This is a genomic window from Planomonospora antibiotica (assembly GCF_014647955.1).
GTDB lineage: Bacteria > Actinomycetota > Actinomycetes > Streptosporangiales > Streptosporangiaceae > Planomonospora > Planomonospora parontospora.
On record NZ_BMQE01000005.1, the window covers coordinates 170,070 to 282,838 of the forward strand.

At 73.8% G+C, this 112,769-nt stretch carries 98 protein-coding genes, 4 tRNA genes and 1 riboswitch (2 of these 103 cut by a window edge); of the genes, 57 read left to right on the top strand and 45 right to left on the bottom strand.

Annotated elements, in window-relative coordinates; translation table 11 throughout:
• On the bottom strand, positions 1–68 hold the beginning of the coding sequence (locus IEZ06_RS06750; RefSeq protein WP_189235774.1) for a LacI family DNA-binding transcriptional regulator. The gene continues 934 nt to the left of window position 1, outside the view; only the first 68 of its 1,002 coding nucleotides appear in the window; its start codon is at positions 66–68; its stop codon lies off the left edge, out of view.
• A 140-nt stretch (positions 69–208) separates the two neighbouring features.
• Between IEZ06_RS06750 and IEZ06_RS06755 the strand changes: the two genes are divergently transcribed.
• The 11 genes from IEZ06_RS06755 to IEZ06_RS06805 all read left to right on the top strand — a co-directional run bounded on the left by IEZ06_RS06755 (position 209) and on the right by IEZ06_RS06805 (position 15,309).
• On the top strand, positions 209–1,261 hold the full coding sequence (locus tag IEZ06_RS06755; RefSeq protein ID WP_189235775.1) for a Gfo/Idh/MocA family protein: 1,053 nt from the start codon (positions 209–211) through the stop codon (positions 1,259–1,261).
• Between the two features lie 336 nt (positions 1,262–1,597).
• The gene (locus tag IEZ06_RS06760) at positions 1,598–3,622 is read left to right on the top strand and encodes a beta-galactosidase (RefSeq protein ID WP_203871755.1); all 2,025 of its coding nucleotides are present in this window, start codon (positions 1,598–1,600) and stop codon (positions 3,620–3,622) included.
• A 74-nt stretch (positions 3,623–3,696) separates the two neighbouring features.
• The gene (locus tag IEZ06_RS06765; protein ID WP_189235777.1) at positions 3,697–4,326 is read left to right on the top strand and encodes a DUF1961 family protein; all 630 of its coding nucleotides are present in this window, start codon (positions 3,697–3,699) and stop codon (positions 4,324–4,326) included.
• Between the two features lie 139 nt (positions 4,327–4,465).
• Complete coding sequence (locus IEZ06_RS06770) at positions 4,466–5,089, top strand: YesL family protein (protein ID WP_189235778.1); 624 nt, start codon at positions 4,466–4,468, stop codon at positions 5,087–5,089.
• Positions 5,086–6,636 (top strand): extracellular solute-binding protein, encoded by a 1,551-nt coding sequence (locus tag IEZ06_RS06775; RefSeq protein WP_229797840.1) that lies wholly within the window; start codon positions 5,086–5,088, stop codon positions 6,634–6,636. Before IEZ06_RS06770 ends, IEZ06_RS06775 begins: the two co-directional genes overlap by 4 nt.
• A gap of 132 nt (positions 6,637–6,768) precedes the next feature.
• Positions 6,769–7,740 carry an ABC transporter permease gene (locus IEZ06_RS06780; protein ID WP_203871754.1) on the top strand — a complete coding sequence of 324 codons (972 nt, stop codon included), beginning with the start codon at positions 6,769–6,771 and terminating at the stop codon, positions 7,738–7,740.
• Positions 7,741–7,752: 12 nt separating this feature from the next.
• Complete coding sequence (locus IEZ06_RS06785) at positions 7,753–8,628, top strand: carbohydrate ABC transporter permease (RefSeq protein ID WP_189235779.1); 876 nt, start codon at positions 7,753–7,755, stop codon at positions 8,626–8,628.
• Complete coding sequence (locus IEZ06_RS06790) at positions 8,625–11,315, top strand: exo-rhamnogalacturonan lyase family protein (protein ID WP_229797841.1); 2,691 nt, start codon at positions 8,625–8,627, stop codon at positions 11,313–11,315. The genes IEZ06_RS06785 and IEZ06_RS06790 overlap by 4 nt, the downstream gene beginning before the upstream one ends.
• A gap of 253 nt (positions 11,316–11,568) precedes the next feature.
• Entirely contained in the window at positions 11,569–11,886 is a 318-nt protein-coding gene (locus IEZ06_RS06795; protein ID WP_189235780.1) for an L-rhamnose mutarotase, read from the top strand.
• A gap of 10 nt (positions 11,887–11,896) precedes the next feature.
• Positions 11,897–13,057, top strand: coding sequence for an L-rhamnose isomerase (rhaI, locus tag IEZ06_RS06800; RefSeq protein ID WP_189235781.1), 1,161 nt, complete (start codon positions 11,897–11,899; stop codon positions 13,055–13,057).
• Positions 13,058–13,260: 203 nt separating this feature from the next.
• Positions 13,261–15,309, top strand: a complete 2,049-nt coding sequence (locus tag IEZ06_RS06805) for a bifunctional aldolase/short-chain dehydrogenase (protein ID WP_189235782.1) — start codon at positions 13,261–13,263, stop codon at positions 15,307–15,309.
• A gap of 30 nt (positions 15,310–15,339) precedes the next feature.
• Here the strand turns inward: IEZ06_RS06805 and mads6 are convergent, their stop codons facing one another.
• Positions 15,340–16,797 (bottom strand): methylation-associated defense system protein kinase MAD6, encoded by a 1,458-nt coding sequence (mads6, locus tag IEZ06_RS06810; RefSeq protein WP_189235783.1) that lies wholly within the window; start codon positions 16,795–16,797, stop codon positions 15,340–15,342.
• Between the two features lie 218 nt (positions 16,798–17,015).
• Between mads6 and IEZ06_RS06815 the strand changes: the two genes are divergently transcribed.
• From IEZ06_RS06815 to IEZ06_RS06830, 4 genes are all read left to right on the top strand, one after another.
• Entirely contained in the window at positions 17,016–18,962 is a 1,947-nt protein-coding gene (locus tag IEZ06_RS06815) for an ABC1 kinase family protein (RefSeq protein ID WP_229797842.1), read from the top strand.
• Positions 18,963–19,054: 92 nt separating this feature from the next.
• Positions 19,055–19,468 (top strand): phage holin family protein, encoded by a 414-nt coding sequence (locus IEZ06_RS06820; RefSeq protein ID WP_189235784.1) that lies wholly within the window; start codon positions 19,055–19,057, stop codon positions 19,466–19,468.
• Positions 19,465–20,310: a DUF3618 domain-containing protein gene (locus IEZ06_RS36155; RefSeq protein ID WP_203871753.1), complete on the top strand. Its 846-nt coding sequence runs from the start codon at positions 19,465–19,467 to the stop codon at positions 20,308–20,310. Before IEZ06_RS06820 ends, IEZ06_RS36155 begins: the two co-directional genes overlap by 4 nt.
• Positions 20,311–21,315, top strand: coding sequence for a YihY/virulence factor BrkB family protein (locus tag IEZ06_RS06830; RefSeq protein ID WP_189235785.1), 1,005 nt, complete (start codon positions 20,311–20,313; stop codon positions 21,313–21,315).
• Between the two features lie 118 nt (positions 21,316–21,433).
• On the opposite strand, the gene IEZ06_RS06835 is transcribed toward IEZ06_RS06830, so the two are convergent.
• Positions 21,434–21,949: a MarR family winged helix-turn-helix transcriptional regulator gene (locus IEZ06_RS06835; RefSeq protein WP_189235786.1), complete on the bottom strand. Its 516-nt coding sequence runs from the start codon at positions 21,947–21,949 to the stop codon at positions 21,434–21,436.
• A 39-nt stretch (positions 21,950–21,988) separates the two neighbouring features.
• Here IEZ06_RS06835 and IEZ06_RS06840 point away from each other — a divergent pair, with 39 nt between their 5' ends.
• From IEZ06_RS06840 to plsX, 4 genes are all read left to right on the top strand, one after another.
• The gene (locus tag IEZ06_RS06840) at positions 21,989–22,870 is read left to right on the top strand and encodes an EamA family transporter (protein WP_229797843.1); all 882 of its coding nucleotides are present in this window, start codon (positions 21,989–21,991) and stop codon (positions 22,868–22,870) included.
• A gap of 282 nt (positions 22,871–23,152) precedes the next feature.
• Positions 23,153–24,619, top strand: a complete 1,467-nt coding sequence (gene crtI, locus IEZ06_RS06845; RefSeq protein ID WP_189235788.1) for a phytoene desaturase family protein — start codon at positions 23,153–23,155, stop codon at positions 24,617–24,619.
• Positions 24,620–24,681: 62 nt separating this feature from the next.
• Positions 24,682–25,674, top strand: coding sequence for a phytoene/squalene synthase family protein (locus IEZ06_RS06850; RefSeq protein WP_229797844.1), 993 nt, complete (start codon positions 24,682–24,684; stop codon positions 25,672–25,674).
• A gap of 32 nt (positions 25,675–25,706) precedes the next feature.
• Positions 25,707–26,675, top strand: a complete 969-nt coding sequence (plsX, locus tag IEZ06_RS06855; RefSeq protein WP_189235790.1) for a phosphate acyltransferase PlsX — start codon at positions 25,707–25,709, stop codon at positions 26,673–26,675.
• A 5-nt stretch (positions 26,676–26,680) separates the two neighbouring features.
• Here the strand turns inward: plsX and IEZ06_RS06860 are convergent, their stop codons facing one another.
• Positions 26,681–27,496, bottom strand: a complete 816-nt coding sequence (locus tag IEZ06_RS06860) for a spheroidene monooxygenase (protein ID WP_229797845.1) — start codon at positions 27,494–27,496, stop codon at positions 26,681–26,683.
• Here IEZ06_RS06860 and IEZ06_RS06865 point away from each other — a divergent pair.
• On the top strand, positions 27,459–28,070 hold the full coding sequence (locus IEZ06_RS06865; RefSeq protein ID WP_189235791.1) for a glycerol-3-phosphate acyltransferase: 612 nt from the start codon (positions 27,459–27,461) through the stop codon (positions 28,068–28,070). The two genes, IEZ06_RS06860 and IEZ06_RS06865, sit on opposite strands and share 38 nt — an antisense overlap.
• Here the strand turns inward: IEZ06_RS06865 and IEZ06_RS06870 are convergent.
• The 4 genes from IEZ06_RS06870 to IEZ06_RS06885 form a co-directional block, all read right to left on the bottom strand.
• Positions 28,018–29,439 (bottom strand): glycosyltransferase family 2 protein, encoded by a 1,422-nt coding sequence (locus IEZ06_RS06870; RefSeq protein ID WP_229797846.1) that lies wholly within the window; start codon positions 29,437–29,439, stop codon positions 28,018–28,020. The genes IEZ06_RS06865 and IEZ06_RS06870 overlap by 53 nt on opposite strands.
• Positions 29,436–30,875, bottom strand: a complete 1,440-nt coding sequence (locus tag IEZ06_RS06875) for a phytoene desaturase family protein (RefSeq protein ID WP_189235792.1) — start codon at positions 30,873–30,875, stop codon at positions 29,436–29,438. Before IEZ06_RS06875 ends, IEZ06_RS06870 begins: the two co-directional genes overlap by 4 nt.
• Positions 30,863–31,624: a carotenoid biosynthesis protein gene (locus IEZ06_RS06880; RefSeq protein ID WP_229797847.1), complete on the bottom strand. Its 762-nt coding sequence runs from the start codon at positions 31,622–31,624 to the stop codon at positions 30,863–30,865. Before IEZ06_RS06880 ends, IEZ06_RS06875 begins: the two co-directional genes overlap by 13 nt.
• A 306-nt stretch (positions 31,625–31,930) precedes the next feature.
• A complete protein-coding gene (locus IEZ06_RS06885; RefSeq protein WP_189235793.1) occupies positions 31,931–32,950 on the bottom strand; it encodes an NBR1-Ig-like domain-containing protein in 1,020 nt (339 codons plus the stop codon).
• Positions 32,951–33,716: 766 nt separating this feature from the next.
• Between IEZ06_RS06885 and IEZ06_RS06890 the strand changes: the two genes are divergently transcribed.
• Positions 33,717–35,024, top strand: a complete 1,308-nt coding sequence (locus IEZ06_RS06890) for an aspartyl protease family protein (RefSeq protein WP_189235794.1) — start codon at positions 33,717–33,719, stop codon at positions 35,022–35,024.
• Positions 35,025–35,215: 191 nt separating this feature from the next.
• Here IEZ06_RS06890 and IEZ06_RS06895 read toward each other — a convergent pair whose 3' ends face one another.
• Both IEZ06_RS06895 and IEZ06_RS06900 read right to left on the bottom strand, forming a co-directional pair.
• Positions 35,216–35,557, bottom strand: coding sequence for a hypothetical protein (locus IEZ06_RS06895; protein WP_189235795.1), 342 nt, complete (start codon positions 35,555–35,557; stop codon positions 35,216–35,218).
• A 149-nt stretch (positions 35,558–35,706) separates the two neighbouring features.
• The gene (locus IEZ06_RS06900) at positions 35,707–36,054 is read right to left on the bottom strand and encodes a hypothetical protein (protein WP_189235796.1); all 348 of its coding nucleotides are present in this window, start codon (positions 36,052–36,054) and stop codon (positions 35,707–35,709) included.
• Between the two features lie 313 nt (positions 36,055–36,367).
• Between IEZ06_RS06900 and IEZ06_RS06905 the strand changes: the two genes are divergently transcribed.
• The 4 genes from IEZ06_RS06905 to IEZ06_RS06920 all read left to right on the top strand — a co-directional run bounded on the left by IEZ06_RS06905 (position 36,368) and on the right by IEZ06_RS06920 (position 41,088).
• Positions 36,368–36,865, top strand: a complete 498-nt coding sequence (locus IEZ06_RS06905; protein ID WP_189235797.1) for a MaoC family dehydratase — start codon at positions 36,368–36,370, stop codon at positions 36,863–36,865.
• 74 nt (positions 36,866–36,939) lie between these two features.
• Positions 36,940–38,100, top strand: a complete 1,161-nt coding sequence (locus IEZ06_RS06910; protein WP_189235798.1) for an acyl-CoA dehydrogenase family protein — start codon at positions 36,940–36,942, stop codon at positions 38,098–38,100.
• 165 nt (positions 38,101–38,265) lie between these two features.
• Entirely contained in the window at positions 38,266–38,817 is a 552-nt protein-coding gene (locus tag IEZ06_RS06915) for a TetR/AcrR family transcriptional regulator (RefSeq protein ID WP_189235799.1), read from the top strand.
• Positions 38,818–38,898: 81 nt separating this feature from the next.
• Positions 38,899–41,088 carry an MMPL family transporter gene (locus IEZ06_RS06920; protein WP_189235800.1) on the top strand — a complete coding sequence of 730 codons (2,190 nt, stop codon included), beginning with the start codon at positions 38,899–38,901 and terminating at the stop codon, positions 41,086–41,088.
• Positions 41,089–41,167: 79 nt separating this feature from the next.
• Here IEZ06_RS06920 and IEZ06_RS06925 read toward each other — a convergent pair whose 3' ends face one another.
• Positions 41,168–42,973, bottom strand: a complete 1,806-nt coding sequence (locus IEZ06_RS06925; protein ID WP_189235801.1) for a glycoside hydrolase family 43 protein — start codon at positions 42,971–42,973, stop codon at positions 41,168–41,170.
• A gap of 240 nt (positions 42,974–43,213) precedes the next feature.
• Between IEZ06_RS06925 and IEZ06_RS06930 the strand changes: the two genes are divergently transcribed.
• The 7 genes from IEZ06_RS06930 to IEZ06_RS06960 all read left to right on the top strand — a co-directional run bounded on the left by IEZ06_RS06930 (position 43,214) and on the right by IEZ06_RS06960 (position 51,265).
• The gene (locus IEZ06_RS06930; RefSeq protein WP_189235802.1) at positions 43,214–44,410 is read left to right on the top strand and encodes a sensor histidine kinase; all 1,197 of its coding nucleotides are present in this window, start codon (positions 43,214–43,216) and stop codon (positions 44,408–44,410) included.
• Between the two features lie 79 nt (positions 44,411–44,489).
• Positions 44,490–45,872: an MFS transporter gene (locus IEZ06_RS06935; protein ID WP_189235803.1), complete on the top strand. Its 1,383-nt coding sequence runs from the start codon at positions 44,490–44,492 to the stop codon at positions 45,870–45,872.
• Positions 45,873–45,928: 56 nt separating this feature from the next.
• Entirely contained in the window at positions 45,929–46,699 is a 771-nt protein-coding gene (locus IEZ06_RS06940) for a LytR/AlgR family response regulator transcription factor (RefSeq protein ID WP_189235804.1), read from the top strand.
• Between the two features lie 227 nt (positions 46,700–46,926).
• The gene (locus IEZ06_RS06945) at positions 46,927–47,319 is read left to right on the top strand and encodes a hypothetical protein (protein ID WP_203871745.1); all 393 of its coding nucleotides are present in this window, start codon (positions 46,927–46,929) and stop codon (positions 47,317–47,319) included.
• 88 nt (positions 47,320–47,407) lie between these two features.
• Positions 47,408–49,138, top strand: a complete 1,731-nt coding sequence (locus IEZ06_RS06950; RefSeq protein ID WP_189235805.1) for a sodium/solute symporter — start codon at positions 47,408–47,410, stop codon at positions 49,136–49,138.
• A gap of 190 nt (positions 49,139–49,328) precedes the next feature.
• Complete coding sequence (locus IEZ06_RS06955; protein WP_189235806.1) at positions 49,329–49,658, top strand: DUF485 domain-containing protein; 330 nt, start codon at positions 49,329–49,331, stop codon at positions 49,656–49,658.
• A complete protein-coding gene (locus IEZ06_RS06960) occupies positions 49,655–51,265 on the top strand; it encodes a monocarboxylic acid transporter (RefSeq protein WP_189235807.1) in 1,611 nt (536 codons plus the stop codon). Before IEZ06_RS06955 ends, IEZ06_RS06960 begins: the two co-directional genes overlap by 4 nt.
• A 153-nt stretch (positions 51,266–51,418) precedes the next feature.
• Here the strand turns inward: IEZ06_RS06960 and IEZ06_RS06965 are convergent, their stop codons facing one another.
• On the bottom strand, positions 51,419–52,342 hold the full coding sequence (locus IEZ06_RS06965; protein WP_189235808.1) for an aldo/keto reductase: 924 nt from the start codon (positions 52,340–52,342) through the stop codon (positions 51,419–51,421).
• Positions 52,343–52,446: 104 nt separating this feature from the next.
• Here IEZ06_RS06965 and IEZ06_RS06970 point away from each other — a divergent pair, with 104 nt between their 5' ends.
• A complete protein-coding gene (locus tag IEZ06_RS06970; protein WP_189235809.1) occupies positions 52,447–53,505 on the top strand; it encodes an alpha/beta hydrolase in 1,059 nt (352 codons plus the stop codon).
• Between the two features lie 65 nt (positions 53,506–53,570).
• A complete protein-coding gene (locus IEZ06_RS06975) occupies positions 53,571–54,176 on the top strand; it encodes a TetR/AcrR family transcriptional regulator (protein ID WP_229797848.1) in 606 nt (201 codons plus the stop codon).
• A gap of 107 nt (positions 54,177–54,283) precedes the next feature.
• On the opposite strand, the gene IEZ06_RS06980 is transcribed toward IEZ06_RS06975, so the two are convergent.
• The 4 genes from IEZ06_RS06980 to IEZ06_RS06995 form a co-directional block, all read right to left on the bottom strand.
• Positions 54,284–55,906, bottom strand: coding sequence for a WS/DGAT/MGAT family O-acyltransferase (locus tag IEZ06_RS06980; protein WP_189235810.1), 1,623 nt, complete (start codon positions 55,904–55,906; stop codon positions 54,284–54,286).
• 242 nt (positions 55,907–56,148) lie between these two features.
• Positions 56,149–57,273 carry a sulfite oxidase gene (locus IEZ06_RS06985; protein WP_189235811.1) on the bottom strand — a complete coding sequence of 375 codons (1,125 nt, stop codon included), beginning with the start codon at positions 57,271–57,273 and terminating at the stop codon, positions 56,149–56,151.
• Positions 57,274–57,352: 79 nt separating this feature from the next.
• On the bottom strand, positions 57,353–59,041 hold the full coding sequence (gene polX, locus IEZ06_RS06990; RefSeq protein WP_189235812.1) for a DNA polymerase/3'-5' exonuclease PolX: 1,689 nt from the start codon (positions 59,039–59,041) through the stop codon (positions 57,353–57,355).
• Positions 59,042–59,058: 17 nt separating this feature from the next.
• Positions 59,059–61,410 (bottom strand): MMPL family transporter, encoded by a 2,352-nt coding sequence (locus IEZ06_RS06995; protein WP_189235813.1) that lies wholly within the window; start codon positions 61,408–61,410, stop codon positions 59,059–59,061.
• Between the two features lie 239 nt (positions 61,411–61,649).
• On the opposite strand from IEZ06_RS06995, the gene IEZ06_RS07000 reads away from it, so the two are divergent.
• Positions 61,650–62,318, top strand: a complete 669-nt coding sequence (locus IEZ06_RS07000) for a hypothetical protein (protein ID WP_189235814.1) — start codon at positions 61,650–61,652, stop codon at positions 62,316–62,318.
• Positions 62,319–62,336: 18 nt separating this feature from the next.
• On the opposite strand, the gene IEZ06_RS07005 is transcribed toward IEZ06_RS07000, so the two are convergent.
• The 3 genes from IEZ06_RS07005 to IEZ06_RS07015 all read right to left on the bottom strand — a co-directional run bounded on the left by IEZ06_RS07005 (position 62,337) and on the right by IEZ06_RS07015 (position 65,314).
• A complete protein-coding gene (locus tag IEZ06_RS07005; RefSeq protein WP_189235815.1) occupies positions 62,337–63,452 on the bottom strand; it encodes a class I SAM-dependent methyltransferase in 1,116 nt (371 codons plus the stop codon).
• A gap of 290 nt (positions 63,453–63,742) precedes the next feature.
• The gene (locus IEZ06_RS07010) at positions 63,743–64,717 is read right to left on the bottom strand and encodes an aldo/keto reductase (protein ID WP_189235816.1); all 975 of its coding nucleotides are present in this window, start codon (positions 64,715–64,717) and stop codon (positions 63,743–63,745) included.
• Between the two features lie 144 nt (positions 64,718–64,861).
• A complete protein-coding gene (locus IEZ06_RS07015) occupies positions 64,862–65,314 on the bottom strand; it encodes a lamin tail domain-containing protein (protein ID WP_189235817.1) in 453 nt (150 codons plus the stop codon).
• Positions 65,315–65,581: 267 nt separating this feature from the next.
• Between IEZ06_RS07015 and IEZ06_RS07020 the strand changes: the two genes are divergently transcribed.
• Positions 65,582–66,361, top strand: coding sequence for a methylenetetrahydrofolate reductase (locus IEZ06_RS07020; RefSeq protein WP_189235818.1), 780 nt, complete (start codon positions 65,582–65,584; stop codon positions 66,359–66,361).
• A gap of 25 nt (positions 66,362–66,386) precedes the next feature.
• Here the strand turns inward: IEZ06_RS07020 and IEZ06_RS07025 are convergent, their stop codons facing one another.
• The 3 genes from IEZ06_RS07025 to IEZ06_RS07035 form a co-directional block, all read right to left on the bottom strand.
• Complete coding sequence (locus tag IEZ06_RS07025) at positions 66,387–67,397, bottom strand: serine hydrolase domain-containing protein (RefSeq protein ID WP_189235819.1); 1,011 nt, start codon at positions 67,395–67,397, stop codon at positions 66,387–66,389.
• Between the two features lie 281 nt (positions 67,398–67,678).
• Positions 67,679–68,338 carry an SMI1/KNR4 family protein gene (locus IEZ06_RS07030; protein ID WP_189235820.1) on the bottom strand — a complete coding sequence of 220 codons (660 nt, stop codon included), beginning with the start codon at positions 68,336–68,338 and terminating at the stop codon, positions 67,679–67,681.
• A gap of 202 nt (positions 68,339–68,540) precedes the next feature.
• Complete coding sequence (locus IEZ06_RS07035; protein ID WP_229797849.1) at positions 68,541–69,212, bottom strand: acetoacetate decarboxylase family protein; 672 nt, start codon at positions 69,210–69,212, stop codon at positions 68,541–68,543.
• Between the two features lie 307 nt (positions 69,213–69,519).
• Here IEZ06_RS07035 and IEZ06_RS07040 point away from each other — a divergent pair, with 307 nt between their 5' ends.
• The 5 genes from IEZ06_RS07040 to IEZ06_RS07060 all read left to right on the top strand — a co-directional run bounded on the left by IEZ06_RS07040 (position 69,520) and on the right by IEZ06_RS07060 (position 74,696).
• On the top strand, positions 69,520–70,260 hold the full coding sequence (locus IEZ06_RS07040; protein WP_307811638.1) for an alpha/beta fold hydrolase: 741 nt from the start codon (positions 69,520–69,522) through the stop codon (positions 70,258–70,260).
• 64 nt (positions 70,261–70,324) lie between these two features.
• Positions 70,325–71,494: a PP2C family protein-serine/threonine phosphatase gene (locus IEZ06_RS07045; protein WP_189235822.1), complete on the top strand. Its 1,170-nt coding sequence runs from the start codon at positions 70,325–70,327 to the stop codon at positions 71,492–71,494.
• A 135-nt stretch (positions 71,495–71,629) separates the two neighbouring features.
• Positions 71,630–72,163, top strand: coding sequence for a PadR family transcriptional regulator (locus IEZ06_RS07050; protein ID WP_189235823.1), 534 nt, complete (start codon positions 71,630–71,632; stop codon positions 72,161–72,163).
• A complete protein-coding gene (locus IEZ06_RS07055) occupies positions 72,160–72,900 on the top strand; it encodes an ABC transporter ATP-binding protein (protein ID WP_189235824.1) in 741 nt (246 codons plus the stop codon). The genes IEZ06_RS07050 and IEZ06_RS07055 overlap by 4 nt, the downstream gene beginning before the upstream one ends.
• 5 nt (positions 72,901–72,905) lie before the next feature.
• Positions 72,906–74,696 (top strand): ABC transporter permease, encoded by a 1,791-nt coding sequence (locus IEZ06_RS07060; RefSeq protein WP_189235825.1) that lies wholly within the window; start codon positions 72,906–72,908, stop codon positions 74,694–74,696.
• A gap of 58 nt (positions 74,697–74,754) precedes the next feature.
• On the opposite strand, the gene IEZ06_RS07065 is transcribed toward IEZ06_RS07060, so the two are convergent.
• Positions 74,755–76,707, bottom strand: coding sequence for a S9 family peptidase (locus IEZ06_RS07065; RefSeq protein WP_189235826.1), 1,953 nt, complete (start codon positions 76,705–76,707; stop codon positions 74,755–74,757).
• Positions 76,708–76,848: 141 nt separating this feature from the next.
• Between IEZ06_RS07065 and IEZ06_RS07070 the strand changes: the two genes are divergently transcribed.
• Positions 76,849–77,928 carry a class I SAM-dependent methyltransferase gene (locus tag IEZ06_RS07070; RefSeq protein WP_189235827.1) on the top strand — a complete coding sequence of 360 codons (1,080 nt, stop codon included), beginning with the start codon at positions 76,849–76,851 and terminating at the stop codon, positions 77,926–77,928.
• Between the two features lie 108 nt (positions 77,929–78,036).
• On the opposite strand, the gene IEZ06_RS07075 is transcribed toward IEZ06_RS07070, so the two are convergent.
• On the bottom strand, positions 78,037–78,870 hold the full coding sequence (locus tag IEZ06_RS07075; RefSeq protein WP_189235828.1) for a helix-turn-helix transcriptional regulator: 834 nt from the start codon (positions 78,868–78,870) through the stop codon (positions 78,037–78,039).
• A gap of 114 nt (positions 78,871–78,984) precedes the next feature.
• Here IEZ06_RS07075 and IEZ06_RS07080 point away from each other — a divergent pair, with 114 nt between their 5' ends.
• The 3 genes from IEZ06_RS07080 (at position 78,985) to IEZ06_RS07090 (ending at position 82,408) form a co-directional block, all read left to right on the top strand.
• Entirely contained in the window at positions 78,985–79,689 is a 705-nt protein-coding gene (locus IEZ06_RS07080; protein WP_189235829.1) for an SDR family oxidoreductase, read from the top strand.
• Positions 79,690–79,791: 102 nt separating this feature from the next.
• The gene (locus tag IEZ06_RS07085; protein ID WP_189235830.1) at positions 79,792–81,219 is read left to right on the top strand and encodes a glutamate-cysteine ligase family protein; all 1,428 of its coding nucleotides are present in this window, start codon (positions 79,792–79,794) and stop codon (positions 81,217–81,219) included.
• A 145-nt stretch (positions 81,220–81,364) separates the two neighbouring features.
• Complete coding sequence (locus IEZ06_RS07090) at positions 81,365–82,408, top strand: hypothetical protein (RefSeq protein ID WP_189235831.1); 1,044 nt, start codon at positions 81,365–81,367, stop codon at positions 82,406–82,408.
• Between the two features lie 116 nt (positions 82,409–82,524).
• Here the strand turns inward: IEZ06_RS07090 and pcp are convergent, their stop codons facing one another.
• From pcp to IEZ06_RS07135, 9 genes are all read right to left on the bottom strand, one after another.
• Positions 82,525–83,154 carry a pyroglutamyl-peptidase I gene (gene pcp / locus IEZ06_RS07095; protein ID WP_189235832.1) on the bottom strand — a complete coding sequence of 210 codons (630 nt, stop codon included), beginning with the start codon at positions 83,152–83,154 and terminating at the stop codon, positions 82,525–82,527.
• Entirely contained in the window at positions 83,151–83,528 is a 378-nt protein-coding gene (locus tag IEZ06_RS07100) for a thiol-disulfide oxidoreductase DCC family protein (RefSeq protein WP_189235833.1), read from the bottom strand. Before IEZ06_RS07100 ends, pcp begins: the two co-directional genes overlap by 4 nt.
• Before the next feature lie 9 nt (positions 83,529–83,537).
• Entirely contained in the window at positions 83,538–84,443 is a 906-nt protein-coding gene (locus IEZ06_RS07105; RefSeq protein WP_229797850.1) for a hypothetical protein, read from the bottom strand.
• A 56-nt stretch (positions 84,444–84,499) separates the two neighbouring features.
• Positions 84,500–85,375: a hypothetical protein gene (locus IEZ06_RS07110; protein WP_229797851.1), complete on the bottom strand. Its 876-nt coding sequence runs from the start codon at positions 85,373–85,375 to the stop codon at positions 84,500–84,502.
• 196 nt (positions 85,376–85,571) lie between these two features.
• Positions 85,572–85,646 (bottom strand) — tRNA-Val (locus tag IEZ06_RS07115).
• A 13-nt stretch (positions 85,647–85,659) separates the two neighbouring features.
• A tRNA-Gly gene (locus IEZ06_RS07120) sits at positions 85,660–85,731 on the bottom strand.
• A 77-nt stretch (positions 85,732–85,808) separates the two neighbouring features.
• A tRNA-Cys gene (locus tag IEZ06_RS07125) sits at positions 85,809–85,879 on the bottom strand.
• Between the two features lie 25 nt (positions 85,880–85,904).
• A tRNA-Gly gene (locus tag IEZ06_RS07130) sits at positions 85,905–85,976 on the bottom strand.
• 97 nt (positions 85,977–86,073) lie between these two features.
• On the bottom strand, positions 86,074–88,020 hold the full coding sequence (locus IEZ06_RS07135) for an N-acetylmuramoyl-L-alanine amidase (protein ID WP_203871742.1): 1,947 nt from the start codon (positions 88,018–88,020) through the stop codon (positions 86,074–86,076).
• Positions 88,021–88,411: 391 nt separating this feature from the next.
• Here IEZ06_RS07135 and IEZ06_RS07140 point away from each other — a divergent pair, with 391 nt between their 5' ends.
• The 6 genes from IEZ06_RS07140 to IEZ06_RS07165 all read left to right on the top strand — a co-directional run bounded on the left by IEZ06_RS07140 (position 88,412) and on the right by IEZ06_RS07165 (position 96,652).
• On the top strand, positions 88,412–88,687 hold the full coding sequence (locus IEZ06_RS07140) for a hypothetical protein (protein ID WP_189235835.1): 276 nt from the start codon (positions 88,412–88,414) through the stop codon (positions 88,685–88,687).
• A 38-nt stretch (positions 88,688–88,725) separates the two neighbouring features.
• Positions 88,726–90,552, top strand: a complete 1,827-nt coding sequence (gene glmS, locus IEZ06_RS07145; RefSeq protein ID WP_229797852.1) for a glutamine--fructose-6-phosphate transaminase (isomerizing) — start codon at positions 88,726–88,728, stop codon at positions 90,550–90,552.
• A gap of 93 nt (positions 90,553–90,645) precedes the next feature.
• The gene (locus tag IEZ06_RS07150; protein WP_189235836.1) at positions 90,646–91,680 is read left to right on the top strand and encodes a Bug family tripartite tricarboxylate transporter substrate binding protein; all 1,035 of its coding nucleotides are present in this window, start codon (positions 90,646–90,648) and stop codon (positions 91,678–91,680) included.
• A 4-nt stretch (positions 91,681–91,684) separates the two neighbouring features.
• Positions 91,685–91,881: riboswitch (cobalamin riboswitch) on the top strand.
• 210 nt (positions 91,882–92,091) lie between these two features.
• Entirely contained in the window at positions 92,092–94,425 is a 2,334-nt protein-coding gene (locus IEZ06_RS07155) for a ribonucleoside-diphosphate reductase subunit alpha (RefSeq protein ID WP_229797853.1), read from the top strand.
• Positions 94,426–94,569: 144 nt separating this feature from the next.
• Complete coding sequence (locus IEZ06_RS07160; RefSeq protein WP_189235837.1) at positions 94,570–95,565, top strand: ribonucleotide-diphosphate reductase subunit beta; 996 nt, start codon at positions 94,570–94,572, stop codon at positions 95,563–95,565.
• 61 nt (positions 95,566–95,626) lie between these two features.
• A complete protein-coding gene (locus IEZ06_RS07165; protein ID WP_189235838.1) occupies positions 95,627–96,652 on the top strand; it encodes a mechanosensitive ion channel family protein in 1,026 nt (341 codons plus the stop codon).
• Between the two features lie 9 nt (positions 96,653–96,661).
• Here the strand turns inward: IEZ06_RS07165 and IEZ06_RS07170 are convergent, their stop codons facing one another.
• Positions 96,662–97,306, bottom strand: coding sequence for a MarR family winged helix-turn-helix transcriptional regulator (locus IEZ06_RS07170; RefSeq protein WP_189235839.1), 645 nt, complete (start codon positions 97,304–97,306; stop codon positions 96,662–96,664).
• Positions 97,307–97,418: 112 nt separating this feature from the next.
• Between IEZ06_RS07170 and IEZ06_RS07175 the strand changes: the two genes are divergently transcribed.
• Positions 97,419–98,237, top strand: coding sequence for a hypothetical protein (locus IEZ06_RS07175; RefSeq protein WP_189235840.1), 819 nt, complete (start codon positions 97,419–97,421; stop codon positions 98,235–98,237).
• Between the two features lie 103 nt (positions 98,238–98,340).
• Here IEZ06_RS07175 and IEZ06_RS07180 read toward each other — a convergent pair whose 3' ends face one another.
• Entirely contained in the window at positions 98,341–99,990 is a 1,650-nt protein-coding gene (locus tag IEZ06_RS07180) for a pentapeptide repeat-containing protein (protein WP_189235841.1), read from the bottom strand.
• 98 nt (positions 99,991–100,088) lie between these two features.
• Between IEZ06_RS07180 and IEZ06_RS07185 the strand changes: the two genes are divergently transcribed.
• Positions 100,089–100,853 (top strand): enoyl-CoA hydratase/isomerase family protein, encoded by a 765-nt coding sequence (locus IEZ06_RS07185; RefSeq protein WP_229797854.1) that lies wholly within the window; start codon positions 100,089–100,091, stop codon positions 100,851–100,853.
• A 111-nt stretch (positions 100,854–100,964) separates the two neighbouring features.
• Here the strand turns inward: IEZ06_RS07185 and glgC are convergent, their stop codons facing one another.
• The gene (gene glgC / locus IEZ06_RS07190; RefSeq protein WP_189235842.1) at positions 100,965–102,191 is read right to left on the bottom strand and encodes a glucose-1-phosphate adenylyltransferase; all 1,227 of its coding nucleotides are present in this window, start codon (positions 102,189–102,191) and stop codon (positions 100,965–100,967) included.
• Positions 102,192–102,240: 49 nt separating this feature from the next.
• On the opposite strand from glgC, the gene glgA reads away from it, so the two are divergent.
• Positions 102,241–103,422 carry a glycogen synthase gene (gene glgA / locus IEZ06_RS07195; protein ID WP_189235843.1) on the top strand — a complete coding sequence of 394 codons (1,182 nt, stop codon included), beginning with the start codon at positions 102,241–102,243 and terminating at the stop codon, positions 103,420–103,422.
• 15 nt (positions 103,423–103,437) lie between these two features.
• Here the strand turns inward: glgA and IEZ06_RS07200 are convergent, their stop codons facing one another.
• The 4 genes from IEZ06_RS07200 to IEZ06_RS37125 form a co-directional block, all read right to left on the bottom strand.
• Positions 103,438–103,905 carry an OsmC family protein gene (locus IEZ06_RS07200; RefSeq protein ID WP_189235844.1) on the bottom strand — a complete coding sequence of 156 codons (468 nt, stop codon included), beginning with the start codon at positions 103,903–103,905 and terminating at the stop codon, positions 103,438–103,440.
• Positions 103,906–103,993: 88 nt separating this feature from the next.
• Positions 103,994–104,809, bottom strand: coding sequence for a sirohydrochlorin chelatase (locus IEZ06_RS07205; RefSeq protein WP_229797855.1), 816 nt, complete (start codon positions 104,807–104,809; stop codon positions 103,994–103,996).
• A gap of 180 nt (positions 104,810–104,989) precedes the next feature.
• Positions 104,990–105,547, bottom strand: a complete 558-nt coding sequence (locus tag IEZ06_RS07210) for a GNAT family N-acetyltransferase (RefSeq protein WP_189235846.1) — start codon at positions 105,545–105,547, stop codon at positions 104,990–104,992.
• A 54-nt stretch (positions 105,548–105,601) separates the two neighbouring features.
• Entirely contained in the window at positions 105,602–105,730 is a 129-nt protein-coding gene (locus IEZ06_RS37125) for a hypothetical protein (RefSeq protein WP_268245584.1), read from the bottom strand.
• 161 nt (positions 105,731–105,891) lie between these two features.
• On the opposite strand from IEZ06_RS37125, the gene IEZ06_RS07215 reads away from it, so the two are divergent.
• On the top strand, positions 105,892–107,007 hold the full coding sequence (locus IEZ06_RS07215) for an alpha/beta fold hydrolase (RefSeq protein WP_189235847.1): 1,116 nt from the start codon (positions 105,892–105,894) through the stop codon (positions 107,005–107,007).
• 9 nt (positions 107,008–107,016) lie between these two features.
• On the opposite strand, the gene IEZ06_RS07220 is transcribed toward IEZ06_RS07215, so the two are convergent.
• Positions 107,017–107,448, bottom strand: coding sequence for an Lrp/AsnC family transcriptional regulator (locus IEZ06_RS07220; RefSeq protein ID WP_068895485.1), 432 nt, complete (start codon positions 107,446–107,448; stop codon positions 107,017–107,019).
• 141 nt (positions 107,449–107,589) lie between these two features.
• Here IEZ06_RS07220 and IEZ06_RS07225 point away from each other — a divergent pair, with 141 nt between their 5' ends.
• Both IEZ06_RS07225 and IEZ06_RS07230 read left to right on the top strand, forming a co-directional pair.
• Positions 107,590–108,444: a tryptophan 2,3-dioxygenase gene (locus IEZ06_RS07225; RefSeq protein WP_203871741.1), complete on the top strand. Its 855-nt coding sequence runs from the start codon at positions 107,590–107,592 to the stop codon at positions 108,442–108,444.
• Positions 108,445–108,539: 95 nt separating this feature from the next.
• Complete coding sequence (locus IEZ06_RS07230; protein ID WP_189235848.1) at positions 108,540–109,406, top strand: dihydrodipicolinate synthase family protein; 867 nt, start codon at positions 108,540–108,542, stop codon at positions 109,404–109,406.
• 171 nt (positions 109,407–109,577) lie between these two features.
• On the opposite strand, the gene IEZ06_RS07235 is transcribed toward IEZ06_RS07230, so the two are convergent.
• The 4 genes from IEZ06_RS07235 to IEZ06_RS07250 form a co-directional block, all read right to left on the bottom strand.
• Complete coding sequence (locus tag IEZ06_RS07235) at positions 109,578–110,387, bottom strand: Fpg/Nei family DNA glycosylase (RefSeq protein ID WP_189235849.1); 810 nt, start codon at positions 110,385–110,387, stop codon at positions 109,578–109,580.
• Between the two features lie 9 nt (positions 110,388–110,396).
• Entirely contained in the window at positions 110,397–110,801 is a 405-nt protein-coding gene (locus IEZ06_RS07240; protein ID WP_189235850.1) for a ribosomal maturation YjgA family protein, read from the bottom strand.
• A 118-nt stretch (positions 110,802–110,919) separates the two neighbouring features.
• Positions 110,920–112,239 (bottom strand): M1 family metallopeptidase, encoded by a 1,320-nt coding sequence (locus IEZ06_RS07245; protein ID WP_189235851.1) that lies wholly within the window; start codon positions 112,237–112,239, stop codon positions 110,920–110,922.
• Positions 112,212–112,769, bottom strand: partial view of a Pls/PosA family non-ribosomal peptide synthetase gene (locus tag IEZ06_RS07250; RefSeq protein WP_189235852.1) — the 3' portion only. The gene runs 3,345 nt beyond the window's last position; 558 of the gene's 3,903 nt are visible here — the last part of the coding sequence; the start codon falls outside the window, past its right edge — the gene reads right to left on this strand; the stop codon is at positions 112,212–112,214. The genes IEZ06_RS07245 and IEZ06_RS07250 overlap by 28 nt, the downstream gene beginning before the upstream one ends.

A 112,769-nucleotide genomic window follows, 5' to 3' on the forward strand; every position in this document is an offset into this window, starting at 1 on the left:
ACGTTGGACACCGTGCCGGGGGAGACGCCCGCGCGGGCGGCGACGTCCTTGATACTGACCGTGGTCATGGCCCCTGATTAAAACGTACCAACGCTCCGGGCGCCAGTCGCGGCCCCCGGTGGAGCACGCGGTGGGCGTTGACATCCCGTGAAAAGCCGTCCTAGCGTCCCCGGCTGTCAGTAAAACGTTCTACATGCGAGGTCGTCTCATGATCCGAGCCGCCATCGTGGGCGCGGGCGCCGTCGCCGCGCACGGGCACATCCCCGCCCTCCACGCCCACCGGGACCGCGTCGAGCCGGTGGCGGTGGTCGACGTCGACGGGGACAGGGCGCGGGCGTTCGCCGCCGAGCACGGGATCCCGGCCGTCCACACCGGCCTGACCGGGATGCTGGAGGCCGAGCGGCCCGACCTGGTGCTCGTCTGCACCCCGCCGCACCTGCACGCCGACCAGGTGACCGAGTGCCTGGAGGCCGGGGCCTGGGTGTGGTGCGAGAAGCCGCTGTGCCGCTCGCTGGCCGAGTACGACCGGATCCAGGCGGCCGAGGGTTCCGAGGCCGCGGGCGGCCCCTACCTGACGGTCGTCTACCAGCAGCGCTTCGGCTCCGGGGCCGAGCACCTGCGCGAGCTGGCCGGATCCGGGGCGCTCGGCCGCCCGCTGGTGGGCCTGTGCACCACCGCCTGGCACCGCGGTGAGGACTACTACGCCGTGCCGTACCGCGGCCGGTGGGAGACCGAGGGCGGCGGCACGACCGTGCTGCACGGCATCCACCAGATGGACCTGATGCTCTCGGTGCTCGGCGACTGGGCGGAGATCCGCGCGATGGCCGGGCGGCTGGACCGGCCCATCGAGACCGAGGACGTCTCGATGGCGGCGGTGCGGTTCGCGAGCGGCGCGATGGCGAGCGTGGTCACCAGTGTGCTCTCCCCCCGCCAGGAGAGCCACCTGCGCTTCGACTTCACCGGCGGCACGGTCGAGCTGCGCCACCTGTACGGCCACCGCAACGAGGACTGGACGTCGACCTCACCGCTGTGGGCCCCGCCCCGGGACGTGCCGAGCGGGCACGGGGCGCAGCTCGGCACGGTGCTCGACGCCTTCGCGCGCGGGGAGCGCCCGCCCGCGAGCGGGGCCGACGGCCGGCGGGCGATGGAGTTCGTCACCGGGCTGTACGCCTCGGCGCTGACCGGCCGCCCCGTGCGCCGGGAGGAGATCACCCCGGACAGCCCCTTCTACCACCGGCTCGACGGCGGTCTGGGGCTGTGAGCGGCGGGTGCGGGCGGAGCGCCGGGGATTGAAACGTTCTTCCCCGCAGGGCGGCGGACCGGGGCGGCGGCGCCCCGCCGATCTGTAACGTTCGGGTAACCCGGGCGGGAGGGGGAGGCGCCGACGGATCCGCGGATCACCGGTCCTGCCTGGGAAAACGCTTTCCGATGCGGTGCCGTCGCGCGGGCGCGCCGGGTGGCGCGGGCCGGGGCGCGGAGAAAGGGGTCTTGTGCGCTAGGTAGGGGAACGTTTTAATCCCCGGTTAAGCGGATGTGACGGGTTCGTGTGAGCGATAACACCCATGCGGCGGTTGTGATGTGAAGGGCGGTGGGCGGCGTGCGCGGCGGTATCGCCTACGGCGGGGACTGGAACCCCGAGCAGTGGCCCGAGGAGACCTGGGCGCAGGACGTCGCGCTGATGCGCGAGGCCGGGGTCACCCGGGTGAGCGTCGGGATCTTCGCCTGGTCGATGCTGGAGCCCGCCGAGGGCGTCTTCGAGTTCGGCTGGTTCGACCGGGTCCTGGACCTGCTGGCCGGCGCGGGCATCGAGGCCTGCCTGGCCACCCCGACCGCCGCCCCGCCGCCGTGGTTCGGCCACACCTACCCCGAGGCCCTGCCGGTGGACGCCGACGGGCGCCGGCTGCACCACGGGAGCCGCCAGGGCTTCTGCCCCAGCTCGCCGGTCTACCGGGCCAAGGCCCTGGAGATCGCCGAGCGGCTCGCCCTGCGTTACGCCGACCACCCGGCGCTGGCCCTGTGGCACGTGCACAACGAGTACGGCTGCCACAACGCCCGCTGTCACTGCGACGTCTCCGCCGAGGCGTTCCGCGGCTGGCTGCGCGAGCGGTACGGCACGCTGGAGGCGCTCAACGACGCCTGGGGGACGGCGTTCTGGTCCCAGCGCTACGGGGACTGGGACCAGATCCTGACGCCCCGCGCGACCCCGACCTTCGCCAACCCCGGCCAGCAGCTCGACTTCCACCGGTTCAGCTCCGACACCCTGGTCGGGCTCTACACCGCCGAGCGCGACCTACTCAGGAAGATCACCCCCCGGGTGCCCGCGACCACCAACCTGATGGCCGGCGTGCACTGGGAGATGGACTGCTGGGACTTCGCCGCCGAGCTGGACGTGGTCGCCACCGACCACTACCTGGCCGGCGAGCGCGCCGACCCGCACATCGACCTGGCCTTCGCCGCGGACCTCACCCGCTCCCTGGGCGGGGGCCGCCCGTGGCTGCTGATGGAGCACTCCACCAGCGCGGTCAACTGGCAGGGCCGCAACCTGGCCAAGACCCCCGGCGAGCTGCGCCGCAACTCCCTGGCCCACCTGGCCCGGGGCGCCGACGCGATCATGTTCTTCCAGTGGCGGGCCTCGCGGGCCGGGGCCGAGAAGTGGCACTCGGCGATGCTGCCGCACGCGGGCACCGAGACCAAGATCTGGCGGGAGACGGCCGCGCTCGGCGCCGAGCTGGCCGGTCTGGCGGAGGTGGCCGGGAGCACGGTCCGCGCCGACGCGGTGATCCTGCTCGACTACGCGAGCGTCTGGGCCCAGGACCACCCCGCCCAGCCCACCGCCGACCTGGATCCGGTCGAGGAGGCCAAGCGCTGGCACGCGGCGCTGTGGCGGGCCGGGGTCACCTGCGACCTGGCCCGCCCCGAGGCGGACCTGTCCGGCTACCGCCTGGTGCTGGTCCCCGCGCTCTACCTGGTCGGCGACGCCGGGGCGGCGAACGTGGCGGAGTTCGCGCGGCGGGGCGGGACCGTGGTGGCCGGGCCGTACAGCGGGATCGTGGACGAGTGCGACCGGGTCCGGCTCGGCGGTTACCCGGGGGCGTGGCGGGAGCTGCTCGGTGTGACGACCGAGGAGTTCTTCCCGCTCCCGCCGGACCGGCCGCTCCGGTTGACCGGCGGCGGGACCGGCCGGAGCTGGAGCGAGGCGGCCCGGGCCACGACCGCCGAGACGCTCGACGCCTACGCGGACGGGCCGCTGGCCGGCTCGCCCGCCTGGACTCGCAACGCGTGGGGCGCGGGAGCGGCCCACTACCTGACCACCCGGCTCGACGACGCCGCCCTGGCCGCCGTGCTCGCCGCGGCCCTCGCCGAGGCGGGGGTGGAGCCGGTCGCCGTGACCCCGCCCGGGGTCGAGGTCGTCCGGCGCTCGCACCCCGACGGCCGGTCCTACCTGTTCGCGGTCAACCACACCGGCGCCGAGGCGGTCGTCGCGGCCACCGGAACCGCCCTGCCGGGCGGCGAGCCGGTGGACGGCGCGCTGACGGTCCCCGCCGGGGGCGTCGGCGTGGTCCGCGAGGGCGGGCCGGTCGCGGCGGTGCCGCGCACGCAACCGGCGAAGGAGGACGCGTGAGCGGGCGAGCCGGAGGCACGGCCGCGGGACGGACGCCGCCGTGACGGACGACTGCAGACAGGAGAGACGACGGCATGCCGTACCGCAACCCCCTCGCCTCGCCCGCGGACCTTGACGGGTTCCGCCTGGAAGGGGAGGGTGCGATCACGTTCCCCCGGGGCAGGATGCGCCTGGAGAGCCTCCGCCCCCCGCAGGACGGGCAGGACGCCAACATCGTCCTGTGGTGTCCCGAGGACTTCCCGGCGGACCTCACCGTCGAATGGGACTTCTGGCCCGTCCACGAGCCGGGCCTGTGCATCCTGTTCTTCCACGCCAGGGGCAGGCGGGGCGAGGACCTGTTCGACCTCGCGCCGCGGACCGGCCCCTACGAGCAGTACCACCACGGCGACCTGGACGCCTACCACGTGTCCTACTTCCGCCGCATGTGGCCCTCCGAGCGCCGGCTGCACACCTGCAACCTGCGCAAGAGCCACGGCTTCCACCTCGTCGCGCAGGGCGCCGACCCGCTCCCGGCGGTGCTGGACGCCCAGGGCCCCTACCCCGTGCGCCTGACCGTGCACCGAGGTGAGATCACCTTCGCGATCGGCGGGGTGGTCTCGTTCCGCTGGCGGGACGAGGACCCGCTGCGCGGAGGGAGGATCGGCTTCCGGCAGATGGCCCCGATGATCGGGGAGTACGCGAACCTGCGGGTCTCGCCTCATTGACATCCCGGTAAAGACAGCACTACTTTTCACACTTCTCGTCACGATTGTTCGCTTTTTGTTGAGAAAAGAATCCTTTCTTTAACAGAACGGGAAATCCGGTGCGACACCTCACTCCGCGCGACGCGTCCGGCGGTGCACGATGACCGCCTGGCCGATCAGGCTCCACGCGGCCTGCGACGAGCTGCTCTGGGCGGCCAGGCTCAACCTCGCCTGGATCGCCTTCACGCTCGCCGGCGGAGTGGTCCTGGGCGTCGGCCCGGCGACCGTCGCGGCCTACACGCTGGCCCGCCGGCACGCCAGGTACGAGTCGTTCCCGCTGTGGCGGGAGTTCGCGGCCGTCTACCGGCGGGAGTTCCTCCGCGGCTCGCTGCTGGTGCTCCCGCCGATCGCGGCGGCCGGCGTCCTGGCCGGCAACCAGCTGTACTTCTCCGCCCTCGGGCCGGGGGCGGGACCGCTCCGGACGGCGACCCTCGCGGCGCTGGTCGCGCTGGCCGCCGTCACCGCCTACCTGCTGCCGATGTACGTCCACTACGACCTGCCGCCGCTCGCCTGCCTGCCCAGGGCGTCGCGGCTGGTGCTCGCCCGCCCCGCGTCCACGGTCCTGCTGCTGTTCACCCTCTCCGCGGTGGTGTTCGCGGCCGCGACCCTCCCGGTCCTGGCCCTCGTGCTCGGCGCCGGCGCCTGGATCCAGCTGAACACCTGGCTCTGCCTGCGCTTCTTCGAAGAGAACGAGGCGTACCTGCACCCGAAAGGCAACCGATGAAAACCACCCCCCGCCGGCTCCTCGCCGGAACGGTCGCACTCACCACGGCCCTGCTCGCCGCCGCCTGCGGCAGTGACGACGCGGGACAGCAGGCCGCGAGCAACGAGCTGACCATGATGGTCCCGCTGTTCGGCACCGCCCCCGACCCCAAGGGCGAGGTGCAGCAGGCGGTCGAGAAGGTCGTCGGCAAGAAGCTCAAGATCAGCTGGGTGCCGAACGCCGAGTACGGCGACAAGACCAACGTGGTGCTCGCCTCCGACAAGATCCCCCAGGTCATGGTCGTGCAGAGCAAGACCGCCGCGTTCGTGCAGGCCGCGCAGGCCGGGGCGTTCTGGGAGCTCACCGACAAGCTGGACAAGTACCCGAACCTGAAGGCCAAGTCCGAGCAGTCCGAGCTCAACGCCTCGATCAACGGCAAGGTCTTCGGCATCTACCGGGTCCGCCCGCTGCTCCGCTCGGCCGTGCTCTACCGCAAGGACTGGCTGGACAGGCTCGACCTGAAGGTGCCCGAGACCGTCGACGAGCTCTACGAGGTCGCCAAGGCCTTCACCGAGAAGGACCCGGACGGCAACGGCAAGAAGGACACCTACGGGCTGATCATCCCCAAGTGGCCCACCCCGGTCTTCTGCAGCTCCAGCCCGTACAACGTGATCGAGACCTGGTTCGGCGCCCCCAACTGCTACGGCGACCGCGGCGGGAAGCTCACGCCGGCCTTCGACACCGAGGAGTTCTACACCGCCAACCGGTGGCTGAAGAAGCTGGTCGACGAGGGCCTGGTCAACCCCGACTTCGCCACCCTCGACTCGGGCAAGTGGAACGACCCGTTCTACCAGGGCAAGGGCGGCATCATCATCGACGTCAACGTCCGCGCCAGCCAGATGTACGGCCTGCTCAAGGAGCAGGACCCGGAGAACTACGGCGACAAGCTCGCCATGGGCGGCAACCTGAAGCGCTCCGACGGCCAGAAGTTCTCCCAGCCCTTCGACGGCTACAACGGCTTCCTGGCCATCTCCAAGCAGAGCGTGCGCACCGAGGCCGAGCTCGACGACGTGCTGAAGTCACTGGACCGGCTGGCCACCAAGGAGGGCCAGGCCCTGCTGGCCAACGGCATCGAGGGGCGCAACTTCAAGCTGGAGAACGGCTTCGACGTGCCGATCAACGACACCGACCCGGCGGTCAAGACCATCAACAACGACGTCGACTTCGCCTTCATCCAGCTCGGCACCTGGGCCACCATCGGCATGGGCGTCTACGAGCAGATGCCGACCAACGAGGCCGAGCGGGAGAACCTCAGGATCCGCAAGGAGCTGGTGGAGCTCGACCTGCAGACGGCCGTGCACAACCCCGCCCTGCCGATCGTCTCGCCCGCCTACGTCAGCAAGGGCGCGGTCCTCGACCCGATCGTCTCCGACGCCCGGGTGAAGTTCCTGGCCGGCGAGATCACCGAGGAGCAGCTGCGGGCCGAGGTCAAGCGCTGGCACGAGAGCGGCGGCGACCAGGTCGTCGCGGAGATCAACGACCTGCACGCCAAGCTCGGCGGCAACTGAGCCGGTGCGGTCCGGCCTGGACGGGTCGGAGCAGGCCTCAGCCGATCCTGCGCTGCTCCTGAGCCGATTCCGAGCTGATTCCGAGGGGCCCGGTGCGACCACCGGGCCCCTCCTGAGAGAAAGGAGGCCGCTTTGGCCACCGACCTGGCGAAGCCTCCCGTGAAGGCGGCCCCCGAGCCGGGGCGCGGTTCCGGCAAGGTGCCGCTCCGCACGGCACTGCCGCGCTACCGCTGGCTGTACCTGATGCTCGTCCCGGGCCTGGTCTACTTCGCGGTCTTCAAATACCTGCCGATGTACGGCCTGACGATCGCGTTCCAGGACTTCGTGCCCTTCCTCGGCTACTCCGGCAGCGAGTGGGTCGGCCTCAAGCACTTCGAGGCGCTGTTCACCGGGCCCGACTTCGGCCGCCTGATGTTCAACACGCTCTTCCTCGCGGTGCTGACGGTGCTCTTCGTCTTCCCCGCCCCCATCATCGTCGCCCTGATGCTCAACGAGCTCCGGGTCAACGTGCTCAAGCGCTCGATCCAGTCGCTCATCTACATCCCGCACTTCCTGTCCTGGGCGATCGTCGCGTCCCTGACCTACCTGCTGCTCGCGGTGGACTTCGGAGTGATCGCCCAGTTCGTGCACGACCTGGTCGGCGGCCCCAGAGTCGACTACGTGGCGCAGCCGGACTGGTTCCGGCCGATCATCATCGCGCAGACGCTGTGGAAGGCGACCGGCTGGGGCACGATCATCTACCTGGCCGCGCTGGCCGGCGTGGACCCGAACCTCTACGAGGCGGCCCGCATGGACGGCGCGGGGCGCCGGCGGCAGTTCTGGCACATCACGCTGCCGGCCATCCGCCCCACGATCGTGGTCATGGCCATCCTCACCTCGGGCAACCTGCTCGACGCCAGCTTCGAGCAGATCTGGCTGATGACCAACTCGCTGAACCGCTCGGTCGCCGACGTGTTCGACACCTACGTCTACTACATCGGCATCACCCAGGGCGCCTTCAGCTACTCCACCGCCGTCGGCCTGTTCAAGGGCGTGGCCGGCGCCGTGCTGATCTTCGGCTCCAACTGGCTGGCCAAGCGCCTGGGCCAGCGCGGACTGTTCTAGGGAGCGCCGGCGATGTCCGTCAACCACTACAAGTCGTTCGGCAGCCGGGTGTTCGACGCGCTCAACATCCTGCTGCTCACGGGCCTGGCCCTGATCATGATCCTGCCGCTGCTGTACGTCCTGGCCGGATCGTTCGCCACCGAGTCGGAGATCGCCACCCGGCCGTTCTTCCTCTGGCCGGAGAAGTTCGTCACCGACACCTACGCCTACATCTTCGGCACCGACACCTTCGTGCGCGCCCTGATCACCACGATCTGCGTGACGGCGGTCGGCACGGCGGTCCAGCTCATGCTGACGCTCACCATGGCCTATCCGCTGGCCAAGCGGTACCTGCCGGGCCGCACGCTGGTGCTGAACCTGGTCATCTTCACGATCGTCTTCGGCGGCGGCATGATCCCCACCTACCTGGTCGTCCGCGACCTGGGGCTGCTCGACAGCTACTGGGCGCTCATCCTCCCACTGGCGATCAACCCCTTCTATCTGATCATCGTCAAGAGCTTCTTCCAGGAGCTGCCGCAGGCCCTGGAGGAGGCGGCGCGCATCGACGGCTGCAGCGAGCTGGGCGTCTTCTTCAAGATCGTCCTTCCGCTCTCCAAGCCGGTCATCGCGACGTTCTCGCTGTTCTACGCGGTGGGCATCTGGAACGACTACATGTCGCCGCTGCTGTACATCGACGACTCCAGCAAGTGGACGCTGCAGGTGCTGGTCCGGCAGTTCACCAGCGCCGACGCCGAGAACGCGCTCGCCCAGCTGGACTCGGTCTTCTTCCCGGCCGAGGGCCTGAAGTTCGCGGTCGTCGTCATCGCGACGCTCCCGATCCTGTTCTTCTACCCCTTCCTGCAGAAGCACTTCGCCAAGGGCGTGCTGATCGGGTCGGTGAAGGAGTGACGGCCGCGGAGGCGGCGGCCGGACGGGCCGCACCCGGAGGCGCGGAGGCGGCCGGAGACGCCGCGGCCGGAGCGGAGGGGGCCGGGGGAGCGACGGTGCTGCGCTGGCTGGAGCGGCCGTGCCGGCAGGGCGTGACCTGGGGAGTGCCCTGGCCGCGCGGTGCGCTGCGGCCCGGGGTCCCCTTCGCGCTCGCCGACGGCACCCCGGTGCAGAGCTGGACCACCGCGACCTGGCCCGACGGCTCGGTCAAGTGGTCGGCCCACGCCATCGGGCCGCAGGCCGTACCCGCCGAGTCCTACGAGCTGGTCCCCGGCGCCGAGCCCGCCGCACCGGACGACCCGGTGACCGTCACCCGCGACGGCGACGGGCTGCGGGTCGCCACCGGACCGGTCGCCTGGACCCTGCCCGGGGCGGGCGGGACGGACCTGATCGCCTCCGTCGCGTACGGCGGCACCGAGATCGTGCGCGGGGTGCGCCTGGTCAGCCTCCGCCAGGACACCCCCGACGAGGACGGCTCGCGCGTCCGCGAACCGGCCGCCGGCGTCGTCTCGGCGGTCGCCGTCGAGCAGGACGGCCCGGTGCGCGCGGTGGTGCGGCTGGAGGGCCGGCACGTCGAGGCGGGCGGGAGGTCCTGGCTGCCCTTCACGGTGCGCCTGTACTTCCACGCCGGGGCGCCGGACGTGCGCGTCGTGCACAGCTTCGTCTGGGACGGCGACGCCTCCGCCGACTTCCTCGCCGGACTGGGCCTGCGCGCCGAGGTGGTCATGCGCGACGAGCCGCACGACCGGCACGTCCGGCTGGCCGGGGCGGAGGGCTTCCTCACCGAGGCCGTCCGGGGCCTGACCGGCCTGCGCCGCGATCCGGGCGAGGCCGTACGGCGGGCGCAGACCGAGGGCCGGCCGGTCGGGGAGATCGGGAACCCGGAGGTGGCCGGGCGGCTGCACCTGATCCCCGTCTGGAACGACCACACCCTGGAGCAGAGCAGCGCCGACGGCTTCACCCTGCGCAAGCGCACCGCGCCCGGGCACGCCTGGGTCACCGTCCCGGCGGGCACCAGGTCGGAGGGCTACGGCTACGTCGGAGGCGTGAGCGGCGGCCTGGGCTTCGGCCTGCGCGACTTCTGGCGGCTGCACCCCACCCGGCTGGACGTGCGCGGCGCCGCCGTGGGGGCGGGGGAGGCCGCCGAGGTCACGGTCTGGCTCTGGTCGCCCGGCGCGCCCCCGATGGACCTGCGCTTCTGGCACGACGGGATGGGCCAGGACACCCACGCCGGGCAGCTCGAGGGCCTGGAGATCACCTACGAGGACCACGAGCCGGGCTTCGGCGACCCGCACGGCGTCGCCCGCACCCACGAGCTGACCCTGCGGGTCCATCCGGCCACCCCGCCGGCCGCGGAGCTGGCCGAGCACGCCGCGCTGCTGCAGGCCCCCGGCCTGCTCGCCGCCGCGCCCGAGCGGCTGCGCGCGGCGGGCGTGTTCGGCGTCTGGTCGCCGCCGGACCGGTCGGACCCGGCCGCCGCGGCGATCGAGGACCGGCTGGACTTCCTGTTCGACTTCTACGTGCGCCAGCGCGAGGAGCGCCGGTGGTACGGGTTCTGGGACTACGGCGACGTCATGCACGCCTACGACCCCGACCGGCACACCTGGCGCTACGACGTGGGCGGCTACGCCTGGGACAACTCCGAGCTCTCGCCGGACCTGTGGCTGTGGTACCAGTATCTGCGCACCGGGCGGGCCGACGTCTTCCGGTTCGCCGAGGCGATGACCCGGCACACCGGCGAGGTGGACGTCCACCACCTGGGCCGGTGGAAGGGTCTGGGGTCCCGGCACAACGTGCAGCACTGGGGGTGCAGCTGCAAGCAGCTGCGCGTCTCCAGCGCCGTCTACCGGCGCTTCTTCTTCTACCTGACCGCCGACGAGCGCACCGGGGACCTGCTCGACGAGCTCGCCGCGCCCGAGGAGACGTTCCTGGCCGTCGACCCGCTGCGCAAGGTCCGCCGGGACGCCTACACCCCTGATCCCGCCGCCCTGGCGGTGGGGCTCGGCGTGGACTGGGGGGCGCTGGCCGCGGCCTGGCTCACCCGCTGGGAGCGGCACGGCGACGAGCGGGCCCGGGACCGGCTGCTGGGCACGATGGCGGACATCGCGGCGCTGCGGCACGGCTTCCTCACCGGGGAGGCCCGCCTGGACCTGGCGACCGGGCGGTTCGACACCACCCGGGAGGCCGTCGAGGTCTCCCACCTGTCGGCGGTGTTCGGGCTGGCGGAGGTCTGCGCCGAGCTGATCGACCTGGACCTGGGCGTGCCCGGCTTCGAGGAGGCCTGGCTGGACTACTGCCGGCTCTACCTCGCCGGGGCCGAGCGGCAGGCCGCCGAGCTGGGCCGGGCACTGGAGGGCGTCTCGCTCGTCCAGGCGCACAGCAGGCTCGCCGCCTACGCCGCGGCGCGCACCGGCGACGCGGAGCTCGCCCGGCTGGCCTGGCGCGCGTTCTTCCGGGACGAGGGCGACCGGCTCAACGTCAACCCGCTGCAGCGCGAGCGCGACTGGCGGCTGACCGAGGTCCGCGGCCCGGCGGTGCTCATGCCGGTCACCGAGGCGCCCTTCGTCTCCACCAACGACGCCGCCCAGTACGGCCTGGCCGCCATCCAGAACCTCGCCCTGCTCGGAGACAGGATCACCGCCCCCTGACCCGTCCGTGACCGCCGTGCCCCGGACGGAGCACGGACGCCCCGTGGACCCCCTCCGGCGGCGGGTGCGGCGGTCGCGGGCGCCCCAGGCCGTCCGGTCCGGCCGACGGCTGTTTAAAACGTGTCACCTCAGATTACCGTCCGATTCCATGGAAGTTCGCACCGTATTACCGATTTCACCGCATTGACAGGGGAGTGCGCACGCCGTACTTTCCTGGAAGCTCTTAAAACGTTTTGAGGAGACTGGAGCCTGTGTGCAGCGCGTCTGCTTCCTGCTGAAGGTCCGGCCCGAGCGGCTGGAGGAGTACCGAGAGCGGCACCGGGAGGTGTGGCCGGAGATGCTCGACGCCCTGCGGCGGTCGGGATGGCGCAACTACTCGCTGTTCCTGCGCCTCGACGGGCTGCTGGTGGGCTACCTGGAGACCGAGGACTTCGCGGCCGCCCGCGCGGCGATGGCCGCGACCGGGGTCAACGCCCGCTGGCAGGCCGAGATGGCGCCGTTCTTCGAAGCCCTCGACGGGCGCCCGGACGAGGGCATGAGCCCGCTCGACGAAGTGTTCCACCTGGACTGATCGGGAAGACATGACCACCGACATCAAGGCCGCGCTGCGGGCGCAGGCCATCGAGACCCCCTCCTGGGCGTACGGCAACTCCGGCACCCGCTTCAAGGTGTTCGCCCAGCCCGGGGTGCCGCGCGACCCGTTCGAGAAGCTGGCCGACGCCGCCCAGGTGCACGCCTTCACCGGGATCGCGCCCAGCGTGGCGCTGCACATCCCCTGGGACGAGGTGGACGACTACGCGGCGCTGTCCGCGCACGCCGCCGGCCTGGGCCTGCGGATCGGCGCGATCAACTCCAACGTGTTCCAGGACGACGACTACCGGCTGGGCAGCGTCACCAACCCCGACGCGCGGATCCGGCGCAAGGCGACCGACCACCTGCTGGCGTGCGTGGACGTCATGGACGCCACCGGCTCCGACACGCTCAAGCTCTGGTTCTCCGACGGGATCAACTACCCCGGTCAGGACGACCTGCGGGCCCGCCAGGACCGGCTGGCCGAGGCCCTGTCGGAGGTCTACGACCGGCTCGGCGAGGGCCAGCGGTTCCTGCTGGAGTACAAGCTGTTCGAGCCGGCGTTCTACGCCACCGACGTGCCCGACTGGGGCACCGCCTACGCGCACTGCGTCCGGCTCGGGGAGAAGGCGCAGGTCGTCGTGGACACCGGGCACCACGCGCCGGGCACCAACATCGAGTTCATCGTCGCGTTCCTGCTGCGCGAGGGGAGGCTCGGCGGCTTCGACTTCAACTCCCGCTTCTACGCCGACGACGACCTGATGGTCGGCTCGGCCGACCCGTTCCAGCTCTTCCGGATCATGTTCGAGGTGGTCCGCGGCGGCGGGTACGGCCCGGAGTCGGGCGTGGCGTTCATGCTCGACCAGTGCCACAACATCGAGCCGAAGATCGCCGGTCAGATCCGCTCGGTGATGAACGTGCAGGAGGCCACGGCCAAGGCCCTGCTGGTGGACACCGGCGCGCTGGCCGCCGCCCAGGCGGCCGGGGACGTGCTCGGCGCCAACGCGGTGCTGATGGACGCCTACAACACCGACGTGCGGCCGCTCCTGGCGGAGCTGCGCGCGGAGGCGGGCCTGGAGCCCGACCCGATGGCCGCCTACGCCCGGTCGGGCTACTTCGAGAGGGTCTGCGCCGAGCGGGTCGGCGGCACGCAGGCCGGCTGGGGCGCGTGAGCACCGGGCGCCCCGGCCGGGAACCCGCCACGAGGGTCCGGCCGAGGCGCCCGCTCCGCCCCGGGGACACGGCTTCGCGGACACGGCTGCGGACACGGCTTCGAGAAGACGGCCGTGCGGACACGGCCTTGAGAAGACGGCCGTGCGGACACGGCCTTGAGAACACGGACGATTCGTTGAAGGACTCGTTGGGGGACACCGTCATGACGTCACCGGTCGAAGAACTGCTGCGGCGCTCGCACGCGCTCGGCGCCGACCCGCGCAACACCAACTACGCGGGCGGCAACACCTCCGCCAAGGGCACCGCCGCCGACCCGGTCACGGGCTCGGAGACGGAGCTGATGTGGGTCAAGGGCTCCGGCGGCGACCTGGGCACGCTGAGCGAGGCGGGCCTGGCCGTACTGCGCCTGGACCGGCTGCGCGCCCTGGCCGGGGTCTACCCGGGGGTCGAGCGCGAGGACGAGATGGTCGCCGCGTTCGACCACTGCGCGTTCGGCAGGGGCGGCGCCGCGCCCAGCATCGACACCGCGATGCACGGCCTGGTCGACGCCGCCCACGTCGACCACCTGCACCCCGACGCGGGCATCGCGATCGCCACCGCCGCCGACGGCCCCGAGCTGACCCGGCGGATCTTCGGCGACCGGGTGGTCTGGGTGCCCTGGCGGCGCCCCGGCTTCCAGCTCGGCCTCGACATCGCCGCCGTCAAGGCCGGCAACCCGCGGGCGATCGGCTGCGTCCTGGGCGGCCACGGCATCACCGCCTGGGGGGACACCTCCGCCGCGTGCGAGGCCAACTCGCTGGAGATCATCCGTACCGCCGAGGCGTACATCGCCGAGCACGGCCGTCCCGACCCGTTCGGCGCGGTGCTGCCCGGCCGCGAGCCGCTGCCCGGGCCCGCCCGGCACGAGCGCGCCGCCGCGCTGCTCCCGCTGGTGCGCGGTCTGGCCTCGACCGACGCCCCGCAGGTCGGCCACTACACCGACACCCCCGAGGTGCTGGACTTCCTGGCCCGCGCCGAGCACCCCCGCCTGGCCGCGCTGGGCACCTCCTGTCCGGACCACTTCCTGCGCACCAAGGTCCGGCCGCTGGTGCTCGACCTGCCCGCCGACGCGCCCCTCGACGCGGCGGCGGCGCGCCTGCGCGAGCTGCACGCCGCCTACCGCGAGGACTACGCCGCCTACTACGAGCGCTACGCCACGCCGGCGTCCCCGCCGATGCGCGGCGCCGACCCGGCGATCGTGCTGGTGCCCGGGGTCGGCATGTTCTCCTTCGGCAGGGACAAGCAGACCGCCCGGGTGGCCGGCGAGTTCTACGTCAACGCGATCAACGTGATGCGCGGCGCCGAGGCGCTGTCGTCGTACGCGCCGATCGAGGAGTCCGAGAAGTTCCGCATCGAGTACTGGGAGCTGGAGGAGGCCAAGCTCCGCCGGATGCCCGCGCCCAGGCCGCTGGCCGCCCGGGTGGCGCTGGTCACCGGCGGCGGCTCGGGCATCGGCGCGGCCACCGCCCGGCGGCTGGCCGCCGAGGGCGCGTGCGTGGTGGTCGCCGACCGCGACCCGGTCGCCGCGGAGAAGGTCGCCGCCGAGCTCGGCGCGAAGGCCCACCGGGCGGGCGACGTCGCGGTCGCCGTGGAGATGGACGTCACCTCCGAGGAGCAGGTCGCCGCCGCGGTACGGCAGGCCGTCCTGGCCTTCGGCGGCGTGGACCTGGTCGTCAACAACGCCGGCCTCTCGCTGTCGCGGTCGCTGCTGGAGACCACGGCCGCCGACTGGGACCTGCAGCACGACGTGATGGCCCGCGGTTCCTTCCTGGTCTCGCGGGAGACCGCCCGGGTGATGATCGACCAGGCGATGGGCGGCGACATCGTCTACATCTCCTCCAAGAACGCCGTCTTCGCCGGCCCGAACAACCTGGCGTACGGCGCGGCCAAGGCCGACCAGGCGCACCAGGTGCGGCTGCTCGCCGCCGAGCTGGGCGGGCACGGCATCCGGGTCAACGGCGTCAACCCCGACGGGGTGGTGCGCGGCTCGGGCATCTTCGCCTCCGGCTGGGGCGCCAACCGGGCCGCGGTCTACGGGGTGGAGGAGGAGAAACTGGGCGAGTTCTACGCCCAGCGCACCCTGCTCAAGCGCGAGGTCCTGCCCGAGCACGTCGCGGCGGCCGTCTTCGCGCTGACCGGCGGCGACCTGGGCCGCACGACGGGGCTGCACGTCCCGGTCGACTCGGGGGTGGCGGCGGCCTTCCTGCGCTGAGCCCCGGGGCTCCCGGCCGGTCCGGGACCCTCATGCCGACCTGCCCGAGATGCGGCGCAGCGCCTCCCGGAACCGGCCCGGCCGGGCGGGCTCCGGCCGTACGCGGGGTGCGGGGGCCAGCCCGTCCCGGGCCCGCAGCAGGTCGGCGAGGGCCTCGGCGGCGGAGGGGCGCTTGGCCGGCGTGTGGTCGCGCATCCGGCGCAGCAGGTCCATGACCTCCGGCGCGATCCCGGGCGCGGCGTCACCCGGCGCGGGTTCGGCGTCCGGGCTCGCGGGCGGCAGCGCGCCGGTGAGCAGCCGGAAGGCGATCACCCCGGCCGCGTAGACGTCGGAGGCCGCCGTCATCAGCTCCGGCCTGGCCTGGCACTCGGGGGCCGTGTAGTGGGTGTCCAGCACGTTGGGCAGCTCGTTGGCCACGGTGTGCGCGCGCGGGCCGGGCTTGGCGTAGTCGAACCCGGTCAGCATCGCGCGCCCGTCCTCCGCGACGAGCACGCAGGCGGGGCTGAGCGCCCGGTGGACCACGTTGTTGGCGTGCACGTGGGCCAGGCCGTCCAGCATGTCCTCCACGATGCCCACCAGCATGCCGAGCCGCTGCACGGCGGGCGGCGCGTGCCGCCCGGAGGCGCCCAGGTGCAGGTGGAGCGCGCGGCCGTGCACGTCGTCGAGGACCAGCACGAACCGGCTCTCGTCGTCGACGGCGAAGAAGTCGCGGGAGCGGACGACGCACGGGTGCGGCGGGATCCGGGTCAGGGCCTGGTAGGCGTTGGTGATCAGCCGCCGCTCGGCCTCCCGCGGCCCCTCCTCGGCCAGCGGGTCGGCCCGGTACACCCGGAGCAGGACCGTCTCGCCGCCGCGCACCGTCGCGTTGACCGCGCGGTACTCGGTGACCCGGTTGTCCCCGCCGAGCTCCTCCTCCACCTCCCAGTTGCCGAACCTCGGGGGCGCGGTGGAGCGCCGGACGCTCCCGTTCAGCGCCTCGATGATCGCCGTCCGGTACGGCCCGGTGTCGGTGCTGTAACCGCGCCGGACCCGGGAGGCGTCGCCCAGCGTCGCGATCAGCCCCGGCAGGTCCGTGACGTGCCGGGAGTCGCGGCCGGCCGGGTCGACCAGCTCGGCGTCGGCCCCGGTCAGCACGACGACGCTGTCGACGTAGACGCGCTCCAGCTCCCGGCGCGCCCGCATCAGCAGGCCCTTGAGCGCCCGCCCGTTGCCCCGCAGCTTGCTCACCGGCGAACCGAACGCGCTGCGCCGCTCCGGGAACCACCGGGTCCCGGCCACCTCGATCCGGCCCCGGGTGCCCTTGACGTCGATGACGCACAGGGAGTGACCGGTCAGCACGACCAGGTCGACCTCGAAGGAGTCGTCGGAGCGCGGCACCTCGATGTTGTGCAGGAGCAGCCAGTCGCCGGGCGCGTTGTCCCGCAGGTGCGCGATGACCCGCCGCTCGGCGTCGTTGACCGGGCGTCCGCCCCCGACGATCTGTGCCATGTCGAGCGTGCCGCCTTCCTCGCCGCGTTCCGGGCCTGACGTCGTGTCCCGGGTGGAGTCCGTGTCCCGGGTGGAATGCGGGTCCAGCACGGAACCCGTGTCCCGGGCGGAACCCTCGCCCCGGATGGAACAAGGTTCTCATCCTCGCCTGTATACCTGCATTTCCGCCACTCGCTAGTCTGGCCGCCGGGAATCGTGATCAAGACGGGCGGGGACCGGTGGACTTCCTGGTGGTGGTGGGCCTGGCGGCCACGGTCGCGGTGATGCTGGCCGGATTCGCGGTGGCCGCGCGGCGCGTGCTCGGCCTGCGCTTCGGCGCGGTCCGCACGCTGCTGGCCGGGGTGCTGGTGATCGCCATCATCGGGCCGCTCATGCAGGCGTTCGCCGGGACCGTGGACCCCGCGGACACCGGCATCACCCCGCTGTGGTTCTTCGTCCTGGCGGTGCTGTGCGCGCTGCTCGCCGGGCTGGTGTTCCTGGTCGTCGCGGAGGCGCTGGTGCCGCCCGGCTCGCTGCCGGGGCCGCTGGAGCTCGTCCGGGCGGCACGCCGCAGGGCGGTCAGGTCGCGGCGCTACCTGCAGATCACCCGCATCCTGATCCGGCACGGCCTCGGTCCCTACCTGCGCGGGCGCGACCCCGGCCCGAGCGCCCCGGCCGGCCGGGCCCGGACCGCCGAGGCGCTGCGCCTGGCCCTCGACGAGGCCGGCGTCACCTTCGTCAAGCTCGGCCAGATCATGTCCACCCGGAGCGACCTGCTGCCCCCGGAGTTCGTCGAGGAGCTGCGGCTGCTCCAGGACCGGGCGGCCCCGGCCCCCTGGGCGGAGATCGAGCGGGTGCTCGTCGCCGAGCTCGGCGGACCGGTGGAGGAGGCGTTCGCGGAGTTCGAGCGCGAGCCCCTGGCGGCGGCCTCGATCGCGCAGGTCCACCGGGCGCGGCTGACCGGCGGCGAGGAGGTGGTGGTCAAGGTCCAGCGCCCGGGGATCGCGGCCGCGGTGGAGCAGGACCTCGACATCGTGGCGCGCCTGGCCCGGTCGCTGGAGCGGCGGACCGGCTGGGGCCGGGCGTTCGGCGTGGGCGAGCTGGCCCGGGGGTTCGCCGAGGCGCTGCGGGAGGAGCTCGACTTCCGGATCGAGAGCGCCAACATGGCCGCCGTGGCCGCCGCCTCCGCGGGCGAACCGGTCCACGTCCCGGTCCTCCGGCCGGAGCTGTCCTCGCGGCGGATGCTGGTGATGGAGCGGCTGGCGGGCACCCCCTTCGGCGGCGCCGTACCGGAGGGGGCGGACCGGCAGGGGCTCGCCAGGACCCTGCTGGAGACGCTGCTCCGCCAGATCATGGTGCACGGCGTGTTCCATGCCGACCCCCACCCCGGCAACATCATGCTGCTGGAGGACGGCCGGCTGGGACTGCTGGACTTCGGCTCGGTGGGGCGGCTCGACGCCGCGCTGCGCGGGGCGCTGCAGCGCCTGCTGGCCGCCCTGGACCGGGGCGACCCGCTGGGCGTGAGCGACGCCCTGCTGGAGGTCGTGGCGCGCCCCGACGAGATCGACGAACGCGAGCTGGAGCGCGACCTCGGCCGGTTCATGGCCCGTCACCTGGTCACCGGAGCCGCCCCCGACATGCGGATGTTCTCGCACCTGTTCCGCGTCGTCTCCGCGCACGGGCTGTCGGTGCCGCCCGAGGTCGCGGCGGTCTTCCGGGCGCTGGGCACCGTCGAGGGCACGCTGGCGCGGCTCGCCCCCGGATTCGACATCGTCGCCGAGGCCCGGGCCTTCTCCGCCCGCCACCTCGCCGAGCGGGGCGGCCCGGAGGGGATCCGGGAGGCCGCGGCGCAGGAGATGCTGCACCTGCTGCCCATGCTGCGCCGCCTGCCCCGCCGGGTGGAGCGGATCGTCGGCGCCGCCGAGCACGGCCGGTTCGGGGTGAACGTCCGGCTCTTCGCCGACGAGCGCGACCGGAGCTACGTCACCGGGGTGCTGCACCAGGTGCTGCTGACCGTCCTGGCGGCCACCACCGGGATCATGGTCGTCCTCCTGCTCGGCACCGAGGGCGGGCCGGCCGTCACGCCCGGGGTCGGCCTCCTCCAGCTCCTCGGGTACAACCTGCTGGCGATCAGCGCCATGCTGGGCCTGCGGGTCCTGGTGCTGATCTTCCGCTCGGAGCGCTGACCCGGCGGTCGTCGCCGGGCGGCGGTTCCGGCCGCATGTTTGCCGTGGCTGGAGAGGGTAGCGCCTACCTCTGTAGGGAGGAGGCGCGTCACATGGCGAGTCACATGGCGAACGGCACGAAAGATGGCCTTTCCACCGGCGAGCTGGTCAAGCGGATCTCGGAGGAGGTCTCCCGGCTGGTCAGGGACGAGCTCAAGCTGGCCAAGATCGAGCTCGCGGAGAAGGGCCGGAGCGCGGGACGGGGCGCGGGAATGGTCGGCGGGGCGGGAGTCGTCGCCCTGTTCGGAGGCGGCGCGCTGGTGGCCGCGGTCATCCTGCTCCTCGCCCAGGTGATGCCCGCGTGGGCGGCCGCGGCGGTCGTCGGCGCGGTGCTGCTGCTCGCGGCCGCGGTCCTCGGGCTCCGCGGCAAGCGCCAGGTGTCCGCGGCGGGTTCGCCCGCCCCACAGCGGACCATCCGCAGCGTCAAGAACGACATCGACGCCGTGAAGGAGAGGGCACACCGATGAGTGAGACCGACCCGGGCCGCGGCAGGGACGTCGCGCCCGCGGGGGCGACCGGTTCCCGCAGACAGGAGATCGGCACCCCGGTGCCCCCGGACGAGCGCGGGTCCCTGAACATCCCGCCGAACGAGCCCGGGCAGAGGGGGGCCACAGGCCTCCGGGGCGAGGGGGCGCCCACCGACGACCTCGGCCTCCCGCCCTGGGAGAGCGACGGGACGCCCGACCTGGTCAGACGGGACAGGGGGTCCGCGCGAGGGCCGGAGACCCCGGAGGAGGCCGTGCGGCGGGAGATCGAGGAGACCCGCCGCGAGCTGGGAGACAGTGTGGAGGCGCTGATGCACAAGACCGACGTGAAGGGCCGCGTCCAGGAGAAGGCCGCCCACATGGGCGACGACCTCAAGCGCATGGGCGCCGCCACGGCCGGCACGGCCACCGGCATGCTGGACCGGGTCAAGGGCGCGGCGCCCGAGGTGCTGGACAAGGCCCGGCAGGCCACGCCCGCCGAGGTCAGGCACGCCGCGGAGAAGGTCTCGACGGAGGCGGGCCGGCGGCCCTTCGCGACCCTGGCGGTGGTCGGCGCCGTCGCGCTGGCCGTCGTCCGCGTCATGCGGCGCAGGCGGAGCGGGCGGAGCGGGAAGGTCGAGCTGGTCCGCGTCCCGCGGCTGGGACGGGGCACCCGGGTCGACACGGTGCGTGTCCCGTGGTTCAGAAGGGGCGCGACCGTGCGGACGGCGCGCGTCCCGTGGCTGAGCAAGGGCTCCAGGTCCGCCGCGGCGCGCCTCCCGTGGTCCGGGAAGGACTCGGCGACCACCGCGGGGCGCCTCCCGTGGTCCGGGAAGCGCCGGTAGATGAACGCGGCGCGAGCCGCCGGGGCCCCCGGGCAGGCGGGCCCCGGCGATCCCGAGACGCCCGCGCAACTGCCGCCGAGGGCATGGTGGGGGGTCCTCAAGCGGACGGTCGGAGAGTTCCGGCGGGACAACGTGGCGGACTGGGCCGCCGCCCTGACCTACTACGCGGTGCTGTCGGTCTTCCCCGCCCTGATCGTCCTGGTCTCGCTGTCCGGCCTGGTCGGACAGGACGTGATCTCCACGATCCTGAGCCAGGTGGCGGCGATCGCCCCGCAGGACGTCACGAGCCTGGTCGAGCAGCAGGTGGGGAACCTGCGGCGGAGCGGCGGCACGGGCCTGGTGGCGATCTTCGGTCTGCTGGTGGCGCTCTGGTCGGCGTCCGGCTACATCGCGGCCTTCGTCCGGGCCGGGAACGCCATCTACGACATCGAGGAGGGCCGGCCGTTCTGGAAGCTGACCCCGCTGCGGGTCGGCCTGACGCTGGTCTTCGTCGTCCTGATGGCCGCCAGCGCGGTGATCGTCACCTTCACCGGCGAGCTCGCCCGCGTCGCGGGCGAGGCCCTCGGATTCGGCGGGACCGCGGTCACGATCTGGAGCTACGCCAAGTGGCCCGTCCTGCTGCTGATCGCCTCGGCCCTGGTGATGCTCCTGTACTGGGCCGCGCCCAACGTCCGCCAGCCGGGGTTCCCCTGGATCAGTCCCGGCGGCGTGCTGGCGGTGCTGCTGTGGATCGTGGTCTCCCTCGGATTCGCGGTCTACGTGGCCAACTTCGGCTCCTACAACAAGACCTACGGCGCGCTCGGCGCCGTGGTGGTCTTCCTGGTCTGGCTCTGGCTGTCCAACATGGCGATCCTGCTGGGCGCCGAGTTCGACGCCGAGTTGATACGGGCCAAGAAGATCGCCACGGGCCATCCGCCGACCGCCGAGCCGTACGCCGAGCCCCGTGACCCCGCCGAGGACGACCCCGACCGCCCAGAGGACGACGGGGTGTCCCGGCTCGGCTGAACGGCCCGTCCCCCCGACCTCCGACCGGAGATCCGCTTCCGCGACCTCCGCGACCGTTCCGCGATGCCGTACCGGACGGGCGCGGAGGCGTGCGGCGGGTCCGGGCGGGGGAAGGCGGTCAGGTCTCCGTCCGGACGGGCGCCTCGAAACGGGCCAGCCAGGTGGTGAGGAGCGATTCGAGCTGTGCGGCCTCCTCGGGGGCCAGCGCGTCGACGAGACGGCGTTCGTTGCGCATGTGCTCGGTGAACGCCTGGTCGATCAGCTCCCGGCCCGCGGCGGTGAGCGCGACCACCCGGCCGCGGCCGTCGTGCCGGCTCCGGCGACGGGTGACGAGCCCGTCGCGTTCGAGCCGGTCGATGCGCTTGGTCATCGCACCGGTGGTGACCATGGTGAAGGCGGCGAGTTCGCCGGGCGCGCGCTCGAACGGCTCTCCGGCGCGCCGCAGGGCGGCGAGGACGTCGAACTCCCCCTCCCCGAGCCCGTACCGCCGGTAGACGACGCACAGCTGCTCGGTGAGGTGCCCGGCGAGGCGGTGAAGCCGTCCGATCACGCCCTGCGGGCCCATGTCCAGCTCCGGCCGCTCTCGGGCCCATTCCCTCTGGATGCGGGCGACGTGGTCCAGGGCCTCACTCATGGGAACACTATAGCTTCCATGGAAGCTATAGTGCCTTCCGTGGAAGCTAATCTTCGATGGGTGGCGGTGACGGCGCTGGCGCCCGTCGCATGGGGGACGAACTACTTCGTCACCCAGCACTTCCTGCCGGCCGGATATCCCCTGCACGGCGCGGCGATCAGGGCCCTGCCCGCCGGGCTCCTGCTGCTCCTCGCCGCCAGGAGGCTTCCCCGCGGGGCGTGGTGGTGGAAGTCCATGGTCCTCGGCACCCTCAACATGAGCGCGTTCTTCGCACTGGTCTACGTGGCGGCCCAGTTGCTCCCCACCGGCATCGCATCGATGGTCATGTCGACGTCGCCCGTCGTGATGATGCTCCTGGCCTGGCCGATGCTCTCCGAGCGCCCACGCGTCCCGCACCTGGCCGGAGCCGGCATCGGCGCCGCAGGGGCGTGCCTCATGCTGCTCAGCGGCGCGGCCGCCGTGGACGCGCTCGGCGTGCTCGCGTCCGCCGGGGCCATGGTGATGTCGTCGCTCGGCGCCGTGCTGGCCAAGCGGTGGAGTCCGGATGCCGACGTGCTCTCCACGACCTCGTGGCAGCTCATCGCCGGAGGAGTCGTCCTGGCGCCCTTCGCGGTCGCGGTGGAGGGGCCGCTGCCGGAGCTGGAGACGTCCGCGGTCCTCGGGTTCGCCTACGTCAGCGTCGTCGCGACGGCTCTCGCCTTCACCGCCTGGTTCGCGGGGCTGCGGCGTCTGCGGTCGGGAACGGTGGGACTCGTCGGCCTGCTGAACCCGGCGACGGGGGTGCTGCTCGGCACGGCGGTCGCCGGAGAGGTGCTCACCGCCCAGCAGCTGTGCGGGCTGGTGCTGGTCCTCCTCGGCATCCTCCTGGGCGGGCCTCGCCGAGCGGCCGGTCCGATCCTCCGCCGCGGGCCGCGCCGCTGACCGTTCCGCCGTCGTGCACCCCCGTCTCCGAGAACCCCGGTTCCAGGTGAGCCGTACGGTTCACCGGGGCGCCGGACGATTCCCGGCGTGCCGCGGGACGGCGGCACGCCGGCAGGGCGCCGGATGCATCCGCGGGACGGGTCCCGGCCGAAGACCCGGATAGTGATCGCACGCCTCTTTGCATGATTCCGGGAGATGAACGGGCCGGAAGCGGGCAGGGGCACGGAGCGACCGCCCGCGGGCCGACCGGCCCGCGGGTCCGGTGGAGAGCGAGGAGCGCGCATGGGCCCGACCGTGGTGATCGGAGCCGGGCTCGGTGGCCTGGCCGCGGCGATGCGGCTGGCCGCCGCCGGGCGGGACGTGACCGTGGTGGAGGCCCGGGACGTGCCCGGCGGCTGCTGCGGGACCGCCCGGCTGGGGGAGTACCGCTTCGACACCGGGCCGTCGGTGCTCACCATGCCCGCCGTCCTGGCGGACGCCTTCGCCGCGGCGGGCGAGGACCTGGAGTCCTGGCTGCCGCTGCGCCGGCTGGACCCGTACTACCGGCTGCGCTACCACGACGGCTCCCACCTGGACGTCGTGGCGGGCGAGGACGCGATGGCCGAGGAGGTGCGGCGATTGTGCGGGGCGGCGGAGGCGGGCCGCTACCGGCGCTTCCGCGCCCGCCTCGCCGAGCTGTTCGCGGCCGAGTGGGACGCCTTCATCGACCGGGACATGACCCGGCTGCGGAACCTGGCCCGCCCGGCGGCCCTGACCAGGCTGGCCCGGCTGGCCGCGCTGGGCGGTTTCCGGCGGCTGGACCGCCTGGTGGCGGGCCACCTCACCGACCCCCGGCTGATCAGGGCGCACACCTTCCAGGCGCTGTACGTCGGCCTCTCGCCCCGGCAGGCGCTCGGCATCTACGCCGTGATCGCCCACATGGACACGGTCGGCGGCGTCTACTTCCCCCGCCACGGCGGCATGCACGCCATCCCGCAGGCCATGGCCGCCGTGGCGGAGAAGGCCGGGGCGCGACTGCGGTACGGCGTGCGCGCCGTCAGGGTCGAGGCCGGCTCCTCCGGGGTCAGCGGCGTCCGGCTCGACACCGGCGAGCGCCTCGCCGCCCGCGACGTCGTGGTCGCCTGCGACCTGCCGTACGCCCACGCCGGGCTGCTGCCGCGCGGCGCGGGCGACTGGCGGCTGCGCCGGCCCCGTTACTCGCCCTCCTGCCTGGTGCTGCACTTCGGCCTCGACCGGCGCCTGCCCGGCCAGGCCCACCACACCCTGCACTTCGGCCGGGAGTGGCACTCCTCCTTCGCCGACCTGGCCCGGGGCAGGCCGCAGGGGGACCCGAACCTGCTCGTCACCTACCCCGAGTCCGACTCCGGCGCCGCGCCCGCCGGGCACGCCGTGCTCACCGTGCTGGAGCCCGCGCCCAACCTGCAGCGCGCCCGCTGGGACGGGCTCACCCCCCGCCTGGAGGATCGCCTGCTGGGCAGGCTCGCCGACCTCGGGTACGGCGACCTGTCCGGGGCTCCCCGGCTCGGCTTCGACCCGCCCGGCTGGGCCGGGCTCGGCCACTCGGCGGGCACCCCGTTCGCGCTGGACCACCGGTTCCGGCAGACGGCCTGGTTCCGCCCGGCGGGCGCCGCCCGGCGGGTCCCCGGCCTGCACTTCGCGGGCATGTACACCGCGCCGGGGGTGGGGGTCCCCCCGGTGCTGATCTCGGGCCGGCTGGCCGCCGAGCGCATCCTGGAGGCCCGCCGATGACACCGCCGCCCACACCGCCGCGCGCCCCGTCCCCGCCCCCGTCCCCGCCCGTGTCCCCGCCTGTGTCCCTGCCCGTTTCCGGGCCCTCACCTGCGCGTTCCCCCGAGTCCGAGCCCTCCTCCGGGTCGCCGCGTCCCGTCTCGCTGACCCGCAGCTACGAGCTCTGCCGCCGGCTGAACGCCCGCCACGGCCGCTCCTACTATCTGGCGACCCTCCTGCTCCCGGCCTGGAAACGTCCCCACGTGCACGCGCTGTACGGCTTCGCCCGGCACGCCGACGAGATCGTCGACTCCTTCACGATGACCGGTGACCGCGAGGCCGCGCTCGACGAGCTGGCCGGGCGCCTGGCCCCCGCGCTCGCCGGGGAGGCCACCGGCGACCCGGTGCTGCCCGCCTTCGCGCAGACCGTGCGCTGCTTCGGCATCGACCACGCCGACGTCGAGGCGTTCCTGAAGTCGATGCGGGCCGACCTGACCGTCACCCGCTACGACACCTACGACGACCTGCTCGGCTACATGGAGGGCTCGGCCGCCGTCATCGGCACGATGATGCTGCCCGTGCTCGAACCCCTGCCCGGCATGGCGGAACGGGCGCGCGAACCGGCCCGCCAGCTCGGGCTGGCCTTCCAGCTCACCAACTTCCTGCGCGACGTCGCCGAGGACCTGGCGCGCGGCCGGGTCTACCTGCCCCTGGCCGACCTGGACCGGTTCGGCGTCTCCGTCGCCGACCTGGGCCGGAGCGCGCCCACCCCGGCCCTGCGCGACCTGCTGGCCTTCGAGGCGGAGCGGGCGCGCGCGCACTACCGGCGGGCGGCGGAGGGCGTCGCGCTGCTCACCCCCTCCTCCCGGCCGTGCGTGCGCGCGGCCTGCGAGCTGTACGGCGGCATCCTCGACCGGATCGAGGCCGCCGGCTACGACGTGCTGGGCGGCAGGGCGACCGTGCCCCGCCGCCGCAGGCTGGCCGTCTTCGCCCGCCACCTGTCCGCGGCGGCCGCGGCGGGCCGGGCGGAGCGCCGGGCGGCCGGGGCGCTGCGGCCCGGGTGGGAGGGCCGCTGACCACCATCCATCACCGTTGCCAGGAGGACACGATGCCGGAACCGGTCGTCGTCGACGCGATGGGCGGGGACCACGGGCCCGCCGAGACCGTCAGGGGAGCCGTGACCGCCCTGCGGGAGCACGAGGTGCCGGTGCTGCTCGTCGGCCGGGCCGAGGAGGTCCGCCGGGAACTGGTGCGGCACGGCGCCTCCGGTGAGATCGAGGTGGTCCACGCCGAGGAGGTCGTCCCGATGGGGGAGCGGGGCCCGGGGGCGCTCGCCGGCACCTCCAGCATCACGGTCGGCTGCGAGCTGCTGCGCCGGGGCGCCGGAGCCGCCTTCGTCTCGGCCGGCTCCACCGGGGCGGTCGTCTCGTGCGCGATCCGGAGCGTCGGCCGGGCGGAGAGCGTGCTCCGGCCCGCCCTGGCCATCGCGCTGCCCCAGGTCACCGGCGGTTCGAGCGTGCTGCTCGACGCCGGGGCCACCGCCGACCCCACGCCGGAGATGGTCGCCGGGTTCGCACTCCTCGGCACCTCCTACGCCCGGCTCGTGCTCGGTACGGCCGAGCCGTCGGTGGGCCTGCTCTCGATCGGCTCCGAACCGGGCAAGGGCAACCGGCTGACCCGCAGGACCGAGGAGCTGCTCCGGCGGCTGCCGCTGCGCTTCCACGGCACCGTCGAGGGCCACGACGTGCTGGCGGGCGTCGTCGACGTGATCGTCACCGACGGTTTCACCGGCAACGTCGTGCTCAAGAACGTCGAGGGGGCGGTCAGGACGACCCTGGCGATGATCGCGCACGCCGGGATCGCCCGGCCGGAGGAGCTGCGGGAGGTGGCCGGCCGCTACGATCCCGAGGCGCACGGGGGAGCCGCGCTGCTCGGGCTGAGCCGCACCGTCGTCGTCGCGCACGGCTCCTCGCGCGCCCGCACGATCGCCCGGGCGTGCGTGGTGGCACGCGACCTCGCCCGGGGCGGGAAGCCGGTCCGGGCACCGGGGCGCCGCGCGGCGGAACCGGCCCGGTGAGCCCGCTACGGACGGGGGCCGGGGGAGGCGGCGGTGCCCGCCAGGGGGTCGGCCCCGTTCCACGTCCCCGCGCTGCCGTAGGGGACGAACCGGGTGAACATCTCCTCCGTGTACCAGCCCTCGTCCCGGGTCCGCCCGATGACCCGGCGGTGCGCCCGGCCCCGGTGGGCGAAGTCCCGGACCGCGGCGGCGTCGCGCCAGAGCGAGAACGTGGCCTGCCGGGCCGGCGGCCACTCCCCGACGCCGACCGAGGCCAGGCAGCCGTCCTGCTCCCGGAGCAGGGCGTCGACGGCGGGGACCGAACGGTAGAACGCGACCAGCCGGGACGGCCGGATCGACGCCCTGGTCAGCACGGCGACCGGACCGGAGCCCTCCCGCGGGCCCGGCGGCCCGCCCCGGCCGGCGCAGTCCCCGGCCGGTCCGGTTCCGGCGGGTCCGGTCCGGTCCGGGCCGTCCGCGATCGGACCGAACGGGTCCACCCCGCCCCAGCTCCCGCGCGAGGCCAGCGGCGCGAGCCGTACCTGCCAGGACTCCACTGCCTCGTCGCGCCAGCGCGCCGCCACCGGGGAGCGGGCCAGGAAGGCGTCCAGGTCCCGCTCGGCGCGCCAGACCGCGAACAGCGCCCAGCGGCGCAGGTCCGCGCCGAGGCTCATGGACGCGCCCCGGCCGGACCCCAGCAACCGCCGGAACACCAGCCCGGGGGTGCGCGCCAGCACCGGCCGGTCGAACGCCATGTGCCGCATGGCCCCCAGATCCGCATACCTGACGAGGTGGAACGAGGCGATGGTTCCCGTGCCCCTGCCCGTACCCGTGGCCGTCATCGGCGCCTACCTTCTCGGATCCGTGCCGGTCGCGGTGCTCGTCGCCCGCGCGCACGGCTTCGACCCGCGCGCGGTCGGCGACCGCAACCCGGGCTTCTGGAACATGAAGGAGCGGCTCGGCGGGCGGGCCGCCGCACCGGTCTTCGCCGGTGACATGCTCAAGGGGGCCCTCGCCGCGCTGCTCGCCCTCTGGGTGAGCGGCGGGCACACGGCCGGGTCCGGCGCGGTCTCCGGCGCCAGCACCGTCCCGGTGTACCTCGCCGTGGCGGCGGCGATGGCCGGGCACGCGTGGCCGGTGTTCGCCGGGTTCCGCGGCGGGCGCTCGATCCTCACCTTCGCGGGCGGCTTCGCGGTCGTCTGCCCGCCCGCCTTCCTGCTGGGCCTCGCCGTCCTGGTCGGCACCGCCCTGGCCGCCCGCTCCTTCGCGATCGGGGCGCGGGCCGGGGTGTTCGCCCTCCCGCTGCTGCAGCTGCCGTTCGCGCCGGTCGCGCACGTCGCCGGGACCGGTGCGCTGATGTGCCTCATCGGGCTGCGCTTCGGCCAGGCCGCGCGGACCGCCCGGCGCCCGTCGTGACCTTCCGGGCGGGCCGCCCCGCCCCCGGCCCGCCGGGGGCGGCCGCCGGGGCGGTTCCAGGGACGGCTCCCGCGACGGCCGCCGGGTAGGACCGGCCCCGCCAGGTGCGGACGGGCCGCAGGGTCGCCGCGGTCAGCCGGAAGGCCGCCAGCGGGTCCAGCAGGGGGGAGAGCAGCGTGCCGGGTCCCGGCCGGGTGTAGCTGCCGCGCAGCGCCCCGGCCAGCAGCAGCCGGACCGCCAGCAGCGCGAGGTCGAGCCGGGTGGGCCGGCCCGCGACCAGCCGGACCGGCGGCAGCGCGGCGGTGAGCCAGAGCACCGCCAGGTCGGCGGCCTGGCGGCCCGGGGAGGTGACGTCCCGCAGCGGGAGCGAGCGGCCCCACTCCCGCCACACCTCGGCCGCGGACTCGTGCATGTCGACCTCCAGCAGCCCGCCCGAGTCCAGGAAGCCCACCGCCCAGCCGTCCGCGGCCAGGGTCCTGGCCAGCGCCACGTCGTCGGTCAGGTGCCCGCGGACCCGGGTGAACCCGTCGGTGGCCAGCATCGCCGTACGGCGGAAGGCCGTGCACTGGCCGTTGGCCACCACCCGGTGCGGCGGAGGGGGGGAGGACGGGCCGATCGGGCCGAACCGGTAGACCAGCGTGGCCAGGAACGCCGAGTGCAGCGCCTGCTCGGCGATCCCGTCGCAGACGAACCGGGGGCCCACCGTGACCAGGTCGTAGGCGTCCAGGGCGGCCGCCACCGCCCCGAACAGGCCGGGCGCGGGACGCGCGTCGGCGTCGAGGGTGACCACGACGTCGCCGAGGGCCGCCTCGGTCCCGTGCCGCAGCGCCCACTGCTTGCCCACCCAGCCCGCCGGCAGGGGAGGGGCCGCCAGGACCTTCGCGCCGAGTCCGGCGGCCAGTCGCGCCGTGCCGTCGCGGGAGCCGTCGTCGACCACCACGACCTCCGCGACGGCCGGATCGGCGAGCGCCGCCGACACGCACGGCCCGATCCGGTGCTCCTCGTCGCGGGCCGGGACCACCACGGAGATGCGCGGGCCGCGCCCGGGGCCGGCCGCGGGGGAGAGCGGGCCGTTCCCGGGGCCGGTCACGGGGGAGAGCGGGGGCAGACGGGTGCGCCCGCGCGCCAGCCGTACGGCGACCACGGCCGCGGCGGCGGCCTGGCACGCGGTGAGCACGGCGAGGGCGGTCCGGAGCGGGCTCCGGCGGCCGGTCCGCGCGGCGGCTCGGGCGGCGGCGGTGAGGGTGGTTACCGGAACGGCGGTCCGGCGGCCGGTCCGCGCGGCGGTGGCCTGGGCGGCGGCGGTGAGGACGGTGGCCTGGGCGGCGCTGATCGGGACGGCGGTCCGGGGGCCGGTGGAGCGGGTCACCGGGGGAAGTCCTCGGCCACCAGCGAGGCCACGATGCGCCCGCCCATCGCCACCAGCGGCAGCCCGCCGCCGGGATGAGCCGAGCCGCCCACCAGGTACAGGCCGCGCAGCGGCCCCCGGTTGCCGGGGCGGCGCAGCGGGGCCAGCGGTCCCGAGTGGGCGCCGCCGTAGATCGCCCCGCCCCAGGCGCCGTAGCGGTCGCGCAGGTCGGCGGGGGTGAGCAGGTCGACGAAGCGGAGCCGGCCCGACAGGTCGAGGCCCCGGTCGGCCAGGCGCTCCAGCACCAGGTCCCGGTAGGCGCCCGGGGACATCGGCCACCGGCGCGGGTCGCGGGCCGGGACGTTGACCAGCATGGTCCAGTTCTCGCAGCCCTCCGGCGCCTGCGACGGGTCGTCCACCGCCGAGCAGCCGACGTAGACGGTCGGGTCCTCCGGCGGGCGCCGCCGGTCGAAGACGTCGGCGAACTCCCGCTCGTAGTCGGCGGAGAAGAGCACCGTGTGGTGGGCCAGCCCCTCGGTCCGGCCCTCCACCCCGGCCATCATCAGGAACGCCGAGGAGGACAGGCCGAGCGAGGCGATCCGCCGCAGGCGCCGCCGGTCGGGCAGCAGCCGCCCGTAGAGCGCCGCCGCGTCGGTGTTGGCGACCACGACCGCGGCGTGCTCGCGCTCACCGGAGGCCAGCCGTACGCCCAGCACCCGGTCGCGGCCGGCGAGCACCCCGGCGACCTCGGCGCCGAGGACGACCTCCACCCCGGCCTTCTCCAGGGCCGCGGCGAGGGCGTCGGCGAGCCGGGGCAGCCCGCCCGCCACGTACCAGCCGCCCTCGCCGTGCTCGATCGCGGGCACGCAGGCCAGCGCGGCGGGCGCCCGGTAGGGGCTGGAACCGGCGTAGGTGGCGTAGCGGCCGGCGTACTGCAGCAGGCGCGGGTCGGTGAAGAAGCGCCGGGCCAGCCCGTGCAGGGTCCGGCCGGGCGCGATCGCCGGCAGGTCGGACAGGCGGCCGCGCGGCGCGGACCGGGACAGGGAGATCGCCGGCCCGGCGAAGAAGCCGCGCGCCGACGCCTCGTAGCACCGCCGGGCCCAGGCGTGGAAGGCCCGCCAGCCGGCCCCCTCGCCGGGCGCGAGCCGCTCCACGGCCTCGGCCATCCGCTCCGGGTCGCGGGGCGCCGTCAGCACCGAGCCGTCGGCGAAGCGGTAGCGGCACAGCTCACGCGGCTCCACCAGGTCCAGCTCCAGTCCCAGACCGGTGAACAGGTCCGGCAGCGTCAGCAGGGACGGCCCGGCGGAGAAGGTGAAACCGTCGCGCCGGTGCTCGGCGAGCTTGCCGCCCAGCCGGGGCAGCCGCTCGTAGAGCCGGACCCGGTGCCCCTCGCGGGCCAGCAGCAGCGCGGAGACCATCCCCCCGACGCCGCCCCCGACCACGATCACTTCCGCCATCGACGCCTCCAGGCGAGCAGGACGAACACACCCATGCAGATCCCTCCGGCGGCGGCGACCAGCGGGTCGGGCGGGTCGAAGACCACCGCGAAGCCGATCGTCTCCATGACCGCCATCACCGTGTACAGCGCGGCCAGCCCGGTGCTGCGCGCCGCCGGATCCGGTAGACAGAGGTCGATCAGCACCATCACCAGCAGCGACACGGCCAGCCAGCCGGCGAAGTTGCCGAGCGGGACGCCCCGGTAGGGACCGGGTTCGTGCCACACCCACAGGCCCAGCCGGATCATCTGCGGATCCAGGAACAGGTCCCACGCGGTGAGCGCCGCCGCGCCCAGCGCGACGCGCGCCGCCCGGCTCGCCGGCGCCGCCGCGGAGGCCGCCGCGTGGGCCGCCAGACCCATGCCGCCCCAGGCCAGTGCGACGATCACCGGGACGCCGCCGGGCTGCGGCACGAGCAGGCCGGTGTAGTGGTAGTCGCCGAAGGGCACCCCGGTCCTCGTGCCGATCCACTCCGCGGCGTAGCCGGCCGCGACGGCGGCGGCGAAGGCCGCGACCGCCCGCGGGAGGGTGTGGACCGCCGCGGCGAAGGCGACCGAGGCCGCCGCAAGCAGCAGCACGACGACGCTGGTGAGCAGGATCGGCCGCGGCTGCAGCCCGGTCGCCACCTGCGCCGCCACCATGGCGGCCAGCAGCGCCGTCCCGGCCCGGCCCGCCGCCGCGGGCGCGGCCGGAATCCCCGTCGCGGTCACCGTACGCCCTCCCCGCTCCCGGCCACCCGTGCGCGTCTCCCACGGAGACTCCTTCGAGTGGTTCTCTCCTCCCGGACGCATTCCGCACCCCACCGGGGGATCTTCTTCGGGAAGAGCTTCGGGAAGGCCTCGGAAAGGCCCGGTGCCCGCCGCCCACCGGGCCGTACGATCGCCGACGCCGACGCCGACGCCGACGCCGACGCCGACGCCGACGCCGACGCCGACGCCGACGCCGCCGGTGTCACGGCGCCGCCGGTGTCACGGCGCCGCGCGAACGCCGCCGGAGCGGCTGACCTCCGCTCGCGATCACTTCACGCTGACGTCCAGGAAGATCGGTTTCTTCGCGGGGAACAGCGGGGTCCCGTCCTCGCTGGTCATCTTCCAGAAGATCTTGCATCTGGCCGGGCCGGCGGCGGCGCGGACGCGCACCGCTATGTCGGTCGTCCTGCCCGGAGCGGTCGGCTCGATCGCGATCCGCTCGGGAGCACGGCACGGCGTGCTGTTGATCCGGGTGAGATACCGGCCCTTCCAGGGGACGGTTCCGGCGTTGCGGATCCGCCACACCTTGGTGAAGTGCGCCTTCCTGCGCACCGTGCTCCCATCCGGGTAGGTGACGTCCCCCTCGAAGACGGAGTCGTCACTCGACTGCGCCGTCCATGCCGGCGATTCGTGCGGCACGGCCTTGTCCGGCGCGCTCTCGCCGCCGAACGGCGAGAACGCGGCGACCAGCGCACCGGCGCCACCGGCGAGGACGGCGGACAGCACGCTCAGGACGACGGGCCTGCCGATGCGGAGCGGCCGCGCGGCCGGAGCGGGACCGCTCGCCGCGGGCCCGCCCTCTGCGAGCCCGCTCCCCGCCGGCCCGCTCCCCGCCGGCCCGCTCCCCGCCGGCTCGGTCCGCGCCGGCTCGGTCCGCGCCGGCTCGGTCCGCGCCGGCTCGGTCCGCGCCGGTCCGGTCCGCGCCGGTCCGGTCCGCGCCGGTCCGTTGTCCGCCGGTCCCTTGTCCGCCGGTCCGTTCTCCACAGATCCGGTCCGCGCCGGCTCGCTCTCCGTCGCGGGGGAGGCCGGCGGACCTTGGGTCCTGGCCTGCTCCCAGTACGACCGCCACTCCCGCTCGGTCTCCCGCTCGTCCTGGCCCAGCCGGCCGACCGCGAGGACCCGGACGAACTCCCACGTCGTCTCCCAGGTCGGGAGCGTCCTTCCCCGGGCGGCGGCGGCCAGCGACGACTTCGAGGCCGCGGCTCCCAGGCGGGAGGACATCTCCGCGAAAGACGGGTCGCCCGCCCTCTCCTTGAGCTCCCAGAGCCGGTGCGCGAGCAGCGCCACCGGACCGGACTCCGGATCGGGCCGGGCGGGCCTCCGCCCCCGCCGGGGCCCCGGCTTCTCCGGGAGCGAATCTGGCGACCTGTGCACGTCCGGTGACTCCGGCATCCCCTACCCGTTCTGGTCGGCACCGCCCGGCATCCGCGCCCGCGGATCCGGCACGACCCTTTCCGGCAACACGCTTTCGAACGGAGTAGGTTACCGGAAGCCGCCGGACGCCTCCGATCGGCGTCGCGGACGCCCCTGGCGCCGCCAGGACTCTCGTCGACCGGTCAGCCGGACGCCGCCGTCGACCGGTCATCGACACGCTGCCCTGGATGGCCGGTCCGGCCGGCGATCGACACGCTCCGCGCATGGTCTCCGGGCGCGACGAAAGCCGCCGTCTCCTCCCACGCGATGTCGCGCCATCCGCACGAGCACGCCGCGACGCACCCCGTCGCGGGTACGGCAGCGCCGTCGCCGCTTGCGGCCGTGACCCGATCATGACACGGCGCGGACGAGGCGAAGACACGGCCCGGAGACAGTGGTCGACGTCGACGGGCGAGCTGCGGGCGGGTAACCGAGCGTGCGGCGAAATCCGGCGGCGTGTCGTGAGTGTCGTCGATCGGGGATGACCGGCTGTGCGGGAGGGCGTCGGGCCGGCCTTGACCCGAGCCGTCCACGGGCGACTGGAACGTGGACGGGACGCCGTTTCCGGACAGGCCGGAGGCGCTGTAACCGTCAGTCGGACCGAAGGCCGCGGTGAAGTTGATCACAAATGGGAGAAGGCATGGCTGATGACAGGCGATGGGACCGGCGCTCGCTGTTGCGGGGCGCCGCCGTGCTGGCCGGTGCGGCCGCGACGGTGCCGCTGCTCGGTGAGGCGGCCACGGCACGAGTCGGCGGTGGTGACGCGGACGCGCTGTTCAAGGCCGGGATGTTCGAGCAGGCCGGCCGCGCGTACGAGGAGATCCTGAGAAAGGACCCCGAGAACCTGCACGCGGCCCGTCGGCGCGGCTACGTCGGGCTGCTGGCCAACCGGTTCCGTGACGCGGAGAGATACCTCAAGCTGGCCGTCGCTCTGGCGCCCGATGACAGGGACGCCAACCGGTTCCTGGCCGACTGCTACATCCGGCAGGACAAACTCTCCCTCTCGGCACCGCACTGGCGAGCCGCCGGCCAGGAGAGCTACGCCGAATGGTTCGCGACGTTCTCCGACGAGCCGTACCAGGTCCGCGGCGACACCGCGCAGCTGCCCTGGAAGCAGATGGACCCGGAGCCGCTGGTCGAGGCCTCGGTCAACGGCGGGCCGCCGAAGCGCTTCACGTTCTACACCGGCGCCCCGTCGCTGCAGGTGTCGGCGACGGTGGCCAAGGAGGCCGGGCTGAGGCCCGTCGCCAGCGAGAAGATCGATTACTTGAACGGCACCGTATGGATGCACTACGGGGCGCTGGACTCGTTCCGGTTGGGCGGCATCGAGCTCCGCAACGTCCCCGTGAGCTGGTCGACGACGGAGTCGGGCGGGGACGTCGACACCGACGCCGACGGCATGATCGGCATGTGGGTCTTCTACCACCTGCTGACCACCTTCGACTACGCGGGCCGGCGGCTGATCCTGCGGCGCCGGACCCCCGAGACGGCCGCGGAGGTACGCGCCGCCGCCGAGCGGGCGGGCACCGCGCCCCTGCCGATGTGGCTGGCCCGCGAGAACGTGCTCCACAGCAGGGGCAGGGTCGCCGGCGCCGCCGGTTCCGGCACGGGGGTGGTGGCTGTGCTCTTCGGCGGGCACAGCGAGGTCGCCGGGATCGTGAACGGGGCGACGGCCGAGCGGTTGCAGGTCCGCGTGGACCGCGACCGCCCGGTCGAGACCTTTGCCGGCAGCCACCCGGCCGTCGCCTATCCCTGCTATCCGAAGGAGATGCGTCTGGGCGGCGTCGCCGCCAACGGCGTCTACTGCTTCACGAACCCGGACGCACCCCTTGCCCCCAACGGGTTCGACGTGCCGGCCGCCTTCTTCCACAGCTTCCACAAGCCCAACACCGTCACCCTCGACTTCACCGACATGAACCTCTACGCCACCCGCGGGCAGGCCGCCTGACCGCCGCGACGCGGCGCTGCACACCGGGCGCAACACCGCCGGGCGCTGCATCAACCGGATCAAGGAGCGGTGCGGGCCCGCCTTCCGCTTCGGCAGGAGCCCGGACGGTTCCCCGGCCGGGCTCCGCCTGCGCGGCGCGATCCTGTGGACCTGCGGAGTCCGGCTCACCTCATGATCCGGACTCCGGGCGGCTAGGCCCGGCCTCCGTCGGTGATGGAAACGATCGAGGCGGTCTGGAACTTCTTGTGGCCCTTCCCGTTGGCCCCGACGACCGCCGTGTAGGACTTGGTGGTCCAGCCCAGGCTGTACTTGATGTTCAGCTTGCGCTTGTTGTTGCACCGGTTGCTCCAGTACACCGTCACGGAGGTGTTCCCGTCCCCCCACGACCAGGCGAAGCAGCCGGCGACGCCGCGGTGGACGTCCGCCGACGCCGGAGCCGCGGTGCCGACGCCGAGACCGGCGGCGGCGAGGGAGGCGGCGGCGAAGACGGCGGCGCGGGTGCGCAGGCTGGTCCTGCGAGACGACATGGGCATGAAGGTCTCCTCATCCGGTGAGTGTGTTCGTTCGACTGCGGTCACCGCACCGAGCGGGTCGGTCCGGCGTTCTCCGTTGCGGCTCCGCCCGCGGGGCGGAGCGGGGCATCGGGCGGTCCCCCGCCTGTGAGTACCGGGGGACGCGGGCCCTAGCAGCTGCCGGGCAGCGTCACCTTGTTGGGCATGCTGTGGTCGATCTTCTTGCTGCCCTTGCTCTTGGCCCCGACGGTGAAGCACTTGTGGAAGATCGTGCCGTTCTCGCGGACGAACTGCAGTTTGACGGCCCGCTTCTGGTTGCAGTGGTTGTTGTAGTACACGGTGGTGGTCACGTTGCCGTCACCCCACGAGACGTTGATCTTCTTTCCGCTGGGCGACGCGCACGCGGCGGACTTCCGGTGGACGTCGGCGGAAGCCCCCGCGGTTCCGGCGCTGGCGACGGACGGGACGCACAGCACGGCGAGAGCGGCTACGGCGGGCACCAGTTTCCTGTAGTGCAAGGTGGCTTTTCCTTCGTTCTCCGACAAGGCCCCGGCCGGTTCTGCGACCGGCGGGGGAGGGCGCCTCGCGGCCGGGAGCCGCGGGCGCCGAGGACTCGATCAGCTTGCCCGCCGCCCCCGCTCCGACCAAGCGATCTCCGTCCAGAGCTGCGGCTTCGGACTTTCGGACGTCGGACTTTGGACTTTGGACAAATGGGAAGCCGCCCCGGACGTGGCCGGGAGCTGGTGCGGCGTCCTCGTCGGTGGAACAATGTTCCGGTCTGGCGCGGCCGGGATGCCGGGCGACGTGTGGACCCACGATGGAGGGGAAGGCATGCGGTTCGGGCGCACCTACGAGGAGTTCGAGGTCGGCGCCGTCTACCGGCACTGGCCCGGCAAGACGGTGACGGAGTACGACAACCACCTGTTCTGCCTGCTGACCATGAACCACCATCCCGTCCACCTGGACGACAACTACGCGGCGACCACGGACCACGGCCGGAACCTCGTCGTCGGCAACTACGTCTACTCCCTGCTGATCGGCATGTCCGTCCCCGACGTCTCGGGGAAGGCGATCGCCAACCTCGAGGTCGAGTCGCTCAGGCACGTCGCCCCCACGTTCCACGGGGACACGATCTACGGCGAGACGACCGTGCTGGACAGGCGGCGGTCGGCCTCGAAGGAGGACCGCGGCGTGGTCAGCGTGGAGACCAGGGGGCACAAGCAGGACGGCACCCTGGTCTGCGTCTTCCGCCGCAAGGTCATGGTCCCGACGGCGGTCTACCTGAAGGAGCGCGGCGACGAGCCGGGACGTCCGGTTCCCCTCGCCTGAGGCCGAGGCCGGTCCGGCGGCGATCCGGGGACCGCGCCCGCCTTCCCGTGCCACGATCGAAAGGACGTCCAGGGGTGGACTTCGAGCTGAACGACGAGCAGCGGCTGTTCCAGCGGACCCTGCGGGAGTTCGTCGACTCCGAGATCGTGCCGGTCGCCCCGGAGTGGGAGCGCACCGGCCGCTACCCGGCCGAGATCGTCGACCGGTTCCGGCAGCTGGGGCTGTTCGGCATCGCGATCCCCGAGGAGTACGGCGGGCTGGCCCTGGACCGGGTCTCGTTCGCCCTGGTCTTCGAGGAGATCGCCCGTGGCTGGATGGGCGTGGCCGGGGTGCTCGGCTCGCACTCCCTGGCCGCGTGGATGATCGCCCGGTACGGCACCGGGGAGCAGCGGAAGGCCTACCTGCCGGACCTGGCCACCGGCGCCCGCCGTACCGGGATCGCGCTGACCGAACCGGGGGCGGGCACGGACCTGCAGGGCATCCGCACCCGCGCGGTCCGCGACGGCGACCACTACGTGATCAACGGCACCAAGACGTGGATCACCAACGCCCGGCACGCCGACCCGATGCCCGTCCTGGTCAAGACCTCGATCACCGAGCCCGCCCACCGCGGGATGTCCCTGATCCTCGTCGAGGCCGGCACCCCCGGCTACACCGTCGGCCGCGACCTGCCCAAGCTCGGCTACCGGGGCACCGAGACCTGCGAGGTCGTCCTCGACGACGTGCGCGTCCCGGCCTCGGCGCTGCTCGGCGGGACGGAGGGCCGGGGCATGCAGCAGGCCCTGTCGGCGCTGGAGCTCGGCCGGATCAACATCGCCGCCCGCGCGGTGGGCGTCTCCCAGTGCGCCTACGACGCCGCGCTGGCCTACTCGCGTGAGCGCCACGCCTTCGGCAGGCCCATCTCCGATTTCCAGGCCATCCAGCTCAAGCTCGCCGACATGGCCACCGAGATCCAGGCCGCCCGGCTGCTCACCTACTGGGCGGCGGTCCGCTCGGAGGGCGGCGCGGTGACCGCCGAGGCCGCGATGGCCAAGTACTTCGCCTCGGAGGTCGCGCTCCGGACGACCATGGAGGCCATGCGGGTCCACGGCGGCTACGGCTACTCCCAGGAGTTCGTCGTCGAGCGCCTCTACCGCGACGCGCCGCTCATGGCCATCGGCGAGGGCACCAACGACGTCCAGCGGATGGTCATCGCCCGGTCCCTCGTCGCGGGCGACTCCACGGTCGGCTGGTGAGCCGGACGGGAGCCCACGGGACGGAATCCACCACCGGGACGGAGCGCGCTTCTGCGACGAAGCGGGCCATCGGCACAAATGTGAGGTAACCCACTCCGGAAAACTGTCCGATCGGTCAAACACTGACCGATCGGACAGGCATTCTTGAGGAGGAGGTGGGTTTCGATGTCTCGCAGCACCCGCTCGGGCACCCGTGAGGAGATCCTGGACGCGGCGTCCCGGCTCTTCGCCGCGACCGGTTTCAAGGGCACCTCACTGCAGGACATCGCCGGGGCGGTCGGCTGCTCCAAGGCCGCCCTGCTGTACCACTTCGACGGCAAGGACGCGATCCTCGCCGAACTGCTGGCACCCGCGGTGGAGGCGTTCGAGACACTCGACGCCCGGCTGGCCGCCCTCGACGACGAGGCCGTACGGCGCGCGGCCGTCGAGGGGTTCGTGGACCTCGTGATGCGCTTCCGGCGAGAGGTCACCGTCCTGTACGGCGACCTGCCCGACCTGCTCCAGCGCCCGGCCTTCGCCGGGGTGCAGGAGATGACGGACCGGCTCCTGGACGCGCTCACCGGCCGCTCGGCCGCGCCCGCGGCCCGCGCGGCGGCGCTGCTGGTGCTCGGCGGCGTCCCGGTCGCCTGCATGGAACCGTGCGGGATCGGCGACGACGAGCTCCGCTCCGCCCTGGTCCGCAGCGCGGCCCGGGCCCTCGACCCCACCGGCGCCTGACGGCGTCCCCGACCCCACCCGCGCCTGGCGGCGTTCCCGCTACCTTTCCGCTCTTTCCGACATTTCCGACAAGGATGCTTCATGGCAACCCTGCTCTACCGGCTCGGCCGGGCCTCGTTCCGCCGCCGGCGGATGGTCCTCGCCCTGTGGCTCGCCGTACTGGCCGCCCTCGGCGGGTCCGCCGCCGCCTTCATGGGTCCCATGGCGAGCAACTTCTCGATGCCGGGCACCGAGGCGCAGCGCGCGCTCGACACCCTGGCCGAGGAGTTCCCGCAGGCCTCCGGCGCGACCGGCACCATCGTCGTCGCCGCCCCCGAAGGGCGGCAGCTGGCCTCCCCGCAGGACCGGGCGACCCTGCAGGCACTGGTCAAGGAGGCCTCGGCGCTGCCCGGCGTGCTGGCCGCCCTCGACCCGTTCCAGACCAAGGCGCTCTCCCCGGACGGCCGCTACGCCCTGATCCAGGTGCAGTTCGCCGCCCGCGGCGACGAGGTGACCGACGCCCAGCGCGACGCCTACGCGAAGGTGGGCGCGGCCGCCGAGGCCGCCGGCCTGCGGGTGGCGGCCGGCGGCGAGGTGACCAGCGCCGAACCGGAGATCGGCTCCACCGAGGCCCTCGGCGTCCTCGTCGCGGCGATCGTCCTCGTCATCACCTTCGGCTCACTGGTCGCCGCCGGGATGACCCTGCTCAACGCGCTCATCGGCGTCGGCGCCGGCATGGCCGGGCTCTACGCCCTCAGCGGCGCCGTCGAACTGACCACCACCGCCCCCATCCTGGCCCTCATGCTCGGCCTGGCCGTCGGCATCGACTACTCGCTGTTCATCACCTCCCGGCACCGGCAGAACCTCGCCGACGGCCTGGAGCCCGAGGAGGCCGCCGCGCGCGCCGTCGGCACCGCCGGATCGGCCGTCGTCTTCGCCGGGGCCACCGTGGTCATCGCGCTCGCGGGCCTGACGGTGGTCGGCATCCCGTTCCTGACCATCATGGGCCTGGCCGCCGCGGGCACCGTGGCCGTCGCCGTGCTGGTGGCGATCACGCTCCAGCCCGCGCTGCTCGGTTTCGCCGGCCGCCGCGTCCTGCCCCGCAAGCAGCGCGCCACCGCGCCGGAGAACGGCGCCGGCGAGAAGAAGGAGGAGCGGCAGCCCCTCAGCTTCCGCTGGGGCTACTTCGTCACCCACCACCGCCTGCCGTTCATCCTCGCCGGCGTGCTCGCCCTGGGCGCGCTGACCATCCCCGCGGCGGACATGCGCCTGGCGCTGCCCGACGCCGGCACCGCCCCGGCCGGCTCCTCCCCCCGCGAGGCCTACGACCTCACCGCTGAGGGCTTCGGCCCCGGCTTCAACGGCCGGCTGGTCGCCGTGATCACGGCCGACTCCGCGCCGGCCGCCCAGCAGGCCGTCGCGCAGGCCCAGCAGCTGATCCAGAGCACGCCCGGGGTCCTCGCCGCCGCCCCGCAGGGGTTCAACGCCGCAGGCACCACCGCGCTGCTGTCGGTGATCCCCAAGACAGGCCCGACCGACGAGGCGACCGAGACGATGGTCCACGAGATCCGCGAGCGGGTCTCCGGCGTCTCCGGAGCGGAGATCGCCCTGACCGGCGTCACCGCCGTCGGCATCGACATCTCCGAGAAGCTCTCCGACGCCCTGCCGGTCTACCTGCTGCTGGTCGTGGGCCTGTCCATCCTGCTGCTGATGCTGGTCTTCCGCTCGGTGCTGGTGCCGGTCAAGGCGGCCCTGGGTTTCCTGCTCACCGTCGGCGCCACCTTCGGCATCACCGTCGCGATCTTCCAGCAGGGCCACCTGGCCGACCTGGTCGGCCTGGACACGCCCGGCCCGCTGGTCAGCTTCCTGCCGATCCTGCTCATCGGCATCCTGTTCGGCCTGGCCATGGACTACCAGGTCTTCCTGGTCTCCCGGATGCGGGAGGACTTCGTGCACGGCGACACCGCCCGGCAGGCCACCGTCAACGGCATGGGCCACGGCGGCCGCGTCGTCACCGCCGCCGCGCTCATCATGATCTCCGTCTTCGGCGGCTTCGTGCTCATGGACGACCCGATCATCAAGTCGATGGGCTTCGCCCTGGCCATCGGCGTGGCCATCGACGCCTTCGTGGTCCGGATGACGATCGTGCCGGCCGTGATGTCCCTGCTCGGCGACGGCGCCTGGTGGCTGCCCCGCTGGCTGAACCGCGCCCTGCCCAACGTCGACATCGAGGGGGAGCAGCTCCGCGCCCACCTCGACCGGGAGACCGCGAAGGTTCCCGCGGGCGTCTGACCCGCGCGACCGATCGCGTGACCGCGTGACCCGGCGGGAAGTCCCGCCGGGTCACGCGGCCCCGCCCCTCCGCCGCGGGTCAGCGGCGGTGCAGGCGGAAGTAGTCGAACTCGGCCGTGGCCCCCGCACCGCCCAGCGAGATGAGCCCGACGCGCAGGTCGGCGTCGGCCGGCAGGGTCCACACGCCGCCGTGGACCCACCTGCGGCCGTCGCGGCTGGTGGCCGCGCGCAGTTCGTGCTCGCCGTTGCGCCGGTCGACGCGGTGGATCAGGCGCAGCCAGGTCTCCTCGGCGGGCGGCCCGACGATCGTGCCGCCGTAGGCGATCCGGCCCTCGTACGGCATCTCCTTGCCGAACTCGGTCTGGCGGGTGTTCCAGATCGCCGCGTGGACGAGCTTGGTGTAGAGGTCGTCACCGGCGTAGGCGATGAGGCCCGCCTGCTGGTAGTTGCGGACGCTGTCGGTCCCCAGGTCGATGCGGAGCCTGGTCTCGGCGGTCCAGTCGCCCCGGGGGGCCTCGCGCAGCAGCACGGAGGCGGTGTTGTCCTCCCTGTTCAGCTCGGCGGCCTGGGTAGGCCAGCGCAGCGCCCCGCCGGTGACCTCGCCCTGCGGCCCGCGCACCCAGCTCCAGCCGGGGCCCAGCCCCGTACCGTCGAACTCGTCGCTGCGGCGGCGGTCGACCGGACCCGGGCGGGGAGCGGGCGCGACCCTCACGGGGCCGGCGCGGCCGGGCGCCGGCTGCGGGTCCTCCGAGGCCCAGGCGCCGCCCCGGACGGTCGGCCAGCCGCCGATCCAGTCGAGCCGGTCGATCAGCATGGGCCGCTCGTTGATCCCGAACGGCTCGTCGAGGTAGGGGTCGGTCCGGTCGATGGCGTGGTACACCAGCCAGTCCTGACCGGCGGGATCGGTCACGACGGCGTTGTGCCCGGTGCCCACCCAGCGGTTGCCGTTCGGTGCGATGACGATCGTGCCGCCCGCCCGCGAGGCGGTCAGCGGCACCTTCTCCCGGTCGAGGTAGGGGCCGGTGATGGCGCGCGAGCGCCCGGCGTAGACGCTGTAACCCGTGGTCGGCCCGGCGCAGCAGTCGGCCGAGGAGGCGAACAGGTACCAGTGGCCGCCGCGGCGCACCAGGTAGCCGCCCTCGAACTTGTTGTCGATGGCGATCATCGTGGGCTCGCCCACGGCCTTCCTGCCGGTGGGGTCGAGGCGCGTGATGAAGATCCCACCGTAGTAGGAGCCGTAGACGAGGTATTCGGTCCCGTCGGTGTCGACGGCGTGGGCGGGGTCGAAGGTCCATTTGAAGTCGCCGGAGGCGCCGGCGCCCCGGCGCGGCCCCACGACCGGGGTGCCAGAGTCGGTCCACGGGCCGGCCGGCGTCGGCGCGGTGGCCATCCCGATCGCGTTGTCGCCGGGCTCCGGGGTGACGGTGGTCTGGGTGACCACGTAGTACAGGCGGTACTCGCCGTCCACGCGCCGGATGTCCGGTGCCCACAGGCTCGCGCCCGCCGCGGTGTCGGCCCAGGTCGGCAGGGTCCGCTCGGTGAAGGCGTCGCCGACGTAGGACCAGTCGACCAGGTTCCGCGAGCGGGAGATGGGCAGGTGGTGGCGGGTCCCCTCGCCCTCGCGCAGGGGGTCGCTGGTCCCGAAGGCGTACCACCAGCCGTCCTGGCCCCGGACGATCGCCGGATCGGCGAAGGTGTCGGAGAAGGAGCCGCTGACCGGGTTGGTGTAGGTGCCGGGCCCGCGGTCCGCGGCCGGTCCGGCCGGGGCCCGTCCGGAGGCGGCCGGGGACCGGCCGGCGGCCTCCGGGGCCGGCGCGGGATCCGCCGCCTCCGCGGCCGGGGCCGCCGCGAGCAGGCAGGCCAGCCCGGCCAATGTGACGATCATGCGTCGAACGACTCCGGCACCCATGAAGACCTCTTCCGCTGCGTCTCGCACGTGTCCCCGACTGGACGCCCCCGTTTCCAGATCTTTCTACAACGTTGTATTCAACGTTGTACATAGTCGGCGGCCACCATCCTGGTGCGAACTTCACCGCCGCCCGCCCCGCGCCGGAGGGGCCGGCGCGGGGCGGGCGGCCCCGGAAGAGGGTGCCCGGCGCGGCCGGGGGCGGATAGGGTCCGGGGCGTGGAACCCGTCGTGGCCGTGCTGCTGGTCGTCGTCCTGGTCGGCGTGCCCGCCCTGGTGCTCTGGCGGGTGCTGCGCGGGCGGCGGGAGCTGGGCAGCAGCCCCGCCGAGCGGGCCACCTTCGAGACCCTGCACACCGCCTCGCTCGCGGCCCCGCCGCTGCGGGCCGGGCTGACCGAGGCGGGCGCCCAGAAGGCCTCCCGGCACCTGCGCGCGCTGCTCGGCTCACCGGCGCTGGCGGTCGCCGACGAGCAGCGGCTGCTGGTCTACGACGGCGAGGGCGACCACCACGCCCGCGAGGCCTTCGAGCACGCCGGCAAGACCCTGGCCGACGGCCGGACCCAGGTGCTGGGACCGGAGATGGTCTCCTGCGACCTGCCCGAGTGCCCGATCCGGTTCGCCGTCGTGGTGCCGCTCACCACCGACGGCCGGGTGGTGGGCTCGCTGGCCGCCTACGGCGGCCACGCCTCCGCAGGCCTGGTCCGCGCCGCCCACGAGGTGGCGAACTGGGTGAACTCGCAGCTGGAGCTGGCCGAGCTCGACCGGTCCCGGACGCGGCTGATGGAGGCCGAGGTCCGGGCGCTGCGCGCGCAGATCTCCCCGCACTTCATCTACAACTCGCTGACCACGATCGCGAGCTTCGTCCGCTCCGACCCCGACCGCTCCCGGGAGCTGCTGCTGGAGTTCGCCGACTTCACCCGCTACTCCTTCCGCAGGCACGGGGAGTTCACCACGCTCGCCGAGGAGCTGCGCTCCATCGACCGCTACCTGACCCTGGAGCGCGCCCGCTTCGGCGACCAGCTCCAGGTCACGCTCCGCATCGCGCCCGAGGTGCTCGCGGTGGCGGTGCCGTTCCTGTGCCTGCAGCCCCTGGTGGAGAACGCCGTACGGCACGGCCTGGAGAGCAAGCCCGGCGTGGGGCGGATCTCGATCCTCGCCGAGGATTCGGGGGCGGAGTGCCGGATCAGCGTCGAGGACGACGGGGTCGGCATGGACCCCGAGCGGCTCCGCCGCATCCTGGCCGGTGACGCCGACGCGCGGTCGGGGACCGGGGGAGTGGGCCTGGCCAACGTGGACGAGCGGCTGCGCCAGGTCTACGGCGACGAGTTCGGACTGGTGGTGGAGACCGGCCGGGGCGCCGGGACGAAGGTGAGCGTCCGCCTGCCCAAGTACCATCCCGGAGTGTCCGCCGACTGACCCGCCCTCCGCCGCCCCGGAGTGCCCGCCGGCCGACCCGCCCTCCGCCGACCGACCCGCCCTCTCCCCCGGAGGATCGATGACCGCAGGCCGTACGGACGCCCCAGGACCGGCGACCGCCCCGGACGCAGGGAGGACCCCGGTCGCGCGCGGGCTGGGGCGGCGTTTCTGGATCCTGTTCGCCTCCAGCACCGTCTCCAACCTGAGCGACGGCGTGGGCAAGGTCGCCCTGCCGCTGCTGGCGGTCACCCTCACCCAGGACCCGGTGCTGGTCGCGGCGCTGTCCTCGCTGACCATCCTGCCGTGGCTGATGTTCGCGATCGTCAGCGGCGCCCTGGTGGACCGGGTCGACCGCCGCCGGGCCATGATCGCCGCCCAGCTGGTCAGGACCGCGGTGGTCGGGCTGCTCGCGGCGGCGGTGCTGGCCGGGCAGGCGGCGCTGTGGATGCTCTACGCGGCCGCCTTCACGCTGGGCGCCGTCGAGACGCTCTACGACAACGCGGCCCACTCGATGACGCCCTCCGTGGTCCGGCGCGACCAGCTGGAGAAGGCCAACGGCCGGATGGAGGCCGCATCGGTGGTCGCCGACGGCTTCCTCGGCGCCCCGCTGGCGAGCGCGCTGTTCGTGGTCGCGGCCGCCTGGCCGTTCCTGGCGAACTCGATGGGCTTCCTGCTGGCGGGGGTGGTGCTGCTCCTGCTGCCCGGCCGCTACCGGGCCGGGCGGACGGCGGAGCGGGTGGGCGACCAGGCGAACAGGCGTCCGGACCGCCAGGCGGGCGGACACGCGGATGGACTGGCGGACGGGTCGGTGGACGGGCGGCCCGCGAACCTGCGCGCGGAGATGGCCGAGGGCCTGCGCTGGTTCTGGAACCACCGGCTGATCCGCGGGCTCACCGTGGTGGCGAGCCTGACCGGGGCGGCGTTCCAGGCGGTCATGGCGGTGATGGTGCTGTTCGTGACGGACGTGCTGGAGCTGCCCGCCGCCGCGTTCGGCTGGTTCGTGCTGGCCTCGGCCACCGGCGGAGTGGTGGGCGGCCTGGTCGTGCCGGCGCTGGTCCGCAGGTGGTCGCGGGCCGTGGTGATGAGCGTCGCGCTGGCCGTCCCCGGCGCCTGCTTCGTGCTCATCGGCGCCTTCCCGTCCCCGGCGGCGCTGGCGGCCGCGATGGCGCTCGGCGGCGGGTCGCTGCTGGTCTGGAACGTCCTGGTGATGTCGGTGCGCCAGGCCCTGGTCCCGCCGCACCTGTTCGGCCGGGTGCTGGGGGCGATCCGCACGGTGCTGTGGGGCCTCATGCCGCTCGGCGCGCTGGGCGGCGGGCTGCTGGGCAGGGCGTACGGCCTGCAGACCCTCGCGGTCGTCTGCGGCTGCCTGCTGCTGGCGCTCATGGTGCCGCTCTCCCTGATCCTGCACCGCCACAGGGAGCTGCTCCGTACGCTGAGCAGGCCGGATACTGTTGACACGTGATGTCTGATTCATCACCCTCTAGGGATTCCCCTGACGCACGACCCGGAGGAGCGAGCGTGACCGGCCTGCGTGTTCTGGCGGTGGACGACGAGCTGCCCGCGCTCGAGGACCTGGCCTACCTGCTGCGCGACGACCCCCGCATCGACGAGGTCTCCCTGGCCAGGGACGGCGCCGCGGCGCTGCGCGTGCTGGACCGCGCCATCGCCGACGGGCGGCCGATCGACGCGGTCTTCCTCGACATCCGGATGCGCGGCCTGGACGGGGTGGTGCTCGGCAGGCTGCTCTCGCAGTTCGCGAACCCGCCCCGGGTGGTCTTCGTGACCGCCTACGAGGAGCACGCGGTGGACGCCTTCGAGATCAAGGCGGAGGACTACCTGCTCAAGCCGGTCCGCCCGGAGCGGCTGGCCGAGGCCATCCGGCGGGTCTGCGTCTCGGCGGAGCTGCCGGACGGCGACGGCGGCGGCGGTGCGGGCCGTACCGACCCGCAGACCATCCCGGTGGAGCTCGGCGGCGTGACCCGGTTCGTCTCCAGCACCGACGTCCGCTACGTGGAGGCGCAGGGCGACTACGCCCGCCTGCACACCGCGGGCGGCAGCCACCTGGTCCGCATCCCGCTGGCGACCCTGGAGGAGCGCTGGGCCTCGGCCGGGTTCGTCCGGGTGCACCGCAGCCACCTGGTCGCGGTCAAGCACATCGACGAGCTGCACATCGACTCGGGCCGCTGCGTGGTCCGCATCGGCGAGACCGAGATCCCGGTCAGCCGCCGCCACACCCGCGAGCTGCGCGACCTGCTGGTACGGCGCGCCCGCAGGGGCAGGTCCGAGTGACGGCCGGGCGGGGTGCGGACGACGGCGGAACCGGGCGGAACACGGACCGGAACACCAGCCGGAGTGCGGAGCGGAACACGGGCCGGAGTGCGGAGCGGAACACGGGCCGGAGCGCGGAGCGGAACACGGGCCGGAGCGCGGAGCGGGACGCCGGCAGGGGGCCCGGCGAGGGGGGCGACGAGGAGCGGGGGACCGGGCCGCGGCGCCGCGGCGACCGGGCGCTGCGCGTGGCCGACCGGCTGGTGCGGCCCGGCGAACGGCCCCGCCGCGAGGTGGTGACCAGCCCCAGGACCCAGGCGGCCCGCCGCTCCCGGTACCCCGCCACCCGGGAGATCGACGAGCAGACCAGCCTGGGCGAGGTGTACATGCGCTCCCTGGTGCGCACCCAGTTCCGGCTCGCCCTGTTCGTGTGCACCGTGCTCGCCTGCGTGGTGGGCGGCCTGCCGCTGCTGTTCCTGCTCGTGCCGGAGCTGCGCGAGGTGCGGCTGCTCGGCGTGGGACTGCCCTGGGCGCTGCTCGCCGGGCTGGTCTACCCGGGGCTCGTCGCCGGAGCCTGGCTCTACGTACGGCAGGCCGAGCGCAACGAGCGCCACTTCGCCGACCTGGTGGAGCGGCAGTGACCGTGGAGCCGGCGGGACAAGCGGGGGAGACCGGGACCACGGGGGAGACGGCGGCCGGGGTGGACGGCGGCCGGGCCGGGAGGCCGGAGTGAACACCGCCTACGGCGTCTCGGCGGTCGTCGTCGTGGTGCTGGCCGCCGTCCTCATCGGGATCTTCGGTCTCCGGCTGTCGCGCACGACCTCCGACTTCTACGTGGCCTCCCGCACGGTCTCGCCGCTGTGGAACGCCTCCGCGATCGGCGGGGAGTACCTGTCGGCCGCGTCGTTCCTGGGCATCGCCGGGCTGATCCTGGCCTACGGCGCCGACATGCTCTGGCTGCCGGTCGGCTGGACGGGCGGCTACCTCGTGCTGCTGGTGCTGGTCTCCGCGCCGCTGCGCCGGTCGGGCGCCTACACGCTCCCGGACTTCGCCGAGGCCCGCCTGGAGTCGATGACCGTGCGCCGCAGCGCCAGCGTGCTCGTGGTGCTGATCGGCTGGCTGTACCTCATGCCGCAGTTCCAGAGCGCCGGGCTGGTGCTGCGCACGATCACCGGCGCGCCGGTGTGGGCCGGAGGCGTGCTGGTGGCCGTCGTCGTCGCGGTCAACGTGCTCTCCGGGGGCATGCGCTCCATCACGTTCGTGCAGGCCTTCCAGTACTGGCTCAAGCTCACCGCGCTCGCCCTGCCGGTGGTCTTCCTGCTGCTGGCCTGGCGGGCGGACGGCGCCCCCGCCCCGGCCGGGGAGACGCCCCCGGTCTTCGCCGAGCGGACCACGGTCACCGTCGCCGTGGACGTCACGGTGCGGGTCGCCGAGCCGGTCGAGGTGACCGTCACCGGCCGCCTGGACGGGCGCCCCCTCGACCGGGCGCGGATCACGCTGGCCCCCGGCCCGCACACCGTCGCCCACGAGACGAGGGTCACCTTCCCGGCCGGCGCCGCGGTGCCGCACGCCGAGAACCTGCCCGCGCTCACCGACCGGCAGTGGGCGCTGCCGCTGGAGAGCAGGGACTACCCCCTGTACACGACCTATTCGCTGATCCTGGCGACCTTCCTGGGCACCATGGGCCTGCCGCACGTGCTGGTGCGCTTCTACACCAACCCCGACGGCCGGGCGGCCCGCCGTACCACGCTGGTGGTGCTCTCGCTGCTCGGCGCCTTCTACCTGCTGCCGGCGGTCTACGGCGCGCTCGGCCGGATCTACGCCCCCGAGCTGCTGATGACCGGCCGCACCGACGCGGTGGTGCTGACCCTGCCGGGCCGCCTGGTCGGCGGTACGGCGGGCGACCTGCTCTCGGCGCTGGTGACGGCGGGGGCGTTCGCCGCGTTCCTGTCCACCTCGTCGGGACTCACGGTCTCGGTGGCGGGGGTGATCGGGCAGGACATCCTGCGCGGCGGGGTGCGCTCGTTCCGGCTGGCGACGGTGCTGGCGGTGATCGTCCCGCTGGCGCTGGCCACCGCGACGCGCTCGCTGCCGGTGGCGGACGTGGTGGGCCTGGCGTTCGCGGTCGCCGCCTCGTCGTTCTGCCCCCTGCTGGTCCTGGGCATCTGGTGGCGGCGGTTCACCGACGCGGGTGCGATGGCGGGGCTGCTGACCGGCGGGGGGCTGGCGTGCGCGGCGGTGCTCGCCACGATCGTCGGGGGGCCCTACCGCGGCCTGGCCGGCGCACTGCTGGCCCAGCCGGCCGCCTGGACCGTCCCGATCGCGTTCCTCGTCATGGTCGTCGTCTCCCTGCTCACACCGGGCCGGATCCCGAAGGGCGTGGCCCGCACGATGGTGCGCCTGCACACCCCCGAGACGCTGAAGGTGGACCGCGGGGACTGGCGCCCCAGGGGAACGTGAGGCGTCCGGGCCGATGACCGGGCCCATGTGCCGTTCGGCGCGCGGGAAGGACCTTTCACCGCAGGCCGTACCCAGCTGAACGCGGCTGGGCGGCGGCTGGGCGAAGAGCGCGTGCGGGGGTCTCCTCGCGGGGTACCCGCCGCTCCTACGGTAGCCGTGATCCAGATCACATTCATGGGAGGTCTCCCCCTTGACCGCCAGACAACATGACGCATCGGTTTACGAACAAGCGCAGGCGAGTGAGCGCTTCCAGGAGCTGAAGCGCCGCTTCCGCGCCTGGACGTTCCCGATGACCGCCGCCTTCCTCGCGTGGTACCTGCTCTACGTGGTGTTGTCCGGCTGGGCGCGCGACTTCATGGGCACCAAGGTGCTGGGCAACATCAACGTCGCCCTGATCTTCGGTTTCCTGCAGTTCGTCTCCACGTTCGGCATCGCCTGGGCCTACTCGCGGCACATGGAGAAGAAGATCGACCCGATCGCCGACGAGATCCGCCACGAGATCGAGGGGCGGACCGAATGAGCTCCCAGACCCTGTCGACCATCCTGTTCCTGGTCTTCGTCGCCGCGACGCTGGGCATCACGTTCTGGGCCAGCCGGCAGACCAAGACCGCCGCCGACTACTACGCCGGAGGCCGCTCCTTCAGCGGCGCGCAGAACGGCCTGGCGATCGGCGGCGACTACATGTCGGCCGCCAGCTTCCTGGGCATCGCCGGCATCATCGCCCTCTCGGGCTACGACGGCTTCCTCTACTCCATCGGCTTCCTCGTCGCCTGGCTGGTGGCGCTGCTGCTGGTCGCGGAGCTGATGCGCAACTCCGGCAAGTTCACCATGGCCGACGTGCTGGCCTTCCGGATGAGCCCGCGCCCGGTCCGCACCGCGGCGGGCGTCTCCACCATCGTCGTGTCGATCTTCTACCTGCTGGCCCAGATGGTCGGCGCGGGCGCGCTGGTCGGCCTGCTGCTCGGCATCGAGGGCGAGGCGGCCAAGGCGTGGACGATCGTCGGCGTCGGCATCCTGATGATCATCTATGTGGTCATCGGCGGCATGAAGGGCACCACCTGGGTGCAGATCGTCAAGGCCGTGCTGCTGATGAGCGGCGCGACCCTGGTCACCCTGCTGGTCCTGGGCAAGTACGGCTTCAACCTCTCCGCCCTGCTCGGTGAGGCCGCCGCGGAGAGCGGCAAGGGGAAGGCGTTCCTGGAGCCCGGCCTGAAGTACGGCACCGAGGCGCAGGGCCTGGCCGGCAAGCTCGACCTGATCAGCCTCGGCCTGGCGCTGGTGCTCGGCACCGCGGGCCTGCCGCACATCCTGATCCGCTTCTACACCGTGCCCACCGCCAAGGAGGCCAGGAAGTCGGTGCTGTGGGGCATCGGCATCATCGGCACCTTCTACCTGCTCACCCTCGTGCTGGGCTTCGGCGCGGCGGCGCTGGTCGGCGGCGAGGCGATCCTGGCGCAGGACAAGGCGGGCAACACCGCGGCGCCGCAGCTCGCCCTGGCGATCGGTACGGCGATCTTCGGAGACGTGGGCGGCACGATCCTGCTGGCCGTCATCGCGGCGGTCGCGTTCGCCACCATCCTGGCGGTCGTGGCCGGCCTGACGCTGGCCTCCAGCTCGTCCTTCGCCCACGACCTGTACGCGCACGTCTTCAAGCGCGGCAACGTCACCGACAAGGAGGAGGTCCTGGTCGCCCGGATCTCCGCCTTCGTCATCGGTGCGTTCTCCATCGGGCTCGGCATCCTCGCGCAGGGGCAGAACGTGGCCTTCCTGGTCGCCCTGGCCTTCGCCGTGGCAGCCTCGGGCAACCTGCCGGCGATCCTCTACAGCCTGTTCTGGAAGAACTTCAACACCGCGGGTGCCACCTCGGCCATCTACGGAGGCCTGGTCTCCGCACTCGTCCTGGTGATCTTCTCGCCGGTCGTGTCGGGCAAGCCCACCTCGCTCTTCCCCGACGCGAACTTCGCCTGGTTCCCGCTGAGCAACCCGGGCCTGCTCTCGATCCCGATCGGCTTCCTGGCCGGCTGGATCGGCACCAAGCTCAGCAAGGAGTACAGCGCGGCCAAGTACGCCGAGATCGAGGTCCGCTCGCTCACCGGCGTCGGCGCCGAGAAGGCCGCCGAGCACTAGCCCGGCGCACCGGACGTCCGGTGGTCCCCGCCACGGAGACCGCCGGACGGATCCCGGCCCCGGCCGCGAAGATCGCCGGACGGGTCACGAGTCCCGCCGGAGGGCCCGGCCGCCTCGGGGCGGCCGGGCCCTTCACCGTCCCGCGACGGTCTCCTAGCGGGAAGCCTCGTCCAGCAGGGCGAGCTCCTCGTCGGTCAGCTTCACGTCGGCGACCGCGAGCAGCGGCCGGAGCTGCTCGACGCTGCGGGCGCTGGCGATCGGCGCGGCGACGGTGGGCTGGGCCGCCAGCCAGGCGAGCGCGATCGTGGCCGGGACCGCGCCGTGCGCGGCGGCCACCTCGTCCAGCGCGGCCAGCACCCGCGGGCCGCGCTCGGTCGCGAGGTACTCCGACGCCTTGGCCGCCCGCGGGCTGTCCACGTCGGCCCCCGGCCGGTACTTGCCGGTCAGGAAGCCCCTGGCCAGGCCGAAGTACGGCGTGCTGGTCAGGCACCCCTCGACGACCGCGTCGCGCAGCGCGCCCTCGTAGCCGCGCTCCATCAGGTTGTAGTGCTGCTGGAGCACCCCGTAGCGGGCCAGGCCCTTCTGGTCGGAGATCTCCAGCGCCTCGGCCAGCCGGCCGGCGTCGTGGTTCGAGGCGCCGATGTTGCGGACCTTGCCCTCGCGGACCAGCGCGTCGAACGCCTCCAGGGTCTCCTCCAGAGGGGTCTCCCGGTCGTCGATGTGCGCCCAGTACAGGTCGATGTGGTCGGTCCGCAGCCGCCGCAGCGAGTCCTCCGCGGCGGCGCGGATGTTCGCGGCCGAGAGCCCCTTGCGGGCCGAGAGGGAGCCGACCTTGGTGGCCACCACCATGCGGTCGCGGTTGCCCCGGGAGGCCATCCACTCGCCGATGATGGTCTCCGATTCGCCGCCGACATGGCCGGGGACCCACTCGGAGTAGGAGTCCGCGGTGTCGATGAAGTTGCCGCCCGCCTCGGCGTAGGCGTCCAGGACGGCGAAGGAGGCGTCCCGGTCGGCGGTCCAGCCGAAAACGTTGCCGCCCAGGCAGAGCGGGAAGAGGTTCAGCTCAGAAAGGCTCATGCCAGCCACTCTATTCCCCGGCGTTCACTCACTTCCTGAGCATCCAGGGAGATCGTCCCGGGATTAGCATGTGCCGGGTCGGCGCACGGGCGGAGGCGGCTCGCATGGCACCCGGTTCACGGCTACGAGGGCTCCTCGTCGGGGCCGTGGTCGTCACCGGGCTGTTCGTCCTGGTGGTGGCCGCGACGCTCGCACTGATCACCGGCCAGCGCCGCCCGGTCGCCGAGCCGACGGGCGCCCCCGCCACCGGGGAGCGGCGGGCGAGCGCGACCCCGGAGACCCGGCAGACCCCCGAGGCGCCGGAGGGGATCGAGGTCGTCAGGGAGCGGCGGCTGGACGGCCGCCGGATGGACCTGACCCTGCGCTCGGCCGCGCTGGACGACGTCACCACGGTACGGCTGCTGCTGCCCGAGGGCTGGTCGGCCGGTTCCGGCCGGACCTGGCCCACCCTGTGGCTGCTGCACGGCGGGCTGGACGACCACCGGGGCTGGTCGAGGTCGGACGTCGAGCGGCTGACCGCGGCCGCCCCGGTGATCGTCGTGATGCCCGACGGCGGCAGGTGCGGCAGCTACTCCGACTGGTACAACGGCGGCCGCGGCGGACCGCCCCGGTGGGCCACCCACCACCTTCAGGAGCTGCTGCCCCTGCTGGAGAGCCGGTACGGCGCGGGCGGCGACCGGGCGATCGCCGGATACTCGATGGGCGGCCAGGGGGCGATGCTCTACGCCGCGACGGGCGGGTTCAGGGCCGCGGCCTCCTTCAGCGGCGCCGTGCACACGCTGCTGCCCGGCGTCGACCTCGCCGTCATGCTCGGCACCGCCGCCGGCTGCTTCGGCACCGACTGGAAGCGCATCTGGGGCGACCCGCACGGCGACCGGAAGGTCTGGGAGGAGCACAACCCCTACCACCGGGCCGCCGAGCTGCGCGGAGTCCGCCTGTATGTGGCCGCGGGCGACGGGCGCCCGCGGCCGGGCGAGCTGTTCGGCGACGTCACCGAGGAACTGGCCCGCAAGGCGGCGACCGCCTTCACCGGCCGGCTCGGCGAGCTGGGCATCCCGGTCGAGACGCACTTCTACCGGGGCAGGCACAACATGACCTACTGGAACAGGGAACTGCGCCGCGCGCTGCCCATGCTGCTGTCCTCCGTCGGGGCCGGTGACTGAGCGCGTACGGCCCTGTTCCCCCGGCGACATGGAATCCGCCAGGCCCGCGAGGTTATCGTCGGGCTGTGGGAAGCCTCCGTCACCGCGCCAGCAGATCGCGGCGCCCCGGCGGTCCCGGCGGGACGGGGGAGCCGGACGCGCGCGCCCGCATCCTGGACGCCGCCGAGGAGCTGTTCGCCCGCGACGGCTACGAGGCCACCCCCACGGCAGAGATCGCCCGCCTGGCGGACGTCCCCAAGGGGCTCGTCTTCCACTACTTCCCCCGCAAGATCGACGTGCTGGTCGCGCTGGTCGACGAGCGCACGCTGGTGGTGGAGGAGTCCCCGGAGGCGGAGGCCGTCCCCGGTGACGCGGCGGGCGCCCTGTCCCGGCTCGCCCGCCGCCTGCCGATCAGGGCCTCCCCGGCCATGCGGCGCATCCTGTTCCGCGAGGCCGACACGCACGGCTCGGTCCGCGCCCGGCTCGGCCACCTCAACGGTGAGATCATCCGCCGGGCCCGGTTCGCGCTGGAGCTGGCCCTGCCCGGCGCCCGCGGCGACGCCGCCCGGCTGGAGGTCGCGGCGGTCACCTTCGCCGCCGTCCTGCTCCACCAGGAGAACCTCTGCCAGCTCACCGGCCACCACATCGATCCCGACGCGGTGGCCGAGCTGATCGTGCACGCCCTGGCGTGACGGCGCGCCCTGCCGGCCGCTCCCGGTCGGGAGGGCGCGGCACGCGGACGCGCGGCCCGGACCGGGCCCGGCGCGGACGCGCGGTTCAGGCCGGGCTCAGGCCGGGTTCAGACCGGGCTCGGCTCCACGGCCGGCGCGGCGGCCGGGACAGGGACCGGCGCGGGAGCGGGAGCGGCGGCCGGGACAGGGACCGGCGCGGGAGCGGGAGCGGCGGCCGGGACAGGGACCGGCGCGGGAGCGGCGGCCGGCGCGGGCCCGGTCAGTTCCACCAGCTCGTCCATCGCCTCCTGGAGGTGGCCCAACAGCCGCCAGACGTCCTCGACCCGGTCCGGGCAGGCGACGATGCCGAAGTCGAGCGAGCCGTCGTAGGAGAAGCAGGTGATGCTGAGCCCGCCGGTCGCGTCGCTGAGCACCGACATCGGGTGGTAGCCGAGCACCCGGGCCCCGCACAGGTACAGGGGGAACTGCGGCCCCGGCACGTTGGAGACGATCAGGTTGACCGGCGGGGCCCCCATCGAGGCCAGCCGGAAGAGCGCGGGGGTGGCCAGGGCGGTGACCGGCGCGGGCATCATCGAGGTCAGCTCGCTGGGCCAGGCGGACGGGGAACCGGCGAAGCGGCGCTTGGCGGTGCGCATCGCCGCCCCCACGGCCTGCAGCCGCTCCCGGGGGCAGGCCACGTCGGTGGGCATCGGCGTGATCATGGCGGAGATCTGGTTGCCGACGGCGCCCTCGCCGCCCTGCCCGTCCTGACCGCGCCGATCGCTCCGGCCGCGTGCCGTGCGGACCGAGACCGGGACCGCGGCGATCAGCGGCCGGTCCGGGAGCGCGCCGCGCTCCTCCAGCCAGGAGCGCAGCGCCGAGGTGCACAGGGCCATGACCACGTCGTTGACGCTGATCCCGGACGACCTGGCCACCCGCCGGACGTCGGCCAGCGGGACGGAACCGTACGAGAAGCGCCGACGGGCGCTGATCGGGCCGTTGAACGGGGTGCGCGGGGCCGCCAGCGAGGGCAGCGCGGGCAGGTCCCTGGTCGTCCCCCGGAGCATCCGGGTCGTGGCGGCCACCAGGCGGGCCCCCGGCAGGGTGGCGGCGAGCGGGATCGCGTCGAGGTCGGCCGCGGCCCGGCCGAGGGAGCGCAGCGCCCGCAGCGGATGGGTCGCCGACCGGCTGACGGCCCCGGCGAGCATCGTGACGATCCCCGGCGCGGCGGTCGGCCGGCGCGCCGCGGGCGGCTCGACCGCGCGCGGCTCGGGGGTGAGGTCCAGCAGGGCGGCCAGCGTCTCCGCGCCCGACACCCCGTCGATGGCGCAGTGGTGGACCTTGATGTACAGCGCGGCCCGGCCGCCGGTCAGGCCCTGGATCAGGTGCATCTCCCAGAGCGGGCGGCGGCGGTCCAGCCGCCGTTCGTGGAGCCGGGCGACCGCCTCGGCGAGCTGGGCGTCGTCGCCCGGCATCGGCAGGGTCGTCTCGTGCACGTGGTGGGAGACGTCGAAGGAGGGGTCCTCCGTCCAGTACGGATGGTCGAGGCCGAACGGCACGCTCACCAGGCGCAGTCCGAGGGCCGGGGCCAGGTGCAGCCGGTCGCGCAGCAGCGCGATCAGTGCCTCGCGGGTGATCCTGCCCTCGGGGGTGCGGCTCGGATCCAGCACGGCCACCCCCGCGACGTGGGCGGCGGTGGTCGCCGACTCGGCGTGCAGGAACTGCGCGTCGAGCGGGGTCAACTGGCGCATCGGCTGGGCCTCTCGGCGGAGAGAATGGGAACGGACCGTTGGAACGGACTCTGTCATCATCACCCCGGTTCGTTTCGTCTGCGTTTCCGTGGAGCAACCGGAGGAGTCTTTCAGATGAAATCCGCAATAGCGAACGCCGATTTCGGTAACGTGTCCTGCCTGATCAACGCATGCGCAGGTCATGCGGGCACGGTCGCTGTTTTTCCCGTTGGGGTTATGTTTCCGTGCCGCTGGCGGTTCCGCTAGATGTTTACGACCCGCACCGGACACTGCACAACCGCGTTAAAGAGATATCCCAATTCATTGTAAGGGCTTTCCATGGGCTGGGCGGCGCCGGTCTCGTCGGCCGCGCGGGCGAGCAGGGTGTACGAACCGCTCGCCGGAGGGTTCCAGGTGACGTGCCACCGGGTCCAGGCGCGGGCGACGTGCGCGCCGCGCAGCAGGGCCGGCCGCCAGGAGGCGCCGCCGTCGACGCTCACCTCGACCGAGGTGATCCGGCCGCGGCCGGACCAGGAGCGGCCGCGCAGCACGTGCGGGCGCCCGGCGGCCAGGACGGCCCCCCACGGCAGCTCGAAGGCGCTCTTGACGTCGTGCACGGTCAGCGGGGGACCGCCCCCCGGCGGGTGCTCCCCGCCGACCATCCGGTAGAACTCCGTGGTCCACGGCGAGGACAGCGGCTCGGCGGAGACCTCGATGTCGCCCACCCACTTGACCGAGGCCAGGCCGATCCACGACGGCACGACCAGCCGGACCGGGTGCCCGTGGTCGGGCGGGAGCGGCCCGCCGTTCATCTCGTAGGCCAGGATGACGTCGTCGAGCGCCTTGGCGACCGGGATCGGCCGCCGCACCCGGCCGTGGTCGACGCCGTCGGCCACGTAGCGGGGATCGAGCCCGCGGGGCATCACGTCGACGGCGCCGGGGGTGATCCCGGCGAGCTCCAGCACCGCGGCCAGCGGCACCCCTCGCCAGCGGGCCACCCCGGCGGCGCCGAGCCGCCAGGGGGTGCCGGAGACCTCCTGGTGCTGCTGGTCGGTGAAGAACCGCCGGCCGTTGCCCGCGCACTCGATCAGCACGTCCCGGGTCACGGAGGGCATGGCGAGCAGTTCCCGGTAGCCGAAGCTCCTCGGCGCGCGCAGGCCCGAGCCGTGCAACTCCAGCCGCCAGGCCGCCGCGTCGATCACCGGGGTGCGGGTGTGGTTGCGGACGAAGAACCGGTCGACGGGCACGTGGTATCCGGCGCCGCGCATGGCCTCCCAGCGCATCTCGGCGCAGGAGCCGTGCACGTCGAACAGCTCCGGCGGCAGCGGCTTGACGATGGGTCCGGCGGTGGGCTCGGCGGTGGGTTCGACGACGGCCTCGTCCGGCATGCGGCACCATCCCCTCTATTGCTGCTATTACCTACTAGGAAAGCATGCAATCTCGTGGGGGGTGCGGGTTCGCGGATCCTCAGCGGCCCAGGAAGGCCAGCAGCCGCTCCAGCGGCCAGGCGTTGACCACGTCCTCCGGAGTCAGCCAGGCACGCTGGGCGATGCCGACGCCGAAGCGCTGTCCCGCCAGGTGGGGCACCGCATGGGCGTCGCTGTCGATGGAGAAGACCACGCCGTGGTGGCGCGCCAGCCGTACCAGGTCGGCGGGGAGGTCGGAGCGGTCGGGCATGGAGTCGATCTCCATCGCGGTGCCGGTGCGGGCGGCGGCGCGGAAGACCTCGTCCCAGTCGGCGTCCACCGGCTCGCGCCGGCCGATCAGTCGGGTCGTGGGATGGCCGATGACGTGGACGTGCGGGTTCTCGCACGCGGTGACCAGCCGGCGGGTCATCTCCTCGCGGGACTGCCCGAAATGGGAGTGCACGCTCGCCACGCACACGTCGAAGCCCGCCAGGATCTCGGCCGGCCAGTCGACCGAGCCGTCCGGGCCGATGTTGAGCTCGGTGCCGTGCAGGAGCCGCATGTCCGGATATCTACCCTGAAGTCGCTTGATCTGCTCGCGCTGCTCCAGCGCCTTCTCCAGCGTCATCCGGTGCATGGCCAGGTCCGGGGCGTGGTCGGTGATCGCGTAGTAGGAGTGGCCGCGCGCCGCGGCGGCGGCCACCATGTCCTCCAGCGAGGCGATGCCGTCGGTCAGGTCGGTGTGGGTGTGCAGGTCGCCGCGGAGGTCCTCCAGGGTGACCAGCCGCGGCAGTCCGCCCTCCAGCGCGGCGGCGATCTCCCCGCCGTCCTCGCGCAGCGCCGGCGGGATCCACTCCATGCCGAGCGCCCGGTAGACGTCCTCCTCCTCGGCCGCCGCGATCACCCGGTCGCCGTCGAAGAGGCCGTACTCCGAGAGCTTCCAGCCCTTCTTCACGGCGATCTCCCGCAGGCGCACGTTGTGCGCCTGCGACCCCGTGAAGTACAGCAGGCCGGCACCCCAGGACCCGGCCGGGATCAGCCGCAGGTCCACCTGCACGCCCTGGTGGGTGCGGATCGAGGTCTTCTTCCCGCCCGAGGCGATGACCTCCGCGACGTACGGCCTGGCCTTGAAGTCGTCCATGAGCGACTCCGGCGCGACGGCCAGCACGTCGACGTCGCCGGCGGTGTCGCGCATCCGGCGCAGCGACCCGGCGTAGGCGATGCGCTCGGCCCCGTCCCGCAGCGAGGCGACGACCCGCTCGGCCAGCTCCATGGCCACGCCGACGTGCACCCGCGCGCTGGTCCGCGCCAGCTGCTCGACGCCCCGCAGGAGGTTCTCCTCGGTCTTGGGGCCGAAGCCCTTCACCCCCTTGAGCCGGCCCGCCCTGATCGCCTCGGCGAGCGCCTCGGGGGAGTCGACGCCGAGCTCCTGGTAGAGGAAGACCGCCTTCTTCGGCCCGAGCGAGGGCACCCGGGTCAGCCTGCGCACCCCCTCGGGGACCCGGCCGCGCAGCTCGTCCAGCTGCCGGAACCCGCCCCGCTCGAGGTATTCCTCGACCTTCTTGGCGATCGCCTCGCCCACGCCCGGCACGCTCCGCACGGCCGTCGAGGCGATGTCCTCGGGGAAGCCCGCGATGGCCTTGGCGGCCTTCTGGTAGCTGCGGACCCGGAACGCGTCACCGCCCGTCATCGCGAACAGCTCGGCGTACTCCTCCAGGGCGGCGGCCACATCGTCATTCGCTCGTGTCACGGGCCCACCCTAGGAGATCACCCCGACGTTTCCGGGCCCGCGGCGGCACCGGGTACGGCGAGCGGCAGAAGCCGTGCCAGCGGGGCGGGCAGCCACCAGTTGCCCCGCCCCAGCAGCCGCATCAGCGCCGGGACCATGACCAGGCGGACCAGGACCGCGTCGATGGTGATCGCCGCGGCGACGGCGAAACCGAGCTGCCGGACCTCCTGCCGGTGACCGGCGAGCAGCCCGGCGAAGGTGACGACCATGACCGCGGCGGCCAGGGTCACGGTCCGCGCGCTGTGCTGCAGCCCCAGCGCGACAGCCTCCGTGTCCCCGGCGCCCGCGCGGCGGTACTCGGCGATGCGGCGCACCACGAACACCTCGTAGTCCATCGACAGGCCGAACACCAGCGTGAGCAGGGCCACCGGCAGCACCGCGGAGACCGCCGGAGTCCCGGACGGCCCCTGGAACACCCAGACCGTCAGCCCGAAGGCCGCCGCGACGGTCAGCAGGTTCAGCAGCACCGCCTTGAGCGGCAGCAGCAGGCTGCGGAAGGCCACCGACAGGAACAGCAGCGAGCCGGACAGCACCAGGGCCGCCACCTGCCAGAGCCGGTCGGTGCTCGCCGCGCCCAGGTCGGCCGTCATCGCGGCGGGCCCGCCGACCAGCACCCGCTGCCCGGCGGGCAGCAGGCCCAGGGCCGGCGCCCGCGCGATGCGCTCGTTCAGCGCGGCCGCACCCGCCCGGTCGGGCGCCTGGTCGCTCACCACCATGACGACGGTCAGGTCACGGCCGTTGTCGGCGGGCACGGCCAGCGCCACCCGCGGATCCGCGCGCAGCGCGGCCACCAGCGCGGAGGTGTCCACCGGAGGCCCGCCCGGCGGGTGGGGCAGCAGCACCGCCGTCAGCCCCGCCACCCCGTCGGCCTCCATCCGGGCCAGGCCGCGCCCCGCCTCCGTGCCGGCGACGGACGCCCGGTCGACGTCCATGCCCAGCCGGAGACCCGGCAGCGGGGCGGCGGCCAGCAGCAGGAGCGCGGTCGCACCCGCCAGGTAGGGCCACGGATGGCGCATCAGATGCCGCGCCCAGCGCGCCCACCCGCCCTCTTCGCCCCCGCGGTCCACGCCGTGCCTCCCGCAGGCCCGGCCGGACCCGTCAGCTCCGCCGGACCCGCCGGACCCGCCGGACCCGCCGGACCCGTCAGCTCCGCCGGACCCGCCGGACCCGCCGGGCAGGCCGGTGCCGCGGGACCGGCCCGAACCCCGCGCACCGCGCCGGGGCAGGGCGCCGAACCCCAGGAAGCGGTCGCATCCGGCCAGCAGGGCCGGCAGCAGCGTCAGCGCCGCGGCCGGTGCCGCCACCGCCGCCACCACGGCGGGCAGGGCCAGCGAGCGGACCGGGCCGACCCGTACGGCGAGCAGGGCGCACGCGGCGAGGGCCACCGCCGCCGCGCACCAGCACACCGTCGTCCCCGCCGTGGCCGTCGCCGTCCCGGCCGCCGCCGACCGGTCCAGGCCCCGGTCGCGCGCCTGCCGGTAGCGGAACGTGATCAGCAGCGCGTAGTCCATGCCCAGCCCCAGCGCCACCGAGCAGGCGACCGTCAGCGTCAGCGTGTCCGGCCCGGCTCCCAGTCCGGGACCCGCCGCGGCGAGCACCCCGGCGGTGACCGCGACGGCGGCCCCGGCGACGGCCAGCGGCACCAGCGCCGCCCCCAGCGACCCGAGCCCGGCGGTGAGGATCATCAGCGCCAGCGGGGCGGCCACCGCCTCGGCGGTCCGCAGGTCGGCCAGATCGACCTCCTTGACCTCCGCGAACAGCGGCGTCACCCCGACCAGGGACGCGCCGACCGCGCCGCCGGACGCCCGCCCGGCCGCCTCCCGCAGGACGGACGCCTGGTCCGCCAGCCGCCGCTGCCGCGCGGCCTCGTCCCCGGTGAGCCCGACCAGCGCGTACAGGTTGCGCCGGTCCTGCCCCGGCGCCGGCGGCAGGACCTGGACCGCGCCGACCCCCGGCCGCCCGGCCAGCGCCCGCAGCGCCGCGCCCACCGCGCGCAGGTACGCCGGATCGGAGGCCGCCGGGCCGGCCGGGGCGGTCGAGGTGAAGGCGGCGACCACCTGCTCGGAGCCCATCTCCGGGAACCCGCGCTCCAGCAGCGCGGCGGCCCGCGCCGAGGGGGAGCCCGCCACCTCCAGCGAGGGGCCGTCCAGGGTGCGGACCAGCCCGGGCAGCAGCGCCAGCGACACGACCGCGGCCAGCAGCCACATCCCGACCACCGGCCGGTGGTGCCGCGCCGCCCACGACCCCAGCCGGCCCGCGGGTCCGGGAGGCCGCTCCGGCGGGCGGGGCGGGGCGGGCCCGGTGCCGAGTCGTTCGGCCGGCAGCGTCATCGATCGTCTCCGGGGTGGGCCCCGGCCTCCGGGCCGAGGGTGCATGGCGGGGAGCCGGTCCGCGGTTTCCGCAGGACGCCGCCCGGGGCCGGTCGAGAGCCGATCGGGAGAACCGGCCGAGGGCCCGTCCGCCCGCGCGCTCCGTGCGAACCCGCGGATCGCCTCCGGGGATCACCACCGCATGCTACAGATTGTCTCGATAGAACTACTCAGGGTAATGAGACTCGCCGAGGAGAACCATGACCGTCCCACCCCGGACCGCAGGCCGTACCCGTCGCGACGGGCGCCGCACCCCGCGCCGGACGGTGTCCGGCCCGACCGCCGCGCTCACCGCCGCGCTCGCCACGGTGCTCGCCGCGACGGCCCCCTTCGCCCCCGCCGCGACGGCCCGCACCGCGCAGGCCTCCGCCGCGCCCGCCCTCACCGACGCCCGGGTCTCCGCCGCCCCCGCCAAACTGGTCTGCACCGCGGCCACCGAGCCGGGACGACCGGTCACCTTCACCCCGGCGGTCGGCCTGCTGCCCGCACCCGTCGACACCAAGGGCACCCTGCGGCTGAGCTCCTGCACCTCTCCCGACGGCTCCCAGTCCCGCCTCAGGAGCGGGCGGCTGACCATGAAGGGCTCGGGCCGGGCCAGCTGCACCGGGGTCTCCGGCCTGCGCAGCCAGGGCACCATCACCTGGTACGACTCCCGGGGCCGGGCCGCGGGAACCTCCAAGATCCGATCAGGGTCCCGCGAGCTGTCCGGAACCAACCCCGCCGACGCCCTCCTGGTCGGCAAGGTCGTCTCCGGCCCGATGAAGGGGCGCCGCGTCGCGGGCAGCGCCACCCCCACCACCGACCTCACCTCCTGCACCGTCAGCGGGGTGTCCGCCGTCGAGGGCAGCGGCCGGCTGACCGTCTCCTGACGGCCGGTCCCCCCGGCGTCAGGGACGCACCTGGTAGACGTGGTTGACCGGGGTGGAGGCGACCAGGCGCACGTCGGTGAAGCCCGCCTCCTCCAGCACCCCGCGCATCGCCTGCCCGCCCGCCTGCGCGCCCATCGCCGAACCGCCCTGGGAGACGGCGTTGGGCACGCACATGTAGGTCGAGGCCGCGTAGAACATGCGCCCCATCGGATGGAGGTTGTCCTGGACCCGGTCCCCGGCGGCCGGCTCCACCAGCAGCCAGGTCCCGCCCTCGCCCAGCGCCTCGCGCATGCGCCGGGCCGCGCCGACCGGGTCGCCGTAGTCGTGCAGGGCGTCGAAGGTGCAGACCAGGTCGTATCCACCCGCAGGGATCTCGGTGGCCGCGCAGACCGCGAACCGCGCCCGGTCGGAGACGCCCGCGGCCTCGGCGGCCTTGCGCGCCCGCTCGATCGAGACGTCGTGGTAGTCGTAGCCCTCGAACTCCGAGGCCGGATAGGCCTGGGCCATCAGGATCGTGGTGACCCCGTACCCGCAGCCGACGTCGGCCACCCGGGCGCCCGCGGTGAGCCGCTCGTGGACGCCGTCCAGGGCCGGGATCCACTCGGTCACCAGGTGCGCGGCGTACCCGCTCCGGAAGAAGTCGGCGACCGACGCGACGAGCTCGTCGTCCTGCTCGTGCCAGCCGATGCCCTCCCCGCTGCGCATCGCCGCCTCCAGCCGGTCGAGCCCGGTCAGCGCGCGTACGGCGAAGCGGAACATCGTCCCGAGGTTCAGCGGCCCCCTCGGGTTGAACGCCAGCGCGTGCTCGGGCGACATGCCGTACCGGTCGCCGTCCGGGTCGTGGGTGAGGTAGCCGCCGGCGGCCTGGGCCCTGACCCACTCCCGCACGTAGCGCTCGGCCGTACCGGTGCGCCCGGCGAGCTCGGCGGTCGTCAGCGGGCCGCCGGCCAGCGCCTCGTAGAGGCCGAGCCGCATCCCCAGCACGACGAGGCCCGCGGAGGTCGTGGCCCCGGCGTCGACGATCGCCCTGCCCAGCAACTCGTCCAGCCGCTCGGAGTCGACGTCCAGCGAGGCGGGGTCCGGCCACCCGCCGCCCGTCTGCGGGCCCGCGGCGGGGGTGTCGAGATGGGACATGATCAGGTCCTTTCCGGTGAACGGTCGCCCGGAAGCGTGCCCGCGATCCGGGGCCCCCACCATGGCCTTCTCCACACCCGCAGTGCGTACTACGACACGGTCCCGGGGACGTTCCAGGGGAAAACTTCAGCGGGGAATGCGCCGCCCGTGCACTCCCGCAGACCGGTCTCCACCCCGGCCGGGCCCCGGCGGCCCGGCGCCGAGGCGCCGGGACCCCGCCGTCTCCGCTCCGGCCCGGCACCGAGGCGCCGGGCCCCTGTCGCCTCCGGCGCGCCGTCCGCCCGGTCCGCTCAGAGGCTGACGGGACGGGGCCGGTACGGCTCGGCGAGGAAGGAGATCTCCTTGTCGGTGAGGGCCAGTTCCACCGCGGCGACGGCGTCGTCCAGGTGGCGGTCCCTGGTCGCGCCGACGATCGGGGCGGTCACCGCGGGCTGGTGGAGCAGCCAGGCCAGCGCCACCCGGGCCGCGGGGACCTCGCGCTCCCGGGCGACCTGGGCGACCCGGTCGAGGATCAGCCGGTTGTTCTCCTCGTCGGTGTAGAGGGCGTCGATGCGGGGGTCGCTCCCGGCGCGGACGGTGCTCTCTGCGGAACCCGCGCGGGCGAGCAGACCGCGGGCCAGCGGGCTCCACGGGATGACCCCCACGCCCTGGTCCGCGCAGAGCGGGAGCATTTCGCGCTCCTCCTCGCGGTAGAGGAGATTGTAATGGGGCTGCATCGAGACGAATTTCGTCCAGCCGTTGGCCTCGGCGACGTGCTGGGCCTTGGCGAACTGCCAGGCGGCCATGCTGGAGGCGCCGAGGTAGCGGGCCTTGCCCGCCTGCACGATCTCGTGCAGGGCCTGCATGGTCTCCTCGATGGGCGTCTCGTCGTCCCAGCGGTGGATCTGGTAGAGGTCGACGTGGTCGGTGCCCAGGCGGCGCAGGGAGTCGTCGATGGCGGCGTGCAGGTGCTTGCGCGACAGGCCGCGGTCGTTGGCCCCCTCGCCCATGGGGAAGAAGACCTTGGTGGCCAGCACGTAGTCGTCGCGGCGGGGGAACCGCCGCGCGAGCAGCCGCCCGGTGACCTCCTCGCTGGCGCCCTGGGAGTACACGTCGGCGGTGTCGAAGAACGTCACTCCGGCCTCCACGGCCCGCCGCACGATCGGCTCGGCGGAAGCCTCGTCCAGCACCCACTCGCCCCACCGGGCGGGGTCACCGTAGCTCATCATGCCCAGGCAGACCCTGGAGACCTTCAACCCGGTCGTCCCCAGCCGTACGTATTCCATGGAACAGAACCCTCCCGATCTCGGCAACGGTGCCAGCCTACGACCGGGTGATCAACGCCTGCGCACAGGTCGCGCCGGTCACGCCGGGGCGGGCGCGGGATGGGCACGGGCCGGTCGGACGGGGCGGCCCGCGGCCACGAGCGCTCAGCAGTTCTTGTAGGACGTCCGGGCCGAGTTGTAGGAGCAGTAGTCCGCCAGCGCCCCGTTGCTCTTACGCAGATAGGCGGTGTCCTTGTCGTTGTTCCACACGTACCAGCCACGTCCTTGGTAGAGGGTCGTGGAGGTGTTGGTGCCCTTGCCCGTGCGGATCGTCAGCGACCTGCCGGCACCGATGATCTGCCCGGCGCGGAACACGTAGCGGTGGTTGGACCTGTCGACCAGGACCCAGCCGCCGATGTTGATGTTGACCCGGTTCGTGTTCTTGATCGTCACGTACTCGCGGTTGATGACCGTGTTGGACCGGGTGTCCGTGCCCGGGCTGTCGTAGTAGATGCGGGTGATCTGTACCGACGGGGCCGCGGCCACGGCGGGTTGGGCGAACGGGACGAGTACTGCGGACGCGACGACGGCGGCGGAGGCGAGGAGCCTGCTGAACATGGGGCACTCCTGGTGCGGGGAACGAACTGTGCGGGACGCCGCCCTCTTTGGAGGAGAGGTATCGGACGGGCGGAGCTTTATAGCGATTTAGGCTATATGTCCGTAAGAGTGCCCGTGTTTCCGGGTGGCGGGGAGCGTCCACTCGGCGGGGCGGCGGCCGTGCGGTTCATGTCCAGGCCGGTTGGGTGCCGCTTTCCTATGATTCGAGCTGATCTCGTCCAGTGGAACACCCGGCCCGGAGATCATGACTTCCGTAGATTCGACCCCATGACTGATCGCCCCTTCGAAATCGTCTGTGAGATCGAGCCGCCGACCCGTCCCGACCTCAAGCACGTCCGCCACCAGATCGGCACCCTCAGCCGGATCGCCGGCTCCTTCCTCGTCCCGGACAACCACATCGGCCGGGCCACGGTCTCCAGCGTCGCCGTCGCCCACGAGGTCCAGGCGATGGGCGGGCGGAGCATCGCCTGCCTCAACTCCCGCGACCGCAACCTGCTCGGCTTCCGCCGCGACCTGCTCACCGCCGCGGCGTACGGGGTCGACCAGTTCCTGTTCGTGTACGGCGACAAGCCCACCACGGGCAACCGGACGAGCGACCTGACCGTTCGTTCGATGATCGAGGAGGTCCGCGGGCTCGGTGAGGACCCCGCCTTCGCGGGAAGCCCCGCCTTCCGGGTCGGCACCGCGGCCGGGCTGCGCCCGCTGCCGGCCTGGAAGCGCGCCGCCGACTTCGTGTTCGTCCAGGTCGGCTTCTCGCTGGAGGCGCTGCTGCGGTGGCGCGAGGCCAATCCGGTGGACGTGCCGGTCTACGCCGGGGTGATGGTCATCGCCAGCGAGAACCACGCCCGCCGCCTGGCCGCCGCGATCCCCGACATCGACATCCCCGCGGACCTGGTGGAGAGGGTGGCGGCCGACCGGCTCGCCGGGGTCGAGGCGGCCTGCGAGCAGGTCCTGGCCGTCCGCGACTCGGGTGCCTTCGACGGGGTGCACCTGATCCCGGTGGCCCGCTACCGGGAGGTGGAGTCCCGGCTGTCCGGGGCGCTGTGAAGGCCCGCCCCGGATGCTCTCAGGCCTAATCCAGGGCGCACAGCAGCCGGGGCAGCACCTCCAGCTGGAAGGCCTTGGCGTCGCTCGGCTGCTGGTTGGCGGCCAGGACGACGCGGCGGCCGTCGTCGGTGGTGCCCGCCAGGGTGCGGAAGCCGACGAATCCGCCGCCGTGGCCCCACCAGTCGCCGCCGCAGGGCAACGCGGTGCGGAACAGGCCGAGTCCCGCCTGCGCGCCCGCCCACATCCGCTCGGGATCGGCCGGGACGGTGGTGCGCATCTCGGCCAGCTGCTGGGCCGGGAGCAGCCTGCCGCCGAGCAGGGCGCCGTAGAAGCGGTCGAGGTCCTGCGGGGTGGAGATGAGGGCGCCCGCCGCGTGACCGATGGAGGGGTTGAAGCGGGTGGCGTTGTGGTAGACGCCCTCGTCGAGGACGTAGCCGTCGGCGTGCCGGCCCGCCACGTCGTCCCTGGTGCCGGGCCAGTAGGTGCCGGTCAGCTTGAGCGGCTTGATGATGCACCGGGTGATCAACCGGCCGATGTCCTGGCCGGTCGCCTTCTCCGCGGCCAGGGCGGCCAGGACGGCGCCGGTGGAGGAGTAGGCCCAGCCTTCGGTCCGGGGCATCTCGAGCCCGGCGGCGACCAGCTGTTCCGGCTCGACGGTGGTGAAGCGCAGCGCGAGCTGGTCGATGGTCTCGGCGTAGTCGCCCAGGCGGGCTTCGTGCCGGAGCGCCCTGCGCAGGGTGATCTCCGGTTCCAGCTCGAACCGGGGCAGGTAGTCGCTGATGGGCGCGTCGAGGTCGAGCCTGCCCTCCGCGGCGAGCTGGAGCACCACGACCGCGGTGAAGGTCTTGCTGACGCTGCCGACGCGGAAGCGTTCGTCCCCGCGCATCTTCGCGCCGGTCTCCCGCCTGGCCGCTCCGGCGGCCAGGCGCCAGGTGCCGCAGCGGGGGCTGGTGACGGATACGGCGAGTCCGGGGGGACCTTCTGCTCGACCGCGGCGTCCAGCGCGCCCTGCAGCCGGTCGCGTACGGCGGAGCACGAGGGCGACGACGTGTCGGCGGTGGCAGGGAGGGCGAGGGCGGTCAGCAGGGCGGAGCCGGCGCAGGCGGCGGCCAGTACGGTGCGGATCGACATGTCCTGATCATGGCCGGGGGCCGGTGGCGGGGGATCGGCCGGAAGGCGGCCGCCTCGTCGGCCGTACGGCCGATCCGGGCCGGACCCGCACCGGCCGTACGGCCGGTCCGGGACGCGCGGCCGGTCTGGGTGTGCGCGGCCGGTCCGGAGACGCGCGGTCGGCCTCTGCTGGGCGTCGCAGCTCCCTCACACCGGTCCGAGGCGCAGGCCTGAGCGCTCGCGGAAGGAGTCGAGCGCGCCCGGCGCCGCCGTCCCGACGCGCAGCGTCGAGGTGATGTGGCAGTAGTCGGCCAGCATCCGGCTCGACCGGTCGGCGAAGCTCAGCCAGTCGCCGCCCTTGCACACGTCGCGGGAACCGACGTAGCCGAGCAGCGACTCGACGGTCCCCAGATCCCCCTTGCGCAGCCGGACGGAGGCCTGGTGCGGCAGCGACCGCACCGCCTGCCGGCAGGCGACGTTGATCAGGAAGGCCGACAGCCTCCTGAACCGGCTGTACCACCGCTCGTCCGGACCGGAGCGCCCCTGGACCCGGGGATCGGGCCAGCCGTGGTCGTCCGTGGACACGCTCCACTGCGCGGGCCACCGGTTCTCCCCGCAGAAGAGCAGCGCGCCGGCCTCGACGTCCAACCGCCCGGGAGCGCTCACCCGGAGGGTGTACTCGCGGCCGCCGGTCCCCATCAGCTCCGGGTGCCGGCCCGCCGCGGCGTAGTAGTCGCGCAGGGCGTCCGGCAGGGCGAACCCCAGGCGATCCTCGGCCGCCGCGATCTCGGCGCGGGGGCAGCCGTCCTCCGGTCTCCAGGCGCCGTACGCGGTCGACATGAGGTCCTGGAGCAATTCCTCGATCATGATGGGTCCCTCGTCCGGCGAATCAGAGAAGCAAGTTGACCACGACGGTGAGCAGGATCGAGAGCAGGACGGAAATAATGATCATGGTCAGGCATCCGGCGGTGCCGCCGAGGAACCTGATCTCGGTGTTTCCGATGCGCATGCCGTTCGGCTACCCGGTGGCGGCCGGGGAAACCGCCGGCCGACCGGAGCGCGTCCGGGCTCAGGGCATCGCCTCCTCGCCGCCGGGGTAGGCGAAGGACGACCGGGGAGAGTAGAAGCCCCACACGATCTGCAGCGGGTCGGCCGGACGCAGGGCGTGGACGGGGTGGTCCGGCTCCAGGAACTCCAGCGACACGACCTCGAACGGGTCGACCGGCTCCGCCACGAACGGGTAGACCCCGCTGATCCGCCGTCCGCCGGCCTCCGTGATGTAACGCAGCTGGCCGCGGCTGACCGCCGCGCCGGTGCCGCCGACCCGCGCGGTGGTCCTGATCACCGCCGTGCCGTCGGCCTCGGTCGTCGCGACGAGCCTTCCGCCCTCGACCTCGATCACGGTGCGGCCCTCGACGGCGGGCACGCCCCGGGCCGCCGCGTACTCGCGCACCACCGGGCTGGAGTTGAAGTAGTGCGTCCACCAGCGGCCGGGGGTCACGCCGTCGGGCGCGTAGGCGTCCTCCAGGTCAGGCCCGATGTAGGTCAGCGAGTACGCGCCGAAACCCGAGGTCTGCTCGGGCCGGTCGACGACGTACTGGTTCATGAAGACCTGCCGGTTGGACATCGGCTTGAGCCCGTCGGGCACCAGGGCCGCGACGGCGTCGGGGTCGGCCGGCAACCAGCCGAAATAGATCATCCTGCTGTTGACGACGAGTTGGGGAGGGGCGAGATCGGACACGGCTGCTCCCTGGCCATCGGCGGTGTGTAACCGGAACGTACGCCATGCCTCCGCCGGGGACAACGGCCGTCTCGCAGGTGGCGGACGGCGGTCCGCAGGTCGCGCGCCCGGTGCCGGACGGCCGGTTCGCCGGGGGGCGCCGGGGGCAGGGGCCGACACGGCGGCGGCCCGCGGCCGGGGGTTCCCACGGCGGGGATATCATCCGAACACGGCCCGAAGTATCGGTTTCCAAGAAAGGCGTCATACGACAATGGACGTGCTGGCCCGTAACAACGTCCAGATATCGGGGAATCCTTCGGGGACGCCGATGATATTCGCCCATGGATTCGGCTGCGACCAGAACATGTGGCGGTTCGTCGCGCCGGCCTTCGAGGAGGACCACCGGGTCGTGCTCTTCGACCACGTGGGGTACGGCTCGTCGGACCTGGCGAGCCACTCCGCCGAGCGCCACTCCACCCTCGACGGCTACGCCCGCGACCTGCTGGAGATCTGCCGGGAGCTCGACCTGGAGCGGGCCGTCTTCGTCGGCCACTCGGTCGCCGCGATGATCGGCGTCCTGGCCGAGATCGAGGAGCCGGAGCGCTTCGAGCGGCTGGTGCTGGTGGGCCCGTCGCCCTGCTACATCGACGACGGCGACTACGTCGGCGGGTTCAGCCGGGAGGACATCGACGAGCTGCTCGAGTCGCTGGACAGCAACTACCTCGGCTGGTCCGGCGCGATGGCTCCGGTGATCATGGGCAATCCGGACCGGCCCGAGCTGGGCGAGGAGCTGACGAACAGCTTCTGCCGCACCGACCCCGCGATCGCCCGGCAGTTCGCCAGGGCGACCTTCCTGTCGGACAACCGGGCCGACCTGCCGCGGGTGCGGGCGCGCACGCTCGTCCTGCAGTGCTCCGAGGACGTGATCGCCCCGCCGCAGGTGGGCGAGTACGTCCACCGGATGATCCCCGGCAGCGAGCTGGTCCTGCTGAAGGCGACCGGGCACTGCCCCAACCTGAGCGCCCCCGAGGAGACCGTGGCCGCGATCCGCTCGTTCCTGCGGGGCTGAGAGGGGACGGGGCCGACGGGACGGGACCGCGCCTGTGTCCCAGCCGGACGAGGCCGCCACGCGGATGCATGAGCCTCCGCTGACAGGGGACGTCGAGGACGACTTCGGCGACCTCTACGAGCACGCGCCGTTCGGCTACCTGTCCACCCTCATGGACGGCACGATCGTCAGGGCCAACGCCACGTTCCTCACCATGGCGGGACGCACCCGCGCAGACCTGGTCGGCCGGGTCCGCTTCCCCGCGCTCCTGCCGGTGGGCGACCGGATCTTCTACGACACGCACTTCGCCCCCCTGCTCGCGATGCAGGGGGAGGTCAGGGAGATCGCGGTCGAGCTGAGGCGTCCCGACGGCACGAGGCTGCCGGTCCTGGTCAACGCGGTGGTCAAACCCGCCGCGGAGGGGAGACCGGCGGTCATCCGCCTGTCCGCCGTGGCGGCCACCGACCGCCGGCGGTACGAGCGCGAGCTCCTGCGCGAGCGGCAGCGGGCCGAACGCTCCGAGGCCGAGGCCCGCCACCTCGCGCAGATCCTGCAGGCGAGCTTCGTACCGGCGGGGCTGCCAGCGGTCCCGGGCCTGGACGTCGCCGGGGTGTACCGGCCCGCCGGCAGCGGCGACGAGGTGGGCGGCGACTTCTACGACCTCTTCGAGACCGCGCACGGTTGGGGGATGTCCCTCGGGGACGTGTGCGGCAAGGGCGCGCGGGCGGCGGTCGTCACCAGCCTGGCCCGGTACACGCTGCGGGCCGCGGGCATCCGGGACGCCCGGCCCGCGGAGGTCCTCTCCCTGCTCAACCAGGCGCTCCTGCGCGAGCGCACGGACCGCTTCCTGACCGCGGCCTACGCCCGGATCCACCACGACGGCGCGGGGAGGCCGCGCCTGAAGCTGTCCCTCGGCGGGCACCCGCCCCCCGTCCGGATCTCCCGGGAGCACCCCTCCGGGCCGGTGGGCCGCCCGGGAGACCTGCTGGGCGTCTTCGGCGACCCGAAGCTGCGCGAGACGGAGGTGGAGCTCTCCCCGGGGGACGTGCTGCTCTTCTACACCGACGGGATCACCGAGGGGCGGGGCGCCGACGGCGTGATGTTCGGGGAGGAGCGGCTGCGGCGGTCCCTGGCGGCGGCCCGCGGCGCGGACGCGCAGGGCGTCGCCGAACACCTGGTGGACGAGGTGGTGGACTTCCAGTCCGGGCTGCCGATCGACGACATCGCCGTCCTCGTCCTGCGGGTCCCGGACTGAGCGGTCCCACGCGGGTCCCGGACTGAGCGGTCCCACCTGGAGCGGCTGCGGCGGCCCATGAGGGAGCCGCCGGATGGGACGTTTTGACACCTCCCATGGCTAACCGCTATCTATTAGCCAACCGTTAGGGGTGACATGCAGGACGCGGTGCTGGCGATGCTCGCCAAGGAGCCGTCGCACGGGTACGGCTTGCACGCCCGGCTGCGGCGGAGCCTCGGCCCGATGGGCGAGGCGATGAACCGCGGTCAGATCTATGTGACGCTGGCCCGGCTGGAGCGAGCGGGGCTCGCCGTCTGCGAACGGGCGGACGGCCTGCCCGAGCGGCCGGAGCGCAAGGTCTACGCGCTGACGCCGGCGGGCCAGCAGCGGGTGGCCGCCTGGCTGGCCGATGTGGACTGGCCGAAATCGAACCTGGCGGAATTCCACCTCAAGCTCGCCGCCGCCGCGGCGGCCCGGCTGGCCGATCCGGTGGAGCTGGTGGCGGCACAGCGCCGTGAGCTGCTTCGCCGCCTGCGCGAGGCGCAGCGGGCGGCGCTGGCCGAGCCGGAGGGATCGTCCGCGGGCCTGCTGCTGGAAGGGGTCGTGCTGCGGTTGCAGGCGGACCTGCGCTGGCTGGACGCCTGCGAGCGGGCCTGGTCCGAGGCAGATGACGGAATCGAGGGCGGATGAACATGTCAAGCACCGCGGTACGGGCCTGCGGCCTGGTGAGGACGCATGGTCAGGGGCAGAGCCGGGTCCGCGCCGTGGACGGGGTCGACCTGGAGGTGCCCCGGGGGCAGATGCTGTCGGTGATGGGGCCCAGCGGCTGCGGGAAGTCGACCCTGCTGCACCTGCTGGGCGGCCTGGAGCGGCCCAGCGGCGGGGAGGCGTGGCTGGGCGGGCGCCGCATCGACGCCCTGAGCGAGCGGGCCCTGGCGCGGCTGCGGCGCCGGTCGGTGGGATTCGTCTTCCAGGCCTTTCACCTGGTGGAGGAGCTGTCGGCGGCCGAGAACGTGGAGCTGCCCGCGCTGCTGGCGGGGTGCTCGCGGCGCGAGGCCGGGCGGCGCGCCAGCCTGCTGCTGGAACGGGTCGGGCTCGCCGGCCGCGCCCGGCACCTGCCGTCGCAGCTGTCCGGCGGCCAGCGCCAGCGGGTCGCCGTCGCCCGCGCGCTGGCCAACGACCCGCTGGTCGTCCTGGCCGACGAACCGACCGGCAACCTCGACACCGCGGCGACCCTCGACATCCTGAGGATCTTCGAGGAACTGCGTGCCGGGGGTCAGACCCTCGTGATCGTCACGCACGACGAACGGGTCGCGGCCGGCGCGGACCGGCTGATCTCGATGCGCGATGGGATGTTCATCGACGACACCTGGCTGGCCGGCTCCCACCCGCGCGGGCTCGGCGGGCTGATCGGGCTGGAGGGCTGAGCGCCATGGGCTCCGCCGTGCTCGTCGTGCGCCTGGTGCCGGCGGCCCTCCGCAGGCACCGGGCGCAGTCCGCGATGCTCCTGCTCGCGGTCACCGTGGCCACCGCCATGATGTCCCTGGGCCTGTCCCTGGGCGGCGTGAGCGACGCGCTGTACGGGCAGACCCGCGCGGCCACCGCCGGGCCGGACGTGGTGGCGCTCTCCGGTGAGACGGGCCCTGCCGTGGCCTCGGCCCTGGCCTCGCTGGCGGACGATCCCGGAGTGGCCGCCCACCACGGCCCCTACCGGATCGTCTACGCCGATCTCACCACGCGCGATTCCGCGTCGTCCCCGGTGGTGGTGCACGGCTTCGCCGAGGAGCCCGGCGCGGTCAACCGGCCGCTGGTGACCTCGGGGCACTGGGTACAGCCCGGCGGCACGGTCCTCGAACGCGGCTTCGCCACCGCGCTGGGCGTCGGTGTCGGCGACCGCGTCACCATCGCCGGCCGGCCGTACCCCGTCGTCGGGATCGCCGTCACCGCGGCCACGTCCGTCTACCCCTGGGCGGCGCAGATCGGCCCGTACGGAGGCCCGAGCGACTACACCGGTCTGGCCTGGATGACCCGGTCGGATGCCCGGACGCTGGCGTCGTCCCATGATCTCCCCGTGACCACGGCCCTGGACCTGAAGCTGCGCGACCCCGCCGGGACCGAGGCGTTCATCGACGCCCACCGTCTCTCCGCCACCAGGGTGACCTTCCACTCCTGGCAGTTCCAAGCCCGGCAGGACACGGTCATCCTCAGGAACAGCCAGCCGATCCTGGTCGTCGGCGGCTGGCTGCTCGGCTTCCTGGCCGTCACCGGAGTGGCCGCGCTGGCCGCGGGACGCGCCGCCGAGCAGACGCGCCGGGCCGGGTTGCTCAAGGCCGTCGGCGCCGGTCCCGGCCTGATCATCACGGTCCTGCTCGCCGAGTACCTGATTCCGGCGCTGGCCGGCGACGCGCTGGGGCTGCTGATCACCCGCCTGGCCGCTCCCGCTGCCGCCAGCCCCACCGCCAGCCGGATCGGCGACGCCGTCGGACCGACCGCCGCCGCCATCGTGGCGGCGACCGTCCTCGCCGTGGCGGTGGCGGTGCTGTCCACGCTGCGTCCCGCGCTCCGGGCCATGCGCACGGCGACCGTCACGGCATTGACCGCCACCGCGTACCGGCCCCGTCGCCGGGCCTGGGTCACCGCGCTGTCCGCGTGGCTGCCCACGCCGCTCCTGCTCGGGCTCCGGCTGACCGCCCGCCGGCCGGGCCGGGTCGTACTGCAGGCGTGCTCCACCGCCACCACGGTGATCGCGATCGTCGCGGTGCTGACCCTCCACGCCCAGCCGGAGCGGGGCTACGGCCTGGACGGCTCCTCCGTCCTGCCCAACCTGCGGGGCGTTCACGACCGCCGGCTGATGCTGGCGGTCACCGTCCTGCTGATCGCCCTCGCCGTCGTGAACACGATCACGTTCACCTGGACCACGGCCATGGAGGCCCGGGCGAACATGGCCGTCGCACGCACGCTCGGCGCCACCCCGGGGCAGATCACCGCGGGACTGTCCACCGCCCAGCTCCTGCCCGCACTGCCCGGCGCCGTCGTCGGCGTTCCTGCGGGCATCGGCCTGCTCTCGCTCTTCGCCGCCGGGAACGCGGTGGAACCTCCCTCCTCCTGGCTGCTCGGCGCCGTACTCGCGACCCTCCTGGCGACGGCGGCGCTCACCGCCCTGCCCGCACGCCTGGCGGCGCGCCGGCCCGTGGCGCAGGTGCTCAGCGCCGAGGCGGCGTGACGGGGCCCTCGGATCGGCGGCACATCCGCCGGAGACCTCCGCGGCATCGCCGGGACCGCTACGAGGCCAGGTGGCGCGACCACCACTCCAGCACGGCCTCGAAGCGCTGGAGGCGGTGCCGGGGCCGGCCGCTCCGGGTCAGCTCGTGGCCCTCGCCCGGGAAGAGCAGGAACTCGGCGGGCACGCCGTTCCGGCGCAGCGCGACGTACATCCGCTGGGCCTGCTCGACCGGGCAGCGCCAGTCCTCCTCCGAGTGGACCACCGCGAACGGCAGGGTGATCCGGTCGGCGTGCTGGAGCGGGCTCATCGCGCGCTGGGTCTCGGGGTCGGGGCCGCAGTAGGCCTCGGCGAAGAACCAGCCGATGTCGGAGGAACCGGTGAAGGAGTCCCAGGCGTTGACCGCGCGCTCACTCCAGGCCGCCCGGAACCGCTCGCCGTGGTGGGCGGCCAGCCAGCTGGTCATGAACCCGCCGTAGGAGCCGCCCATCACGCCCACCCGGTCGGCGTCGCACTCCGGCAGGGCCAGCGCCGCGTCCAGCAGGGCCAGCACGTCGTCGGCGTCGACGGTGCCGAGCGCGCCGACCACCGACCGGCCGTGCGCCTGGCCGTACCCGGCGGAGCCCCGGGGGTTGGGCAGCACGACCGCGTAGCCCGCGGCGGCGTAGACCTGGGTCTCGTCGAGGAAGCCCCAGCCGTGCTGGTGGAACGGTCCGCCGTGCACGTTCAGCAGGACCGGGTGCGGCCCCTCGCCCTCGGGCAGCGCCACCCAGCCGTGCACCGGGTAGCCGTCGGGGGCGACGGCGGTGATCTCCCGGAGCGGGCGGGCCGCGGGCAGCGGCCCGCAGAAGTCGGCGAGCGTCCCGCCCGCGTCGGCGACCAGGCCGGGGTGCTCGGGCGTGGACAGCACGGCCACGGTCCGGCCGCGCCGGGCCGCGAACGCCTTGACGGCCGACCGCTCGCCCAGCACGACCGGGAGCTTGCCCAGCGGGACGCCGGTGGAGGAGTCGAGGGGCACCAGGCGCAGCTCGACCGCGCCGCGCACCCGGACCGCGACCAGGACGCCGCCCTCCACCGGGATCGGGGTCAGGGACTCGCAGTCCACCGACTCCTCCTCGGTCAGCCGGACGCCGGGCGTGGACTCGGCGCCGGTCGGCACGGGTGCGGACCCGGCGCCGGTCGGTACGGTCGCGGGCGCGGCGCCGATCCGCACGGGCGCGCGGTAGAGCCCGGTGTTGCGGGCCACCGCGTCGATCCCGGAGAACTCCGTGCCCAGGAAGACCACGTCGCCGCCGGGGAGCACCGCCGGGCGGGCCGCCGAGCCGGGGCCGCGCACCACCGGGACCGGCTCGCCGCCGAGCGCGGGCACCGCGTACAGGTCGGTGTTCAGGCTCTCGGGGTCCAGGTCGCGGGGGGCCGAGACCAGCAGGTGCTCGTCGCCGTGCCAGCAGGGGTCGTCGACGTCGTAGCGGTCGCCGGTCAGCGGCACCGGCTGCGGGATGTCGGCCAGCGCGTTGACCACGTACAGGACCTTCCGGCGGTCCTGGACGAATCCCACGTTGTCGCTCCGGTAGCGGAAGCCGGTGATGCGGCGCGGCGCCTCGGCCGCGGCGCCCACCCCCTCCTCGGTGCCGTAGCGGCCCGCCTCCGGGGTCCGGGCGACGAACGCGATCCGCCGCGAGTCGGGTGCCCAGACCGGGGCGCCCGCGCCGAGCGGCAGGTCGGTGACCGGGCGGGGCTCGCCCCCTCCGGTGGGCATCACGTGCAGCTGGGGCCTGCCGCCCGCGGTGGCCCGGAGGAAGGCCACCCAGGCGCCGTCCGGGGAGATGCTCGGCGCGGTGTCCAGGTCGCCGTGGGTGAAGGGGACCGGCGGGCCCTGCGGCGGGATCCGCCACAGGCCTCCCCGGTAGGCGTCCGCCTTCAGGTCGGGGTGGGCCACGTCGACGAGGAGGAGATCGTCGTGGAGGGTCACGCTGCCGGGGACGTGCAGCAGGGCGAGGTCTTCTGGGCGCATGGCCTGGGACGTTATCACCCGATGAAGAACGCTATACCGGGCACCGGGTCTGTCCGGATCACCGGTCGGGTACCGGTTTGTCGACCGACTGAATCGTGATGGGTGGGGACGGAAGCCGTGAACGGACGTGCCATGGCCGCGGTGAAACGCACGATCTACCGAGCCCTGTACGGCTCCCGCTACGACCGTGTGCCCTGGGGGCAGCGGATCTACGTCCGGCCGGGGGAGCGGCTGGCCCGGGAGGTCCAGTGGCGGCTGCGGCTGCGCCGGGCCGAGCTGCTCACGCTGGCGGAGTACCGCGAGCGGACCGACCTGGGGGAGATCGAGGAGTTCGTCGTCTGCCACCTGTGCGGCGACAGCCGCCAGCAGCCGCTGTTCCGTCCCACCGGGCCCAAGGGCCGGTGGAGCTACCAGGTGGTGCGCTGCCCGGGGTGCGGGTTCCTCTACCGCAACCCCAACATCCGGCCCGAACGCCTCGGCGACCTGTACGCCAACGGGTACAGCGCCTTCCTCACCGGCAAGTACGCCGCGGACCGCCGCCGCCGCTACCGGCTGACCATGGACTCCTTCCACCCGGTCTTCGCCCAGGGGGGAGGGCGGCGGCTGCTGGACTTCGGCTGCGGGGCCGGGCTCTTCCTGGAGCTCGCCGAGCAGCGCGGGTTCGACGCGGCCGGGGTCGACCTGTCGCCGGACTCGGTGGCCGAGGCCAACCGGCGGCTCTCCCGGGCGCGGGCCTACCACGGCACCCCGGAGGACGTCCCGGAGATCGCCGTGGGCGGCTTCGACGTGATCACCCTCTGGTCGGTCCTGGCCCACCTGCCGCGCCCGCTGGACGACTTCCGGCGCTTCCGCAGCCTGCTCGCGCCGGGCGGGGTGCTGATGATCCTCACCGTCAACGCCGCCTCGCTGCAGCTGAAGGCCCACGGCAGCGCGTGGAACGGATTCACCAAGAACCACCTGATGTTCTACTCGGCCGAGACCATGCCGACGCTGCTGCGCCGTACCGGGTTCGCCGGGGTGGCCTTCACGCCCTTCTACGGCGACACCGTCGAGGCGGGCACCACCAAGCTCTCCGAGCCGCTGCAGCGGCGGCTCCGCCGCAAGGTCGAGGCGTCCGACGGCGGCAACATGCTGCGCGCGCTGGCCTTCGCCGACGACGAGGCGATCGACCGCTGGGGCGGCGGCCTGAAGGTCCGCCACCTGCCCAAGTACGAGGGCTGACGGGCCCGGCGCCGGGGCGCGCCCGATGCCCGCGTCCCCGCACGCGGGGCGCCCGCCCTCCGCGTCCCCGCAAGGTCTCCCGGCGGGCCCCCGGTGTCCTGCCGGGCGTCAGGCGTCCTGGAGCCGGAGCGCCCGCAGCGTCCGCAGGGCGTCTCGGGCGGGGGAGCCGGCGTCCGTCGTGTAGAGCACCACGCGCTGGTCGCGGTCGGGGACGTGCAGGGACTGGCAGGAGACCTCGATCACGCCGATCAGCGGGTGGCTCATCCGCTTGCGCTGGTTGCGCTGGATCTCCACGTCGTGCGTCTGCCAGAACGCCGCGAACCGCGGGCTGAGGGCCAGCATCTCCGAGACCAGCTCGCCGACCGACGGATCGTCGGGGTAGCGCGCGGCGGCGGCGCGCAGGTCGGCGACCGCGGTGCGGGCGAAACCGCCCTCCTCCTCCTCGCAGAGCCCGGCGCGCAGGTCCGGGGAGGCGAAGACCCGGCGCACCACGTTGAGCTCCCGGGGCCCCGCGCGGTCCAGGTCGCCCATGAGCACGCCCGCCAGCGGGTTCCACGCGAGGATGTCGTACTTGGCGTCGACCACGTAGGCGGGCACGTCCTCCAGGGAGGCCAGCAGGTTCAGCACCCCCTGCGGCACGTCCCGCGAGGGCCTGCCGCCGGGTGCCGGGGCCTCCCCGGCCAGGTGGAACAGGTGGGCGCGCTCGTCGGCGGTCAGCATCAGCGCCCGGGCCAGCGCGCCGAGCACCTGGCGGGACGGGTGCGGCCCCCGGGCCTGCTCCAGGCGGATGTAGTAGTCGATGGACATGCCCGCCAGCTGGGCCACCTCCTGGCGGCGCAGCCCCGGAGTGCGCCTGCGCCCGCCGCCGGGCAGCCCCGCCTCCCGGGGCGTCAGCCGGGCGCGGCGGTTGCGCAGGAATTCGGCGAGTCCGCTGCGGTTCATGCCCTCCATCATGGCCGGAGTCCGCGCCCGGGCGGCGGCCCGAGGGTGGTACCGCCGGTCCCAGCCTTCCGGGGTCTCTCCCGCCCCCGGCGGGCCCCGGCGAGGGTGAGGGGCATGATCGCTCTCATCACGGGTGCCACCAAGGGCATCGGACACCAGATCGCCAGACTGCTCGCCGAGCGGGACGTGACCGTCCTGGCCGCCGGCCGGGACGCCGAGCGCGGGCAGCGGGCCGCCGACCGGATCGGCGCCCGGTTCGTCCAGCTCGACGTCACCTCCGCCGAGTCCGTCGCCTCCGCCGCCAAGTGGATCGAGGCGGAGTACGGCCGGCTCGACATCCTCGTCAACAACGCCGGGGTCCTCCTCCCCCAGGAGGACCCGGCCCCGAGCGCCACCCCGGTGGACGTGCTGCGCGCCACCTACGAGACCAACGTCTTCGGCGTGGTCGCCGTCACCAACGCGATGCTCCCGCTGCTGCGCCGCGCGCCCGCCGCGCGGATCGTGAACATGTCCAGCGGTCTGGCCTCCCTGGCCCAGGCCTCCGACCCGCAGGACCCGTCCTGGGAGCACAACCACCTGGCCTACAACTCCTCCAAGTCGGCGCTCAACATGGTCACCGTCGCCTACGCCAAGGAGCTGGCCGGCACCCCGATCAAGGTCAACGCGGCCGACCCGGGGTACTGCGCGACGGACATGAACGGCCACAGCGGCCCCCGCACCGCCGAGCAGGGCGCGGCCGCCGCCGTACGGCTGGCGCTGCTGGACGCCGACGGGCCCACCGGTTCCTACCAGGACGAGGACGGCGTCCTGCCCTGGTGATCTACCTCACCGGCGGATTAGACGGCGGCGGACGGGACAGAGAGGGGAGGCGACGCGAATCGCGGTTCGCGGTGGAGACCACCTGACTGATCGGACGGTGAGATGGGGCAGCAACTCGACAAGGACCGGTTCTCGGAGGCGGAGTTCGCCCGCTTCGGGGAGCGGCTGGCCGAGCAGCTGGCGGAGCTCCGCGAGCTGCTGGCCCGGCCGGGGTTCGGGACGGGGCCCATGACCATCGGGGCCGAACTGGAACTGTTCCTGACCACGCCGGACGGCCGCCCGCTCCCGCGCAACCGCGAGGTGCGCGACACCGCCGGGGACGACCGGCTCACCCTGGAACTCGGCCGGTTCAACCTGGAGGTCAACCTGACCCCGCTCCCGCTGGCGGGCAGGCCGTTCGCCGCGCTGGAGAAGGAGCTGCACGAGACCATCGCGGTGGTGGACTCGGCGGCGGCGGAGCACGGCGGGCGGTCGGTGGCGATCGGGATCCTGCCGACCCTGCACGAGTTCGACTTCACCCACGGGGCGATGAGCGACGAGAGCCGCTACCGGGCGATGAGCCGCGGCTTCCGGCGGCTGCGGACCGAGCCGTTCCGGGTCCGCATCCACGGTGTGGAGCAGCTGGAGCTGGAGGTCGAGGGCGTGATCCTGGAGAGCGCCAACACCTCCTGGCAGGTGCACCTGCGCACCGCGCCCGCCGACTTCGCCCGCGTCTACAACGCCGCTCAGCTGGCGATGGGGCCGGTCCTGGCGGTCAGCGGCAACTCCCCGGGATTCCTGGGCCGGCGGCTGTGGGAGGAGACCCGCATCGCCTTGTTCGAGGAGTCGGCCGACGACCGCGACCTGGAGCGGCTCGGGCGCCGGGACCGGCGGGTGGCCTTCGGCTCCGGCTGGGTCAGGAGCGCCGAGGAGCTGTTCGAGGCGTGCGTGCGCGACTACGAGCCGATCCTGCCGATGCTCACGCCGGAGCGCGACCCCGGCCGGGAGGGGGCCCCCGCCCTGGCCGAGCTCCGACTCCACCAGGGCACGGTCTGGCAGTGGAACCGGCCGGTCTACGACCCGGCGGACGGCGGCCACCTGCGGGTGGAGATGCGTGCCCTGCCCGCCGGGCCGACCCCCGTCGACATGGCGGCCAACACGGCCTTCCTGCTCGGTCTCACCTCCGCCCTGGCCGTCGAGCCGGTCGAGGAGTTCGCCTTCGCCTCCGCCTACCGCAACTTCTACCGGTCGGCGATCGAGGGGCTGGACGCCTCGCTGGCCTGGCCCGGCAGGCGGGAGGAGGTCCCGGCGGCCCGGCTCGCCCTGGACCTGCTGCCGCTGGCCGCGGCCGGGCTGGAGCGGGTGGGCGTCGAGCCGGGCGAGGCCGAGCGGATGCTGGACGTCGTCCGGGAGCGCGTCACGCGGCGCCGCACCGGATCGGTCTGGCAGCGCGAGGCGCTGGAGGCGCTGGGCGGGGACCGCGCCCGGATGGTGACCCGCTACCGGGAGCTGGCGCTGGTCGGCGACCCGGTGCACACCTGGCCCGTCTGACCCGGCCCTGTGCGGCCCCCGGGTGATGCCCTGCGCGGCCCCTCCCGTGTGATCGCGGCCCGGATGATCGCGAAAGGGATTCGACCGGCATACTCATGAATTCCGTACCTTGATCCGCCAGACTGGGCGGGACGGGAGGACTCTCATGAGCGCGATGAAGGCCGTGTCCGCGGGGCCGTTCGAGCTGAAGCGCGACGGCGACCGCTTCAGCGCCGGGATCCGGGTGCTGGAGCGGGAACTCGAGCGGGTGACGCTGGAGGCCGTGCTGGCCAAGGCCAACCGGGCCGCCACCCGGCGGGGCGCCGCCGGGTCGGGGGCCTTCGGCTCGATGAGGCCCCGGCCGGTGGACTGGTACTGCTTCGACGCCGCCGACAACGCCTTCCCCGACTGGTACCCGCAGGGACTGACCTGCTCGTCCGACGCGGGTGCGGCGGGGAACGTGTTCGTGGTGAGCTGGTACTACAAGCCGGAGGCGGGGGAGCGGGGCGTGCGCCTGTCCTTCCTGAACGCCGCCACCCTCCGCTACCGGCACGTCCTGCTCGTCGAGGCCCGCGCGGACGGGGGCATCGCCCCGATCGACATCCACGCCGGAGGCGTCGCCTGGTACGGCCACCTGCTCTACGTCGCCGACACCGTCCGGGGGTTCCGGGTCTTCGACACCCGGCAGATCTTCGAGGTGAACGGCGGGGACGACCGGGCGATCGGCGGGAAGAAGGGCGTCTACGACGCGTTCGGCTACCGCTACGTGATGCCGCAGACCGGTGCGTGGACCACCACCACCGGGGCCGCGCGGTTCTCCTTCGCCGCCGTGGACCGCAGCGCCGACCCCGACCTGCTGATCTCCGGCGAGTACGTCGACGAGCCGGGGGAGACCGGCCGGGTGGCCCGCTGGCGGCTGGACCCCGACGGCGCCCTGCGGGCCGGGGCCGACGGTGTCGCCGCGGCGCTCGACGCCTACGCGCTGCCCGCCGGGAGGATCCAGGGCGCCCTGTCGTACGACGGCGCCTGGTACCTCAGCCAGGGCGCCGGATCGCAGCGGAACGGCACCCTGATCGAGGTCGGCGACGGGATCGTCCGCAGGCCGTACCCGGTGGGCCCGGAGGACCTCGCCTGCGTGCGCGGCCGCGGGCAGGTGTGGAGCGTGACCGAGTTCGTCGGCCGCCGCGTGATCTACGGGGTCCCCCTCTGAGGAGCCGCCCGGCCCGGGGCGCCGCGGCCGGAGCCGGCGGATCCGGTCGGAGAGACCGTGGGTCGGCCGGAGCCGGAGCCGGGTCCGCCGGGAGGCGTTCGCCCGCATCCTCCCCGTCAGTGCAGCGAGCCGCCGGCCAGGCGCAGGTCGTCGTGGACCAGGCCGGCGGCCGTCACGATCGCGGTCAGCCCCTCGGCGACCATCGTGACCGGCATGGACGGCATGGACGGCCCGCCCTGGTCGAGAACCTGCCCGGGGGCGGCCGGCACGTGCACGAAGCCCCCGCGCACCTGCGGGAACTCGGTGGCGATCAGGTGCATGAGGCCGTAGAAGACGTGGTTGCAGACGAACGTCCCGGCGCTGTGCGACACGCTCGCCGGCACGCCCGCCTTCCGCGCCGCCGCCACGCAGGCCTTCACCGGCAGCGTGGCGAAGTAGGCGGCCGGCCCGCCGGGGACCACCGGGCGGTCCACCGGCTGGTCGCCCGCGTTGTCGGGGATGCGGGCGTCGTCGAGGTTGATCGCGACCCGTTCGACCGTGACGTCGGCCCGCCCGGCCGCCTGCCCGACGCAGACCACCACCTCGGGTCCGTGCTCCAGCATCGCCGCCCGCAGGCGGTCGGTCGCCGCGCCGAACACGCACGGCAGCAGTACGGCGTGCGCGCCGGGCACCAGCCGCACCGCCTCCCACGACGGGTTGACGGTCGCGCCGTCGAACGGCTCGAACCCGGCCAGCAGCGCCCTCATCGCCGGGCCGCCGGCAGGGCGCAGGCCGGGGTGCCGCCGGGCAGGCGGTGCCGGTTGGCGGCGACCAGCCGGTAGAGGCCGTGGGCCGCCCACCGCAGCGGCGGGAGCCGGAGCGCGAACCCCAGCGCGCTCCACGGCGCTCCCGCGGCGATCAGCAGCCGGGCGGCGGCCTGGGCCCCGCCGTACACCCGGCCGTGCTCGACCCAGAGCACCTCGCGGTCCGCCCGCTGCGGGGTGGTGCCGAGCGCGGCCAGGTCGGCGGACTGCCAGGGCGTCACCCGGGCCCGCACGCCGATCCACCTCTCGGCGAAGTGCACGCTCGCCGTGCAGAATCCGCAGTCGCCGTCGTAGACCAGCACCGGTCGTTCTGTCATAGACAAACCCTACTTGTCACCTTCTGTGCTAGGGCCGTCCAGGTAGCGGAAGGCCTCGTGCGCCGAGCGCACGCTCTCCCGCAGCGCCCGCTCCAGCCGGCCGGCGTCCTGCGCCAGGTGGTCGATCTCCGGCACGGCGAGCGCGTCGGCGCCCGTCTCGGCGAGGAGCTCCTCGTACCTGGGCAGCCGGGAGCGGAGCAGCTCGATCTGCTGGTGGGCGCGGAAGGCGCGCTCGGCCTCGGCGACGTGGCCGGCGTAGCGCTCCAGCGCCTCGACGCGGGCGACGACGGCGGCCTCGCTGGCGGCCAGCGCCCGCTCCAGCGGCGCCATCGCCGCGGCCACCTCCGGGGTCCTCGCGTCGTGGCCGAGCCGGTCGTGCTCGTCCCGCAGGGCCGACAGCTTGGCCAGCAGCCGGGCGATCTCCCACTCCTGGGCCGGGAGCATCACGGAGTTGCGCGCGTCGTCGAGCATCCTGGAGGCGTTGACCTGGGAGCGCAGGACGTACTCGACCGCCTTGCGGGTCCGTTCGCGCAGTTCCTCGGCGGGGGCGTCGAAGTCCTCCGGGAGCAGGTAGCGGTCCTCGTACCAGCGGGCGTTGCGGTAGACGTCCTGCTCGGTGTCCTCGCTCTCCAGGGGCCCCTCGCGGGCGGCCAGGTGGCCGGTGAAGGCCACGAAGAGGAGCAGCGCGGGGACGAATATGAAGATCCGCCCGTCGTCGGCGCGGAAGGCGCCGGCGAGCAGCAGGAGGGCTGCGACCGCCCCGGCGACCTGCAGCGCCCGGACCGGCAGGCCGGGGGCGTCGAGCCGGGGCTCGGGGGTCCATCCGGCGCGGATGCGCGACAGCAGCGATCCGTTCCTGCGGAACAGATCGGCGACCTCCGCAGGAACCTCCGGGTCGACCGCCACATGCTGCACCGGCTCGTTCTCCCCTTTCCCGCGGTCGGACCGTAGTCGAGAAATCTTATTTTCGGCTATCCGTCGAGATAGCGGAACGCCTCGTGGGCGGAGCGGATGCTGGCGTTCAGCGCCTGCCGCAGCTGGTCGGCGTCCTGCGCCAGATGGCCGATCTCCGGAGCCATCAGCCGGCCCGCACCCGCCTCCGCGACGAGCTGCTCGTACTCCGGGAGCTGGGCGCGCAGGGCCTCGATCTGGTGGTGGGAGAGCAGCGCCCGCTCGGCCTCGGCGACGTGGTCGGCGTAGCGCTCCAGCGCCTCGACGCGGGCGACGACGGCGGCCTCGCTGGCGGCCAGCGCCCGCTCCAGCGGCGCCATCGCCGCGGCCACCTCCGGGGTCCTCCCGCTCCTGGCCATGTCGTGGTGCCTGGCCCGCAGGGCCGACAGCTTGGTCAGCAGGCGGGCGATCTCCCACTCCTCCGCGGGGAGCATCACCGAGTTGCGGACGCCGTCCAGCAGGCCCATGGCGTTGATCCGGGAGCGCAGGATGCGGTCGATCGCCTGCTGGACCCGGCCGAGCAGGTGGCGCGAGGGCGGGTCGAAGTCCTCCAGGACCAGGAAGCGGCCGCGGAGCTGGACCGCGTGGCGGTACAGGACGCGCTCCAGGGAGTCGGCGGGGGTGGGCTTCCTGGCGAGGTAGAGGATCGCCATGACGAGGAGCTCGATCCCGGCCAGGACGATCAGGGGGAGGGCGCCCACCCCGGCGGCGACGAGGGTGACGAACGCCAGCACCAGCGTCAGCGCGAAGACTCCCAGGACCGGGCCGGGGACCCGCGAGCCGTCCCGCGCCTCGGGGTTCCAGCCGCGGTGGAACCGGGACAGCAGCGGTCCGTTCCGGCGCATGAGGTTGGCCACCTCCGCGGGCACCTCCGGATCGACCACCACACGCAGCACGGGCCCGCCCCCTTCGCCGAAGCCAAAAGCATACCTATCAACCCGATTTCGGGTCAGGCGTGCTTCCATGGTGCCTCTTCGCGAGGCCTGTGGTGTCCTCCCTACGGGTGATTCCGGCCGCCGGTCAGGGCACGGCGGGGAACCTGGAGGGGCGGAAACGAAGCGGTCCCCCGGCCTGGGGCCGGGGGACCGCTGGTGGTGGACGATACAGGGATTGAACCTGTGACCTCTTCCGTGTCAGGGAAGCGCTCTCCCGCTGAGCTAATCGTCCTCGGGTGAACCAGAGCGGAAGACGGGATTCGAACCCGCGACCCTCACCTTGGCAAGGTGATGCTCTACCACTGAGCCACTTCCGCGCGTCCCGCTGCGGGTTTCCCCTCGCGGTGCTCGCAACACTTTACCGGATCCCGAGGGCTCCGGCGCCCGTGCGGTGAGGTGGAGACGGGATTTGAACCCGTGTACACGGCTTTGCAGGCCGTTGCCTCGCCTCTCGGCCACTCCACCAGCCGGATCCCGGAGGATCCGTCAGAGCGGAAGACGGGATTCGAACCCGCGACCCTCACCTTGGCAAGGTGATGCTCTACCACTGAGCCACTTCCGCGTGTTTCCCGGTGAATTCGTCCGGGGCACGGGAGAACTCTAGCGCGTTCCCGGAGTGCGCGCGTCCAACCGGGCCGCCCGCCGCGGCTGCGGGACGCTCAGCTCCGGAGCCGGACGACGTCCTCGGCCCGGACGAACATGACCCGGTGCCCGAACTGGATCTGGTGGTAGCGCGTCGCGCCCCGGATGAGGCGGTGCTTCGACGGGTCGAAGGTGACCGCGTGCAGGTGGGAGCCGCGCCGGGTCAGGCCGAGGCTGTAGTGCTGGCCGGCCGGGAGCCGGTACTGCAGCGGGACGGGCCGCTGCCGCTTCACCCCGCGCGGGTAGGCCGAGGCCTCGGGGTACGGCCTGCCGTACAGCTTCACCGAGGCCAGGCCCGGCCGGGGGGTGACCACGGGGCCGCGGGCGCGTACGGAGGTCCGGGCGCCGGCGGGGTCGTGGAACCAGGCCTTCTGACCGAGGTACCAGATCGCGGTCCAGTCGCCCCGGCGCTCGGCCAGGGCGTAGCGCTGGCCGGTCGAGGCGCGGGCGGCGTGGTCGTAGACGCTGTGGCTGGAACCCCCGGTCGGGTGTTTGCCGACGTCCCTGACCAGCGGGGCGTCGGCCGCCGGGGCGGTGCGCAGCCAGACCGAGGACGCGCCCGCGGGAGGGCAGGCGCGCGACCCGCCGCCGCACCCGGTGAAGTGGGGCCGGTGGACGGCGTAGCGGGGCAGGATCGTCACCGAGCGCGCGGGCCGCCGGCCGGAGAGGGCGGTCAGGGCGGCCAGGGCCGGCCGCGGAGCGCGGGCGGCCCGGTCCAGCGGGCGTCCCAGCAGCTCGAAGTAGTGCTCCCAGTCCCAGTAGGGGCCCGGGTCCTCGTGCATGCCGCGCACGGTCGCCGGGGTGGCGCCGGGCACGTTGTCGTGGCCGAGGATGTGGGCCCGGTCCAGCGGCACGCCGTACCGCCGGGCGAGGTGGCGGACCAGCCGGGCCGAGGCGCGGTACATCGCCTCGGTGTACCAGGCGCCGCCGCGGGCCAGGTAGCCCTCGTGCTCCAGGCCGATGGAGCGGGAGTTGACGTACCAGTTGCCCGCGTGCCAGCCGACGTCCTGGCCGCGCAGGTGCTGGGCGATGTGGCCGTCGCTGGAGCGGAGGGTGAAGTGCCAGCTCAGGTAGGCGGGGTTGGCCGCGAGCCGGGTCATGGCGTCGTAGCCGGTCTCCCCGTCGTGGATGACGATGTAGTCGATCTCCCTGCGGCCCTCGTAGCGGTCGTGGTTGCCGTAGCGGCCCTTGCCCAGCTTCCGGTAGGCGGCGGGGATCCACTCGCAGGAGACCCCGCGGGGGCAGTCGGGCCCGGTCCTGCGCCGGGTCTCCTGCCGCAGGGCGAGCCGCCGGGGCGGGCGGTCGTCCCGGTCCGCACGGCCCGCCTCCGCACGGCCCGCCGGGGTCGCCGGGGTCAGGGCGGGGTCCGGGCGCAGGACCACCCGCTCGCCGTCGTCGGTCACCCGGGCGGCTCCGGTGCGGAGCGCCGCGTAGACCTCGTCGGCGAAGACCGTCGCGGCCCGGGCGTCCCGGGTCGCGGGATAGCGGGCCACCGCGTCGTACCAGTGGGCGGGGCCGGCGTCCGGCCGTCCTCCGCCGCTCCGCTGGTGGCGGGCGAGGAGCGCGGCGCCGCCCATGATGTTGGCGGCCGGGTCCAGGCGCAGCCGGTCGGGGGAGATCCCGGTCAGGCGGGCGGCCCGGTGCAGGGTGTCCGGCGGCGGGATCCGGTCGCCGCGGGCGGTGGGGCGGGGGACCGCCACCCGGAGCGGCCGGGTCTCGTCGCCGCGCGCGTCCACCCCGGCCGCGCCGTGGTGGTCGTCGCGGTGGCGGCCGGAGGATGCGGCGGTGCGCGCGTCGACCAGGTGCATGGGGCCGTACCCGCCGGAGACGCTCGGCCTGCCGCCGTTGGCGTCCCAGCGGGACTGCAGGTAGGAGACGGCGAGCAGCAGGTTCTCCGGCACGCCGTACGTCCGGGCGGCCCGGGCGAAGGCGGCCTGCCTGCCCTGGTGCGGACGGTCCCGCATCCGGCTCTCCGGGCCGTTTCCCGGGCGGTTTTCCCGGGCGGCCCCCTCGCCGTTCCCCGGGGCGGTCTCCGGGCCGTTTCCGTGTGCGTTCCCCGGGGTGGTCTCCGGGCCGGGGAGCGGAGGCGGCTGCGGGCCCGTCCGGAGGTTCGGCTCCGGGACGGCGTGGGCAGAGGGCGCGCCGAAGGCGGCGGAGACGGCGAGAGCGGCGAATACGGTGGTGATGCACGGCAGGCGGCGCATAGTGGTTCCTCCCGCCCGGACCACTACCCACAGTAGCGATGAGCTACCGTATGTGATTCATGTGATCGATCGGACGGAATCGACGAATTCCTGCCCGATTCCGGGCAGGAAAGTTGGCGAATCGCGTTCTCCCTGCATATCGTCCTGGTCTGTGTCCACCGCATGGCATCCGCACGAGGAGCTGATCACTCATCTGACCCGGACGAGCGCACTCGGGCCGGGAGAAGCGGCGCGGGTGGTGGCGGACGTGCTGGCGTACTTCTCGGAGGGGACCGAGGAGTACGTCCGGCGGCGCCACGCCGAGCTCAAGGCGAAGGGGCTGGTCAACGACGTCGTCTTCCCGCGGATCGCCGCGGAGCTGGCGGCCCGCCGCGTCTCGCCCCCCGAGCTCTCCCTGCGCCAGTTGCGACGGATCGTTTACGGATAAAACCGTACAAAGGGTACAAATATCTCAGTGAGAGGGTGATGATCATGTGTGGAATCGTGGCCTACGTCGGCCCGAAGGACGCGGCGCCGATCCTGCTGGAGGGCCTCCAGCGCCTGGAGTACCGGGGCTACGACTCGGCCGGCGTGGTCGTCTCCAACAAGGGCCTGAAGATGCGCAAGGTCAAGGGCCGCGTGGCGGACCTGGCGGCGGCCGTGCCCGCGCGGTTCAAGGGGACGGTCGGCATCGGCCACACCCGCTGGGCCACCCACGGCGTGCCCAGCGACGTCAACGCCCACCCCCACCTGTCGAACGACGAGCGCGTCGCGGTCGTGCACAACGGCATCATCGAGAACGCCGACGAGCTGCGGGCCAAGCTGGAGGCCGACGGCGCGGTCTTCCTGTCCGAGACCGACACCGAGGTGCTGGCGCACCTGATCGCCCGGACCGTCAAGGAGACCGACTCGCTGGAGGAGGCCGTCCGCCTCGCGCTCAAGCGGGTCGTCGGCACCTACGGCGTCGCCGTGCTCGACGCCGAGCGCCCCGGTGAGGTGGTCGTGGCCCGCAACGGCAGCCCGATCGTGCTGGGCATCGGCGAGAAGGAGATGTTCGCCGCCTCCGACGTGGCCGCGCTGGTCCGCTACACCCGCCAGGTGGTGCACCTGGAGGACGGCGAGCTCGCGGTGCTGCGGGCCGACGGGTTCAACACCTTCGCCAGCGACGCGCGGGAGACCGCCAAGGAGCCGCTGACCGTCGACTGGGAGGCCGCGCACTACGACACCGGCGGCTACGAGCACTACCTGCTCAAGGAGATCTCCGAGCAGCCCGACACCGTGGCCCGCACCCTGCGCGGACGCCTCGACGAGCGCTTCAACGTCGCCCACCTGGGCGGCCTCAACATGGACGCGCGGGAGACCCGCTCCTTCCGCCGCGTGAAGATCATCGGTTGCGGCTCGGCCTACTACTCCGGCCAGATCGGCGCGCAGCTCATCGAGGAGCTGGCCCGCATCCCGGCCGACGCCGAGCCGGCCAGCGAGTTCCGCTACCGCAACCCGGTCGTGGAGCCCGACACCCTGTACGTGGCGATCAGCCAGTCGGGGGAGACCTACGACACCCTCGCGGCCGTCCAGGAGCTCAAGCGCAAGGGCGGCCGGGTGCTCGGCATCGTCAACACCGTCGGCAGCGCCATCGCCCGCGAGTGCGACGGCGGCGTCTACCTGCACGCCGGGCCCGAGGTCTCCGTCGCCAGCACCAAGGCGTTCACCTCGACCGCCGTGGCCTTCGCGCTGCTCGCCCTGCATCTGGGCCGGGTGCGCGACCTGTCGCCGGCCGACGGCCGCCGGATCTGCGAGGGGCTGCGCGCCCTGCCCGACCAGATCAAGGAGATCCTCGCCCTGGAGCCGCAGGTCAAGGAGCTGGCCGAGAAGTACGCCGACTCGCCGAGCATCATGTTCGTCGGCCGTGTCCGGGGCTACCCGGTGGCGCGCGAGGGCGCGCAGAAGCTCAAGGAGATCTCCTACGTGCACGCCGAGGCCTACCCGGCCAGCGAGCTCAAGCACGGCCCGCTGGCGCTGATCGGCCCGGAGATGCCGACCGTGGCGATCGTCCCCGACGACGAGCTGCTGGACAAGAACCTGACCACGCTGGGGGAGATCCGGGCGCGCGGCGGACGGGTGCTGATGGTCGGCCACCGCGTCGCCGACCCCAAGCTGGCCGACGACTGCCTGGTCGTGCCCAAGAACGAGGTCGAGCTGGACCCGATCCTGCTGGGCATCCCGCTCCAGCTCTTCGCCTACCACGCCGCCGTCGCCCTGGAGCGGGACGTGGACAAGCCCCGGAACCTGGCCAAGAGCGTCACGGTGGAGTAGCCGGAGCATGACGCCCGCTACGTCCCGTTCTGTTGCGGAAAGTGATGGTGCTGTAACCTAGAGTGCCAAGGGCACCCTGGGAAAGGGGCACCTATGCACCGTAGGCGGTTTTTCGGGATCACCGCGGGAGTCGTGGTCGCCGCGGCGGGATGCGGGGCGACGGGCGGCGCCGGGCCTCCGGCGTGGGGGAGGCTGTCGGTCATCGCGCCCGCCGCCCGCGGGCGGGAGGCCGACCGGGTGGCCCGGGCGCTGGCGTCGGCGCTGACCGGCGACGGACTGGCCCGGACGGTCGAGGTGGGGAACCACCCGGGCGGGGCCGGGGCCGCCGCCCTCGCGGCCCTCGCCGCGTCGCGGACCTCCGGTGTGCCGTTCACCCGCGAGGGCGGGCTGCTGGTGGCCGGGATGCCGATGGTCGCCGGGGCGGAGACGTCCGGCGCCGCCCCGCTGGCCGAGTCCGCCACCCCGCTGGCCCGCCTGGTCGGCGAGTGGGCGGCGCTGGCGGTCTCCGCCGACTCGCCGCTGCGCTCCTTCGAGGACTTCGCCGCCCGGCTCCGGCGGGACCCCGCCGGGCTGGTGGTCGGCGGCCGGTCGGCCGGCGGCCCGGACCACGTCCTCTACGGCATGATCGGCAAGTGCCTGGGCGTGGACGCCCGCCTCCTCGACTACACCGGGTACGCCGGGGCCGGCCAGGCCGTCGAGGCGCTCGGCGGCGGATGGGCCGCCGCGGTCCTGGTCCCGGCCCGCGCGCTGGCCGCCGGCCTCGCCTCGGGGCGCCTGCGCGCGCTGGCGGTCTCCTCCCGCGACCGGATCGACGGGATCGAGGCGCCGACGCTCATGGAGCTGGAGGTCCGGCTGGAGTACGCCGACTGGCGCGGGCTGCTCGGTCCCGGAGGGATGAGCGACGAGGACCGCGAGGCCGCCGTCGCGCTCTGCGACCGGATCGACGCCTCCCCGCGCTGGCGGGAACTGTGCGCGCGCCAGGGCTGGGAGCGCGTGTACCTGAGCGGCGGCGACTTTGGGCAGTGGCTCGCCACCGAGACCGAGCGGACCCGGGGCGTGCTCTACGAGCTGGGCCTGCTGGGCTCATCGGACACAAATTGTAGGGCCGGTTGCGCGATCCGCCCCTAGATGTAGGATCCTCCTCGTTGCTGGTTCGCCCCTGGCGGGGCGAGGAAAGAGGGAACCCGGTGCGATTCCGGGACTGCCCCGCAGCGGTGAACGGGAACGACCGCCGTCAGAGGCACTGGGGAGACCTGGGAAGCGACGGCCAGTAGGAAGCGCACGAACACGCCCGTGAGTCCGAAGACCTGCCGGTGACGCGTGGAAGGGGAGCCGAACCGGGCTCCGGGACGCCCGAGGGCGGTCCGGGCCGCCCGTCGGGGCGGCCCCGGCCACGCAAGCGGTCCAGGGCCTCGAGGGAGGGCCCGCGGACGAGGCGGTTCCCGCGTGCCCTTCCTGCGGCCGGGATCCGCCCTCCGACGCGCGCCCGTCCCTGGAGAGCCGTACACACGGGGAATTCCAGCGCGCGAGGGGTGGCACGTGACACAGACCATGGCAGAGGCCGCGACCGGCACGGCGGCCGGCACGGTGATCGGCGCAGTGATCGGCACGGCGAACGACACGGCGATCGGCACGGTGGCCGACGCCGCGGGCGGGGCGGGGACCGGCACGGCGGCCGGCGCCGTACCGGCGACGGGAGCCGGTCCGGACGCCCGCCGGCTGGCCATCGAGGAGGCCGCCGCCCGGGTGATCACCGACCCGGAGAACTCCAGGACCGCCGCCGGGCTGCTGGACGGGCTGATCGCCGACGAGGCCGCCGAGCACGGCGTGCGGACCTTCTCGGAGTCCGTCGCCGCCACCCGTGCGGCCGGGCTGGTCTCCGACCGGCTGGCGGAGTTCGTCGCGGCCAACGCGGCGGAGCTGGACGCGCTGGTCCGCGAGGAGACCCGGTTCGAGTACTTCGGCCTGCGCACGGTCTACGACCGCTACCTGCTGCGCCACCCGGAGACCCGCAAGGTCCTGGAGCGCCCGCAGCACTTCTTCCTCCGGGTGGCCTGCGGCCTGTCGGAGACGGTGGCCGAGGCCGCCGAGCTGTACGGCCTCATGACCACGCTGTCCTACCTGCCGAGCTCGCCGACCCTGTTCAACTCCGGCGCCCGCCGCCCGCAGCTGTCGTCGTGCTTCCTGCTCGACTCGCCGCGCGACGAGCTGGAGGGCATCTACGAGCGCTACGCGCAGGTCGCGCGCCTGTCGAAGTACGCCGGGGGGATCGGCATCGCCTGGACCCGGGTGCGCTCGCGGGGCTCGCTGATCCGGGGCACCAACGGCCACTCCAACGGCATCGTGCCGTGGCTGCGCACGCTGGACTCCAGCGTCGCCGCGGTCAACCAGGGCGGCCGGCGCAAGGGCGCGGCCTGCGTCTACCTGGAGACCTGGCACGCCGACGTCGAGGAGTTCCTGGAGCTGCGCGACAACACCGGTGAGGACGCCCGCCGCACCCACAACCTCAACCTGGCCAACTGGGTCCCGGACGAGTTCATGCGCCGCGTCGAGGCGGACGCGGCGTGGTCGCTGTTCGACCCCAAGGACGTCCCGCACCTCACCGACCTGTACGGCCCCGCCTTCGACGCCGCCTACCGGGCCGCCGAGGAGGCCGGGCTGGCCGTGCGGCGGGTCCCGGCCCGGACCCTCTACGGCCGGATGATGCGGACCCTGGCCCAGACCGGCAACGGCTGGATGACCTTCAAGGACGCGGCCAACCGCACCTCCAACCAGACCGCCTGCCCCGAGAACGTCATCCACCTGTCCAACCTCTGCACCGAGATCCTCGAGGTCACCAGCGACGCCGAGACGGCCGTCTGCAACCTCGGCTCGGTGAACCTGGCCGCCCACCTGGCCGGGGACGCCTTCGACTGGGAGCGGCTGCGCCGCACCGTCCGCACCGCCGTGCGGTTCCTGGACCGGACCATCGACCTGGGCTTCTACCCGACGCCCGAGGCCGAGGCCGCCAACCGCCGGTGGCGGCCGATCGGGCTGGGCGTGATGGGCCTGGCCGACGTGTTCTTCGCGCTGCGCCTGCCGTTCGACTCGCCGGAGGCGCTGGAGCTGTCCACCCGGATCGCCGAGGAGATCGCGCTCGCCGCCTACGGCACCTCCGCCGACCTGGCCGCCGAGCGGGGCCGGCACCCCTCCTACGGCGAGACCCGGGCCGCGGACGGGGTGCTCCACCCCGACCACTACGCCGCCGCACGCTCGCCCGAGTGGACCGCGCTGCGGGAGCGGATCGCGGAGACCGGCCTGCGCAACTCCCTGCTGATCGCGATCGCGCCGACCGCCACGATCGCCTCCATCGCCGGCTGCTACGAGTGCATCGAGCCCCAGGTCTCCAACGTCTTCAAGCGCGAGACCCTGTCGGGCGAGTTCCTCCAGGTCAACCGCTACCTGGTCCGCGACCTGCAGGCGCGCGGGCTGTGGAACGAGCCGATCCGGGACGCGATCAAGCGGGCCGACGGCTCGGTCCAGGACATCCCGGAGATCCCCGCCGACCTCAAGGTCCTGTACCGGACCGCCTGGGAGCTGCCGCAGAAGGCGCTGATCGACCTGGCCGCCGCGCGCACGCCGTACGTCGACCAGGCGCAGTCGCTGAACCTCTTCATGGCCACCCCGACCATCGGCAAGCTCTCCTCGATGTACGCCTACGCCTGGAAGTCGGGCCTGAAGACCACCTACTACCTGCGCTCGCGCCCCGCGACGAGGATCGCCCAGACCACCGTGGCCGCGGCTCCGGGAGCGCCCGCGCCCGCCGCGGTCGCCGACCCCGAGGCCGTCGCGTGCTCCCTGGAGAACCCCGAGGTCTGCGACGCCTGCCAGTAGGCCCGCGGTGCGGCCCTCCCGCGACCCGGCGACCTCGCGCATCGTGCGCGGCCGATGACCTCGCGCACCACGCATCGTGCGCGACCGATGACCTCGCGCACCACGCATCACGCACGACCCGACGACGACACGGAGACATCCAGCATGCTGCTCGACCCCGGCATGGACCTGACCCTGCGGCCCATGCGCTACCCGGACTTCTACGAGCGCTACCGGGCCGCCATCCGCAACACCTGGACGGTGGAGGAGGTGGACCTGAACTCCGACCTCGCCGACCTGGCGAAGATGACGGACCAGGAGCGCCACCTGATCAACCGGCTCGTGGCGTTCTTCGCCACCGGCGACTCGATCGTGGCCAACAACCTGGTCCTCAACCTCTACCAGCACGTCAACGCCCCCGAGGCCCGGCTCTACCTCAGCCGCCAGCTGTACGAGGAGGCCGTGCACGTCCAGTTCTACCTGACGCTGCTCGACACCTACCTGCCCGACCACGACGAGCGGGTCAAGGCCTTCGCCGCGGTCGAGCACATCCCGTCGATCAGGGACAAGGCCGAGTTCTGCTTCCGCTGGATCGACTCGCTCGGCGGGCTGGACCGGCTGGAGACGCGGGAGGACCGCCGTGCCTTCCTGCTCAACCTGATCTGCTTCGCCGCCTGCATCGAGGGCCTGTTCTTCTACGGCGCCTTCGCCTACGTCTACTGGTTCCGCTCCCGCGGGCTGCTCGGCGGCCTGGCCACCGGGACGAACTGGGTGTTCCGCGACGAGTCCATGCACATGGAGTTCGCCTTCAGCGTGGTGGACACCGTACGCGCCGAGGAGCCCGATCTCTTCGACGACGAGCTCGCCGCGCAGGTCGTCCGGATGATGGAGGAGGCGGTCGCGGCCGAGCTGGCCTTCGCCGCCGACCTGTGCGGCGACGGCCTGTCCGGGATGGGCGTCGAGGCGATGCGGCGGTACCTGGAGTACGTGGCCGACCAGCGCCTGGCCCGGCTCGGCATGCCCGTCCGGTACGGCACCGCCAACCCGTTCGCCTTCATGGAGCTGCAGGACGTGCAGGAGCTGGCGAACTTCTTCGAGCGCCGGGTTTCTGCGTATCAGGTGGCTGTCGAGGGGAATGTCACATTCGACGAGGACTTCTGATTATGGGCCAGTTATAGGGGAAACCTCTCGCCGGTAAAGCCGACGAGGGGGGACGCCGTCCGTGACGGACTGGATCATCATGCTGGTCGCCGTACTGGCCGCGGTCGCGGCCGTGGAGGTGGTGAGGCGGGTGCTGCGCTCACGACTGATCGGGGATAAGTGGGTCATGGCCGGCCCGCTGATGCGGCGCTGCACCTGGCCCGCGTTCGCCACGGCCGCCGTGGTCGCGGCCTACACGGTCTACGAGCCGGGCACCATGGCCGACGGCGAGACCAACCAGAACATCCAGCGGCTCCTCAGCCTGGCCATGATCGGCTCCGTCACGTGGCTGGTCCTCCAGGCGGCCTACGCGGTGACCGACGTCGTGCTCGACCGGCTGATCCGGATCGAGGGCGAGCGCAACCTGCGGGCCCGGCGCATCCGCACCCAGATCGCGCTGGTCCGCCGGGTCGCCTCGGCGGTGGTCATCGTGGTCGCGCTGGGCGCGATGCTCTTCACCTTCCCGCAGGTCCGCGCGCTCGGCGCCGGGCTGCTCGCCTCCGCCGGGATCGCGGGCGTGGTCGCGGGCATCGCCGCCCAGTCGACACTCGGCAACCTGGTCGCGGGGCTGCAGCTCGCCTTCAGCGACGCGATCCGGCTGGACGACGTGGTCGTGGTGGAGAAGGAGTGGGGCCGGATCGAGGAGCTGACCCTCACCTACGTGGTCCTGCGCCTGTGGGACGAGCGCCGGCTGGTCCTGCCCGTCTCCTACTTCACCACCAACCCGTTCGAGAACTGGACCCGGCACGGCAGCCGGGTGATCGGCCACGTGCTCTTCCGGGTCGACTGGTCGGTCCCGGTGGACGAGCTGCGCACCGAGCTCTACCACGCGCTGCGCGAGCACCCCCTCTGGGACCAGAAGGACTGGGTGCTCCAGGTCACCGACGTCCTGCCCAACGGCCTGGTGGAGCTGCGCGCGCTGATGAGCGCCGCCGACTCCGCCAGCGCCTGGGACCTCAAGTGCGACATGCGCGAGCACCTGCTGAAGTTCGTCCGGGAGAAGTATCCCGAGGCGCTGCCGCGCTTCCGGGTCGAGACCTCCCCCTGACGGCCTTTCCTACGCCTCGCCGGCCGGCTGGTGCTCGGCGCAGTCCACCCGCAGGGCGGCGTCCCCGAAGGGAGTGTCGAGCAGACGGCAGTGGTGCGGCAGGTCCGGGTCGTCGTGCGCGGCGCGGGCGAAGAAGCGGCAGGTCACGCAGGTCCGGGCGACCGCGAGCACGCCGGTTCCGTGGAGGCGGGCCACGAGGTCGAGCAGGAAGCGCAGCGTGTCGGCCTTGTCGGCCTCCGGGGCGCCGCCCAGCCAGGCGGTGACGGGATCGGACCAGTGCGCCAGCTCGCCGGCGAGTCTCCGGCCGGCGTCGGTCAGCAGGAGGACGTGGCTGCGCCGGTCGCCCGGATCGGGTTCCCGCCGGACGAGCTCCTTGCGGCGCAGCGCCGTGAGCGCCTCGCTCATGGTGGCGGCCGAGACGTCGAACTCGGCGGCCAGGTCGCTGGAGCGCGGCGGCCGCGTCCTGCCGGACAGGTGCAGCAGCAACTGGGTCTGGATCGGGCTCAGCCCGTTGGCGTAGGCCTGCCGCCACAGCAGGGTGCGCACCGCGTGCCCGACCCGCTCCAGCGCCGCGGCCAGCCGGCGGTCCAGGTCGGTCCCGTCGGCGGCCGGCGGCGCGGCCGCGTCGGCCGGCAGCGGCCCTTCCTGCTGCATCGCCCCTCCATTCGCCAGGAGTCCTAAGCATAGAGGTTGACAGGCTCTGCGTGCTCTTCTAGTTTACTTCGGAGTCCGAAGCTTAGGACTCCTAACGGAAAAGAGGGTCAGCATGTCCCGAATCGAGATCCGGGGGCGCCGCCTCGCCGCCGCGGCGGCGCTCGGCCTGCTCGCCGCAGGCCTGCTCGCCACGCCCGCGGCCGCCCACCCGGACGGGAAGGGCCACCCGGACGGGAAGGGCCACCGGCACGCCGCGGAGCACGGCGGCATCCGCTCGTCGCGCGGCGACGCCCGCCCGTCCGCCTTCGACCTCGTCCGCACCAGCGTGCGACGCGACGGGCGCCATCTCGTCTTCACCGAGCAGGTACGCGGCCGCGCCGGTTCCGTGCGGCCCGAGCGGCACGGGTCCTTCGCCGGCAGCGAGGTGCTCAGCTACGTCTGGCCCACCTCGCTCGACCCCTCCACGGTCGGGTTCACCGCCGGCAGCGGCACCCTCGCGCTCGCCGCGACCTCCCACCCCGACTTCGACGACACCCCCGGCTACGACGAGGACCGCAACGGCCGCACCGACGACGACGGCGCCCGCTGGCACAGCCACTGGGTGGTCCTCGTCCCCGACACCACCCGCCCCGACGGAGCGCTGAAGGTGCGCGACATCGCCGAGGGCGAGAAGCCGGACCTGCCCCGCACCTGGCCCGGGGTGCCGCTCTACCTCGACAGCCCGCCCTACCCGACGCGGCTGGACGCCCACACGGTGCGGATCCGGGTCCCCCTGGCGGACCTGGGCTTCCCGAAGGACTTCGCCTACGACGGCGTCACCGCCGCGCTGCGGATCAACGCCGATCTGCACGACCCGCTGCTGCGGGTGAGCAACGTGCTCGACGTCGCCTCCGGTGACCTGTCCCTGCCCGGGCGGGTCGGACGGCGCTGAGCCCCGCCGCGGATCACCGCCGTGCGGGCGCGCCGCCTCGAAGGCCGCGCCCGCACGCGGGACCGGAAGACCTCACCCGGGGGTCACGGGGGATCCGGGATCCTCACGGGGAGTTCGACGGCCGGAGCACCCGGGCGGCTCCGGCGATCAGAGCGGTGGCCAGGATCCAGCCGGAGGCCACCAGCGTCCAGGCGAGCCACCGGGTCCAGCCCACCGGCTCCCAGGCCCCGCGCTGCTCGAAGACGCTCACCGGGACCAGCAGGTCCAGCGTGTAGACGAAGGCGTTGAAGTGCCGGACGTGGTCCGGGTCGATCTTCACCGGCGGCACGGACGAGAAGACCGCCGTGCCCGCGGCCAGCAGTACCACCGCCCACAGCCCGGCCAGCCAGGGGCGGTAGCCGTACCCGACGGCGACGTCGAGCAGGCGGCCCCAGAACCGGCCGGTGGGCCTGAGCGTGCCGCGGTGCTCGCGCTGCTTGGCCAGCAGCACCCGGCGGGCGTCCGGCTCGTGGCCGATCCGCCGGTACCAGGCGGCCAGCTGCTCGTACGGCTGCGGCCGGTAGCCGCCCGGGTCCCGGCCGACCCACGAGAGCCGCTCGGCGACGGTCCACGAGCCGCGCAGCGCCTCGTAGGTCAGCCCGTTGAGCTGGACCCGGTCGGGATAGGCGGCGGGGTGGTCCAGCAGCACGCCGATCCGCGAGTAGCCGAGATTGGCCTCGCCCTCGATCGCCGACGGCTTGAGGATCAGCTCCTCCACCTGCATGTGGCTCAGGTGCAGGGACCGGTCGGGCGCCTTCAGCGCCGCCCGGTCGAACGAGAGCACGCCGTTGATCCGCGCCCCGCGCAGCCGTACGGTGCCCACGGCGTCGAACCCCGCGCTGAACTCGGCCGCCGAGGACTCCAGGAAGTCGGCGTAGACGGCGTACGACGTGGCGGAGGTCTCAGGGAAGCCGACGTGGCCGTACGGCTCGGCGGCCGCGGGTTCGGCGGCCGGGAAGGAGGCGTGCGGGGTGGCGGTGATCGACGCCTCCTGCAGGTAGAGGCCGCCGTGGAACTTCGCGCCCACCATGCGCAGCCCGCCGGTGGCACGCAGCCCCCGCAGGAACGCGCCGCCGTCCACGACCGCGCCGCCCGCCCAGACCGCCCAGCGGTGCCCGTCGTCCAGGCCGCGCTCCCGCCGCTCGGCCTCGCTGTACGGCTTCCTGACGTCCTCCATGAACCGCATCAGGTCGGGGTCGGCCGCGTCCGGAGGGCTCACCCGCGCCCTGGCGAGCCGGAGCTGGCCGGTGATGTGGGCGTTGTCCATCCGCAGACCGCGCACGGAGGAGCCGTCGAAGTCCAGCAGCCCGTCGACGGTGCTGCGCGCCGCCCGGACCCGGCCCAGTTCGCACCCGCGGAAACGCAGGCCCTGGGTCTTCGCGTCGCTGATGTCGACCGTCCCGGACAGGTGGCAGTTGAGCAGGTGGAGCTTGGCCCCGACGGCGCCGTCCGACAGGTCCAGGTTGCCGGTGATCCGGGCCCCGGCCAGCCGCAGGCCGGGCGTCGCGCCCGGCTCCGGCTCCCGCGCGCCGAGCAGCAGCGCCGCGACGACCTCCGCCCGTACCGTCCGCTCCGGCCCCCAGGACTCCCCGTTCGCCGGATCGTCGGCCTCCGGGTCGCCGGAGCGCAGGTCCACCCAGGCGCCCGTCTGGTAGGCGTCCCAGAGCCGCCGCTCGGCGGGGTTCAGCCGCCGGAAGGGGCGCGTCAGTCGCATGCGGGGCCTCTCCCGGGAGCGGTCATGGCGGGGCCGCCCGCCGTACGGGCGCGGGGCCCGCCTCATGATCGGATCAGGGTCGAGGGAGAATCTACCCCGTGCAGATCCGCAACGGCTTCCGGCTGACCCTCGGCGACCCCGCCGAGCACGTCGCCACGCTCGTGATCGACCGACCGGGCAAGCGCAACGCGATGAGCGCGGACATGTGGCGGGCGCTGCCCGGCATCCTGGAGCCGCTCGCGGCGGACCCGGCCGTACGGGTGCTCGTGCTCACCGGAGCGGGCGGGACCTTCTGCTCCGGCGCGGACATCTCCGAGATCGCCGAGCTGTCCGAGGGCGGCGACGACACCGGCCTGACCGTCACCGCGGAGCGGGCGCTGACCCGGTTCCCCAAACCGGTGATCGCGATGATCGAGGGCTTCTGCGTGGGCGGCGGCTGCCAGCTCGCGCTCGCCTGCGACCTCCGCCTGGCCGCCGACGGCGCCCGCTTCGGGATCACCCCGGCCAAGCTCGGCATCGTCTACCCGCTCTCCTCCACCCGCCGCCTGGTCGAGCACGTCGGCCCGTCCGCGGCCAAGTCGCTGCTCTACACCGCCGATCTGATCGACGCCGGACGGGCGCTGCGCATCGGCCTGGTCGACGAGGTCCTGCCGGCCGGGGAACTGGCCGGCCGGGTGTACGGCCTGGCCCGCACGATGGCCGGGCGGTCGCAGCTCACCCTGGCGGCCGGCAAGGAGATCGTGGACGGGCGGACGGGAGAGGAGGCCTTCCGGGCATGGCAGCAGGCCTCCCGGGAGGAGCTGGCCGAGGGCGTGGCGGCCTTCCTGGAGCGCCGCCCGCCCCGCTTCACCTGGGGCCGGTGACGGTCGGTCCCGCCACGGGGCGCGCCCCGACCGGCGGAGGGCGGGAGCCGGCGCCCCGGCGCCGGGCGCGGACGGCGCCGCCCGCCCCGTCGCCCGCCGGCGCGGCGCGCCCTACCGGTCGACGATCTCGTTCTTGCCGATGACCACGACGCCGCTGTTGGTGACCGCGAAGCGGGAGCGGTCGTGCTCCAGGTCGAAGCCGATCCGGGCGCCGTCCGGGATGACCACGTTCTTGTCGATGATGGCCTTGCGCACGACCGCGCCCCTGCCGACCTTCACGTTGCCCATCAGCACGGAGTCCTCGACCACGGAGTGGGAGTGCAGCACCACACCGGGGGAGAGGACGGACCTCTCGGCGAGGCCGCCGGAGACGATCACCCCGGAGGAGACCAGCGAGTCGATCGCCCGGCCGACCCGGTCGCCGTCGTTGTGCACGAACTTGGCCGGCGGGAGCGGGTCGTGGCCGGTGTAGATCGGCCAGCGGTCGTTGTAGAGGTTGAAGAACGGGTGCGCCGAGATGAGGTCCATGTGCGCCTCGTAGTAGGCGTCCAGGGTCCCGACGTCGCGCCAGTAGCCCCGGTCGCGCTCGGTCGAGCCGGGCACGACGTTGTCGGCGAAGTCGTAGACCTCGGCGCTGCCGCTCTTGACCATCATCGGGATGATGTTCCCGCCGAGGTCGTGCTTGCTGGTGGGGTCGAGCGCGTCCTCCCGGAGCGCGTCGATCATCGCCTGGGTCCGGAAGACGTAGTTGCCCATCGAGGCGTAGACCTGGTCGGGCGCGTCCGGCAGGCCCACCGCGTCGGTGGGCTTCTCCCGGAACGCGGTGATCCGCCGCCCCGCCGGGTCGGTCTCGATCACCCCGAACTGGTCGGCCAGCGACAGGGGCTGCCGGATCGCCGCCACGGTCACGTCGGCGCCGGAGTCGATGTGCTGCTCCACCATCTGCCGGGGGTCCATCCGGTAGATGTGGTCGGCGCCGAACACGATGACGTGCTCGGGCATCTCGTCGTAGACCAGGTTCAGGTTCTGGAACAGCGCGTCGGCCGACCCGGAGAACCAGTGCGGCCCGAGCCGCTGCTGCGCCGGGACCGGGGTGACGTAGTTGCCGAGCATCGCCGACAGGCGCCAGGTGCGTGAGATGTGCCGGTCGAGGCTGTGGTTCTTGTACTGCGTCAGCACGACGATCTTCAGATAGTGACCGTTGGCCAGGTTCGACAGCACGAAGTCGATCAGCCGGTAGATCCCTCCGAACGGCACCGCCGGTTTGGCCCGATCCGCAGTCAGCGGCATGAGCCGCTTGCCTTCACCGCCGGCGAGCACGATCGCGAGGACTCTCATACCCAGGACCTTAACCTGGCGAAGGGGGATGAAACACTAGGGTGTGACCATGCGAGTCGATCTACTGAGCCGCGAGTACCCGCCGGAGGTCTACGGCGGCGCCGGAGTGCACGTCGAGTACCTCGCCAGGGAGCTGAGGGCGCTGGCCGACACCCGCGTCCGCTGCTTCGGGGCCGCGCGGACCGAGCCCGGGACCGACGCCTACCGGGTCCCCGGCGGGCTGGGAGCGGCCAACGCCGCGCTGCAGGTGCTCGGAGTGGATCTGGAGATGGCCGCGGGGTGCGAGGGCGCCGACCTCGTGCACAGCCACACGTGGTACGCCAACTTCGCCGGTCACGTGGCCAAGCTGCTGTACGGCACGCCGCACGTGGCGACCACCCACAGCCTGGAGCCGCTCCGGCCGTGGAAGGCCGAGCAGCTCGGCGGGGGATACACCCTCTCGTCGTGGGCCGAGCGGACCTCCCTGGCCGCGGCCGACGCGATCATCGCGGTCTCGGAGGGCATGCGCCGGGACGTGCTCGCCTGCTACCCGGAGATCGACCCGGAGCGGGTCTCGGTGATCCACAACGGCATCGACACCGACGAGTACGCCCCGGACCCCGGCACCGACGTGCTGAAGAAGCACGGCATCGACGCCGGCCGGCCGTACGTCGTGTTCGTCGGGCGGATCACCCGGCAGAAGGGCCTGGTCCACCTGCTGCACGCGGCCCGGGACCTGCACCCCGACGCCCAGCTGGTGCTCTGCGCGGGCGCCCCCGACACGCCCGAGATCTCCGCCGAGGTGACCGGCCTCGTCCGGGAGCTGGAGCGGGACCGGGCCGGGGTCGTCTGGATCTCGGAGATGCTCCCGCGCCCCGAGGTGATCCAGATCCTCACCCACGCCGCCGTGTTCGTCTGCCCCTCGGTCTACGAGCCCATGGGCATCGTGAACCTGGAGGCCATGGCGTGCGAGACCGCCGTGGTCGCCACCGCCACCGGCGGCATCCCCGAGGTCGTGGCCGACGGCTCGACCGGGCTGCTGGTCCCGATCGAGCAGACCGCCGCGGACGGCACGCCGGACGACCCGGCCCGGTTCGCCGCCGACCTCGCCGAGCGGGTCAACCGGCTGCTGGCCGACCCGTCGCTCGCCGCCGAGCTGGGCCGGGCCGGGCGGATCCGGGCCGTGGAGCACTTCTCCTGGGCCCGGATCGCCGAGCGGACGATGGAGCTCTACCGGTCGCTGGTCGCCTGACGGGTCCGGAGGGGGTCAGAACCCGATCACGGGCTCGGGCCTGACGGGGAAGTTCACCGAGCGGGCGATGAAGCAGTACTCGTGGACCTCGCCGTGCAGGCGCTCGGCCGTGGCCGCCATCTCGGCGGAGGCGACGGTCACGGCCGGCCGGAGCACGACCTCGGCGAACCGCCCCGAGCCGTTCCCGTCCTCCAGCATGACGCCCTCCGGCTCGTCCGCGTAGCCGGTCACCACGACGCCGTTGGCCGTGCACAGGTGCAGGTACCAGAGCATGTGGCACTGGGAGAGCGAGGCGACGAGCAGCTCCTCGGGATTCCAGCGGGAAGGGTCGCCCCGGAAGGCGGGGTCGGACGAGCCGGCCAGCGGTTCCTTGCCCGGGGCGGAGACCTCGTGCTCCCGGCCGTAGCCGCGGTAGCTCACGGTGCCCTCGCCGCGGTTCCCGGTCCAGGTGACGGTGAGCCGGTAGCGGTGTTCGCGTGTCATGCCGGAATCATGGCGGAGCGATCGCGACCGGCACCGGCCGGGGCGCGCCCGCGGGGACCTCGGTCCGCCGCGGGCGCGCCCGGGAGCCCTACGCCTCGGCGAGCACGCTTCCGTAGGCGCGGGCCGCCAGGTCGGCGATGAGCCCGTGCGCGCCCAGCAGGCCGGCGCACTCGATCCCGGCGTCCCCGGCCGCCGCGTCCGCGAGACCGGGATCGGCCTCGGGGCCGATCAGGCAGGGGGACAGGGCGATGCGCCCGGCGCCGATGCCGCGCAGCCGCTCGGCCGCGTCGGCGACGGAGGGGGCGCCGTCCAGGGAGGCGACCAGCACGGGGAGCGTCAGCCGGGAGGCCAGCAGCACGGCCGTCGGCTGCGCCTCCACCGCCCCCCGGTCCCCGCCGACCGTGGCCAGGACGACCGCGTCGACCGGGCTGGAGACGTTGAGCAGCCGCACCCGGTCGGGCCTGGCGAGGTCCTTCTCGGCGAGCCGGATGTGCAGGGCCTCGGCGAGCAGCGGGTGCGGGCCGAGGTGCTCGGTGACCGTCACGGTCGCCCCGCTCGCCGCCACCGCCTCGGCGATCATCCGGTCGGCGACGGGGTGCGGCCCGGTCAGCAGGGGCACCACGATGGCGGCCACGCCGTCCTCGGGCCTGGAGCGGGCGGCGGCCTCCAGTTCGGAGGTCAGCTCCTTGCCGTCCTCGCCGAGACCGGCCAGGCGGACCTCGATCTGCGGGTTGTCGACCCGGACGGTGGCGGCGAGCTCGGCGGCGGCACCGGACGCGTCGCCGGGTACGGCCAGCACGAGCGCGGGGGCCTCGGGCGGGAGCTGGGAAGGCACGGGCCTGCGGTGCCGGCCGGAGGGCCGGGCGGCGCGTCCGCGCACGGGGAGGCTGGAACTCTCACTCACACGCGCGAACTCTAGGGCCATTTCGGTCGCTCCGCTGCCGGAAAACGGCAGCGATTCCGTCACAACCTGCCGGGACGCCGGAGGAGGCGCCCCCACCGCGCGCTCCGTCCACCCTCGCGGTGCCCGCGGTGGTGCCCCGCAGCACCCTCGCGCGGCCGCCGGGGGCACGGCCCGGAACGGTCAGGTGTCGCGCTGGCCCTCCCACTCGTCCTCCAGCGCCGAGTGCACGATGGAGTCGCGCCAGGAGCCGTTGACCCGCACGTGGTGCCGGATCCTGCCCTCCTCGACCATCCCGGCGACCAGCATCGCGAGCTGGGCGGCGGTGTTGGCGGGGGAGCGGGCGCCCCAGATGCGGTGCAGGCGCAGGTGCTTGAAGCCGAACGTCAGCAGCAGCCTGATCAGGTCGGTGCCGATCCCCCGCCCCCAGTGGTCGGGACGGAGCCCGAGGCCGATCTCCGCGCTGTGCGGGTGGTCGGCCTCGATGTGCAGCCGGGCGACGCCGATGACCTCGCCGTCCTCCAGGTCGGTCACCGCCAGCACGTAGAGCCGCCGGGGCTCCCCGGCCGCCGACTCGACCGCCTCGGCGACGATCTCCTCGACCTCCTCCCTGGTGCGGGGGTCGAACGGCAGATGCTCGGTGGTCGCCGGATCGCCGTACACGGCGTGCAGCGCGTCCACATCGGCGGGCGTCACTTCCCTCAGTCCGAGTCTCTTGCCGGAGATCTCAACAGGGCGCATGCGCAGACGCTAACGTCTCGCGCGTCCCGCGGCTAGAGATGATTCCGGTCGGGATCATTTCCCGATTTCGGCGCGATCCGTCGCGGGCGGCACCCCGGTGGCCTGGGAAGCGCTCTCCGGAGCGATCAGCAGGCCGGCGGCGGTGACGGCGAGGGCCGCGACCACGTACAGGGAGATCGCCACGGTGGTCTGGAACCTGCCGAGCAGCTCCAGGGCGACGATGGGGGCCGGCGCGCCGCCGACACGTTCTTGCGGCCGACGCGGTCGCCGAATCTCGGCGACGCCGAGGAGCTCCTGGTCCGGGCGTTCACGCCGGACCGGTGACCACGGGGGACAATAGGCGGATGACCTCTCCTGTCACGGATGTCGCCGATGTCGTCGATGGTGTTGATGTCCGCGTGCTCGCCGGGCCCGGTCTGGTCGCCGACCTCCGGTTGCTGACCGAGGTCGCCGACCGGGAGTTCGCCGCCCTGGGGGTGCGCGGGAGCGTCGCGGCGGTCCCCGGGGCCGCCGCGCTGGAGGCCGCGGTCCTGGAGTCCTCCGGCGCCCTGGTCGTCCTGCCCGGACCCGCTCCCGAGGCGCGCGCCCTCATCGCCCGGCACCCCCGCGCCGTCTGGCTGGACCTCCACCGGGTGGCGGATCCGGCGGGCCCGGGGCACCTGCACGGGCGCGGGGTGTGGGGACTGGCCTGGGCGATCCGCCACGCCGTGCACCGGCTGCGCCGGCCCGCCCGCCGGGTCGCCTACGGCGCGCACCCCGACCAGTGGGCGGAGGTGCGGCGGGGCGGTCCGCGGGAGCCGGCCCCGGTGGCGGTGGTGCTGCACGGCGGCTACTGGCGCTCGGTCTGGGGGGCGGACCTGATGGACGCGCTCTGCGCCGACCTGGCCGGGCGTGGCCTCGAGACCTGGAACCTCGAGTACCGCCGTCCCGACCTGCACGGCTGGGCCGCGACGACCGCGGACGTGGCGGCGGGGCTCACCCTGGCGGCGGAGGGCGCGCGGGGGCCGGTCGTGGTGATCGGCCACTCCGCGGGCGGCCAGCTCGCCCTGCGCGCGGCGGCCGACGACGGCCGGGTCGCGCTGGCGGTCTCCCTGGCGGGGGTGCTCGACCTGGTGGAGGGCGACCGCCGCCGGCTCAGCGGGGGCGCGGTCGCCGCCGCCCTGGGCGGCCCGGCCGACGGGGTGCCCGAGGTCTACGCCCGCTCCAGCCCGCTGGAGCGCCTGCCGCTGAAGGTCCCGCAGCTCGTCGTCCAGGGGGACGGGGACGACCTCGACCTGGTCGACCTGGGCCGCCGCTACGCACGGGCCGCCCGCGCCGCCGGCGACGACGTGACGTACCTGGAGGCGGCCGGCGACCACTTCGACGTGATCGACCCCGCCTCGCCGATCTGGCACACCACCGCCGGGATGATCGCCGACCGGGTCCTCCGGGGTTCCGGAGGCCCGCCGGAAGGACGATGACGCGGCCGCTCAGGGGGAGAGCGGACGCCAGGGCACCGGGCTGGAGAGCACCATCATGCTCGACGGGTGCCCGTACGGCGCCAGCCGGTCGATCAGCTCCTCGAAGGCCGTCATGGAGGCGGCCGACACCCGCATCAGGCAGCACGTCTCCCCGGTCACCCGGTGCACCTCCAGGATCTCCGGCCAGGCCAGCGCCTGCTCGTCGCGGAGCACGCACCGCGGTCCGTAGCACGACATCCTGATCAGCGCCGCCACCGCGCGCCCGGCCCGGGCCGGGTCCACCCGGGCGTGGTAGCCGGTGATCACTCCGGACTCCTCCATCCGCCGCACCCGCTCGGCCACGGCCGGGGCGGACAGGTGGACCCGGCGGGAGAGCTCGCTGTAGGAGAGCCGGGCGTCTTTCTGCAGCTCAGCCAGGAGTGCCCAGTCCATCGCGTCCATCGTCACGCTCCGTCACCCGTAAACCGGACCGGTCGTACGGCCTTCCGATCCCAAGGTAAACCACCTAATCGCCTTTCTCATGTTATTTCGCCATTCGGGGGATTGGGACAGGATGGAAGGGAGACCGTACGAGGGGGAGAAGTGAACAGCATCAAGCAGCGCACCGAGCGGGAGCGGGCCGAGCGGGCCGCCGAGAACGAGGGGCTGCCCACGCTCGGATTCGACTCCGCCACGCCGTACGACGACTACGTGGGCACCGCCGTGCTGCACCGGCTCCAGCGCACCGTCACCGACGCGCCGGAGGAGCTCGCGTTCCTGGTCACCACGCAGGTGATGGAGCTGTACTTCGGGCTGCTGCGTTCGGAGTGGCGGCTGGCCCAGCGGCAGCTGGACGACGACGACGCCGCGGCCGCGATCACGACGATCAAGCGCAGCGTCCGGCACTTCGAGGCGCTCAACGCGGCCTGGTCCTCGCTGAGCTGGCTCACCCCGGCGCAGTTCAACCAGTTCCGCGACGCGCTCGGCGAGGCGTCCGGTTTCCAGTCGGCGTACTACCGGCACGTGGAGTTCCTGCTCGGCATCAAGTCCGAGGCCCTCATCCGCCCGCACCGCCGCAACCCCGAGGCCTACGCCGAGCTCGTGGACGCGCTGGCCCGGCCCAGCCTCTACGACTCGGTGCTGGCCTTCCTGGCCCGCAACGGCTTCGCGGTCCCGCGCCAGGCGACCGAGCGCGACCACGCGGCCGAGTACCAGCCGAGCCAGCAGGTGGAGGCGGTCTGGGTCGAGGTCTACGCGAGCCCGCTGGCACCGCTGGCCGAAGCGCTCACCGACCTGGCCGAGCAGTTCTCCGACTGGCGCTACCGCCACCTGATGGCGGTCCGCCGCTCCATGGGCGCCAAGCCCGGCTCGGGCGGGTCCAGCGGGATGACCTGGCTGGAGCGGAGCATGCGCCGGGAGATCTTTCCCGAGCTCTGGACCGCCCGCACGCTGATGTGAGGCGGCCCCGCGGCACAACGGATCAGCAGGGCTTAACGGTTCGCTCAACAAAGGCTAACTGGACCTGAAGGCTTGCGGGCTGCCAGGCTCGGACCATGACGTTCTCCGGTGTCCTCGTCCCGCTGATCACCCCGTTCGCCGCCGACGGCGAGGTCGCCGCCGAGGCGCTGGAGGGCCTCGCGCACGCCGTGCTCGACGGGGGCGCGAGCGGCCTGGTCGCGCTCGGCACCACCGCCGAGGCCGCCATGCTCACCGGAAAGGAGCGGCAGGCGGTCGTCGAGGTGTGCGCCCGCGTCCGCCGGGAGCGGGGGGCGACCCTGGTGGTGGGAGCCGGATCGAGCGGCACCCGCGGCACCGCCGAGGCCCTGCGCGACCTCGGCGGGGTGGCGGACGCCGCGCTGGTCACCGTGCCGTCCTTCGTCCGCCCCGGCGAGGCGGGGGTGCTGGCCCACTTCACCGAGCTGTCCCGGCACAGCCCGGTGCCGCTGATCGTCTACAACGTCCCCCACCGGACCGGCCAGGCCGCGGGCGCCGCCGTACTGCGCGAGATCGGCGCGCTGCCCATGGTGCGGGGGGTCAAGCAGGCGGTCGGCGGCGTCGACGCCGACACCGTCGCCCTGCTGGCCGACCCGCCGGAGGACTTCGCGGTGCTGGCCGGGGACGACGCGTTCCTCTCCGCGCTGCTCGCCCTGGGCGCCCCCGGCGGCATCGTCGCCACCGCCCACCTGCGCACCGCCGACTTCACCGCGCTCGCCGAGGCCTGGCGCTCCGGCGACGCCGCCCGCGCCCGTGCGCTCGGCCACCGCCTGTCCACCCTGGCGGCGGCGGTGTTCGCCGAGCCCAACCCCACGGTGCTCAAGGGCGTGCTGCACGCGCGGGGCCTCATCCCCACCCCGTCGGTACGGCTCCCGCTCGTCCCGGCCCGGCGCGAGTCGGTCGAGGCGGTCCTGCGGCTGCTCTGAGCGGCCCTCCGCCGAGCCGTCACCGGTCGATCCCGTCTGAGCAGGGCCGGGACGACCCGGCCCCTCTTCCGGCGCCGGGCATCGGCGCGGGTCGCGGCGGGTAGGGCGCACCGGAGAGGCCGGGGCGGCCGGGCCGGCGGGGTCGCCGGCCGGGCCGACGGCCGGGGCAGGTCAGCCCGGCTGGCAGGCCGGGCAGTAGAAGAGGTTGCGGCCGACCAGCGACTCGGTGCGGACCTCGGTCTCGCAGACCAGGCAGGGCATGCCCGAGCGCCGGTAGACGTAGACCTCGCCGCCGTGGTCGTCGACCCGGGGCGGGCGGCCCATCGCCTCGGGCGTGTGCTCCGGCCGGACCGTGTCGATCCGGCCGGCGCGCACCCCCTCGGCCATCAGGGCCGCCAGGTCGGCCCAGACCGCCTCCCAGCGCTCGCGGGTCAGCTCCCGGCCGGGTGTGGCCGGGGCGATGCCCTGGCGGAACAGCACCTCGGCCCGGTAGATGTTGCCCACGCCCGCGACCACCGACTGGTCCATCAGCAGCGCCGCGACGGACGTGCGGCTGCGTGAGATCCGCCGCCAGGCGAGGTCCGGGTCGGCGTCGGCGCGCAGCGGGTCGGGGCCGAGCCGGGCGTGCAGCGCCTTGACGTCGACGGGGTCCAGCAGCTCGCAGGTGTTCGGGCCGCGCAGGTCGGCGTGGGCGCCGGAGCCGGTCAGGCGGAGCCGTACCGCGCCGACGGGGGCGGGGGCGGGCACCGGGCCGAAGGCGTACCTGCCGTAGATGCCGAGGTGCACGTGGAGCCAGCGGTCGTCGTCGAAGCCGAGCAGCAGGTGCTTGCCGTGCGCGTCGGCGTTCCGGAGCACCCGCCCGTCGATCTGCCGCGCCCCGGCGGCGAACCTGCCCTGCGGGCTCTCGGCGCGGAGCCGCTGCCCGGCGAAGACCCGCCGGTGTTCGGCGGCCAGGCGGTGGATGGTGTGTCCTTCGGGCATGGGCGAAGGCTATCCGCTCGTCAGGGGGGCGGCGGCGGGCCTGCGGCGCAGGAGCGCGTGGACGGCCGCGGCGAGGGCGGCCCCGGCGGCATAGGCCGCCAGGTCGGCCGCGCCGAACGTGCTGCCGAGCACCAGCCGGGCCGGCGTGCTCGCCTCGGAGAGCGCGGCGGGGACGGGGGTCAGCTGGGCGAACTCGACCGCCCAGCTGAAGGCCAGCGCCCCGGCCGCGGCCCGGAGCGGCGCGGTGCGGGGCAGGGCGAACACGATGATCGTGTGGATGAGCACGGTGTAGAGGGCGTCGCCGCCGTACGCGCCGAGCGGGCCGCCGGCCAGCGCCCGGAGGGTCAGCCCGGCGGCGACGGTCGCCACGGCCGCCAGCGCGGCGGGCAGACGGGAGCGGAGGGCGTCGGGCACCGCCCCACGATAGCGGCCGCTCCGGCGGCGGCCGCCGCCGGAGCGGCGTCACAGGGCGGCGTCACAGGGCGGCGTCACAGGGTCGGCGGAGGGAGCCGCCCGGGGCCGGACGCCGGGGTCAGGGCATCGGGGGGAGGCGCGTGCCGTACAGCCAGGAGGCGAAGAACGTCTCGTACGACCTCGGGGTGTACTCCAGAGCGAGGTCGACGAACATCTCCGTGGTGACGGAGCCGTGCCGGTGGGCGGCGGTCCAGGCGCGCAGCAGCGCGAAGAACGCCAGGTCGCCGATGCCGGTGCGCAGCGCGTGCAGGGCCAGGGCGCCGCGCTTGTAGACCCGGTCGTCGAACAGGTCGCGGGCCCCGGGGTCGGCGAGCACCAGGTCCTGGGGGAGCGCGGCCAGCCGGCGGTGCCAGTGGGCCGCGTGCGCGGCGGCGGACGGGCCGCCGGACTCCTCCGACCAGAGCCACTCGGCGTAGGCGGCGAACCCCTCGTGCAGCCAGATGTGGCGCCAGCCGGCCGCCGTCAGGCTGTTGCCGAACCACTGGTGCGCCAGCTCGTGGGCGACCAGCCGCTCCTCCCCGCGCGCGCCGTCCACGTGGTTGGCGCCGAAGACCGACATGCCCTGCGCCTCGACCGGGATCTCCAGCTCGTCCTCCGTCACCACCGCGGTGTACGGCGCGCGGAACGGATAGGGGCCGAACCGGTCGGTGAACAGCGCCATCATCCGGTCCTGGCGCCCGAAGTCGTTCGCGGTCCGTCCGGCGAGCTTCGCGGGATGGAACAGCAGCATCCGCGGCCCGAGCTCCGTCCGCCGGTAGCGGCCGATCTGCACGCTCGCCAGATAGGTCGCCATGGGCTCGGCCTGCTCGTACACCCAGGTGGTGTCCCGGCCCGCGCGCCGCCGCTCCACCAGCTCCCCGTTGGCCACCACCGTGTACGGCGAGGCCGTGGTCACCGCGATCCGGTAGGAGGCCTTGTCGCCCGGCCGGTCGTTGCAGGGGAACCACGACGGGGCCCCGACGGGCTGCCCGGCCACGATCACGCCGTCGGTCAGCTGCTCCCAGCCGACCCCGCCCCAGTGGCTGGAGACGGGCCGGGGGATGCCCGAGTAGCGGACCTCGACGGTGAACGGCCCCGGCTCCGGCCGCCCGGGGGTGAGGTGGAGCCTGCCGTCGCGGTGGGTGAAGCGCGCGGGACGCCCGTCGACGCGGACGCCGCCCACGCGGAAGGGGCCGAGGTCCAGGGAGACGCGTTCCAGCGGCCGGACGGCCGTCGCCGAGAGCCGGGCGACGGCGCCGAGCCGGTTGGCGGCGACCTTGTACTCCAGGGACAGGTCGTAGTGGCCGACCCGGTAGCCGTCGTCGCCGTGGGCGGGGAAATAGGGGCGGTGGGAAGTGCTCAGAACCGGTCTCACGTCCTCGGAGGGCGGGTCGTCCATGCGGCGATCGGGTTGCCGAACCAGCGGGTCCCCGGCGGCACGGACTCGCCGCGCATCACCAGGGACGCCGGGCCCACGACGGCGCCCTCCCCGACCGTCGCCGCGGGCAGGACCACCCCGTGCGGGCCGAGCGTCGCGCCGTTCCGCAGGACGACCGTATCGATGCTCATCACGCGGTCGTGGAACAGGTGCGTCTGCAGGACGCAGCCGCGGTTCACCGACGCGCCGTCGCCCAGGGAGACCAGGTCGATCTCGGGCAGCCAGTAGGTCTCGCACCACACGCCCCGGCCGATCCGCGCGCCCATCGAGCGCAGCCAGAGGTTGAGCGGGGCGGTCCCCAGCCACTGCTGGGCGAACCACGGCGCGGCCAGCACCTCCACGAAGTTGTCGGCCAGCTCGTTGCGCCACACGAACGAGCTCCACAGCGGCCGGTCGCCCGCGGAGACGCGGCCGAGGAGCACCCACTTGGCGGCGGTGGCGGCCACCGCGGCCAGCACCCCGGCCCCGGCCGCCACGACCCCGGTCAGCAG

Excerpts from the sequence above, each read along its gene's own strand:
- IEZ06_RS06755 (WP_189235775.1), top strand. The coding sequence starts at position 209 with ATGATCCGAGCCGCCATCGTGGGCGCGGGCGCCGTCGCCGCGCACGGG.
- IEZ06_RS06765 (WP_189235777.1), top strand. The coding sequence starts at position 3,697 with ATGCCGTACCGCAACCCCCTCGCCTCGCCCGCGGACCTTGACGGGTTC.
- IEZ06_RS06770 (WP_189235778.1), top strand. The coding sequence starts at position 4,466 with ATGACCGCCTGGCCGATCAGGCTCCACGCGGCCTGCGACGAGCTGCTC.
- IEZ06_RS06775 (WP_229797840.1), top strand. The coding sequence starts at position 5,086 with ATGAAAACCACCCCCCGCCGGCTCCTCGCCGGAACGGTCGCACTCACC.
- IEZ06_RS06785 (WP_189235779.1), top strand. The coding sequence starts at position 7,753 with ATGTCCGTCAACCACTACAAGTCGTTCGGCAGCCGGGTGTTCGACGCG.
- rhaI (WP_189235781.1), top strand. The coding sequence starts at position 11,897 with ATGACCACCGACATCAAGGCCGCGCTGCGGGCGCAGGCCATCGAGACC.
- IEZ06_RS06805 (WP_189235782.1), top strand. The coding sequence starts at position 13,261 with ATGACGTCACCGGTCGAAGAACTGCTGCGGCGCTCGCACGCGCTCGGC.
- mads6 (WP_189235783.1), bottom strand. The coding sequence starts at position 16,797 with ATGGCACAGATCGTCGGGGGCGGACGCCCGGTCAACGACGCCGAGCGG.
- IEZ06_RS06820 (WP_189235784.1), top strand. The coding sequence starts at position 19,055 with ATGGCGAGTCACATGGCGAACGGCACGAAAGATGGCCTTTCCACCGGC.
- IEZ06_RS36155 (WP_203871753.1), top strand. The coding sequence starts at position 19,465 with ATGAGTGAGACCGACCCGGGCCGCGGCAGGGACGTCGCGCCCGCGGGG.
- IEZ06_RS06830 (WP_189235785.1), top strand. The coding sequence starts at position 20,311 with ATGAACGCGGCGCGAGCCGCCGGGGCCCCCGGGCAGGCGGGCCCCGGC.
- IEZ06_RS06835 (WP_189235786.1), bottom strand. The coding sequence starts at position 21,949 with ATGAGTGAGGCCCTGGACCACGTCGCCCGCATCCAGAGGGAATGGGCC.
- crtI (WP_189235788.1), top strand. The coding sequence starts at position 23,153 with ATGGGCCCGACCGTGGTGATCGGAGCCGGGCTCGGTGGCCTGGCCGCG.
- plsX (WP_189235790.1), top strand. The coding sequence starts at position 25,707 with ATGCCGGAACCGGTCGTCGTCGACGCGATGGGCGGGGACCACGGGCCC.
- IEZ06_RS06865 (WP_189235791.1), top strand. The coding sequence starts at position 27,459 with ATGGTTCCCGTGCCCCTGCCCGTACCCGTGGCCGTCATCGGCGCCTAC.
- IEZ06_RS06860 (WP_229797845.1), bottom strand. The coding sequence starts at position 27,496 with ATGACGGCCACGGGTACGGGCAGGGGCACGGGAACCATCGCCTCGTTC.
- IEZ06_RS06875 (WP_189235792.1), bottom strand. The coding sequence starts at position 30,875 with ATGGCGGAAGTGATCGTGGTCGGGGGCGGCGTCGGGGGGATGGTCTCC.
- IEZ06_RS06890 (WP_189235794.1), top strand. The coding sequence starts at position 33,717 with ATGGCTGATGACAGGCGATGGGACCGGCGCTCGCTGTTGCGGGGCGCC.
- IEZ06_RS06895 (WP_189235795.1), bottom strand. The coding sequence starts at position 35,557 with ATGCCCATGTCGTCTCGCAGGACCAGCCTGCGCACCCGCGCCGCCGTC.
- IEZ06_RS06905 (WP_189235797.1), top strand. The coding sequence starts at position 36,368 with ATGCGGTTCGGGCGCACCTACGAGGAGTTCGAGGTCGGCGCCGTCTAC.
- IEZ06_RS06915 (WP_189235799.1), top strand. The coding sequence starts at position 38,266 with ATGTCTCGCAGCACCCGCTCGGGCACCCGTGAGGAGATCCTGGACGCG.
- IEZ06_RS06920 (WP_189235800.1), top strand. The coding sequence starts at position 38,899 with ATGGCAACCCTGCTCTACCGGCTCGGCCGGGCCTCGTTCCGCCGCCGG.
- IEZ06_RS06925 (WP_189235801.1), bottom strand. The coding sequence starts at position 42,973 with ATGATCGTCACATTGGCCGGGCTGGCCTGCCTGCTCGCGGCGGCCCCG.
- IEZ06_RS06935 (WP_189235803.1), top strand. The coding sequence starts at position 44,490 with ATGACCGCAGGCCGTACGGACGCCCCAGGACCGGCGACCGCCCCGGAC.
- IEZ06_RS06960 (WP_189235807.1), top strand. The coding sequence starts at position 49,655 with ATGAGCTCCCAGACCCTGTCGACCATCCTGTTCCTGGTCTTCGTCGCC.
- IEZ06_RS06965 (WP_189235808.1), bottom strand. The coding sequence starts at position 52,342 with ATGAGCCTTTCTGAGCTGAACCTCTTCCCGCTCTGCCTGGGCGGCAAC.
- IEZ06_RS06970 (WP_189235809.1), top strand. The coding sequence starts at position 52,447 with ATGGCACCCGGTTCACGGCTACGAGGGCTCCTCGTCGGGGCCGTGGTC.
- IEZ06_RS06980 (WP_189235810.1), bottom strand. The coding sequence starts at position 55,906 with ATGCGCCAGTTGACCCCGCTCGACGCGCAGTTCCTGCACGCCGAGTCG.
- IEZ06_RS06985 (WP_189235811.1), bottom strand. The coding sequence starts at position 57,273 with ATGCCGGACGAGGCCGTCGTCGAACCCACCGCCGAGCCCACCGCCGGA.
- IEZ06_RS06995 (WP_189235813.1), bottom strand. The coding sequence starts at position 61,410 with ATGACGCTGCCGGCCGAACGACTCGGCACCGGGCCCGCCCCGCCCCGC.
- IEZ06_RS07000 (WP_189235814.1), top strand. The coding sequence starts at position 61,650 with ATGACCGTCCCACCCCGGACCGCAGGCCGTACCCGTCGCGACGGGCGC.
- IEZ06_RS07005 (WP_189235815.1), bottom strand. The coding sequence starts at position 63,452 with ATGTCCCATCTCGACACCCCCGCCGCGGGCCCGCAGACGGGCGGCGGG.
- IEZ06_RS07010 (WP_189235816.1), bottom strand. The coding sequence starts at position 64,717 with ATGGAATACGTACGGCTGGGGACGACCGGGTTGAAGGTCTCCAGGGTC.
- IEZ06_RS07015 (WP_189235817.1), bottom strand. The coding sequence starts at position 65,314 with ATGTTCAGCAGGCTCCTCGCCTCCGCCGCCGTCGTCGCGTCCGCAGTA.
- IEZ06_RS07020 (WP_189235818.1), top strand. The coding sequence starts at position 65,582 with ATGACTGATCGCCCCTTCGAAATCGTCTGTGAGATCGAGCCGCCGACC.
- IEZ06_RS07030 (WP_189235820.1), bottom strand. The coding sequence starts at position 68,338 with ATGATCGAGGAATTGCTCCAGGACCTCATGTCGACCGCGTACGGCGCC.
- IEZ06_RS07040 (WP_307811638.1), top strand. The coding sequence starts at position 69,520 with ATGATATTCGCCCATGGATTCGGCTGCGACCAGAACATGTGGCGGTTC.
- IEZ06_RS07045 (WP_189235822.1), top strand. The coding sequence starts at position 70,325 with ATGCATGAGCCTCCGCTGACAGGGGACGTCGAGGACGACTTCGGCGAC.
- IEZ06_RS07050 (WP_189235823.1), top strand. The coding sequence starts at position 71,630 with ATGCAGGACGCGGTGCTGGCGATGCTCGCCAAGGAGCCGTCGCACGGG.
- IEZ06_RS07055 (WP_189235824.1), top strand. The coding sequence starts at position 72,160 with ATGAACATGTCAAGCACCGCGGTACGGGCCTGCGGCCTGGTGAGGACG.
- IEZ06_RS07060 (WP_189235825.1), top strand. The coding sequence starts at position 72,906 with ATGGGCTCCGCCGTGCTCGTCGTGCGCCTGGTGCCGGCGGCCCTCCGC.
- IEZ06_RS07065 (WP_189235826.1), bottom strand. The coding sequence starts at position 76,707 with ATGCGCCCAGAAGACCTCGCCCTGCTGCACGTCCCCGGCAGCGTGACC.
- IEZ06_RS07075 (WP_189235828.1), bottom strand. The coding sequence starts at position 78,870 with ATGAACCGCAGCGGACTCGCCGAATTCCTGCGCAACCGCCGCGCCCGG.
- IEZ06_RS07080 (WP_189235829.1), top strand. The coding sequence starts at position 78,985 with ATGATCGCTCTCATCACGGGTGCCACCAAGGGCATCGGACACCAGATC.
- IEZ06_RS07085 (WP_189235830.1), top strand. The coding sequence starts at position 79,792 with ATGGGGCAGCAACTCGACAAGGACCGGTTCTCGGAGGCGGAGTTCGCC.
- IEZ06_RS07090 (WP_189235831.1), top strand. The coding sequence starts at position 81,365 with ATGAGCGCGATGAAGGCCGTGTCCGCGGGGCCGTTCGAGCTGAAGCGC.
- pcp (WP_189235832.1), bottom strand. The coding sequence starts at position 83,154 with ATGAGGGCGCTGCTGGCCGGGTTCGAGCCGTTCGACGGCGCGACCGTC.
- IEZ06_RS07100 (WP_189235833.1), bottom strand. The coding sequence starts at position 83,528 with ATGACAGAACGACCGGTGCTGGTCTACGACGGCGACTGCGGATTCTGC.
- IEZ06_RS07135 (WP_203871742.1), bottom strand. The coding sequence starts at position 88,020 with ATGCGGGACCGTCCGCACCAGGGCAGGCAGGCCGCCTTCGCCCGGGCC.
- glmS (WP_229797852.1), top strand. The coding sequence starts at position 88,726 with ATGATCATGTGTGGAATCGTGGCCTACGTCGGCCCGAAGGACGCGGCG.
- IEZ06_RS07150 (WP_189235836.1), top strand. The coding sequence starts at position 90,646 with ATGCACCGTAGGCGGTTTTTCGGGATCACCGCGGGAGTCGTGGTCGCC.
- IEZ06_RS07160 (WP_189235837.1), top strand. The coding sequence starts at position 94,570 with ATGCTGCTCGACCCCGGCATGGACCTGACCCTGCGGCCCATGCGCTAC.
- IEZ06_RS07170 (WP_189235839.1), bottom strand. The coding sequence starts at position 97,306 with ATGCAGCAGGAAGGGCCGCTGCCGGCCGACGCGGCCGCGCCGCCGGCC.
- IEZ06_RS07175 (WP_189235840.1), top strand. The coding sequence starts at position 97,419 with ATGTCCCGAATCGAGATCCGGGGGCGCCGCCTCGCCGCCGCGGCGGCG.
- IEZ06_RS07180 (WP_189235841.1), bottom strand. The coding sequence starts at position 99,990 with ATGCGACTGACGCGCCCCTTCCGGCGGCTGAACCCCGCCGAGCGGCGG.
- glgC (WP_189235842.1), bottom strand. The coding sequence starts at position 102,191 with ATGAGAGTCCTCGCGATCGTGCTCGCCGGCGGTGAAGGCAAGCGGCTC.
- glgA (WP_189235843.1), top strand. The coding sequence starts at position 102,241 with ATGCGAGTCGATCTACTGAGCCGCGAGTACCCGCCGGAGGTCTACGGC.
- IEZ06_RS07200 (WP_189235844.1), bottom strand. The coding sequence starts at position 103,905 with ATGACACGCGAACACCGCTACCGGCTCACCGTCACCTGGACCGGGAAC.
- IEZ06_RS07210 (WP_189235846.1), bottom strand. The coding sequence starts at position 105,547 with ATGCGCCCTGTTGAGATCTCCGGCAAGAGACTCGGACTGAGGGAAGTG.
- IEZ06_RS07215 (WP_189235847.1), top strand. The coding sequence starts at position 105,892 with ATGACCTCTCCTGTCACGGATGTCGCCGATGTCGTCGATGGTGTTGAT.
- IEZ06_RS07220 (WP_068895485.1), bottom strand. The coding sequence starts at position 107,448 with ATGGACGCGATGGACTGGGCACTCCTGGCTGAGCTGCAGAAAGACGCC.
- IEZ06_RS07230 (WP_189235848.1), top strand. The coding sequence starts at position 108,540 with ATGACGTTCTCCGGTGTCCTCGTCCCGCTGATCACCCCGTTCGCCGCC.
- IEZ06_RS07235 (WP_189235849.1), bottom strand. The coding sequence starts at position 110,387 with ATGCCCGAAGGACACACCATCCACCGCCTGGCCGCCGAACACCGGCGG.
- IEZ06_RS07245 (WP_189235851.1), bottom strand. The coding sequence starts at position 112,239 with ATGGACGACCCGCCCTCCGAGGACGTGAGACCGGTTCTGAGCACTTCC.